Source organism: Methanolinea sp. (genome assembly GCA_030055515.1).
GTDB lineage: Archaea > Halobacteriota > Methanomicrobia > Methanomicrobiales > Methanospirillaceae > Methanolinea_A.
In genome coordinates this window covers 559,573-670,281 of the sequence record JASFYI010000001.1, presented here as the reverse complement: position 1 = coordinate 670,281, position 110,709 = coordinate 559,573, and the positions used below count along the sequence as shown (strand labels likewise).

Here is a 110,709-nt window from a genome sequence, read left to right as displayed (position 1 = left end):
CACACTCCGTAATGTGACGATGTGTCATCTTTTTTTTCTAATCAAAAGATTTAATGCATTCCTAATGAAAAATTAAAACGATATATAAGATTTTTTGCAAAACAAAAAGATTAAAGAATTCAAAATGCGATTATTTCAGGAATATGGTCGTCCCAACGAAGGTGTTTTTCACGAAGGGCGTGGGTGTCCACAAGGACAAACTTGCATCCTTCGAGCTCGCACTGCGCAAGGCCGGGATCGAGAAGTTCAACCTCGTGTACGTCTCGAGCATATTCCCTCCCAATTGCAAGATAGTCTCCGTGGAGGAAGGGTGCAAGCTCCTCGAGCCGGGCGAGATCACGTACTGCGTGATGGCGAAGAACGAGACGAACGAGCCCAACAGGCTCATATCCGCGGCGATAGGCCTCGCACTGCCAAAAGACGCAAACGAGTACGGCTACCTCTCCGAGCACCACGCGTTCGGGGAGACTGCCGAGAAGACCGGCGACTACGCCGAGGATCTCGCGGCCACGATGCTCGCGACAACGCTCGGGATCGAGTTTGACATCAACAAGGCGTGGCAGGAACGCGAGCAGATCTACAAGGCGAGTGGGAAGATCATCAAGACGACCCAGATCTGCCAGTCGGCGCAGGGGGACAAGAACGGGCTGTGGACGACTGTCATCGCCGCTGCGGTATTCATCACGAAATAATCAGATGTACTTGATCATCCCGTTGGCAGTCTTCACGCTTATTTTTCCTTTTTCCGCGGGGTAATACACGATCGTCCTTCCCTGAACACCACCGGTCTCCTCTGCGACGATCTTTATGTTCAATCTTTTGAGGTGCACCTTCACCGCCTCGATGTTCCTGTCACCGATGTTGAGATTCCCGGAGAACGACTGGAACATGGACGCCCCCCCCACGATCTTCGACACGAGGGAGTCGGTCCCCGATCCCTGTCGCTTGATCTCCCTGACGAGGAGCTCGACGGCAGTATCGGCGTACTTCGCCGGGCGGTCACTCCGCCCCTGGGACTCGGGGAGCATGATGTGCGCGAGCCCCCCGATATCCCTCGCCTGGTCGTGAATCACGAGTCCTATGCAGGAGCCGAGGCCGATCGCGGACATCGGTGTCCTGCCGACGAAGTACTCTCCGATTCCAACCATCACGACCTGTTCTTCGGGGGGCTGCATTCTTTCCCTTTCACTTCATCAGGTTTTCGAGCATGCTGATGATCTCGTCCAGCATCGGCCTGTTCGGGAGTAGGAAGAGGTTACTGTGGATTTTGTACTGGTCGCTCTTCAGCTCGGTCTTGAATATGACGACCTGGTTGAATTCCGTGTAATCCTGTGCGGCGAGGATCGACTCGAATGCCGCGTGGGGCATGTCGATGACGAGGGAAGGCGGTGAAGGGAGCATGACGATCGAGAGGAGGGTTGCAGTGGCATCGAGGAACGCGGATACCATGATGTTCCCTATCTCGAGCAGCGCGCTCTGGTCCATTTCCGTGAGGTCCCTCTCGAGCTCGGTCATCCCGAGCATCGCGTTCGTCAGGCGCACGACAGAATTTTTCGGGATGTGGAGGAGCACGTATCCCCCGCCCGAGACCTCCCCCGTGATCTGGAAAATGACGAGGGCCGCCGGTTCGTCCCCCACGTACTCGTGAACCTTCCCGATATCCACCACGCGAATCTCGGGGACTTCCATCTCGATATTCGTCATGAGCATTGTCGAGAGGGTCGTCGCAGCGTGGGCCGCCCCGATATTCCCCAGTTCCCTCAATGCATCTGCTTGCTGGCTGTTGAGCATCTCACTCTCTCCTCTTTTTACGCTTCCCTTATGATCGAACTCACGTCAAGGACCGGGACGACCTCGCCATCCCCGGGGATCGTGACCCCCGAGATCCCCTTGATGGTTCCCACGACCTTTGAAAGTGGTTTTATCACGACTTCCTGCTGCCCCTCGATTCCGTCCACGGCGATGGTCCTCTTCCTGTTCTGGTGCTGGAGGACGACGAGGATATCCGTTCCGCGCGAGAGACCGAACATGTCATCGAGCCGGTCGAGCGGGATCACCTCGTCGCGGATGACAATCGTCTCCCTGCCGCCTATCGTGTGGATGTGCTCGGGGACGAGTGCCGCGACCTCCACGACGTTGTGGATGGGAATCGCGCACCTCCTGCCATTGATCCGCACCATCATCACGTTGACGATCGCCATCGTCGGGGGGAGGAGGAGTTCGAACGTGGTCCCCTCGCCCTCGCGGCTCTCGACCTTGATTGTCCCGTGGAGGGCCTCGAGTGCCGTCCTGACGACATCGAGACCCACACCCCTGCCGCTGATGTCCGTGATCTTCTCCGCGGTGCTGAATCCCGGGTGGAAGAGGAACTCGATGATCTGTTCCCGGCTCATCGACTCGGCCTCTGCCGGCGTGACAAGCCCTTTCTCGATGGCCTTTCTCTTCACCTTGTCGACGTGGATTCCCTGACCGTCGTCCTGTACCCTGATGATGACGTTGTCCCTATCACGCCGCGCGGAGAGGATGAGCGTTCCCTTCCGCGGTTTTCCCGCAGCCTCGCGCACTTCTGGCAGTTCGATCCCGTGGTCGATCGCGTTGCGGATGAGGTGGAGGAGGGGATCGTTCAGGCCGTCCATAACACTCCTGTCGAGTTCCGTGTCCCCCCCCTCCACGATGAATTCCACTTCCTTTCCCTCCCTGTGGGCGATGTCCCTGACGGTCCGGGGGAACCTGTTGAAGATGTGGGAGAGGGGGATCATCCGGATGTCCATCATCAGGGCCTGGAGGTCGGAGACCGACCTCCCGATCATGTTCAGCGTCTCGTCCAGTTCCTTGATCTGGTGCGCCCGCGCGATCTCCGTGATCCGGCCCTTGTTGATGACGAGGTCCTCGACGAGGTTCATCATCGAGTCGAGCCTGCTTATGTCGACCCGTATGTTCCTGACTTCGCGACTTTTCTCGACCTTCTCGGGGAGTTTTCCCGCTTTCCGCTCGTCCACGGTGGCAGGGGCCGCAGGTGAGGGGGGCCTCGGGGCAACCGTCTCTGTCCTGTCCCGGGACCTGATGGTGGCTGAAAGGACGTCGGTCGTGGCCGCGATAGTCCTGAGGGCATCGATCCCCGCGTCGCTCGTGATCTCGACCTCGAAGCGCCGGCCGAAGTCGCCGTCCTCCACGACCGACCGGTCGGGGGTCACCCTCTCGATCGTCCCCACCGCTTCGAGGTTCTGGAGGATGACCATCGCACGGAGGTTGGGGTTGTCGCACGTGTCCTTGAGCTGGATCGTGAGGAAGTACTTCTGGGAGGCCGTGGAATCGCTGCCTCCTTCAATGCCGGGGGCGGTACCACCTCCCGTCGCGGGGGACTCGTACTTTTCCTCCGGCCCTCCCCCTTCTCCCCTCGCTATCCAGTTCTTCAGCTCTGCCACGAGTTCATCGAGATTCTGGGGAATTCCCGGACCGCCGCATTCGATATCGTCGAGCATTGCCTCGATCTGGTCGGACGCGACGAGGAGCGAGTCCATGAGTTCACGTGTTATCGCGAGCCTTCCGCCCCTTATCTCCTGGAACACGTCCTCCATCGCGTGGCAGAGCTTCTCCATCCCCTTGAAGTCCATCGAGGCAGACATTCCCTTGAGGGAGTGGGCGGCCCGGAAGATCTCCGCGATTGCACTTTCTGACGCCTCGGTCTCGAGGAGGAGGAGGTTTTTCACGATGATCTCGTGGTTTTCCCTCGACTCCGCGATGTAGAGAGACCTGTACGCATCAAGTTCCGACATATGCCTTTAGTTCACCATCCCTTTCACGACCTTCGCGACCTCCCTGCCGATCTGCGAGAGGGGGAGGACCTTGTCCACGCAGTTCCGGGAGAGGGCAGCCCGGGCCATGCCGTAGACGAGGCAGTCCTCCTCCCTCGCGACGATCGTCTTGCCCCCGTGCTGCTTGATCGCTGCCATCCCCTCGCCGCCATCCGATCCCATCCCGGAGAGAATAATGGATATCGTTCTCTCCCTGAATGTCGTTGCAGCAGAGAGGAACGTCTTGTCCACCGCGGGCCGGACACTGTGCACGGGCGGGGACTGCGAGTGGATAATCCTCCCTCCCCGCGTGCCGTTTTCCCCGATGTGTGCCGCGATGAGCGTGTGGTACCCTCCCTTCGAGATGTAGACGTTCCCTCGGAGGAGTACGTCGCCGTTCTCGGTCTCCTTGACCGGCATGGGAGAGATTCTGTTCAAGCGGGTTGCGAGCGACGCGGTGAAGCCCCCCTCGGGCATGTGCTGCGTGATGACGACCGCGGCAGGGAGGGGGGATTCAATCGACGAGAGGAGGACGTCGAGCATGGGCGGCCCGCCCGCCGATGCCCCGATGACGACGAGCGTGTCGGCGATTGCGGCCGGCAGGCTCTCCTTCCGCTTCACGTACGAGATCCTGACGAGGTTGCGGATCTTCTCGATGAGTTCCCGTCCGATCTCCCTCACGGCACCCGGCTCCCGCGGCTTGAGCATGAAATCGTCCGCGCCGAGGCTCATCGCCGTCCGCGTCATCTCCGCGCCCTCGGAGGTGAGCGAGGAGAGCATGAGAACTTTCGGGAAGTTGGGGACCTGCGAGCGCCTCCTCAGTACTTCGAGGCCATCCATCCTCGGCATCTCGATGTCGAGCGTCATCACGTCGGGCGAATACTCCCCGATTTTCTTGAGCGCGTCGACACCGTCCACCGCTGTCGCGACCACGTCTATTTCGGGATCCTTCTCGAGCATGTCCCTGATCATGGTCCTCATGAAGAGGGAATCATCAACGACCAGAACCCGGATCATCGTCTCATGAATTCAGGACGTTATTGATCTCTTCGAGAACCTTGGGTGCCTGGAACGGCTTGACGATGTATCCCCGCGCACCCGACTTGATCGCGAGCTTGACCATCTGTTCCTGTCCCACGGCCGTGCACATGACGACCTTCGCGTTGGGGTCGAACGCACGTATCTCCTTTAAGGCCTCGATCCCGTTGACCTTGGGCATCACGACGTCCATCGTGACGAGGTCGGGTTTGAGTTCCTTGTACTTGGCGACTGCCTCGTCACCGTCGCCCGCCTCGCCCACGATGTCATGCCCACCGGAAAAGAGGATATTCTTCAGGAGTGTGCGCATGAAGAGGGTGTCGTCCACTATCAGAATTCTCCCCATAGAGACCACTATAAAGGTGAATACGAAGAATTTATATATTTAATGTTGCAGGGAAGGGGAAAACACCACGTTGCTCACTGCGTGGGGGGTTTCACGGACTCGGTGATGAACCTGACGCCCTTGGGGGTGAGCTGGACTTCCCGCCGCACCTGCGTGACCTCTGCCATCCCGAGCTTGATGAGCTTTTCGTAGATTGAATCGAGGTTCTTGTAGGGGATGTTGAGCATCTTCTCGATCGCGTGGGAATCCATCCCGCTGTAGACGAGCATCCCGACCTGGGCGGCGACCGGGTCCAGCTCCTCTCCCGTGACCTCGAGGTCCTTTGTTGCGTCCTTGAGGAAGTTGAGGAGTATCTGGAGTGTGGAGAGGGGGCAGAGGACGTAACTTGTCACGACATCCGAGTTCTCCATGTGGTCTATCTTCAGGACATCCACCTGGTTCTTCTGGACCTCTTTCTTCGTGAGCTCCATGCTCGTGACCTCCTTGAGGCCGACCGAGACCTGCTTGTTCTGGCTCACGAACCATATCGTCGACTTGAGGACCGCGATTGCCCCTTTCTCCCACGTCGCGTTCGTGACCATCACGCCACCCCTCACTGCGGGGGACATGAAGTATGCCATGAGCCTGTAGGCACTGCACGACCTGACGATGTACTGTTTCATCACCGCGAGGACCTTCTCCACGCTCGCGATCCTGTAGGTGGACGGCGGGTCCCCCTTGACGGTGATGATGAGGACGTTCTTCTTCTCCTCGAGGTCGATGACCGACTTGTAGGGGATGGATGCCTTGAAGGGCTCCACGATGGTCATGGCATCCTGCTGGAGGTCGACCTTGCCGACGACCCATTTCCCGTCCTTTTCAAGCTTGACTGGAACCAGTGCCATGTCCGTGCACGCACCTTTGGGTCACAGTTTCCCTGATTTCCTCGGTTTCAGGAGCTCCTCGAGTTCTTTCTGGAGGTCCGCCGCGTCTATCTTGAGATCCTTGAGATCCCTCACGAGGCTCGCGTATTCACCCTTCTTCTTGGCCTTCACCTCGGTCTTGAGGGCGGCCATGAGGTCGTCGTCCTCGCGCTTCCCCGTGCCGAACGAGAGCATCTCCATCTCGGGCTCCGGCGCCGACGGAATGGATTTCGGTTCCGCGCCCGTGGGTTTCGGGGAGGGAGGAGCTGCACTTCCCTTGGCAGGGGCAGGCGGACTCTTCGCCGGTGCGGCAGGTGTTGCGGGCTGCGAAGGCGTCGTATCACCCTCGATCTCTATCCCCTCGAGGTCGATTGACTCGATATCAACCAGGTCTTCGGATGGGAGGGGGACCTCCATCTCGAGCTCGTCCTTGTGCGCCTCGAGGATCTCCTTCACCTCGTCCGCGTCGTTCGTCTCGTCGATGGTGATGGACTCCTCTTCAGCTGCGAGCGAGAGGTCCATCTGGGTAACCTGTGATTCTCCGGAGGCAGGTTCCGAATCGGAGATCTCGACCGGTGCGGGAATATCGATGCCGAGATCCTCGTCACCCGGGATGGAAAACTCGGGGGCTTCCTCGATTCCGGAAAGGAGGTCGGGATTCAGGTCCTCCCCGACGAGGGCTGCAAACGGGTCCTCCTCTTTTTTCTTCTCCACCGGTGCGGCCTCGGGGATCACGTCCTCGAGCGATGTGATTGCCTCGCCCTTCACGGTCTTGTCGAGCAGTGTATCGATCTTCTTGGACTTTTCCTGCTCGCCCGCGCGGGATGAACGGGTTTTCACGAGGTCTTTTCCAAGGAGGGCAAATGCCTTCTTGAGGGAAGAGAAGAACTCCCGCAGGCCCTGCGCATCCTTCCGTGGCGAGGGTTTCTTCTCTTCCTTCTCTCTCCTGAATAACGGTTTTTTCGCAGGCTTTTCACCGGCCGGGACGACCTTTTTCTCCCTTTTCAGCGAGGGCATCCTCACCGTTCCCGTGACGAGGAGGACGAGGAACGCGAGCGCGACGGCACCGAGGAGGAGGTAAAAGAAAGGGAGGTCGAAGAGGAGCATCAGTGTCCCGAATGCCATGATGACGACGAGGAGGATTACCCTGGTTGTCGATTCCTGCATCGCTCTAGATCCCCTGGAACGTAGGAATATTGAAGAACATACCAACTATTACCGGCGCGACGATATAAATGATCCCCGTGACGCCGAGGAGGAGGCTCGCGAAGAAATAGTAAATGTACCGGTCTCCACCCATCACGATCTTCCCTGCGATGATGTTGGAGAGCGTGAGGATCGTGATCATGATGACCGTGTAGACTCCCATCTCGTACTGCGGGAAGTTCACGAAGAGGTTGATGCCTCCCGCGAGGGTCCCCGAGATGGTTCCGGACTGCGTGATGGCAGAACTCGCTGTTCCCATGGAGGAGATGACACCCCCTATCGCTTCTGCCATCCTGATCATGATGTGGAAGAGGAAGAGGAATATCCCGACCATCATCGCGTGCATGGGAATGAGGAGGATGACGAACCCCATCGCGAGGTGGTTCCTCTTCTCCCGCAGGAGAACCTGTTCCAGCATGGAGGAGCCCACCATCTGCCCGATGATGTCGGGCTTTCCCCCCAGTTCCACGGAGTCGCGGAAAATGTTGAGGTACTTGTAGATGAGGTTGCTCCCGCACTCGTAGATGAAACGCTGCCACACGAGTTTCTCGTCGAGGCCGAGGTTCAGCTTCGAGTAGACCCCATTGATGAAAGGCTCGAGGTTCTCGAGGGATTTCCTGTCGATCTCGGCGAGGGCATTCCTTATCGTGACGCCCTTCCCGCCCATCACCGCGCCGAGCGACCTGATGAAGGTGGTGAACTCCGTGTCGCGGACGATGATGTTCTTGTCGTCGAGGTACCCGATCAACCCGAGCGGGAGGAGGAGGAGACCGACCATGAGCATCGAGAGGCCGATGTTCGCCGTGAGGACCGCGAGGAGGATCGCGGCCACTGCGGCGATGGGAACGATCTTCTTCTCGAGGCTCCGGATCAGGTTCTGTTCCCTCGAACCCTTCTCGAGCTGGTGCGTCTTGTCGTCCTGCGGGACGGACCTGTACATCGTCACTATCCCGAAGAAGGAGACGGCGATGACGATGGCGTAAGAGGAGACGAGCGTCTGCTGGATGTCGTCGGGCGCAAAGATCGCGACCGAGATCATCATGATGATCCCGATGAGCGTGGCCGAAAAGAGCATCGCGATGTACGCGTCGCTCCACTTTTTCAGCATCTCCAGCCCCTGTTCGTACGCGTTCCGGTAGACGCTCCTTATGGTCGCAAGTTCCCTCGTGAGGAAGTCCTCGTCCGGGACGCCCGACTCGATGGAGTTCGAGTACCTGTGGAGCATGCTCCGCAGCATCTCGTTCTGGACTTTTTCCGCGATGAGGGAGAGTGCCTGGACGTAGCTGTAGTTCCAGCGCTTGACGAAGAACTCGACCCTCTCGATGTACTTCGTGGGGACGTACTCTTTCCGCGCGGCGGTATAGGCGAATATCTCCGGTCTCGTCGCCTGCGCCGTGGTGATGGAGGCCATGTACGTGACCATGAAGAGGAGGTCTGGCCCCATCCTCTTGTTCTCGGATATTTTGGATATCCTCTCTTTTATGGAAGAAAAGAGATCTTGGAAGGGGAGTTTTCCCGCGTTGGCCCGCCGGACCTTTTCCCCGAATGCTGTCAGCGGCATCTACATGGAGTCGATATCGATCTTGAGGAGACCCTGCTTCTTGATCTTCGTGATCATGTGGTAGAGGTCGTAGAACCCGGTGTAGCCCGCCTTGTGGAGCCTCTCGAGGATCCGGGCCCTCTTCTCCACCTCGTCGTAGATCAGGGCTTTCTTGTGCTCCGGGATGCCGAGCATTGTCGCGATCTTGTTCTCGAGGAGGTAACTACTCCCTTTCCCGGTGAACTCGTGGGTGTCGGTGACGGGATCCCAGTGGAACATCTCGACGAATGAGAACCCCTGGGTCTCGGGGTTGTACCCGACGAGTTCGTTCACGCTCAGCATCCGGCGGACCGTCTCCCCTGTCGGCCTCTTGACCGCGCTCTGGATGACCACGATGTTGAGGTTGTCCACGTACGTCTTGGGGATGTTGATTGGGTCCCCGCAGAGACGCTGGATGAGTTTCTCCACGGACGCGGCGTGGAACGTCGAGAGGACGGGGTGGCCGGTCTGCATCGCGCCAAAGGCGACGGCCCCCTCGACTCCACGGATTTCACCCACGAGGATCTGGTTTGGACGCTGGCGGAGGGCTGCCTTGAGGAGGTCGAACATGGTGACGTCAGATCCTTCCCCTTCACCTCTCCCCTTGCCCTTGGAGACCTCGCGCGTCCAGTTCTTGTGGGGAACCTGCAGTTCGGGCGTGTCCTCGATGGTCACGATCTTGTTCTCGGGCGGGATGAAGGTCGTGAGGGCGTTGAGGCTCGTCGTCTTCCCGCTGGCAGTCTCCCCGCTCATGAAGAGGGACATCCCGTTCTCGATGCAGAGCCAGAGGTAAGCGGCGACCATGTAGTCGCACGTCTTGAATTCGATCAGCTTCAGGATACTGATCGGGTCGTCCATCGCCTTCCTGATGGTGAAGTTGCTCCCCTTCCGGCTGATCTCCGTGCTGTAAACGATGTTGATACGGGACCCGTCCGGGAGGGTCGCGTCCACGATGGGGTTGCGGTACGTGATGGGCCTCTTCGTCCTCTCCGCGAGCTTGATGACGAAGTTGTCGAGGTCCTCGGTGTTATCCCACCCGACGACCGATTTCAGTCCCTTGAAGATCTTATGCTCGACGAAGATGGGACCGACCCCGTCGACGGTGATATCCTCGATGTACCTGTCGTTGATGAAGGGTTTCAGGAGCCCCACGTCGATTTTGTCGCGGATCACGAGGTACTCGATTGCCCGGTACTCCTGCGGCGTCACGATGATCCTGCCGTCGGGGGTCTGGGGGACGTTCGCGAGGGCAAGGGCCCTGTGGGGGTTCTCCTTCGCGGTGAGGTCCTTGTTGAGGAAATCCTTTATCTTCGCGACGAACCCCTTGTTGTTCGTCTTCCCTGTCAACAGGGGGACATCTTCGCCGGGTTTCTTCACGTAGAGGACCTGGCTGATGAGGCGCTTGAGCACTTCGGCCCGCTCCTCGTCGGTGACCGGGTCCTCCTCGAGGGCATCGAGCAGGTCGACGAGCTTCACCTCGACTGCAGGGAGGAGGTCTTTCACGCTGTGCATGAAGGAAGGGTCGACGGGGATGTAGTAATTCCGGACGTCGTTAGGGTCGAAGAAGATGTGGACGAAGACCGTGTCGTCCGCCGGGTAGATGAGGTTTGGATCCGATATGGACTTAAGATCCCTTTTTAGCTCGGAGAAGAAGAGCGGGATCCCGTATTCATCGACGGGGAAGATGTGGAGGTACTCGAGGAGGTGCGGTGCCTTCTTCACGTATTCCTTCGCGTTGACCGGCAGCATCCGGTAGAGTGCACACCCCTCGATGTTGTTCACGCAGTCGTTGTCCTCGGTGTTCTCTGCAGGCTTGAAGGGAAGCGTGAGAGCTGCCGTGAGCGACGCCATGTGATCACACCTTTGCCATCGATATGGGGATGATCTTCATGCCGTACCCGGGGTGGACCTCGAACGAGACCAGGTTGCCCGTGGTCTTGCGGGCCCCCCGCACCTTGATCACCTCGAGGACCATGACGTACTTGTCCCCGATGAGGGCCTTCTTCATGAGAAGGTGTGCATCGCAGATGGAACGTATCCTGATGAGGGTGTCCTCCTCGAAGGCGTACGTGTGGAGCGTGATGAGGATCGTCTTCCCATGGTCGACGAGGTTCTTGCAGTTGGTCAGGAACGAGAGGATCGATGCCTGGTCGGTATACTCCGTGAACATCGTGAGCGAGTCGATGATCGCGACCTCTGCCTTGCTCCGGCGGATGTGGTTCACGATGCGGTGGAGGATACCGTCCATCTCCTCCTTTGTCCACTTGAAGCCGACCATGTGGAGGTGGAAGAGCCGGATGTAGCCCCACGCGAAGTAGTCCGATATGTCGAGGCTCATGGACTCCATCTGGGTGAGGAAACTCTTTGCCGTGAGCTCTGTCGAGTAGAGATCGACGCGGAACCCCTGTTTCATCGCCCCCCACATGATCTGCTGGGTGAGCACGCTCTTCCCCGTGTCGTTCTCGCCCTCTATCAGGGTGAGTGACCCGAGGGGAAGGCCGTCGGCTATCTTCTTGTCGATCTCGCTGTTGCCTGTCGAGAGGATATTCTTGTCCTCTCCCCCGAGGAGACTCGAGAGTCCTTCGCTCACTGACCCTGCCATGGGTGGTACTGAATATTATATCGTAATATTGATATAAAGTGATCCTTACCGGACGTGAGGACAATCCGGGGACCGCATCTCAGATTTCGTGGGAGAGTGCCACCCCGTTGGGTGTCACTATCTTGAAGTAGGATGGGGAAATACCTGCATACCTCACGGAGATATTGATGGTCTCGCCGGGATCCCACTGGTTTGGGTAGATGAGATTGTCCCTTATCTCTTCTATACTCCAGCTCCCGACCTGTGGATAGTCGCTGTAGGGAAACCGGAACCATTCCCGCGAGATCTCGTCGGAGACGAAGACATCCATGTAGCGGTAATCCCTTATGGGTTCCCGCCCGTTGTTCCCGAGCTCGATGTACACGGTCCCGGGCGAGAGGGAGCTGTCGACGTACTGCACCGACGTCCCGAGCATCTTGAGCTGGATTTCTGTCATGTCCTTCTGCGCCGTGGAGACGACCTCGCTCGTGACAAGCGTGCTGCCCGCGAGGACGTACGCGGTGACGATGATGACGATGATTCCAAACGCGGTTGCGACGAGGGATGCAGCGGCCATCGGAGTCTTCCCTTTACGCTAACTCGAGAACTTCGAGAAGCTCATCTCCCTCCTCGCCCCGTTCGGGAGGACGATTGCCACGTACACGTCGTCGCTCCCCGCGAGGTACGAGCCGATATCCGTCTTCGTGAGCGTCAGGGTCTCGCCCGGGTCCCAGTAGGAATTCCCGAGTTCGGCCCTGTCGTACAACCCCTTGAGCGACCACCGCTCGAAATTCCCGGGGTTTCCGGCGTAGAGATCGCCGTTGTCCAGCTCGTTTGCATGGATGCGTGCCGACCCGACGTTCTTCACCCACACTTTCACGGCTGTACTGTTGGCAAAGGTATTCACGATCCTGAAATCCGTCCGTATCTTCGTCTCGGCCTGTGTCGTGACAGACCCGAAAGTATCAGCCGTCCTGTAGATGGCGGGAAATATCGCGTTGATGAGGACGCCTGCGGCTATCACTGCACTGATGAGAAAGAGGGCGGTGACGATGGTCTCGCTGGACATCTCGCCTTACGGTCTGTCGCGCGAGGGTAAATACTCTTGTTCGCTGGCATCCTCCCTGCGGTGCCTTCCGGGGGTGAGGAACCTCTGCGTCTCGCGCTCCTCCCTCTTCTCCATCAGGACCTCTATCATGTCGCGGTCGAGCGTGGAGTCGGACGGGTTGAGGATGTGGTTGAGCTCGTACAGCTCGGAGACGAACTCGTCTGCCCGTATCTCGTGCAGTTCCCCGATGCTGGTCGGCATGAGCCTCGCCATGTCTTTTACGAGCTTGCAGTTCTTGTCCGAGATGTAGCCCATCGCGTGATATGCATCGAGCATCAGGTCGACGCGGTCGTGCCCGTACCTCTTGACGTTGCGGGAGGTCCACTCGAAGAGCCGGAAGACCTTCTGGAGCCTGACCTTGTCCCCTGCCTGTGCCTTAGGGGTCTCTTCCTCCTTCGGGAGGGACGCAAGCTGGGACTTCAGTGCAGCGAGCAGGTCGACCTCGGATTTCGACGGCTGCACCGACGGGTGTGCCGCATGTGTTTCGGGTGCAACTGCCATTGATTGGGAGGAGATGGAGGGACCTTGGGATTCCGTTTTCGTTTCTGGAACTTCTAATTTCTCTCCCGGAGCACCCTTCTCCTCTCCCTTCTTCGTCTCGGCAGTCGACTTTATGGCGCCGGCAGCGGACTCGATGGCACTCGACGTGTCCCGGAGAACGCTCGCCATCTTCGCGGAGACGTCGCCTTCAGAACCCATGCCGCCGGTGGAAACGATCGGGTTCTCGAGGTCGTTCATCCGCTCACGGATGTCTATGAGCAGTCGTTTAATGGAGGTCTTCAGCAGCTCGACCTCGTCCTGGAGCTTGAGGAGCTTCACCTCCGGGTCGTCGGACGAGGCAGAGGCGATGATGTGGTCGACCTGTGACTGACTGACTGCCATGGTTTAGATTCTATAGGGAACTAATAGTTAAAGGTTACTTTTGGTGAAATATTATTATAATTTAATTATTTATATAATTAACCTGTATCAAACAATCTTTTATGTACTCAGTGGATGAGACTGTCAATGTGTAAACCATTTTACTGATTTAACCATCCTATTTTGTCAATGAATCTATTAATTAATATCTAAATATAAAAATTAAATAAAGGAAAAATGGAACTGTTTAAGTCCCGAGGATGTTTACCACGTCGATACCCGCAGGAACCCTCCGGACAATGGGATATGCTGCTCCATTTGCAGGCTGGAGTGTGACGGTAAATGGAACATTCCTTGCTGCAGTTGTGGGGACCTTTATACCGATGATAAACTGTTCGCCGGGTTCAAGGAGATTGTCCCCGTCATCATTGACCCTCTCGATGATGCCCCACATCGGCGTTGTTGCATCTTTAAGTTGCTCTTCAGTAATGGATATACTCGTAGCTGGATCATATCCAGGTGGACCGTAACCTGCGGGTGATGCATCTCTCGGCTGTCCACCCCAGCGGGTTGTCTCATCTGTATATTCCACAATAACCTTGGTGATGTCGACTGCAGTCCCTCCCGCAGTATTTCCAATTGTGAATTTGATGTAGGAGATATTTTCAGCGTTTGAAGTTATTGCGATCCCATACACGGATCCAATGACCTCAAAACTTGATGTTGCTTGTTTCGTTGCCGAATACACGGTCTCCTGGCTCTTCTGCGTTGTGAAGAATCCGGCACCAAGGACCACGTATGAGAACACCGCGGCCACGACAACGAATGCGATCAGGACGATTGCGGCCTCGAGGCCCGTGAATGCCCTCTCCAAATCATTCATTCTTAGGGACATCTCAATACACCTCGTAGTAAGAATTCGCAGTAAATCCTGCGGGCGCGTGTTTCTGGAGGAGTAAGGAAGCACCTACATCAGGCTTGATCTCAATTGAGAAGAGATCATTTGTCCCTATGAGCACATCCTCTGTAGGTACGGTCGTATCAATTGTAACCTTCCACATTTCGTCGGTCTCCAGCAGATGATCATGGTCACCGGTGATCTCGATTCTTGAAATCTTCGGACTCGAGCCCGTGGCATTCTGGTCAATGTAGAGGACATCCTGTGCCGTTGTTGTCAGGTGATAGGTAATTTTCGTGAGATCCATCGGTGAGGCACCCGCAGCCGGTTTCAGGTTGAAGCTGATGGTTTTTACGTATGTCCCATTTGAATCAATTTGCAGGACCACCGGCCCGGACTCCGCGAGGTTCGCGCTCGCCTGCTTCGTTGCCGCGTACACGGTCTCCTGGCTCTTCTGCGTCGTGAAGAACCCGGCACCGAGCACCACATACGAGAACACCGCAGCCACGACCACGAATGCGATCAGCACAATCGCGGCCTCTAGCCCGGTGAACGCGTCGTCTTTCCTTCCTTCGTTCTTCATAGTCTACACCTCACGGGACTAACGGATCCCTCCAGTTAGCCCGTAAGTGTAGATTAGCCTCCTTATTTATAAATATTTGCATCGTCCTACCCGTATCGGACCGAAAAGCATGTTCCGTGGCACCACGGGCCGGGGGTCAAATCAAAAATTTTATATGGTGTTGTTGAGCGCCTGTATCGCCCTCGGGTCGTCGATCTCCTCGAGTGCCCGGATGACACGCAGCCGAACCCCCGAATCCTCGTCGTTGAGCGCCTCGATGAGGGGCTCGACCACGCGGGGATCGTTGCACTTCGAGAGGGCACTCACCGCACGGAGGCGGACGCTCCTGTCAGGGTCCTTCAGCGCGGCGATGAGCGTGTCGATGACGCTGTGGTCCCCGATCCGGCCGAGGGACTTGATGGCCTCGCGCCGGACAAACCGGTTCTCGTCCTGCATCGCACGGGTGAGGGCGGGGAGGGCCCTCTTGTCCCCGATGAGCCTGAGGGCGACTGCGGCCCCCATCCTCACGTGCCAGTCGGGATCCTCCATGGCAGAGAGGAGGTGGGGGAGTGCCTTCTCCCCCATGTCCCCGAGGCCCTCGGCCGCCCCCTCCCTCCCGTACCGGTCCTCGTCCTTGAGTGCATTGATGAGCGGGACGATCGCCCGCTCGTCGCCGATCTTGCCGAGTGACTTTGCGGCCTCGCGGCGCACGTACCGGTTCTCGTCGGAGAGGAGGCCGATCAGGGGCTCGACAGCCCGGCTGTCCCCGAGGTCTCCGAGGGCCCTTGCCGCCTCCTCCCGCACCTCCTCGTCGGGGCTATGGAGGGCGCGGACGACATCCTCGAACGCACCCTCGAACTTGATCTTCGCCCGGATGGAAGGGTGCTCCATCGCCTCCTCGAATGTCTCTCCAAGACCGGAATGCTCGAAGAATCCCCGCAGGAAAGATTCGACGAGTGTCCTGTCCTTCGCGTACAGCGCGAGTGCAACGAAGATCGCGATGTCCATCCCGGCATTCAAGAGGGAGATGAAGGGGTTCTGCACGATCCCCTCGAGGAAGAGTACCGTTGTGAGGAGTAGTATCGCGGCGATGAGGAGGATCGTGATCTGGAGGCCGCGGCGCGGGTACCAGAGCGCGAGGAGGATGATGGGGATGAGGTAGAGGTGGGGGATGAGGGGGTAGAGCGACGTCGCAAAAGCCTGGTCGCGGGAGACGACGAGGAAGAGGGTGAAGACAAGGGAGGTGACTGCAAACGTGGCGATGATGAAGAGTTTGACGGTGTCCCTCCTCTCATGGAGCGTATGGTGTGCGGTAGCGAGGAGGCGGGAGGAGCCGGACATGGTACAATCAGAGTATGCTCCAAGGTAACATAAAAACGGAACGGTGCGCTGCAAGACTGCGAGATCTCCTCCCGTGCGGATACGCTGGACCACGTTCGTGTGGTTTTCCGGTCACGAGCTGGAACAATGGAACCATTCTCCAGTGAAGAATAGGCATTCTGGTAAATTCTCCTAAAATTTTCGAAAATAGGGTCCTGCGGCGGGTGGAGCGGGAACCCTAAACCTATATTGGAGGAGAACGATACATGAGAGTCAAGCTATGGACATCATGACCATCCGCCCCTGGATTTTCTTCTACCTCATCTGTTTTGTCGCTTTACTCCTCGCGACGACATTCATCGTCCAGGGAATCACGCCCCTTTTCTGGATGAGCTCGACCCTCATCATCGTCGTGGTGGGTTTCAATTTCATCCTCATCTTCAACGAGGTGAGGGAACACCTCAAGAGGAAGGAATTGATGCAGCAGATATCGAACAAGGACAAGAACAACAAGGGAAAGAAAGAGTAGGATGGATGGGGACGAGGCCCGCGGGTCAGGGGACGTGACAATCCACCCGAACGTTCACGAGGTGCGTTTCTGGCAGAACCTTGTGCACCTCCGCCGGATGGTGGCGCACATCAGGGAGAGGGACGCGGTGATATCGGCACTCTCCCGCGACGCGTCGCTCCCGGAAAAGACGAGGGACGATGCCCTCTCGTTCCTGAAAAAAGAAAGGGAAGAGAATCTCTCCGCGTTCCACGACTTCCTCGCAAACTTCGTCACCACGAGCCTCCGGGGTCTCCACCGGACGGACATTTCACTCCAATTCTCGTTCGAATTGGGCGGTTCGTATCGCGTGGAGGAATCCGTCCTCCACATCGATGGGAAACCCCTCTCCCTCCCTCAGGGGGAAGGGGAGAAGCTTATCTCTCTCCTTGTCCCCGTGCTGTCCAGCGAAGATCCGTGCGGAGCTCTCCTCTCCTTCTACAAGGCATGCGAGGAGGCACACGATCGGGGGGCAAGGTTCGGTTTGGAGAGCTGCAGGCTTGAACTCTTCCGGGAGGTATATCCCGGAAAGTCATTCCACGCGACGCTCAGGCTCCCCGCATCTACATTCTTTGGCGAAAAGAACGGCGAACGGTAGAATGGGAGAGCCCTCGGGGATACAGTGACACGTTCTCCCCGGTGGGAGGTTAGGTTTATCATATCACCGATCGGTAAGTGTGCTGAGAGATGATGGACGAACTGGTCATCTACCTTGTCATCGGGATTCTGATGTTCATCATCGGTCTCGTCGCGGGACACCTCGTGATGAGTACGTATTATTCCCGTCGGTTTCTCGCAATCGCGAAGGAGTGCGAGCGGGCAGATTCCATCGTGCCCCTGATATCCGAGATGGAGAGGGAATCCTGAAAAGCCGGGGTGGCAGGAGATGGTGGACGTCACGGCCTACATCGTCATCAGCATCGTCACACTCTGTTTTGGTCTCCTCGTGGGATTCCAGGTGGCCCACATCATGTATGTCAGGCGCCTCACGCGCCTTGCCAAGAGGTGCGTGGACACGGGGACGATCGCGCCGGTCCTCGTCGAGATCGAGATTGCAGAAACCCCGGAAAAATAGGGCGGACTCTTACTCCCGCGTTTTTTCTGCCTCTACCTGTTTCAGCATCATCCTCTTCAATTTCTCGCGGCAGCTCTCCCCGAGGTCGGACCACGGGATCGCCTCGAGCTCCACGCCTTTCCCGGTCTCTTCCTTCGTCATGTCCACGGCCATCGCGAGGGTACGGTCGAGTGCTTTTGCCTTCTCCCAGCACTTTCTCGCCTCTCCGTCCCTGCCGAGCCCTCCCTGGAGGGTGATTCCCTTGAATGCCCAGACGTCGGCATTGTGGGGAACGATCTCGAGGGCCTTATCATAGTACTCTACCGCCTCCTCGTATCTCTGGTCGTGGGCGAGCATGTCTGCCTTCAGGACGTACCCGTCCGCGAGGTTCAGGGAGCGATCGACCTTTTTCCAGAATGACTCCTTCTTTTCCATGATTCGGGAACCGGCACTCCTACAGTAGTGGGAGGAATGGTGCATATAAGGATATGCATCCCGTCCGTGGGCAATGCAACCACGTCTCCCCCGTGACAATCGGTGCGCTTGGACGGGTGGTCCGCGTAAATCAGATAGTAAATAGATAAATAATGGCAGCATCAATCCCTCTTCCAGATGAGAAACGCAGGGACTGCAAGTCTCCTGATCGTCATCCTTTTACTCGGTACTTTTTTTCCCGGGTGCATCACTCCCCCGCGGGAGAACGGGGTTAGTAAGCCCCACGCCGGGGACTCGACAACCCCTCCCCTCCCGACTTCAACCCCGACGGAGACGAGAGTAATCGATACCCGGTTCGTCACCCCTGCGACCCCCCTCATTACGCCAAGCCCGGTGACGACCCAGGTTTCACTGAGCAGGATCCCGGAACCCCCTGCCGAGCAGGTCCCCTCCAGGGTCATCTACCGGAACGAGATCGCGTTCCAGAACACGGCGACGGCGTACTCCGTGACGGTGGAGAACCCCCCGCTCTCCATCGAGATGTGCATCAGCCCCCGGATGGTCACCCGCAACATATGGTACGAGAGCAGGTTCACGACGAGGGACGACGTGTACACCCAGAAGACGGTCATCAGTCCCCAGGCGTACCTCGAGGTGAGGGTCCGAGACAAGGCAACGGGAGAGGTGGTGGCGAGGGACGGGTTTGCGAAAACCTACAGCATCGATACGTACAAGGTCATGACCGTCCGCTCGTACGGGGAATACATCGTCGAGTTCCTTGGAAACGACCTCAACGTGACGGTCCAGATGAAGGTCCCTGCCGGGCCGGAAGAGGCCGCAACGCCGGTCGCGACGCTCTCATGCCCGCCGTGAGAGGTTCCGGAGATCTTCGGGGGTATTCACGTTCGTGAACGTCCGCAGGCCGGGGTCCATTCCCTCGAGGCTGCGGGCATCCACGAACACCGCGCGGAGGGACTGCGCGAGTGCCCGGAGGGACGGGGGGTCTTCCCTCTCGAGGCACGAGACGAGCGCAGACCTCCTGTACACCGCGTGGAGCGGTTCGAGCATCTCCTCGTTCCACCGCGGGATGACCGCGTCCCCCTCTCCGATGAGCGAGAAGAGGTGCCTGACGACACCCGGCGAGATGCACGGCATGTCGCACGCGCACACGAAGAGGAGGTCGCCGGATGCAGCGAGTGCACCGGCATGTATCCCTCCCACGGGCCCTCTCCCCTTCCTGATGTCCTCCACGCACCGCACACCTCCGAGCCCGGAGAAACGCCTGCACTGGGAGGCGTCCTTCGCGACGATGATTATCTCGTCCGTGACCTCCCCCAGCCTCTCCACCAGCCTCTCGATGAAAGTGTGCCCGTCGACCGAAAAGAAGTATTTCTCCCGTCCCGCTGCCCGCCTCGCCTCGCCACCGGCGAGGATCACCGCCGACCGCCCTGTCATGCACGCCTCCGCGGTGCCTTTCCCATCACGTCCCGGGCATCCTCGGGGAACGGGTACGCGAGAGGCAATCCTGCGCGATGCATCCGAATCTCATTATCCCTCATCTCGGAAAAGCCCTCCTCCCCCTCTCCTCCATCTCGAGGAGCAGCCTCTTCAGGTCGGGATCGGGGGAAAAACCCCCTAGGCCATCCTTCGAGACGACCCTGTGGCATGGAACGACAATGGGGGTAGGGTTCCTCTTCATCGCGAGGCCCACGACGCGGGGCGAAACGCCGACAAGCGATCCCACCTCCGCGTATGTCCTCGTCTCGCCGTAGGGAATCTTGCGGACTTCCCGGTAGATTGCGGAGAAGGGATAGTCCGGCGAGAGAGCGATGCTCGAGAGGCCCTCGAAGTCCTCCCTGTATCCCATGCAGTACCGCCTGACCTCTAGGGGCACGGGCCCCGCGAGGGGCAGGCGCGAGAACCTCACCCTCGAGACGAGGGTGCCCGTCCAGTGGACGTGGACGTGCCAGAGACCGAGCGGGCACGATCCTTCCATCATCTCCATGACCTCAGAATGTGCTGGAATTCCGGGAACCGGCACGGGCGGAGTTCTTCCCTCATCCACTCCGAGAGCCCACGGTTGACCCTCTCCTCGAGGAACCTTCTCTCCCCGAGGATGAGCACCCCGCGGTCCTCGGGAGACCGGATGACCCTCCCGAGTGCCTGCTGGGCCCTGTTCACCGCGGGGAGGGTGTAGCAGAGGAATTCCCCTTCGTCACCGAACTTCCGCCTGTAGTAATCGATGATCATCTTCCTCACGCGCGTGAAAGGTGCGAGGGGGAGGCCTACCACCATGGCGGCCCTGAGCAGTTCACCCCGGTAGTCGAGGCCCTCGCTCCACTTCCCGCCGCACACCGCGAGGAGGAGGCCTGATCTCCCCGTCGAGGGGAGCGCGAGGAAGGAGCGGAGCGCCTCTTCCGCGCTGCGCGCGTCCCGTGGCTCCACGAACACGCTCTTTCCCCCCAGGTCCTGGCCGAGGCGCCCCGCGAAGTGCTCGAGGAATATGTAAGAAGGGAAATACACCGCGAGGTTCCCGGGCAGGCGCGAGAATTCCCTCACGTAATTCTCTATGAGCCGGAGGTTCGATTCGTTCTGCCGCATCGAGTACGCGGTCGTGATGTCGCACGCGCAGAGGACGAGCCTGTTTTCCCGGGGAAACGCGTTGGGCAGGGAGAGGGTTCTCGCGGGGAGATCGCCGAAGTAGAGGCGGGCATAGCTCTCGACGGGCGAGAGGGTACCCGAGATCAGGATGCACGCGTGGTGGGCGCAGGCGATCTCCCTCAGTCTCACGCCGGGGTCGATGCACCTCACCTCGAGGGTAACCTTCCCCTCTTCGTTCTGGAAGAGCGTGAGGAAGGAGGGATCGGTCGCGGAGACCGAGAGGGAGAAGAGGAATCGCGCGAGCTTCTCGGTGGCACTCTCGCGGAATTCGCCGTCCTGCATGTTTCTCTCCCCTATCCTCCTCGCGATCTCCACGAGGTCGTCCACGATCGCGGTCGTCTCCGTGTAGAGCGATCCCTTCACCACCATCCTCTCGAAGATACGGGGGTCGAACCAGTCCTCGGCTCCCGGCGAGTTCTTCAACCCTTCCATGAACTCGGAGATCCTCGTGATAACGTGGGAGAGGGCAGTAGCAGTCCCCTTCCGCCGGGACGCTCCTGCCATCTCCTGCATGGCCTGCACGAGTGTCTCCCCGTCGATTTCGACGCTCTGCGCCGCCGCGACCGCATCGCCGCAGTTATGCGCCTCGTCGATGAGGAGCACTGTATCGGACGCATCGAGTTCGAGCGCCCCAAAGAGGTTCTTCGCGATCTCCTCGTCGAAGACGTGCTGGTAGTTGAGGAGGATGACGTCCGCCTTCTGCGCGGCGAGGACCATCATCTCGTAGGGGCAGACGGGATCGGCCACATCGCGGAGATCCTTGGGCCAGACCGTCTCCCTCGCCACGCGGTCTGCCGCAGTGCGGAGTTCGGCGGACGGCGACACGCGGAGCCCGCCCTCCGACCGGCTAAAAACCCTGCTCGCGATGAAGTGGGGACAGAGGGTTGGCCTCTCGGGATCCATGCGGCGCAATTGCTGCCTGATGAAGGGGTCCCGCGAGGGCACGAGCGACCCCCTCTCGGCCCGCTCGCGCATGAGCGTCGACGAAAAATTCTTGAGGCCCTCGCACCGGCGGTACACGTCGCCCTCTCCCCCGAGGGGACACATCCCTCGCTTCCCGATCAGGTAGGCAACGCGGATACCGGGCTTCTTCTTCCGTATCAGTGCCGCTTCCCTGATGAAGGTGGAGAGCTGGCTCACGGTCCTCACGGCAACGAGGACACGCCTCCCGTCCGCGCCCGCGAGGAGGGCAGAGAGGATGCTCGACTTCCCGCTCCCCGTCGGGGCATCGATAAGGGCGATTCCCCCCTCCCTCGCGCACGCCATGGAGAACTCGAGCATCCTCCGCTGGTGCGGGCGAAAGCTCTCGTAGGGGAAAAAATCCATGAGCCCCGTCATCCGTGGAAGGTTTCACCCCTGACTCCTTTTTATTATCGGGCAGGACCAACCTCTTGCCATGGCCATTCACCCCATCGAGTACAGGTACGGGACAGAGGAGATGCGGCGGATATGGAGCGAGGATTTCCGGTTTTCCTGCATCGTCAGGGCGGAAGTCGCGCTCGCACGTGCACTCGCCCGGCACGGTCTCATCCCGCAGTGGGCAGCGGACGCGATCGAAGCAGGGGCAGGGAAGGCGACGCTCGCCCGCGCCAAGGAGATCGAGCGGGAAATCGGCCACGACATGATGGCAATCGTGAAGGCGATCGCCGAGCAGTGCGGGGAAGGGGGCGGTTACGTCCACTTCGGGGCGACATCGAACGATATCCTCGACACCGCGACGGGGCTCCAGCTCAAGGAGGCAACCGTGGTACTCGACCGGAAGCTCCGGAGACTCCTCTGCGTCCTGCTCCGGAGGGCAACGGAGACCCGGGACCTCGTCTGCGCGGCGAGGACGCACGGCCAGATTGGGGTCCCGACGACATACGGCCTGCGGTTCTCCATATGGGCAAGCGAGGTCGGCCGGCACATCGAGAGGCTCTCCCAGATGACGCCCCGCATCGCGGTCGGGAAGCTGACCGGGGCCGTGGGGACGCAGGCCGCGATCGGGGAAAAGGGGATGGAGGTCCAGGCCACGATGATGGAACTGCTCGGTCTTGCGCCCGTGGACGTCGCAAACCAGGTCATCTCGAGGGACCGGTACGCGGAGTACTTCATGTTCCTCGCGAACGTGGCGACCACCCTCGACAAGATTGGAATCGAGGTCCGGACGCTCCAGAGGACCGAGATAGGAGAGGTGGAGGAGCCGTTCGGCGACCGCCAGGTGGGATCGAGCACCATGCCCCACAAGCGGAACCCAATCAAGAGCGAGCAGGTGTGCGGCCTCGCGAGGATCGTCCGTTCTTCGGTCGGCGCTGCTCTCGAGAACAATACCCTCTGGGACGAGCGCGATCTCACGAACTCCTCGTGCGAGCGCGTCATATTCCCCGAGGCGAGCATCCTTTCCGACCACATCCTTTCGGTGATGACGGGTGTCCTCGAGGGGCTGGTCATCCGGCCAGAGAGGATCGCGAGGAACCTGTCCATCCTCCACGGGATAAACATGGCAGAATCAGTGATGATCGCGCTCGCGGAGAGGGGGATGGACAGGCAGGAGGCCCACGAGCTCCTCCGGAGGGCGAGCATGGAGGCCCTCCAGAACGACGTCCCGCTCCTCTCGGTGCTCCAGGGAAAGGGCGAGGTCACGGCGGTCATTTCACGGGACGAACTGGAGAGGCTGCTCGATCCCGCGCACTACGTGGGTACCGCACCGCGACAGGTGGAGAGACTCGTCACGAAGCTTTCGCCGCTCTGCACAGGTGCGATGTGAATGGCGGGAGTGAATGGGGAGAAGGGGAGATCTATTCCGCGGTCTATTCCGCGGTCCCCTCTTCCCGCGGCCGCTCAAAGACCTCCTCGAGGACAATTTTTTCGAGGGACGGGATCGCGTCGAATGATTCCTTGATGACCCTGCTCCTCCACATGAGCCACCGCCTGTCAAACACTATCCCGGGCGGGAGGTGGATGGTGAGGAGACTTGAATCGAGCGTGACGCCCATGTCCCTTCCCGAAAAGAGCCTTATTAAGCCTTTCACCTTCTCCACCGGGTCGTCGACGCGCTCCTCGATGCGGAACCGGTACGCGAGTGTCTTTCCCGCGAGGGGATGGTTGAAATCGACGAGCACCCTGTTCCCAATCATGTCGACCACCTTCCCCTCCCCCCTCTCCGGGACCTTCAGGATGGCCCCCTTCTTCGGCTTCTCCCGGAACGCATTCTTGTTGAATGCCTCGACGAGCGAGGGGTCGTGCTGCCCGAAGGCCTTCTCGGGGGGGACTTCTATCTCCCCCTCCTCTCCGACCTCCTTGCCCTCGAGTGCCTCGTCGAGCCCGAGGATCACGTGGCGGCTGCCCACGCGGATGGTCACGGGACCGTATCCCGCGCCCGGATTGTGGATATTTGCCTGCTTTGCGGTCTCCTCGTCGGTCGTGTCGAAAACGGACCCTTCCACGCGGCCCGTGTAGCTCAGACGGATGAAATCGCCCTTCTGAATCGCCATCTCTCACACCTGGTACTTCCCGTCACCGACCGCCTCTCCGATGGGCATGGAAATGCCGCTGAAGGCCGGGAATCCCATTACATTTTCAAACGCGGAGAGATATAGTTAATCGAGTGTGCGGGGGAGGGATGCGGTGCGACGGCTGCGGTGCAGGCGGGAGAATGCCACGCGACCGGTTCCATAGCCATGCCGTGTCCACGCGCCCCTCCCCGCGTTCTCTGGGAAGGCGAAGATGCTCGAAGTCGAATTGAAGGTCCGCGTCGACGATCTCGATGCCGTGAGGGAGAAGCTTCGCGGTGCGAAAGCGGTCTTCGAGAGCGCGCTCGTCGAGCGCGATCTCTACCTGAACTCCCCCCTGCGGGATTTCGGGAAGACCGACGAAGCGCTCCGCTTGAGGGAAGCCGGGGGGAAGTACGCCCTCACCTACAAGGGGTCCCGCAAGCCGGGACACGCCCTCAAGGCGAGGGAAGAGATCTCCTGCGGTGTCGAGTCGGGCGAGGCGATGAGGCAGATCCTCCTCGCGCTGGGGTTCCACCCTGTGGCCGTGGTGAAGAAGAAAAGGGAGTACTACAGGTTCAGGAACGCGACGGTGACCCTCGATACGGTGGAAGACCTCGGAAAATTCGTCGAGATCGAACTCGACCCGTCCTCGAGGGACGACCCCTCCACCGCCCTCGAGATCGCGGCGTCACTCGGGATCACGGGCGAGCCCATCACGGACTCTTACCTCGAACTCCTGGAAAAGAAGAGGGTTCAGGGGTAAACCCGGTCAGACCTGGGTGAGTTCTATCGTGATGGACTTGGGGGCGTCGCCGAAGTGGATGAGCGCGCACTGCCCGAGTGCCGCCATCCCGGGGTTGACGACCTTCACGCCCACCTCCTCGAAAACACCCCTCTGCTCGTGGATGTGCGCGCAGCAGAGGAGGTCGAAAGAGTTCATGTGCTTGCGGATGCTCGCGCTCCCCACGTGGTTGCCACCCGCGACGTCGAGGATCCCGAGGGGTGGCGCGTGCGTCACGAGGACGTTGTGCGTCCGCCTCTCCATCTTCGCGACGAGGGGGGTGAGGATCTCGTCGATCTGCTCGTCCGTCATTTCGAATGGCGTGGAGAAGGGTGTCGGGTTCGAACCCCCTATCCCCACGAGGGAGATGTTCCCGAGGGAGAGCGAGGACCCGTGCAGGCAGACGCAGTCCGACTTCTCGAGGGCATCGACAGTGTCCCTCGGGTCGCAGTTCCCCGGGACCGCGAACGCGGGGACATCGATCCGTTCGAAGAGCTTCTTCACGGCATCGGCTGGACCCATGTTGGTGATGTCACCGGCGATGATGACGGCATCCGGCCCGAGCTCGAGGAATGGCCCGATCTTTCCGAACTCGCCGTGGAGGTCGGCGAGGAGGAGAACGTCCCTCATGTGATCATTCATTCGAGGGGGTTTTCAGAAAAACCTTTGCGTCCTGTCACGCCAGGAACCGGTGAGCCTCCCGTTGAGAGCGAGCCTCCCGAGCAGTCTCTCCACGCGGGGGCTCAATGGGCGCGGTTCTCTCCCCGTGAGGGGGGTTCCCGGGAGGGGGATGAACCGGTGGATGTGCACGTACCCGCGGGAGGCCGTCCAACGGATGAATTCCGCGGTCTTTTCCTGGTCTTCCTCGGTCTCGCAGGGAAACCCAACGATGAAATCGACGACGGGGACGAGTCCCGCGTCCACTACCAGCTCGATCGCTGCGACCGCGTCCGCGACCGTGTGGCCTCTCCCGACGCTTTGGAGGACGCGGTCGCTCCCTGACTGCGCGCCGAGGTGGACGCGCGTGTTGGAACAGTACGTGGAGACGAGGTCGAGTGCCTCCCGCGTGATCCAGTCGGGCCTGACCTCGCTGGGGAACGTCCCGAACCACACGTTCCGTCCCGGGGACCGGAGGGCGGAGAGGAGGGAGCGGACGCGGTCGAGGCGGGGGTGCAGTCCGTCCGAGCCGTACGCGAGGGCATTGGGCGTGACGAACCGGACGTCCCTGTACTTCTTCGCCTCGCGCGCGATCGCGTCGATGCTCCTGTGGCGCATCGCGTGCCCGAATATCCGGGGTGTCTGGCAGTACGTGCAGCCGTGGGGACACCCGCGCGAGATCTCGATGTAGCCCTTCATCCTCGTGAACGCGGGGTACGCGTCGAGCCGGACGCAGCACTCTGCCGGCCGGAACCCGTCCCTCGTCGCGACACCGGGAGGGGGGTCCGTGCCCCGCTCGATCGAGGAGAGGAGGGCAGGGAGCGTGTACTCCCCCTCGCCGACCACCACGTAGTCTGCAGTGGAGACGAGTTCCCGGTAACACGCGGTCGCGTGGGGTCCCCCCACGATCGTGGTGCACGGTGCGCGCGCGATCTCGGGGAGGTACCGGTGGGCATTCAGGGAGTTGAGGCTGTAGCAGGTCACGTCGCCTTCCGGCGCGTCCACGGGCCGGAGGATGTACCCTTCCCTCTCGCAGGCAGCGTAGAGTGCCGCGTAGGAGTTGCGGGCCGCGGGAATGTCCCTCCAGCAGGTATCCATGGTTCGGCACGCACCTTGCGGGCAAGTGGAGAGGGGAGGAAGGACCGGTCTCGCACCCGTCCCCCCGGCTACCCCGGCAGGGCCGTTATCCCCTCGTCCTGTACTTCACGGTGCGGTCTATGATTTTGTAGGTGTTGCCGTTCGTGAGCGTGACGAGGACTTCCAGCCGGTCGTCGCCCCGTGTCCCCTGGAGTTTCACTTCGGCACCCTTGACCGGTTCGAGGTGCCCCTCGATCACCTGCCCCTCGGAAGTGGTGAGGCGGACGAGGATGTCCCTCACCGCGACCTGTCCTTTTCCCCCCGCGAAGATCACGGGAACGGTTGCATAGATGGGATCTTTCTCGTTGACCTGGACCGTGACATCGAGGGAGGGTGGGAGGGTGACCGTGGGTCCGGGCTTGAGGGAGTCCTCGCCGCTCCCAAACCCACCCTGTCCGGGGGGAAACTGCGGGTGCATCCCCGTGCACCCCGCAAGACCGGAAGCGAGGAGGACGAGGACGATTGCGCGGACCATGGATCTCATGGGGGAGGATATGGGGGTTGGCCTCATGAGACTATCCCTCCCCCATTCCACCACTCTCGAGGATCTCGATCGTTCCCGCGTCCCCGTCGACCCTGACCACGTCCCCCCCGCGGATCCTGCCGATGCCCCCTTCGGGCCTGTCGACGAGGGGAATCCTCCCGATGATCGCCCCGACGGCGATGATCGGTTCGGCCTCCTCGTTGACCATCGCGGCCGGTGCCCTGCCGTTCCTCGAGAGGGCGTAGATGACGTAGGAACCGACTGTCGAGCCTTTCCCGTGGGGAAAGACGAGGACCTTTCCTGCGATGGACCGCCCCTTCAGGGGGTGACCCGTCTCCACGATCTCCCCCGTCTCAGGGTCGACGCCGGAGAGGAACGAGATGGGGACGCTACTCACGAGGGCCTCTCCCGTCCCGCACCCCCCCGATATCCCGCGTCCCCTGATGATCACAATCACACCACATAAATGTAGGGAGGTCCAGATATAGGTGTAGCATGGAAGAGAGCGTCATAAAGAACGCCGGGGGAGACAACGAGATAAAATTCCAGCTGAAGATACAGGACCTCGAGTCCCAGCTCCTCGACCTGAAGGTGAAGAACGACGAGCTCATGCGGGAGAATGCCCAGCTGAAACGCGAGAACAGCCAGCTGAAGCGCATGCCGCTCTTCGTTGCAGTCGTCGTTGACCTCCTCGGGAACGGCGAGGTGTACCTCCGCCAGCAGGGGAACAACCAGGAGTACCTCACCCACGTGAACGAGGAGCTCTTCCGCAAGCTCAAGCCCGGGACGAAGGTCGCGGTCAACAATACCCTCTCGATCGTGAAGATCGTGGGGTCCATCTTCGACTCCCGCGTCAGGGTCATGGAACTCGAGGAATCCCCGAATGTCACGTTCAGCCAGATCGGGGGCCTCGCGAGGGAGATCGAGGAGGTGCGCGAGGCAGTCGAGTACCCCCTCACGAAACCCGAGATCTTCGAGAGGATCGGCGTGGAACCACCGAAGGGCATCCTCCTCCACGGCCCCCCCGGGACAGGGAAGACGCTGATTGCAAAGGCCGTCGCGCACCAGGCGAGGGCGACGTTCATCCGCATGTCGGGGAGCGAGCTCGTCCACAAGTACATCGGCGAGGGCGCCCAGCTCGTCAGGGAGCTCTTCGCACTCGCGAGGGAGAAATCGCCGTCGATCGTCTTCATCGACGAGATCGACGCGGTCGGGAGCACCCGGACGAACGACGGCACGTCGGGGAGCGCGGAGGTCCAGCGGACGCTGATGCAGCTCCTCGCAGAGATGGACGGCTTTGACACGCGGGGTGACGTGCGGATCATGGCGGCCACGAACAGGCTCGACATGCTCGACCCCGCCCTCCTCCGACCCGGGAGGTTCGACCGCATCATCGAGATCCCGCTCCCGGACGACGAGGGGAGGATGGAGATCCTGAAGATCCACACGCGGCGCATGGCCCTCGGCGGGGACGTGGACCTCGCCGCGATCGTGGAGATGACCGAAGGTGCAACGGGAGCCGAGCTCCAGGCGATATGCAGGGAGGCAGGGATGAACGCCGTGCGGAGGGAGGCAGATGCGGTCTCGCAGGAAGACTTCCTCCACGCCGTGAAGAAGGTGAGGAACGAGCAGAAGCCCGACCTCCGCATGTACATATGAGATCCTTCTCTTTTTCCCGATGGCCGTGAGCGGGAAGGTGTCCCCAGGCCTCCCCCGTGACTCCATCCCCCGGCCACGGCCTCTCCACGGGGCGGGCCACGGGACGCGGCGGTAGTGCGCATGCGAGTCGTCTTCGTCCCAAGGGAGGGAACAGACCTCTATTCCACCCTCCTCGCGTCCGAGACGAGCAGGGAGGCCCTCCGGTTTTACCAGCCCGAGAGAACACCCGCGGGCGTTGCAGTCACGGTCGCGACCCTCGGGAGCGCCCTATCACTCGTCTCGGATCTCCGGTGGTATGTCCGCCGCTACATGCACGGGGTGATCGTCGAGATCGCCCCCGGGACATTCTGCACGGCCAACGTCGCCCGCCGGATATACGAAAAAAGGGAGCCGATCCCGCGCGAGGGCTGGAGATACAGGCGGGTTTACACATTTGCCGACGGGAAGCTCGTGGGCGACGAGCCCTTGCGCGACGGGGGGGACTGCGCGGTGCAGGAGGGCGCGTACTCTCTCGAGGTGTGGTGCACGGAGGAGGAATACACCGGTGAAAAAATGGAACGGTGACCCGGGTCACCCGGGGATCACTTCTTCGTGACCTTCTCCTCGCGGAGGATCTTCTTTGCGATGAGGAATATCACGAATGCGACGATGACGAAGTAGATCAGGTCCGCGAGGAACTGCCCCCAGCTTATCACCACCGGGCCGATGGAGAGCTTCGACGTCTGCCACTCGCCGCCCGGGATGAAGAACGTGATGACCGGCATGATGATGTTGTCCACGAGGGATTTCACGAGCTGGTTTGCGGCGAGGCCCATGATGAAAGCAATCGCGAGGCCGACTATCTTGTATTCGTAGAGGAAATCCAGGAATTCCTTGACGAGGCTCATAGGATCACACGATGTGGTGATTCGGGAGACTCTTATTTTAACGTTTCGAATGCACCCCGATTTCCCGGGACGCAATGGGCCCCACCCACGGGGAACGTGTCGTGGCAGGGGAAAAAGAGGGAGCGGGGTGACCCAAGGTCACGCGAACATCGCGCCGTATCCGCTCTTGATGACGTGCCGCTCGAAGTCCTGGCCGATCTTCCGGATCGCGTCCATGAAGTCCTCCCTCGTGACCGCCTCCCTCTCCCTCCGGATCGCGAACATGCCGGCCTCCATGCATATCGCTCTCAGGTCCGCGCCGTTCTTCCCCTCTGTCAGGGAGGCGATCTCCTCGAGGTTCACGTCGTCCTCGAGGTTCATCTTCCGCGTGTGGACCTTCAGGATGGCAACCCTCCCTTGGAGGTCGGGGAGCGGGATCTCGATGATGCGGTCGAACCTGCCGGGACGGAGGAGGGCGCGGTCGAGGATGTCGATCCTGTTCGTCGCCCCGATGATCTTCACGTCACCCCTCCGCTCGAATCCATCCATGCCGGCGAGCAGCTGCATCAGCGTCCGCTGAACCTCGCGGTCCCCGGAGGTCGTGGACTCGGTCCGGGCCGCGCCGACTGCGTCGATCTCGTCGATGAAGATGATCGTCGGTGCCTTCTTCTTCGCGAGGTCGAAGAGCTCCCGCACGAGGCGTGCACCCTCGCCGATGTACTTCTGGACCAGTTCCGAGCCCACGACGTGGAGGAAGTGGGCCTTCGTCTCGTGGGCGACAGCACGCGCGAGCAGGGTCTTCCCGGTGCCGGGCGGGCCGTGGAGGAGGACCCCTTTCGGCGGCTCTATCCCGATCTTCTCGAAGAGGTCGGGCCTCTTCAGGGGGAGTTCCACTGCCTCGCGGATCTCGGTGATCTGCTGGTCGAGGCCACCGATGTCGGCGTAGGACTCCTCGGGACTCTCCACGACCTCCATGCCGTAGACCTGTGCATCGTAGCTCTCGGGGAGGATGTCGATGACCGCGAGCGACTGCTGGTTCAGCGTGCACCGCACGCCGGGTTTCAGCTTCTCCGGGTCGATGCACATCGAGCTCCTCACGAGGAACCTCGGCCCTGCGCTGCTCCTCACGATCACCCTCCCGTTGTCGAGCACGTCCGTGATCGTCCCGATGACGAGCGGCGGGCTTCGCAGCTGCTCGATCTCGCTCTTGAGCTTCCTCACTTCCCTCTCGTACCGGATCTTCTGGGTCTCGATGTACCTCTTGTCCGACTCAATCTGGCGGATCTGTTCCCGCAGTTCCAGGTTGCGGGTCTCCATGTGCGTGACCCTGTCGAGGAGGTACCGGTACAGCTCCTCGGGATTCTGCGGCTCCTGGGATTGGCGGGCACTTTCCACCATTTCTCTGCCTCGAATAAGTATATAGGGAAAAATGTCTATAAAGATGTTTGCGACGGGTATGCAGTGCGAGATGTGCGGGGGGAAGATCCAGGGGCCCCCAAAGACTGTCCGCGTGGAGGGAGCGGTGCTCGAGGTCTGTGCCCAGTGCGCACGGTACGGCACGGAGGTCCAGGCAACCCGGAAAAGCCCCCCGCGCCCGGGAACCGCGGTTCGCGCTCCGGCGCAACCCCCCGCGAAGAGGAAGAAGGACGTCTTTGACCTCATCGAGGGGGAGATCGTCGAAGATTACGGCGAGAGGATACGGACTGCCCGCATGGAGAGGGGCTGGTCGCAGAAGGATCTCGCGATGCACCTGAAGGAGAAGGAACTTCTCATCAAGAAGATAGAGAAGGGGGACCTCATCCCCGAGGACGACGTGAGGGAGAAACTCGAGAAGGCACTGAACATCCGCCTCATCGACTCTCCGTCTCCCGGGGAAGGGGGAAAGCAGCGGGGAAATGTCGTCCCAACCCTCGGCGACGTCATCACGGTAAAGAAGGTCAAGAAGTGAGCCCCCGCTCATCAGTTTTATATACAGTGACAGACAACCACTCTCCAATGCAAGGTGAGTGCCTTTTCGCCTGTGAGTGTCTTTATCTCTACTAGCGGCGCTACCTGCAGGAATCGAAGGAAACCTGTTCTTGCCTCGTCCCGTGGAGGACATTCCGACCGTACTATCCCCGGGATATCCCAAGTTCTCCCGGCGGGACTGATACCGACGCCACGGGACTGCGCGTATTTCGGCTATTTCTGGTATTTTAACTAGCCCGTCGGCCGTTTTTGCGGGAAAAACGGTGCCGATCGGGCGGGAGACTGTGATGAGAGGGAAAGAAATCCGCATGGAACGTATCATGGACCGGAACACCGGCAGGACGATCATCGTCCCGATGGACCACGGTGTGACGAGCGGGCCGATGGAAGGACTGATAGACCTCGGCCGCACCGTCGACCTCGTCGCCGAAGGGGGTGCGAACGCCGTCCTCGGGCACATCGGCCTTGCCCTCCACGGGCATAGGCGGAGCGGGAGGGACATCGGCCTCATCCTCCACCTCTCGGCGAGCACGTCGATCGGGCCCGACCCTAACGAGAAGGTCCTCGTCAATACCGTGACGAACGCGATCAGGATGGGGGCCGACGCGGTCTCGATCCACGTGAACATCGGTGCAGATTCCGAGGCCCGCATGCTCGCCGACCTCGGGCGTATCGCGGTCGAGTGCATGGAGTGGGGGATGCCCCTCCTCGCGATGATGTACCCGAGGGGCAGGAAGATCGAGGACGAACACCACGTCGACCACGTGAGCCTTGCCGCGCGCGTGGCCGCGGAGCTCGGCGCGGACATCGTCAAGACCGTCTACACCGGCGACCCCGACAGCTTCAGGCAAGTCACGAGGGGATGCCCGGTCCCGGTCGTCGTTGCAGGCGGGAGCAGGACGAGCGACCTTGCGACGCTCGAGCTGATAGAAGGTGCGATGGAGGGGGGCGCGGCGGGAATCTCGATAGGGAGAAATGCGTTCCAGCATCCCGCCCCCGACAGGTTCATCGCGGCCGCCGCGCTCATCGTGCACGGCGGGGAGTCTGCTGAAGAAGCCTACAGGGTTCTCAAGGAAGGGAGAGCATGATTGGAAAGGAGATACGCATAGAGCGCATCATGGACCGGAACACGGGCCGGTCCGTGATCGTGCCCATGGACCACGGGTTCACGCTGGGCCAGATCGAGGGACTGAAGGACATGACGCACATCATCTCCGAGGTGAGCGAGGGCGGTGCGAACGCGATCGTCCTCCACAAGGGGATCGTGAAGCGGGGTCACCGGAGGAGGGGGAGGGACATCGGCCTCATCGTCCACCTCTCGGGCAGCACCTCCCTGAATCCCGATCCTAACGACAAGGTGATCGTCTGCAGCGTCGAGGAGGCGATCGCGCTCGGCGCGGACGCGGTCTCCATCCACATCAACCTCGGTGCCCCGAACGAGTCCAAGATGATCGAGTCTGCCGGCGCGATCGTGAGGGACTGCAACAGGTGGGGCATGCCCCTCCTCGTGATGATCTACCCGCGCGGCAAGGGGATCAATCCCACCGCGCCCGAGACCGTCGGCCACTGCGTGCGGGTGGCAGAGGAACTCGGGGCAGACCTCATCAAGACGAACTACACGGGAGACCCACGTTCTTTCCGGGAGATCGTCTCTGCGTGCTCGGTCCCGGTCCTCATCGCGGGGGGCGAGAAGGCAGGTGACCTCGAGACGCTCGAGATCATCCGAGACGCGGTCCGCGCGGGGGGTGCCGGCGTGTGCGTCGGCCGGAACGCATTCCAGAGGGATAACCCGCGTGCATTCGTCCGTGCTCTCTGCAAGGTCGTCCACGAGGACGTGGACCCGAGGAGAGCGCTCGAGGGGGACTAGATGAAGGAGTTCTGGGTCGATGCGCGCTCCTGGCGGAAGGATATCGCCACCGCGGCACTCGAGTCGGGTGCGGGAACGATCGTCGCGGACTCCGCGGAGGACGTCCGATCTCTCGGGAGGGTGAGGGTCGTAGCCCCGGACGGAGACCTCGTCCCGGAGAGGGACGTCTTCTGGGTCACCCTGACTGGGAAGGAGAGCGAGGACCTCGCGGTGGAAAAGGCACGGGAGGGTTACGTCGTCGTCGATGCAGCCGACTGGCGCGTGATCCCCCTCGAGAATCTCGCCGCGAGGTCCGAGAGGATCATCGCGAGGGTGACCAACCCCAAAGACGCTCTCCTCGCGCTCCAGGTCCTCGAGAAGGGTGTGGCAGGCATCCTCCTCGCGACGGACGACCCCGCCGTCGTGAAGGAGACGGGCGCCCTCGTCCACGCGAGCCGCGAGGTGATCCCCCTCGTCCCCTTCACCGTGAAGTCGGTTCGTCCCGCGGGCATGGGGGACCGTGTCTGCGTGGACACGTGTTCCCTCCTTTCGAACGGCGAGGGTCTCCTCGTCGGGAACACTTCCTCCGCGTTCCTCCTCGTCCACGCGGAGACGCTGGAGAACCCCTACGTCGCGCCGCGCCCGTTCCGCGTCAACGCGGGTGCGGTCCACGCCTACCTCCTCTCCCCCGGCGGGAGGACGGTGTACCTTTCGGACCTCGCGGCCGGCGGGACGGTCCTCGTCGTCGGGAGCGACGGGGCTTCGCGCGAGGCGACAGTCGGGCGCGTCAAGATAGAGAGGAGGCCGCTCCTGCTCGTCGAGGCCGAGGCAGACGGGGTTCCCTGCAGCCTCATCCTCCAGAACGCGGAGACGATTCGCCTCGTCACTCCCGGGGGCTCCGCGGTCTCCGTCGTCGAGCTGTCGCCCGGCGATTCGGTCCTCGGCTGCGTGAAGGAGGCGGGGAGGCACTTTGGAATGGCCGTGCGGGAGAGCATCGTGGAGAAGTGATCGCGGGTGAGAGTGGGAATCATCGGCGGGACGGGGAAAATGGGGTCTTTCTTCCGCGACGTGTTCGCGAGGGTCGGGTGCGAGGTCGCGGTCTGCGGGAGGAGGACCGAGGTCCGGGACGTGGATCTCGCCCGCGCGTGCGACCTCGTCGTGGTCTCGGTCCCCATAAGGGAGACGGTCAACGTCATCAGGTCGGTGGCCCCCTACCTCACGGGGGACCAGGTACTCTGCGACCTCACGTCCCTGAAGGTTGCCCCGGTCCGCGCGATGCTCGAATCGAGGGCAAAGGTGGTGGGCCTCCACCCCATGTTCGGTCCCTCCGCGGCGAGCCTCGAGGGCCAGACGATCATCGCCACGCCCGCGAGGTGCGACCGGGAGACCCTCGAGGAGATCCTCGGGATATTCCGGTCACAGGGAGCCCGCGTCACGATCACGACCCCCGAGGAGCACGACAGGATGATGGCGGTCGTGCAGGGTCTCACGCACCACCTCACCCTCGTGATGGCAGGGACGATGCGGAGGCTCGGGATGAAACCGGAGGAGACGATGCCCTACACGAGCCCGGTGTACCAGATCGAGATGTTCCTCGCGGGGAGGCTACTCTCGCAGGACCCGGACCTCTACGCCGACATCCTGATGCTCAACCCGGGTGTCCCCGAGGTCCTCTCCGCGTGCAACGAGGAGTTCGCGCGACTCTGCAGCGTCGTCGCGGAACGCGACGCGGAGGCGTTCAGGCGGGTTTTCCTCGAGGATTCCGCCCACTTTGGGGAGTACTGCAGGGTCGCGGCAGAGGAATCCGACAGGCTGATCGCGGCGATGGTGGGGAGATGAAGGTCTTCGCGCTCGGACCGGAGGGGACTTTCAGCCACGAGCTGGGCGCGAGGCTGTTTGGAGATACGGTGATCCTCCTCCCCACCATCCGGAAGATCTTCGAGACCGTCGAACGGGGGGAGGGGATAGGCCTCGTCCCGCTCGAGAACAGCGAGGCGGGCGGCGTGGGACCGTCGATGGACGGCCTGCTCACGTGCAGTGTCTACATCACGGGGGAGGCGTACGTCCCCGTGCACCACCACCTCGTCTCGCTGGGACCGCTCGGGGACGCGGGGGTCCTCTACGTCCACCCCCAGACGCACGAGCAGTGCAGCGACATCATCGAGGAGCTCGGCCTCCCCGTCGTCCACACGTCGAGCAACGCCCAGAGCGCGCGCGAACTCTTCCGCGAGGGGAAGGGGGCGGCGATCGTCCCCGGGATCACCGCGAGGTTCTACGGCCTCCCGGTCAGGAAGACCTGCGTGGAGAACAGCGGCCAGAACGTGACGAGGTTCGTCACCATCTCGCGCACGCCCTACTCGGGGGGGAATCCGGCAAAGGGGAGTATCATCGTCGACCCCCGCGAGGACAGGGCAGGCCTCCTCCACGACATCCTCGGTGTCTTCGCGCGGAGGGGTATCAACCTGACGCGCATCGAGTCGCGTCCGTCAAAGAGGGGGATGGGGAGTTACGTCTTCTTCATCGACTACGACGACGCGGGCGAGGAGAGTATCCACGCGCTGCGGGAGCTGGAGGCGATGACGCGCGTCAAGGACCTCGGCAGGTACCCGGTGCTGGAGGCCGGTGAATGGACGTGACGCTCCGCAGGGCAGGGCCGCTCGACTGCACGTTCGTCGCCCCGCCCTCGAAGAGCTTTTCGCACCGCGCCCTCGTGGCCGCAGCGCTCGCGGACGGAGAATCGACGGTCTGCAATCCCCTCGAGTCAGGCGACACGTGGGTGACGAGGCGCGCTCTCGAGTCGATGGGCATCGGGATACGCGGCGACGGGGACCGTCTCCTCGTCCACGGCCGCGGGGGCGCTCTCTCCTGCCCGGCCGGGCACGTGATCGACGCGGGGGAATCGGGGACGAGCATGCGTCTCCTCTGTTCCGTCGCGCTCCTCTGCGGGTCCCCCGTGACCCTCACCGGGTCGGGGAGGATGAAGGAGAGGCCCATGGGACCGCTCGCGGACGCGCTCCGGGCGCTCGGCGGCAGGGTGGAATTCCTCGAGAAGGAGGGATACCCCCCCGTCAGGGTATCGGGCGAGCTCGTCGGCGGCCGTGCCTTGCTCGACGCGGGGATGAGCAGCCAGTTCGCCTCGTCGGTCCTCCTCGTCGCGCCCCTCGCGAGGGAGGACGTGACGCTCTCGCTCCGCGGGCACGTCGCCTCGAAGTCTTACCTCGACGTGACGGTCAGCGTGATGGAGGCATTCTCCGCCCGCGTGGAGCGCGACGGGTACCGCAGGTTCCACGTTCCCGCCGGCCGCGGGTACAGGCCCGCCCGCTACAGGGTCGAGGGGGATTACTCTTCCGCGTCGTACTTCTTCGCACTCGCGGCGGCCTGCGGGGGGAGGGTGGTCGTGCGGAACCTCAACCCGCGCTCGTGCCAGGGTGACAGGGGATTCCTCCGCATCCTCGAGGGGATGGGGTGCCGGGTGCAGTACGGGGAGGACAGCGTGGAAGTCATGTCCACGGGGGACCTCGAGGGAGTCGACGTCGACATGGCCTCGATGCCGGACACGGTGCAGACCCTCTGCGTCCTCGCGTCAAGGGCGAGGGGTGTCTCGCGGATCTCGGGGGTCGCGCACCTCCGGTACAAGGAGAGCGACCGGCTCGCGGAGACGGCGCGGCTGCTCTCCGCGCTCGGGGCGGAGGTGAGGGTCAGGGATGGCACGATCACGGTCGTCCCCGGTCCCCTCCGCGGCGGGGAGATCGATCCCGGGTCCGATCACAGGACGGCGATGAGCTTTGCCGTGCTGGGCCTCGCGACAGGAAATCTAAAGATAAAGAACGCGGAATGTGTCAGTAAATCGTTCCCCGGGTTCTGGGAACAGCTCAGGGTGCAGGGGCTCCTATGAACGTCGTCCTTACAGGATTCCGCGGCACGGGGAAGACGGCAGTCGGCCACATCCTCGCCCGTCTCCTCGGCGTCCCGTTCTACGATACCGACGCGCTCGTCGAGGAGAAAGCCGGGGCCGAGATCCCCGAAATATTCGAGGAGGCCGGGGAGGAAGGGTTCAGGAAGCTCGAGAGGGAGGTCATCGCGGCTCTCCCGCCGGGACCCGCCGTGATCGCGACGGGCGGGGGGGCAGTCCTCTCTCCCGAGAACGTGGAGAACCTCCGCAGGGGGAGGACGGTCATTCTCCTCCAGGCCGATCCCCTGACCATCGAGAAGAGAATCCGGGCATCCACGAGGCCACCCCTCACCGCGATGGGACTGCGCGGGGAAATCCTGCACCTCCTCGAGGCGAGGAGGGATGCGTACCTGAGTGCGGCCGACATCTGCGTCGACACCCGCTCGAAGAGCCCAAACGAAGTGGCAATCTACATCAAGCGGCTCCTCACGGAGGGGACCGTCCCGCTGGAGAGGGCGGAGAGGGCGGCGCGCGCGATCTCGCGGTCGGGGATCCCCGAGGACGAGGCCCGCGAACTCCTCGGGAAAGTCGGCGGCATGCCAGAAAACCCGTGCCTCCGCTTCTACGGCGTCGCGGGGTACCCGAGCCTCCACAGCAGGAGCCCGCAGCTCTACGCGGGACTCTTCCGGTACTTCGGCATCAATGCCCACTACGTCCGGTTCCACGACCCCTCCCTCTCCCGGATACTGAGCCTCGCGGCAGACCTCGACGTGCGCGGGCTTTCCGTCACGATTCCCTTCAAGCAGGAGGTGATCTCCGCGATAGACCGGCCCGACACGCACTGCACCGCGATAGGGGCCTGCAACACGGTCCTCTTCTGCGGGGGGAAGAGCTACGGGTACAACACGGACTGGGTGGGAATCCGCGACGCTCTCGCGGGTGAGAGGGGGAGGACAGCGGTCGTCCTCGGTGCGGGGGGTGCGGCAGCCGCGGCGGCGTACGCCCTCCTCGCGCTCGGCAAGGACGTCACCATCCTGAACAGGACCGTGGAGAAGGCATCGGCCCTCGCGGCACGGCTCGGCTGCTCTCACGGCGTCCCGGGCGACATCGACGGGATTAACCCGGACATCTTCGTGAATGCCACTCCGGTAGGGATGGAACCGGACGGGGGGAGCCCCCTCTCGAGGGAACAGCTCCGCCCGGGAATGACCGTCTTTGACCTCGTGTACACCCCTCCGGAGACCCCCCTCCTGAGGATGGCGAGGGCCGAGGGGTGCAGGGTCATTTCAGGGAAGGAGATGTTCGTCCGCCAGGCACAGGCGCAATTCAAGCATTTCACGGGGATCGATGCCCCCCTCCACATGGTGAGGGAGATGGTAGGGTGAATACCTTCGGGAGAAATTTCCGCGTCACGACCTTCGGGGAGAGTCACGGGCCGGCCATCGGGGCAGTCATCGACGGGTGCCCGCCGGGCATCGAGATATCAAAAGAGGAGATCGACGGGTTCCTTTCGCGGAGGCGCCCCGGCGTCCACCCGTTCTCGACAGGTCGGCGGGAAGAGGACAGGGTGGAGATACTCTCCGGGGTCTTCGAGGGCAGGACGACGGGGATGCCGATCTGCCTCCTCGTCAGGAACGCGGACGCCCGTCCCTCTGACTACGAGGCGATCGCGGACGTCTTCCGCCCCGGCCACGCCGATTACACGTACCACGCGAAGTACGGGATCCGGGATTTCAGGGGGGGCGGGCGGAGCTCGGGCCGCGAGACGGTCGCGAGGGTCGCCGCGGGGGCCGTGGCGCGGAAGTTCCTCTCCCTGAAAGGGATCTCGGTGGCGAGCAGGATCGTCGAGGTGCACGGGGCGACGACGCCCGAGGGGATAGAGAGGGAGATAGAAGCCGCGGCGCGCGAGGGCGATTCTGTGGGCGGGATCGTGGAAGTGACCGCGAGGGGGTGCCCGCCCGGCCTCGGCGACCCGGTCTTCGGGAAGCTCGACGCCCTCATCGCGATGGCGATGATGGGAATCGGCGCGGTGAAGGGCGTGGAGATCGGCGACGGGTTCGCGGTCTCGCGGATGCGGGGCAGCGAGCACAATGACCAGATGGGCGAGGGCGGCTTTCTCACGAACCATGCCGGGGGTATCCTCGGGGGGATCAGCACGGGTGCAGAGATCGTCGTCCGTATCGCGGTCAAGCCGACCCCCTCCATCGCGAGGGAACAGAGGACCGTGGATGCGAGGGGGCAGGAGAGGACCATCTCCGTCGCGGGGAGGCACGACGCGTGCATCGTCCCCCGGATCGGACCCGTCGCGGAGGCGATGCTCGCCCTCGTGCTCGCCGACGCGTACCTCGGGCAGGAGATGGTCCGCTCCGGGGTGAGGGGGCAGTAGAAAGGCTTTATCCCGCGCGCGAGAAACCAGGCAAGTGTTCCCGGTGAGAGACGCATGAGAATGTCTTCTAGGAAAGGGGGAGCGACCGTGCAGAAGAGTGCAGTTCTCGCGTTCCTCGTCACTCTGGCCCTTCTCCTCTGCGGCGGCTGCGTCTCCGTCCTCACCCAGACGGGGGGAGGGGAGGGCGTCTCCGCGACGGCGAACGGGACCGCCCTGAGGGCGACCCTCGTCCGTCAGGACGCGGACTGGGGAATCTCGCGCGGCTGCACGTGGGAGACCGTGTTCCAGGTGTACAACCCGGGCACGACGCGGGAGCGGAACGTGTACCTCCACGTGGAGCTCCTCAACGCAGACACGGGGGTCGTGCGCGACACGAAGGAACTCTTCATCGGTGCACTCGGGCCGGGCGAGGAGAGGACCGTCACCATCGAGCTCGACGGGGAGTGCCTGAAGCAGTATACTGTCCGAGCCATCCCCGTCACGAAGGAACCCTGAAAGGATACCCCGTATTTTTCCCTTGGAAATCGCGCTGCCGTGGATACGCCCTAACAGTCTCCGCGTGACCTTTCATTCTTCGAGAACGTACCCTCGGCCGGATCGGCCGGAACGCTCACCGGAGGAGGTCCATGATCTCCCGGGCCTTGGAGACGTGGAACTGCCCGGCCGCGACGGGGATCCCCGCGTGGCAGAAGAGGAGGCACGACCCGAAGAGGGGGAGCATCAGGCGGGCAAACGAGAACCGGGAGCCCATGACACCCGTGACGATCGGTTTTTCCGCGTGCAGCGTGAACGAGAGGAGGGAGACGACGTCGTCAAGCGACCGCGGCCCCACCACGATCTTGGGGATATCCCCAAACGACGCGAGGTCTCTCCTCGCAGCCTCGAATGACCCGGCGGATGGCATCTCGGGGGTATGGTAGGAGGCGATGATCTTCTTTCCCTGTTTTCGCAGGCGTGGCGCGAGCGACCGGAACGGTCCCTCGACGTCCACGCATGTTGCATACGGGAGGCACGGTCGTACCATCTCCCACCACTCGTCCGGTCCCCCCGCGAATTTCCCCCCCTCGGCAACGCTCCGCACCGTGAGGATCAGGGGCACCGGCAGTCCGCGGAACGCCGCGTCCGCCTCCTCCTCGGACAGGGGGCCCGTGTGGTCGAGGCGTACCTCGATTGCGTCTGCGCCGGCCGATATGGCCGCGGGGATGAGCGCGGTCCGCGGGACCGATGCCACGATCTTCATCAGTGGGAGTCATTGAGGCGCAGGAGTCTTTAACCTGACCTCGCGCAGACATCTCCTCATGGGCACGCGCGAGAGGGGGGGAAAACGAGCGGAAATCCCCGAACTCCTCGCACCGGCGGGCTCGATGGAAGCGCTGAGAGCCGCGGTCGCCGCCGGCGCGGACGCAGTGTACCTCGGCGGGAAACGGTTCGGCGCGAGGCACTTCGCACCGAATTTCTCGCCCGGAGAGATGGCAGAGGCGATCGCGTATGCCCACCTCCACGGCGTGCGCGTGTACGTCACCGTCAATACCCTCGTCAGGGAGAGCGAGGTTCCCGAGGCACTCTCGTTCCTCCTCGAGGTATACCGGATGGGTGCGGACGGCGCGATCCTCCAGGACACGGGCCTCCTCTCCCTCGCGAGGAAGGCATTCCCCGGACTCCCCCTCCACGCGTCCACGCAGGCAACCATCGGGACACCGGAAGGAGTGGCATGGGCCCGCAGTGCTGGGTATTCCCGCGTGATCCTCCAGAGAGAGCTCACGCTCGCGGAACTGGACGAGATCCTCGCGGTCCCGAGGGAAAGGAGGCCGGAGATCGAGGTATTCGTGCACGGGGCGCTGTGCTACTCGTATTCAGGCCAGTGCCTCCTCTCGTCCCTTGCCGGCGGGAGGAGCGGCAACAGGGGGATGTGTGCCCAGCCGTGCAGGAAACCCTACACGCTCGTGGAATTGTCCGCGGACGGTTCGCGTATCCCGCGCGGACATCCCCGCGCCCCCCCGGGCGGAAGCTACCTCCTCTCGACGAGGGACCTGTGCTGTTACCCCCGGTTCGACTCCTTCGTCCGCAGGGACGTCTCCGCGCTGAAGATCGAGGGGAGGATGCGATCACCCCTCTACGTGGCAGTCGTCGTCCGCGCGTACCGCCGGGCACTCGATGCACTCGCGCGGGGGGAGGACCACGTCCAGCCAGGGGAGGTGGAGACGATGGCACTCGCGTTTAGCAGGGGATTCTCGGAAGGGTACCTGTTCGGGGACAACTCGCCCATGGGGCGGGAAGCGGCCGGGAACAGGGGACTCTTCATCGGGACCGTGCGGGGCGTGCGGGAGGGAGAGGGAATCACCGTGAAACCGGAAGCGCACGTCGCCCTCTTTGCGGGAGACGGGATCCTCGTCACGTCTCCTGGAGGAAGGGTGCGGGGTGGAACGACCCTCAAGGGACCGGCAATCCCGGGGGATCGCCACATCCTCCTCCGGGCGGAAGTGGCAGGAACCCGGCCCGGCGACCTCGTCTTCCTCACGAGGAGCAGGGCATGCGCGGAGAGGGCGAGGTCGATCGTGGGGAAGGAGAAGGTCAGCCGTCCCATCCCCGTGGACCTCGCGCTTTACGTGAGCGCAGACGAACCCGTCGCGTGGTCCGCTTCACTCGTGCACCCGAAAAGGGGGAGGATGGAGATCGTGGGGCAATCGGCGTTGATACCTGCTCCCGCAAAGTCTCGACCGCTCTCCCCCGATACCATCCGGGCACAGCTTGGAAAGACCTCCTCAAGCCCGTTCTCCTTCAGCGAAATTCGGGTGCAGGAGGGAGCGGGGTGCTTCCTCCCCGTCTCGTCCCTCAACCGCGTGAGGAGGGAGATCCTCGACAGGCTCTCCCTCGAGTGGACACGCGCTTTCTCCCCATCGCCGGGGGACCTCGAGCGGGCCGAATCGGCGGTGGGAGCACTCGTGGGCGAGGCGGAGAGGGGAACGCGCGGGAACACGCCGCCTGGAGGTTCCCGCCCGGTCCTCTGCGCGTACTGCGCGACCTTCGAAGAACTCTCCGAGGCCTGCGGGGCGGGTTGCGATACCATCTGCTTTGAGCCAACCGCGCGCGAGTGGCACCGGGATAGTACGGAGGAAGAGATCCTCGGGGCCATCTCGACCTGCAGGGAGTCGGGCGCAGGGTTCTCGTGGATGTGGCCGCGCGTTGCCCCCCCGTCCTTCGTCGGACACGCCCTCGCTGTCCTCCCCCGTCTCTCGGAGGCAGGGCTCGAGCGCGTCACCGTCATGGAGGCAGGCCTCGCGGAGGCCATCCGGTCCCGAGCCCCGCGGGTGCGCGTCTCCGGCGGGCAGGGCATGAACATCTTCAACTCGTGGGCTGCGATTGCCCTCCACCCTCCCCTCGACGGGTTCACCCTCTCCCCTGAACTCCCCTGCGCCGATATCCCCCGGGTTATCTCGCGTGCGGCCGCACTGTCACCGGGTATCTCGTTCGAGGTGATATGCCAGGGAAACATCGAGGTGATGGTGAGCAAAAACAGGCTCCTCACCGATATTCTCGGGAGACAACCCGCGGGATGGTGGGGCATCGAGGACGAGGCGGGCCGTATCTTCCCGGTGTACGAGGATGGCCTGGGGAGGACGAGGGTCCTCAACGCAGTGGAGACGACACTCATCGACTATGTCCCGTTCCTCGTCGCGTCGGGCGTGGGATCCCTTGCGGTGGATGCCCGGCGCAGGGGGCGTGCGTACGTGCGGGAGGTCATCCCCGCGTACAGGGAAGCGATCGATCTCACCCTGTCGGGCAGTGCCGACCAGGCCGCGCTTGCCCGTCTCAAGGAGAGGATTAGGAGGGTCGCGAGGGGAGGGATCACGGCAGGGCATTTCCTCAGGCCGGAGATCTGAGGCACGGGTCCCTTTCGCCGGAGGGAATGGGTTTTCCCCTCGCAGTTCCATATACCCTCCCCGGGCAGGAGATACCCCATGGCAAAACCGTTCATCCTCATCAACCTGAAGACCTACGCCGAAGCGAGCGGCCAGAGGGCCCACGCGATCGCGGGTGCCGCGCAGCAGGTCTCGGAGGAGTCAGGCGTCGAGATCGGGATCGCCCCCAGCTACACGAACATCCACCCCCTCTCCGTGCACTACTCGCTCCCCGTCTATGCCCAGCACGTGGATGCGGCAGCGCCCGGGGCGCACACGGGGGCCGTCACGGTCGAGGCAATCAAGGAGGCGGGTGCGACGGGCTCGCTCGTGAATCACTCCGAGAGGAGGCTCACCCTCGCCGAGATCGACGCGGTCGTCTCCCGCCTGAGGGAATCCGGGCTCGTCTCCATCGTGTGCACGAACAATGTCACGACGAGCGCAGCCGCTGCAGCCCTCGGCCCGGACTACGTCGCCGTGGAACCCCCGGAACTCATCGGGGGAAACATCTCGGTCTCGACCGCGAACCCCGGCATCATCACCGGGACCGTCGAGGCCGTGCGGAGGGTCAACCCTGCTGTCCGGATCCTCACGGGAGCCGGGATCCACTCGGGTCAATGCGTGAAGACCGCGATAGACCTCGGGACCGACGGGGTTCTCCTCGCGTCGAGCGTGGTGAAGGCAAAGGTTCCCGTCGCCGTCCTGCGTGACCTCGTCTCGCTCCTCTAGTGGTCACGGACGAGCGAGATCAGGTCGTGGGTCGTGATGACACCCGAAACGCGCCCTTCCTCCATGACGAGGACCGCGTGGTGGTGCGCGAGGATACGGATGACAGACTCGATGTCCGTGTCCTTCCTGACAGTGGGGAAGCCCGGTTCCATGTAGTCCTTCACCGTGTCCCCGTGTCCCCGGTGGGTGGCCCTGTCGTGGATCGCGTTCAGGATGGCCGTCCCGGAGATGCTCCCGACAGGGGTGTTCCCCTCGAGGACGGGCAGCTGGGATATCCCGTACTTCTCCATGATCTCGGCAGCGTGCGTGATGGGATCGGTAATACTCACGCAGATGACGGGCGCGTGCATCACGCGGCCTGCCGTGATCCTCGGCCTCTCCCGGGCATTCAGGACATCGACGATCTTTTTGAGCGTGCTCACCCGGGGATCGACGCTCCCCTTCTCTATGCGTGCAACCATGGACTGGCTGATCCCGGCCTTCTCCGCGAGTTCTGCCTGCTTCATGCCGAGGAGTTCCCGCCTCTCCCTTATCTCTTCGGGCGTGGGGATGTGCATGGGTCTCGTGTATTACCCATGTGCATAACGGCGGATAAAACTATTCGAGGAAAGGCATTGGTGGAGTGGGAGGAGTAAGCCCCCTTCTGTTCGTTGCGGCATTCAGCTCATGCGCCATACCCGGGCAGGGTGCTGAGCAACCGTTACGCCCTGTTCTGGCTTGCACCCGCAGGGATTCGCCGTTTCAGCGGTTCCTGCCCTTACGCGTCAGCGGCCGGGCGCGTGTCCCGCGGGGACCGCTTCCCCGGATGGCCCCCAAGTGGGGCTCTCCCGCGTCATTGCTGGGGGCAGGCCGTGTCGTTTCTGTGCCATTGCCGTGACTCTCGCCACCCGTCCTTGCGTGACGGCTGCGCGCTCAGCTGGTGGGGGGACTTTCCTCAGCGGCATCCATGCCACCGTCGGCCGCACTCTCCCTCTCCCTATATAATTCGGTGGCACATTATATACACCTGATGGAAGTGCTCACCCCGGAAGAAGGCGACCTCGCCGTCACACTCGCCCGCCTCGCCCTCGAGGAGAGGATCGGGAGGAAACGCGTGAAGTACCCGGACCTGCCGCGTGCCTTCTCCGAGAAGCGCGGGGTCTTCGTGACACTGAAGAAGGGCGGGGAACTCCGCGGGTGCATCGGGTTTCCCGTCCCGGTGTATCCCCTCGGCGAGGCGATCCGGGAGGCCGCGTGCGCCGCGGCACTCGAGGACCCGAGGTTCCCACCCCTCCACCCCTCCGAACTCCCGGAAATCGACGTGGAAGTGACGGTCCTCTCGCTCCCCGTGCCCCTCCCCGGCGCTCCCGCCGAGAGGCCCGCGAGGGTCAGGGTCGGCACGCACGGGCTCATCGTGAGGAGGGGGGGACGGTCCGGGCTCCTCCTCCCGCAGGTACCCCTCGAGTGGGGATGGGACGCGACCGAGTTCCTCGACCACACGTGCCTGAAAGCGGGTCTGCCGAGGGGATGCTGGAAGGACGGGGAGACCGAGGTCTTCACGTTCGAGGGGCAGGTCTTCTCGGAGAGGAAAAAGGACAGGGAATGAGGAGACGCGCGGGGAATGACCCGGAACGGCCAGCCGGGCGAGAGGTTGCAGGCTGTCACGCCCCGTGAGGGACCTGTGAGAGCATGGCCATTCACTTCGAGGTAACCGAGGTCGATATCGCGGGACGCACGGGGAGGCTCCGGGTGGGAAACCGGACGGTCAGGACCCCGGTCCTGCTCCCCGTCGTCAACCCGCACCTCCAGCCCGTCCGCCCGGCAGAGATGAGGGCGCTCGGCGCGGAGGGTATCATCACCAACGCGTACATCCTCTCGAGGAGCGAGGAATACAGGCAAAAGGCACTCGAATTGGGTCTCCACCGCCTCTACGATTTCGACGGGTTAATAATGACCGATTCGGGCGCGTACCAGCTCTCGGTCTACGGCGACATCTCCCTCACGAACGGGGAGGTCATCCGCTTCCAGCAGGAGATCGGCAGCGACATCATCGTCCCGCTCGACATCCCCACGCCGCCGGGGGCGGACCGCCGCACCGCGGAGCGCGACCTCGCGGTCACGATGGAGAGGCTCGGCGAGGCGAGGGAGATCTGCGGGGAAGAGGGGAACCTCGCCGGACCCGTGCAGGGGGGGATCTTCACCGACCTGCGCGAGGAGGCCGGGCGCGGGGTCGGGCGGATGGGTTTTGCCTTCTGCCCCATCGGCGCGGTTGTCCCCCTCATGGAATCCTACCGGTACAGGGACCTCGTCCGCGTCGTCATGGCGGCAAAGAGGGGGATACCCCCTTCCGCTTGCGTCCACCTCTTCGGCGCGGGTCACCCCTCGATGTTCGCGCTCGCAGTCGCGATGGGATGCGATGTCTTCGACTCTGCCGCGTATGCCCTCTACGCGCGGGAGGGGAGGTACCTCACCCCCTCGGGCAGCGCGCGGCTGTCCGAGCTACAGGAGCTCCCCTGCGCGTGCGGGGTCTGCCGCGGCCACACCGCCGAAGAGCTCAGGCAGTCCGAAGAGTCCGAGAGGCTCCTTGCGATCCACAACCTCGCGGTGAGCCTCGCGGAGATCGCTCGGGTGAGGCAGGCGATCGAGGACGGTGTCCTCTTCGAGCTCGTGGACGAGCGGTGCAGGAGCCACCCGCTCCTCCTCGACGGCTACAGGGAGTTCCTCTCCCACGGCAGGGAGCTCGAGAAGAAAGACAGGGTGAGCAAGAGGAGATTCTTCTACAGGGGGGCGGAGAGCTGCCTGCGCACCGAGGTGATCAGGTACCACGATCTCCTCCGGCGGATCGACCTCCCGCCGAGGGTCCTCGTCTCGATGGACGGGTCCGCGGGGGAGGGGTTCGACCTGACGCTCCCCTTCAAGCCACCGTTCGGCCCGTACCACCCCGGCCTCTCCGAGACGTTCCCCATCGGGCAGAGCGAGATCCCCGCGTGGGACAGGGAGATGGTCGCGGCGGGGTGCAGGGGGATCAGGGTTCTCCGGGAATCCCACCCGGAAACCCACGTGTTGGTTGCGTGTCCCCCCGAGTGGCGCGACGTCCTCGTCTCCGAGGTCCCAGGAGTGTCCTTGGTTCCATGAGCATCCTCGAGATCACAAGGAGGGACGGGCTCGCCCGGGCAGGGTTTTTCCGCGCGGGAGAGAGGGATATCCCCATCCCCTCCGCGGTGGAACCCGAGACCGTATTCCACGCGCTCGCGGAATCGAGGATGGAAAACGTCCCCCTGAGCGCGGACGCAACATTCGCGGCCCGTTACCTCCCCCCGGGCGGGCTCCAGCCGGTGCGGATCCACCCCGCGGTCGAGAGGGAAGTTCCTTCCGGGGCCTGCGTAATGGTCCCCTGCTGGCACACTGCGTTCTCGGACCCGCGGCGGTACGTCGAGTGGATCGTGAGCCTGAAGACGCGCCTGCCACCGGACACCGCGTTCTACGCGCCGGCCTCCGCCCTCCCCTCCACAGTTGCCATCCTCTGCTACACGGGTTTCGACCTCTTCGATTTCACCGCGGTCGACCTCGAGACGGCGAGGGGAAATTTCTGCCTCCCGGAAGGGATCTTCGGGGGGGACCTCCTCGACGAGGGCGTCTGTTCCTGTCCCGGCTGCGCGCGGGGCGACCTCTCCGCGCACAACAGGGACGCGCTCGTCCGCGAGATCCACCTCGCGAGGGCGCACATCCACGCGTCGACGCTGCGGGACCTCGTCGAGAGCAGGTCGCGGCTGTTCCCCGGTCAGGTGGCCATCCTCCGGTTCCTCGACGGGGAGTACGGGTTCCTCGAACCCCGCGTCCCGGTCGCGAGACCGTGCACCCTCCGCGCGACGACGGGCGAAGCCCTCGCGAGGGCCGAGGTCAGGCGGTTTGCGGACCGCGTGGTCACCCGCTACCGCCCCCCCCGCGCGGACGTAGCAGTGCTCCTCCCCTGCTCGGCGAGGAAACCGTACTCCCGCTCCCAGAGCCACCGGAAATTCATGAGTGCGATATCTGGGCGGGCCCTCGAACTCGTCGTGACGTCCCCGCTCGGCCTCGTGCCGAGGGAACTCGAGCGCGTGTACCCTGCCGCGCACTACGACGTTCCCGTGACCGGCTACTGGGACGCGGAGGAGAAGGCCCGTGTCGCCGATGTCATCGCGCGGTTCCTCGCGAAACACCGGTTCCGCCGCGTGGTTGCCCACCTCGAGGGGGGTGCACTCGAGGCCGCGCGCATGGCGGCGAGGGAGGCATCCATCGACCTCGAGGTCACGACCGGCGATGAGAGACCAACGTCTCCACCCGCACTCCGCGCGCTCTCCGACGCGTTGCGGGGGGAACCCCCCGTCACCCACGACGTCGTCAGGGCGACCGCCTCGTACCAGTTCGACTGCGATCTCTTCACCGAAGGGCTCACCGTGAAAGAGAAGTTCCCCGAGCTGAAGGTCTCGCGCGGGAGGGAACCCCTCTTCTCGCTCGATCCGGCGACCGGTCTGCTCCGCCCGACGCTCGCGGGATGGCAGCTCCTCTCCCCGGGGTACCGCGTCGAGATCGACGCGTTCGTCCCCTCTGGAGACATCCTCGCACCCGGTGTGCTCGACGCCGACCAAAGGATCAGGGAAGGCGACGAGGTCCTCGTGGTCGGTCCGCTCGCGGTCGCGACGGGCAGGGCCGCGATGCCCGGCCCCGAGATGCTCCGGTCCCGCCGGGGTGTCGCGGTGAAAGTGCGTAAGGTAAAGACCCACGACGGGCAACATGTATGACATTGGAATTTCGCGCAGAGGGGGAGGTAACCGTGGGATACAGGGTGAAGCGTGCCGCGCAGCTAGCCGACCGCATATTCGAGACGTGGATCGAGGCACCCCACGTCGCCCGGAATGCACGCGCGGGGCAGTTCCTCGTCCTCCGCATCGACGAGAGGGGTGAACGCATCCCCCTCACGATATCCGCGGTCGACGGTGACATGGTGCGCGTCATCTACATGGCCGTCGGGAAGACGACGTACCAGCTCGCGACGCTCGGGCCGGGGGACGAGGTGAGGGACGTCGCGGGACCGCTCGGGAGGCCGAGCGAGATCCGGTATTTCGGGCACTGCGTCGTCGTCGGTGGCGGTGTCGGCATCGCGTGCTGCCCGATCATCGCGAGGGCCGCGAGGGCCGCGGGAAACAGGGTCACGGGGATCATCGGGGCGAGGACAGCCGCGTACCTCGTCTGCGAGGACGAGATGAGGGAGGCGTGCGACGAACTCCTCGTCGCGACCGACGACGGGTCGAAGGGCTACCACGGGTTTGCAGCCGACGTCCTGAAAAGACTCGTCGAGAGGGAGAGGCCTGACAGGGTCTGGATCGTCGGCCCCGCGATCATGATGAAGGTCACGTCCGAGGTGACGCGGCCCGCCGCAATCCCCACCGTCGTCTCGCTCAATCCCATCATGGTGGACGGCACGGGGATGTGCGGGTCGTGCAGGGTGGAGGTCGGGGGGGAGACACGCTTCGCGTGTGTCGACGGCCCGGAGTTCGATGCCCACCTCGTCGACTTCGACATGCTGATGGCGCGGCAGAAGGCCTACCTCGAGGAGGAGAAGGTCGCGCTCGAGCGTTTCTCGGCGCAGCGGTGCGGGTGCGGCACGGGTGGTCCGCATGGCTGAACGTCCCGCGGGAGAACGGGTGAAGGACTTCGACGAGGTCGACACGGGACTCTCGGAGGAGGAGGCAGTCGCCGAAGCGGAACGGTGCCTCCAGTGCACCAAGCCCTCGTGCGTGAAGGGCTGCCCCGTGGAGATAGACATTCCCGCATTCATCGCGCGGGTCGCGGAGAGGGATTTCCACGGCGCGGCATCCGTGATCAGGGAGAATAACATCCTCCCGGCGATATGCGGCCGAGTCTGCCCGCAGGAGGTCCAGTGCGAGGGGCAGTGCATCCTCGGCGCAAAGGGAACGCCCGTCCGCATCGGGGCACTCGAGCGATTCGTTGCCGACCGCGAGAGGGAAAGCGGGATCCCCGTCCCACGGGTGGATGAACCGACGGGCAAGAGGGTCGCGGTCGTCGGGTCGGGACCGGCGGGGATCACGGCGGCCGCGGAGCTCGCGCGCATGGGGCACGCGGTGACGGTCTACGAGTCGCTCCACGAGCCCGGCGGCGTCCTCGTCTACGGGATCCCCGAATTCAGGCTCCCGAAGGATGTCGTCCGGGCCGAGATCGACCTCTTGAGGAGGATGGGCGTCACTATCCTCACGAACCACGTCGCCGGGTCGAGCGTGACGGTCGATGACCTCCTCTCGCACGACGCGGTCTTCATCGGGACCGGCGCGGGACTGCCGTACTTCATGGGAATACCGGGCGAGAACCTCCCCGGCGTCTACTCGGCAAACGAGTTCCTCACGAGGGTGAACCTGATGCGCGCCGACCGGTTCCCCGAGTACGACACGCCGGTCCGGCACGCGGGCAGGGTCGTGGTCGTGGGGGGAGGAAATGTCGCGATGGACGCGGCGCGGGTCGCGCGGCGGCTCGGGGCCCGGACGACACTGGTCTACAGGAGGCGGAGGGAGGATCTCCCCGCCCGTCAGGTCGAGGTCAGGAGGGCCGAGGAGGAGGGCGTGGAATTCATCTTCTGCGCGAGTCCTGTCCGCCTCCTCGGGGACGGGTGCGTGGAGGGTGTGGTGTGCCAGCGGATGGAGATGTGCCCCACCGGTGGGTCAGGCAGGCCCGAGCCGGTGCCCGTGGAAGGATCCCTGTTTACCATCGACGCGGACATGTGCATCGTCGCGATCGGGCAGGGACCGAATCCCCTCCTCGTGAGGATGTTGCCCGGTATCTCGAGGGGCGAGCGCGGGAATGTCCTCGTGGACGACGAGGGCAGGACGGCCCACCCGAAGGTCTTTGCCGCGGGCGACATCGCGACCGGCGCGGCGACCGTCATCCTCGCGATGGGAGGTGCGAAGAGGGCAGCAAGGGCGATGGACAGGATGCTCCGGCGCAAGTGAGTGTCACGGGGGAATTTTTCCAATAGAGAAGCGTGACCCTGTCCGGGGGCCCCGGGACCCACCCGGGATCCCCTGCATCCTCCCCTGCCTGCAACGTGGCACGCGTACGAAGACCACCGGGGTCTCGCGCGGGGGTCTTGGCCTCACTTCCCGACGAGTGTCGCGCCGCAATCCGTGCACGTCTGGTTCCTGCAGGGAACCCCGCGCACTTTTTGGTATTCCTTTCCGCACTTTGGGCAGACGCACGACACCGGGGGGTTTCCCCTCCGCATCCTCCCCGTCCCCTGTTTCTCGTCTCGCATCTCTCCCACTCCTTTTCCTTTGCAGTATCAGGATTCCTTGGGCGACGGGGAATACCTTGTGCCTTCACAAAGTGGCGAAAGGGAGAGTTTAAGATCTCCATTCGGGATTCACGGCCTTTTTGCGCCGGGAATCCTCCCCTCTCCCCGCGTAGTGGGCGATCATCCCGAGGTACACCCTCGATGCCTTCTCGAGCGACTCGATCGCGACGTGCTCGTCGATCGCGTGGAGCGTGGGGATCTCCCCGGGACCGTACTCGGCGACCGAGAAACCCACTTTCCTGAGGTACCGCGCGTCGCTCGCCGCCCACTGGACGACCGGCCGGGCGGGCATGCCGTAAACCCCCTCTATCTCCCGCAGGAGGGTAGAGACGAGGGGGGCGTCCGGCGGGGTGAGGCTCGGCCCGGCGATGTTCGTGGCCGCGATCTCGCCGCGCGGCGCGTGTGCCCTCAGATCCTCGAGGAGCGCGGCCGGGTCGCATCCCCACGGGATGCGGAGGTCGAGCTCGAGCCTGCAGTGCTGGGCCACGATGTTTGCCTTCTCCCCGCCCACGATCGTCCCCGGGTTGTACATGATACGCGTCAGGATCTCCCGGGCGCGGGGCATGCCGAGCGCCTCGCGGAGGATCGCGGCCGAGTCCTCGACGAGGCGGGACACCGCGGCATCCCCGGGGGAGAATGGAATTCCGTTGAGCTCTTTTACGTATTCGAGCAGGTCGTATGCCTCCATGATGGCACTGACCCCGCTCTCCGGGTAGATCGAACCGTGGCCGGGTTCCCCGCGGAACGTGCAGCAGAGCCTCATGATCCCCTTCTGGCCGATATTCGGGGAGAGGGGGAGCGTGGGCTCGGCGATGATGCAGTCGCAGGGGGAGATGGCTTTCCGCGCGATCAGCGTCCGGACCCCGTACGTCCCGCTCGTCTCCTCGTCGCACACGAACGCGATGTCCGCGGGGATCTCGTCCTCCCTCTCCATCCACTCCTTGCAAGCCCAGAGGACCGCGGCACACCCGCCCTTCATGTCGGTCGCGCCCCTCCCGAAGACCTTCCCGTCCCTGATGACTCCCCCGTAGGGATCCACCGTCCATCCCTCGGCGAGAGCGGGGACGGTGTCGACGTGCCCGCAGAAGAGGAGCCTCCCCTTGGGCCTCGCGGAGACGAGGTTGTGCCTCCTCCCCTTCCTCCTTATGACTTTCACGTCGAGGCCGATGCCAGACGCGAATTCGCGGATGAACTCGATGACGTCCCGCGTGTCGCCGGGAGGATTCTCGCTCCTTATCTTCACGAGCGAGGCACAGAGTTCCGCTATCCCCATTCTCCCATCACTGCGTGCCCGTTTTTCCACCGAGCGTTCTCATGAACTCGGAAAAAAGCCTCGCGAGGGACCCCTCGTCGCGGTAGAGGCTCTTTAAGAATTCCCCGTCGAAGAACTCCTCTATCATCCTGAAGAAGACGTGGGGGCGTATGGCCTGCGGGGAATCGGGGTCGAGAACGATCCGGAAACTCCTGTAGGAGGCTGGATCGCGTGGATCGTAGATGCGCTGCCAGAGCGACGGCAGCCTGCCGTACTTGTCGGGATGGTTCGCCGCGAGCCATTCCATGAACGCCGGGAAGTACTGGCGGTCCCCTTTCTTCTCCTCGTCGATCCTCCACCGCATGTACTCCTGTGCCATGATGTTCTTCGGCGACTGGTACGTGTAGGAGAGGATGCCGAGCGTGTAGTCGATGTGGGCGATCGCGTCGAGGAAGAAGAACCGCAGGACGGGATCCCAGAGGGTCATGTCGTGGAGGACGAGTGACTTGCCGTAGAGGTGCTCGAGGACCCGCACGTACTCTTCGTCGGCCTGCATGGGAGAAGATCGGAGGGCCCGCAGTAAATACCTTCCGCAAATGGAATTTTTCGGGATTAAATGGTTATACGTGCGGGGAACGCCAAGCCTCACCTGTAGTAGGGGGCCCGCCGCCGGACTGCTTCCCGGAAGAGTTCCTCCAGCCTCTCGCCCTTCGCACCCCTGATATCCACGAGGTTGTCGGAACGGAGGAGGCACGGCTTGAGCTTCCCGTCCGACGTGACGCGGAGCCGGTTGCAGTACGCGCAGAACTCCGTGTTGTGGAGGGGCCTCACAATCTCGACCTCGGCATCGTCCACGCAGTACTTCTTCCTGTGGTGCATCCTGCGCGTGAGTATCTCCCTCGCGTTCCTCGCGAGCCTCTCCTCGAGGGCATGGAGATCGCGGTGGTACGTGCAGTTCCTGAACTCGAGGAGTTCGATCAGCTGGAGGACGAGGGACCTCTTCCCCCTCACGAACGCGAGGAAATCGTCGACCTCGTGGTCATTGATTCCGGAGAGCATGACCACGTTGAGCTTGACGGGCGTGAGTCCCGCGTCGACCGCGGCCTCTATCCCGGCGAGGACGTCGGGGAGGCAGTCCCTCCCCGTGATGGTCCTGTAAGTCTCCCTGTCGAGGCTGTCGATGCTGATGTTCACCCGCGAGAGACCCGCGTCGGCGAGGTCAAAGGCGATATCGGCAAAGAGGGTCCCGTTCGTGGTGAGGGAGCTCTCCATCCCCTCAGGGACGAGGCTCACGATCTCCGCGAGATCCTCGCGCAGGCACGGTTCCCCGCCCGTGAACTTCACGTGCTGTATCCCCAGTTTCCGCGCGACACGGAGGATCTCCCCGATCTCGTCCGTCGCGAGGGGGTCGCCCGGGTCGTTCTCCCCTTCCGCGTGGCAGTAGATGCAGGAGAGATTGCACCGCGAGGTCAGGCTCACCCTCAGGTTGCTCACGGGGCGGTCAAACGGGTCCTTCAGCCTCACCATTGCCCCCCACGAAGTTCCTCGCGACGATGTAGATCTCGCTGCTCCCCCTCCGCGACGCCTTGCTCCGGAAGGTTCTCACCGACAGGAAATGCTGTTTCACCCGGTCCAGGAGGAACGAGAAATCCTCTCCCTGGAACGATTTCATCACGAGGTGCCCGCCGGGCTTGAGAACGGCCCGGGCAAAGGAGAGGACATCTTCCCCTAGGCCGATCGCCCTCGCCTGGTCGTAACTCCTGTTCCCGGAGAGCTTGGGAGAGGCATCGGAGAGGACGATGTTGACCGTGCCGAGGATGGACAGCGTCTCGGTCCGCATCGCGGGATCCGAGATATCCCCTACAAGCGTCGACACGCCCTCGAGCGGTGCGATAGGGGAGAGGTCTATCCCGAGGACCTTGCCCCTCGTGAGGGACCTTGCGACCTGGAGCCAGCTCCCCGGGGCAGCACCGAGGTCGAGGACGTTGTCGGTCTCGCGGATGACGTGGAACCTCTCCTGGATCTCCACGAGCTTGTATGCCGCCCTCGACCGGTAACCTTCCCGGACCGCCCGCACGTAACTGGGATCCTTTGACCACTGGGAGCCCATGATTCCCCTGCCCCGATTACCTCCGGCGAAAACCAAGTTCAGATATTATTAAAATATTAATGGGATAGTTATAATACTACATAATTCGGGGTGCACGATGTTAAAAGCAACGATTGATGCAGATATTCTCAAAGAGTCCATCGACGCCATCTCAGCCCTCGTCACGGAGTGCCGGCTCCACGTTAACGAGAACGGGATATCGACCCGGGCGGTCGATACTGCCAACGTGGCCATGGTCTCCCTCTCCCTCAAGAAAGAGGCTTTCACGGTCTTCGAGGCAACGAAGAACGAGCTCGGCCTCGACATCGCGAAGCTGAAAAATATCTTCGGAATGATGGGAAAAAACGAACCGATAAGCCTCGAGCTGCCTGACAACGGGCAGAAACTCCGCGTCAGCTTCGAGGGCTACCGCTACTCCATCACCCTGCTTGACCCAAACACCATCCGCAAGGATCCCAACCCCCCCAACATCGACCTCCCCGGGAAGGTCGTCATCCCGGGAGCAGACCTGTACAACTCCATAAAAGCCGCAGCCGTCGTGTCCGACAAGATTGCCCTCGGTATCGACCCGGTCCAACAGGTATTCTACATGGCCGCGGAGGGGGACACCGACCACATCAGGAAAGAGTACGGGAAGAACGAGGTCACGTTCCTGAACAACGTGGAGGCGCGCTCGCTCTTCTCCCTCGACTACTTAAAGGACATGGGGAAGGTCATGGGCAGGGCCGAGGAGGTGGAGATCTCCCTCGGGATCGACCACCCGGTGAAATTCGCGTTCTACATTGCCGGCGGGAAAGGGTACGTGGAATACCTGCTCGCACCCCGTATCGAGGCCGACTGATGCGGGTCTCCCTCGAGACGAGAGACTTCGCGAAATACCCATTTTTGAAGGAATCGCACCAATTCATCCTCCCACAGTCCGGATCCCTCGGGGAATTCATCCAGGGGAATTACGGGAAGCTCGTCCTCTCCCACGCGGTGGAGAGGGTGCGACGTGCCCTTGCCGCGACAGGCCCCGTGCCGCCTTCGCTCGAGAAACCTGACCTCCCCTCGGACAGGCTCGGGGTGCAGCGCGAGGTCACTTCCTTTTTGCTGGCGAGAATACTCGTCTCGTGCGCGCGGGAGAAGGCGCTCATGGAACGCCTCGCCCGTTACGAGGCGCAGAGGGCCCACGCGTTCCTCCAGGCAGAAGACGAAGGGAAGAGGAAGTTCCTCGCGGAGAAGATGGGCTACCCGCTCGACGGGCCTTTCCTCCCCGTTCCGAGGTACATCGGCCTCACCGCGGGATTGCAGGAGGAGCGGTGGAGGCTCGTCAACAGGGAGGTCTACGGGGGGAAAGTCACGGTCGAGCCGGCCGAATCGGAGGAGCTCTTCAGGGAGCACATCCGGAAGATCCTCCTCTCCTCCCTCCCCCTCGAGGTCCCCGAATCCGTCTGCACGCTCGTCGAGCCCTACATCTCGCAGGTCCGGGCCGAGTTCCAGAAGAGGATCCTCACGGATTTCGGGCAAGTCGAGGAATCTGCATTCCCCCCCTGCATGCAGGCGCTCCTCTCTGCGCTCTCGGCCGGCACCAACATCACCCACGCGGGAAGGTTCGCGCTCACCGCGTTCCTCCACAACATCGGGATGGGAACGTCCGAGATCATCCAGCTCTACAGCAGGGCCCCCGACTTCGACATCGGGAAGACGCAATACCAGGTGGAGCACATCTCGGGGCGCGGGGGGAAGGGGACGGAGTACACGGCACCTGCCTGCCCCGCGATGCGCACGCTCGGTCTCTGCGCGAGGCCCGACACCCTCTGCGAGAAGGTATCGCACCCCCTCACGTACTACAGGAGGAAGAAGAAGGGGAGGAAGGGAGGAGAGCGCGACACATCAGGCGATGGCCCTGTTGACGAGAATACCCGCACCGCTCATCGCGAGGACGAATACGACGAGGGCAAGCAGGTACGCGGTCCCGTGGGCGAGCACTGCGGGGAGGAGGATCACGAGCGCGACGAGGACGGCGAAACAGAGTAGTGCGACAGTGGCATCGAGCAGCCGGGCATCCATGCCGTACGTATTGTCACCACGCGTTCTTATCACTGTCCCTTGCGGGCATCCCCGTGCGACCGGTTGCCGCCGGCATCCCCCCTACCGGCCACCGGCAGGCTAATGACATTTCCGCCCGGAATACCCAGGGGGGAATAGCCCGGTGACAGGATCCGAGAGGGAAGAGGTCCTGCGCGTCCTCGGGGAAGCCGTGCGCAGGCTCGTTGCGGGGATGGACCCCTCGCTCATCCCGGAAGTCGGGACGAACATCGCGTACGCGATCCCCCGCGCGAGGACGCCGGGGGACGTTGCCGCAGTCGAGGGGCGGATCGTCAGGGTGCGGGGACGGCCCCACGCCGTCGGCCCGGTCGCGTTCGGTGCGAGCGACCACGTCGCGAGGATCGTCCTTACGGCAATGAGATTCGATCCGGACGTGAGGTGCGCCGCGAACGTCAGGTACTCGGAGAGGATCGTGGAGGTGTGCGAGGAGATGCTCCTCTCTGTCTGCAGCTTCGACCGCGCCGCGGAGCCCCCGGGGGTACAAACGATGGACTGGGGGGTCGCGTCGTGCTGCAGGGACGGGGTTCCGGACGTGATCTACGACAGGGGTGCAGTCGGGAAGGAACCGATGGTGAGGATCCTCGGGGAAGATCCCGACGTCGTCGTAAACAACATTCTTAAACTTTCCGCGCGTATGAATAAAGACTGACAGAGGGAATGTGCCCATGGGGATCAAGCCCACGTACATCAAGGCCATCGGGACGGAACTCCTGACATACCACGGCAACCGGTTCACGAATAATTTCGACGAGAACAAGCACATCGTTGCAGAAGTGACAAATATCGAGAGCAAAAGGGTGAGAAACCGGGTCGCCGGCTACATCACCAGAAAGATAAATACACAGAGACGGTGAATACCTCTCTCGTATGTTCGAGGGAGTCATTCCGGCAATCGTCACCCCTTTTCTGCGAAATTCAACCCTTGATGTCGATTTCGAGGGACTCCGGTCAAACATCGAGTTCCTCCTCGAGAATGGCGTCCACGGGATCGTGCCCTGCGGTTCCACAGGGGAGTCGGCCACCCTGACGTTCGAGGAGCACGAGAGGGTGATCGAGGTTGCCATAGAGGTTGCAGGGGGGAAGGTCCCGGTCATCGCCGGGACGGGGTCCAACAACACCGCCGAGGCGATCAGGCTCACGAGGGCCGCAAAGGACATGGGTGCAGACGCCGCGCTCGTCATCAGTCCCTACTACAACAAGCCGAACAGGTCGGGTCTCGTCAAGCACTACACGGCCCTCGCCGACCTCGATATCCCCATCATCATGTACAACGTTCCCGGGAGGACGGGGCAGAACCTCCCGCCCGACCTCGTCGCGGAGCTCGCGCGGCACCCCAACATCGTCGGGATAAAGGAGGCGAGCGGGGACATAGGGCAGATCTCGAGGATAATCGAGGAGACACTGGACGAGGATTTCGTCGTCATCTCGGGCGACGACAACATCACGCTCCCCATCCTCGCACTCGGGGGGGCGGGAGTCATCTCCGTGGCCGCAAACGTGGAACCCGCCCGCATGGTCGCGATGTTCGACGCGTTCTGCGAGGGAGACATGGAGGAGGCCCTCGACCTGCACTATGCCCTCTCCCCCCTGTTCCGGGCGATGTTCATCGACACGAACCCGATCCCCGTGAAGAAAGCGATGGAGCTGCGCGGGATGGCGGGCGGGCCCCCGCGCCTCCCCCTCGACGAGCTCGACCCGGAAAAGACGAAGAAGCTCGCGGAGGTCCTCGCGAAATATGACTAAAGTCGTCATCTGCGGCGCCCTCGGGAGGATGGGATCGACGGTCGCGCGGCTCGTGGACGCGGCACCCGACCTCACCCTCGCCGGCGGCGTCGACCTGAAACCCGGGGAGGTCTTCGGGGCGCGCGTCGTTCCCCCCGGGGAGATGGCCCGCCTCCTCGAGGAGGAGCGCCCCGACGTCGTGATCGATTTCACCGTCGCGTCCGCGGCGGTAAAGAACGTCGAGACGGCAGCGGCGCACGGCGTGGCCCTCGTCGTGGGGACGACGGGTTTTACCCCCGAGCAGAGGTCCGCGATGGCAAGGGCGATAGAGGGGCGCGTTCCGGCCGTGATATCGAGCAACTTTGCCATCGGCGTGAATATCTTCTGGCAGCTGGTGAGGGTTGCCGCGCGGCTCCTCCCCGAGTACGACATCGAGGTGATCGAAGCGCACCACCGGTACAAGAAAGATGCTCCCAGCGGTACCGCGAAGACCATCGTGCAGGTCCTCGAAGAGGAGGTGGGGAAACGCCCTCTCGTCTACGGGCGCGAGGGAGCGTGCGAGAGGGGCAACGAGATTGGAGTCCACGTGATAAGGGGAGGCGACATCGTCGGGGACCACGCCGTCCTCTTCGCCGGCAACTTCGAGTCGATCCAGCTCTCGCACAGGGCATACGACAGGTCAGTTTTCGCGCAGGGAGCCCTCAAGGCAGCACGATGGGTGGTCGGAAAAAAACCCGGTATCTACGGGATGAACGACGTGCTCGCCCTCGGCGCAATTTAGCCAAAATGACCAAATAGAAACCTATATTTTTCACGATACCGAGATTTCAGGGAGGAAAGTGCAAGCATGACAGCTGTTGTTGACAAGGAAAAATGCACCGGTTGCGAGACGTGCGTCGACGAGTGTCCCGCTGCTGCCATCAGCATGAACGAGGGGAAGGCCCACGTCGACAAGGATCTCTGCGTCGATTGCGGGTCCTGCGTGGACGTCTGCCCGTCGGAAGCGATCCACCTCGAGTAATGAAACACACTCTTTAATTACTCCAATGCTCTAGCTACTTTTCACCATGATACGCGTTGGAGTGCTCGGTGCGACAGGAGCGGTCGGCCAGAGGTTCGTCCAGCTCCTGGCACGGCATCCCTGGTTCGAGATTGCAGCGCTGACAGCATCTGAGAGGAGTGCGGGGAAACGGTACGGCGACGTCGTGAACTGGCGGCTCGACGTCCCGTTTCCCGAGGAGATCGCCGACATACCCGTCCGCCCGACAGACGTGAAGAACCTCTCCGACGTGGATCTCGTCTTCTCCGCGCTCCCCGCGGAGGTCGCCGGGCCGGTCGAGACAGCCTGCGCGCAGGCCGGTCTCGCGGTGTGCAGCAACGCGAGTTCCCACAGGATGGACCCCCTCGTCCCCCTGGTCATCCCCGAGGTGAACCCCGACCACCTCGCGCTGATAGATGCCCAGAGGGATGCAGGGCGCGATGGGTTCATCGTGACGAATCCCAACTGCTCGACGATCATCATGTGCCTCTCCCTCGCGCCGCTCCGCAAGTTCGGGTGGACCGACGTGAGGGTGGCCACGATGCAGGCGATATCGGGTGCGGGGTTCCAGGGTGTCCCCGCGATGGGGATATACGACAACGTGATCCCGTTCATCGGCGCCGAAGAGCAGAAGATGGAGACAGAGTCTCTCAAGATTATGGGGTCACTGGACGGCACGTCGGTGCGGCCCGCACCCTTCAGGGTCAGCGCGAGCTGCCACAGGGTACCCGTGCTGGACGGGCACACGATGGCAGTGTGGGTCGACATCGGGGAGACTCCCGAAAGGGTCAAGAAGGCGTTCATGGAGTTTTCGCCACCGGTGAGTGGACTCCCCATGTTGCCGGAAAAACCCGTCCTGCTCCTCGGCGAGCAGGACCGACCCCAGCCGAGGCTCGACCGGAACCGCGGGAACGGGATGACCGTGACCGTCGGGAGGGTCAGGGAGGGTATCCGGTACGTGGCGTTGGGCCACAACACTATCCGTGGAGCAGCGGGAGCATCAGTTCTCAATGCGGAACTGATCTGCAAGGAGAAATACCTCTGAACCTGAATCGGGTGGATTGGATGACGAAGGACAACACAGTGTTCGTGGGGAACAAGCCGGTCATGAACTACGTTCTGGCCGTGGTGACTCAGTTCAATAACGGAGCGCAGGAAGTCTCAATAAAAGCCCGTGGGAAAGCCATATCGAGGGCCGTGGACACCGCGGAGATCGCGCTGAACAGGTTCCTCGAGGGCGTGGCCAAGAAACAGATCACGACCTCCACCGAAGTGATCGACACCGACAGCGGGAAGACGAACGTCTCCAGCATCGAGATCGTCCTCGCTGCGAACAAGTGAGCGCACCCCCTGCCGCGGGCGTGGTTACGGGAAGGAGCGACGGCGGGGGGTTCCCTCGTGCGAAATGGCCGGTCGCGAGCGGGGAGCGTGGGAGGGAGTCCGGGTGCGCGGGAGAAGTTGTCACTGTGGAACCCGCTTCTCTCCACGGCGGGTAACCGGGGCTCGTCCAGCCCAGGGCCGGTCGGAAATGGTATCGCGGGGCAACACCAGGTACAGGCGAGGGCCATGAGAGGGTTGGCTGTCACCGTAACTTTGGGCGTTCTCCTCCTCCTCCTCACGGTACCCGCGGCCGCGGGGAGCGGGGAAAAATACGGGTACATCACCGTCCGGGACGTGGAGATCACCCTCGACAAGGGCCAGGCCACCATCGATGTCCGCTACACCCTCGACGAACCAACGAGGCTGATAGTCCTCCTCCTTGGCAAACACGACCTCCGGAACCGGCTCCTCCGGATACTCAACTACGAGGACGCGGAGTTCGTCCGCATAGGGCTCGACGAGGCAAGGCTCGTCATGAGGGACGTCTCGTACAATTACGGGAGGGGGGTCTACTGGTTCCCGGCCCACAAGTTCCACATCGTGATCCCGTCGGTACGGGTGACGACCCCCCAGGTCACGCGGACATACGAGCAGGCAAGGGAGATCCCCAACGGCATAGGGTATTTCGACAGTCCTGCCTGAAGATGGTGCCTCCAAAGGAAGGGGGACCTGTTGACGTCCCTCGCCCCATTTTTCACGATGCCCCGGGTTTCTGCGCCGCGGAGAGGTACTTCGAGAGGTAGTGCTGTATCCCTATCCCGAGGAACGCGCAGAGGAGTCCCCCCAGCGTCCCGTAGAATATGTACTCGAGCGCGGTCCCCGGGTCGTACGGGAAATCGGGGATGTTGTTCATCGAGATCGCGTAGATGCACCCCCCGTAGGCGATCAGGCCCACCGCGCCGATGAAGAACGGGAAGACGATGACTTTCGCGAGGCTGTTTCGGTCGTAGAAGAAGTTGTCGATGATGATCCCTATGGAAGAGACGATCCCCGCGAGCGCAAACCAAAGAACCGCCCCGTACATGAATATGAGGAGGTAGAGGAGGATCCCGACCTCCGCGTAGTACACGAGGAGGCTCATGAGGCCCATGATGATGCCGACGACGATCAGGAGTATCCCCGCGACGTACGTGGTGAAGGAGACCTTCCCCCTCGTGAGCGACGTCCTGACCGCCGTCATGAACCCCGAGAACACCTCGTCTATGCCAAGACCCCGGTAGAGGAGGTAGATCCCGATCGCCCCCACCACGATGATGGTCGCTATCTGCGGTCTGTCGAGGATATAGGCGACCGCCCAGAGGAGCATCGCGAGGCCGAGCGGGACGAGAACCAGCCGGGCGATCTTCGGGTCGTTCAGGAGTTTCTTGACGATGTAGTAGGTCCCCTCGAGATTCGGGATCTGACTGACGATCACCCTCCTCACGCTGGAGACCGGGAGCCTTGACTGGACGATGGGGAGCACGAACTCGTCCTCTGCCCCGTCCGTGACGACGATGCAGTTGGTGACCCCGGTTGCAGCGATGACGCTCTCGAGCGACGCGGCGATCCGGCGGTCACCCTCGATCATGTGCATGTGGTTCCCGGCAACGATTGCCACCTCGACGTCTTCCCCCTTGTTCTTCAGCTCGTCGTAGAGTGAGATGGCCTGGAATATCGCGTTGATATCGGAGTCCTCGGGATCCGCGAGTGCGAGGGCGTTTGCAGCCTGGAGGCACGCCTCGCGCCCCACCACGGGGCTCGCGACGTGTGCCTTGAAACCGATGTCGTCGTCGCGGTCAACGGAAAGGATGAGTGTACGCCCTTCCTGCATCACTATAGAAGGTGCGGCTAAATCTATTAAATGGTTGCCTTTTCCGCGAAAAAAAGGATCAGATGAGTTTTGAACGCTGCAGGAGGAGGATGTCGTCCGTCGTGAGCTTCTCGCCGGCGCGGAACATCTTGAAGAGGTGCTCTGCCTCCTTCCTCACGGCCTTCTGTTCCTTCGTCACCTTTGCCTTCTTCGATTTCTTGCGCAGTCCCGAGATCACCTTGTCGTAGTCACGAAGTTCCTTCTGGCAGGCGATGAAGTGCTTGTGTTCCGCGTCTGCAGCTTCCTGCGCCTCGACGAAGTTCTTGTGGGCGGCATCGGCCTCTTCCCTCGACTTGTCGGCCTTCCTGTAGAACTCGACCATGAGGTCGTGGTGCTTCTGCGCGAGTTCTGCCATCTCGGTGACCTTGGCGTGGAGCTCGGAGGCCTTCTTGCGCAGTTCCCTCGCGCGGGCTATCTTTGCCTTGATCTCCTTGTTCTGCTCGAGCTCGGCCTCCTGCTCCCTCATGGCCTCCTTCATCTGCTTGATCTTCTCGATCAGCTCCCTCTCCTTGTCGACCGAGAAGACCTCCGTCTGTTGCCGGAACTCGAGGTGCTCTATCTGCCGTTGAAGTTCCTTCAGCCCCCTGTTCCTGATGCCGCCGTGTTCTTTCTTGTAGGCCTCTATCTCCTCGAAGAGTGCATTGGCCTCCTCGTTTATGCGGTTCCTCTCCTCCTTGAGAGCCTGAACCTCGGCGTTGTACTTGTCCCGCAGTTCCTTGTTTTTCTGGGCTTCCTCGACGTACTCCCTCGTCTGGTTATTCAGCGCATTCCGCTCCCTCGCCCACTTGCTGGCAAGCGCGTTCAGCTCGTTCCTCCTGTTCTTGTGCTGTTCAGACTCGGCAAGTATCTTCTTCCTCTTCTCGATCAGTTCGTTCAACATACTGCTCCATCCTCGGTCATGCAATCGGCACGCATTCGCCCACGATCCGGGTGACGATCGGGAAGAGAGGACAGATCGATGTGGCGCGGATGCAGAGATCTTGCCCAAGTCCGGTGTATCTGGGTGGGATGGGAACTCATCCCGGAATCGAAGAATCCCCCGAGAAAAGCGCAGGGCCAACAGGCACTGCCCTTGTTCACACGGCTCACCATCATGTTCAACTCCCGATTCCAGAAGGGTACGCGAAAAGGAAGTCCTTTCCTGCCCTTCTCCTGGTCATCCCGGATATGGATGATTTGTCCATTATTTAGATGATATGGACCCTATTAATGGTTTCGAAGGAAAGTGGAGAGGCCGTAACCCGACAAAATTTCGAATTTCAAGAAAATATCGGGGGGTTGCCAGGTGGCGCGGGCAACCCCCGTGAGATTCCCATGCAGTTGTGTGAATCAAGGTGGCTTGTGGCTATCCTAGACCGCTATCCTACCCACTCGAGCAATGTACCTCCTGCCGCCTGGTCGCGTGCCTTCCTGTTCTTCGGGAGCTGGGGTGCCTTGGGGTTCCCCTTCTTCTGCTCGAGGTCCTCAAGGATTGTCTTGTAGGAGACCCTGCTCCCCATGATCTTTCCCGTCTGGACACCCGTCATGATGGCCAGTACCCTCACCTTGCCTTCCATGTCGTTCCTCACGCGGGCACCCCATATGACGTCCGCGTGGGGATCGAGCTCGTAGGTGAGGGACGTGGCGATCTCCTCGGCATCCTGGAGCGTGAGATCCCCGCCGCCCGTGATGTGGATCAGGCTGCCCGTGGCGCCGCGGTAGTCGATGTCGAGCATGGGATTGCTCAGGCACTCGCGGACAACGCTCTCTGCCTTGTTCTGCTGCTTGCTCTCCCCGACCAGCATCACCGCGACACCTCCCTTGCTCATGATTGCCCTGACATCGGCGTAATCAATGTTGATCAACGACGGCTGGGTGATCGTCTCGCTGATCCCCTTCACCGTCTCGCCGATGAGCTGGTCCATCACCGAGAACGCCTGCCCGAGAGGGAGGTTTGGCACAAAATTTTTGAGCCTGTTGTTGTCGAGGACGATGACCGAGTCGGCGGCAGCCGCGAGCGCCTCGAGACCCTCCTCGGCGCGGATGAGACGTGCTTTCTCGACCTGGAACGGGTAGCTGACCATTCCCACCACGATCGCACCCTGTTCCTTCGCGATCTGGGCGACAACCGGCGCGGAACCGGTCCCCGTCCCGCCCCCCATCCCCGCGGTGATGAAGCAGAGGTCGGCATTCTCGAGGAGGGCCTCGAGCGTGGGCCTTGCCATCTCGGCGGCTCTCTTCCCGATCTCGGGGTAGCCTCCCGCGCCGAGTCCCTTCGTCAGCGATTTCCCGATGAGGACCCGCTTGTCGGCCTGGATCATGTCGAGGTGTTGCTTGTCGGTGTTGATTGCAATCGTTTCAGCGCCCGAAACACCCATGTGGTGCAGCCTGTTGATGGTGTTGTTCCCGGCGCCACCGCAGCCGATGATCACGATCCGGGGTTGCCCTATGAAATCGTCGTCCGCTGAATTCGAGGATTTTGCCATTTCCTTTTCGATTTCAGCATTTTTCAGGGCTTCGTTGATGATACTCTGCATTTTTGACCCTCCTTAAACCTTGAGTGAAACCTGGTCACTCTCCTGGAGCACACGCCCGCCTCGCTGTTCGATCAGCTGGCGTACCGCAGCCCGCACTGCCTCGGAGACGGTGGGAAACTCCCCAATCGCCACCATCTTCTCGAGCATCTCGATCTGCTGGTCCGGCAACCTGAGGGTGATCCGTTTCATTGATTTCACCTAGTATGACAATTGTCTGACATTTGTCAGACATTTGTCTGTCATTTAGCATTCTTATGTCTGACTATGCAGATGAATCCTACTTGTATCAAATAATATATAAATTTTTTTATCTGATTTTCCGGCCCCGTGCCCGCGTGCACCGTGGCATCTTATTTATGTGAATCCTGCACCAACTCTCATTATCTCCTTTCCGGGTTTTCAGATGAGAGGAATGGGAGCAAAGAGGGCAGTCCACGGCGGCGACGTGGTCAGGGTGGTCAGGGAGACGGGGAGGCCTGTCCTCGACTTCTCCGCGTGCATCAATCCTTACCCGCCGCAGGTTTCTGTCTCCGTCACACCCGAGGATCTCGCACATTACCCGGACGACAGCTACTCCGTCCTCAGGGAGACGATCGCAAGAGAATTCCACGTGGCGCCCGGGGAGATCGCGCTCGGGAACGGCTCCGTCGAGATCATCCGGCTTTTCTGCCACGCGTTCCTCTCGCCGGGAGACAGGGTCGCGATCCACTCGCCCACGTTCGGGGAGTACGAGTTCTCGTCCCGCCTTGCCGGTGCAGTCCCCGGAAACGGCAGGGACGTGAAAGTCAGGTTCCTCTGCAATCCCAATAACCCGACGGGTCACCTCTTCGCCCGCGAGGAAGTCCTCTCCCTCCTCGGGGAATGCGAGGAGACGGGCACGTTACTCTTCGTCGACGAGGCCTTCATGGAGATCTCCGACGACCCATCCCAGAGCGTCGCGGGGACCATCCACCCGAATCTCTTCGTCCTGCGTTCCCTCACAAAGAGCTTTTCCGTGCCCGGCGTCAGGTTCGGGTACGGGATAGGGCACGCGGACATCGTCGCGCGCCTCGAGGAATTCCGGCCGCCGTGGAACGTGAGTGCAGTCGCGGAGAAAGTAGCAATCGAGGCGTTCGCCCGTCTCGGGGAACTCGCAGCATCGAGGGCGAAGATCGCGAGGGAGAGGGATTTCCTCAGTTCGGCCTTGAGAGACCTCCCGGTATCCATCGAGCCATCGAGGGCAAACTTCCTCCTCGTCCACACGGGCAGGGATGTCGCGGACCTCTGCGCCGACCTTCTCCGGAGGGGAATCCTCGTGAGGGATTGCCATTCTTTCGGGTTGCCCGAAGCGATCAGGATCGCGGTCCGGACGCGCGAGGAGAACGAACGACTCGTGGAGGAACTCCCCGCATGTATGCGCTGATTCTCGCCGGCGGCGAGGGGAGCCGCCTTGGCCTGGGGGAAAAGCCGCTCGTTTCCGTCGGCGGAATTCCCATGATCCGGAGGGTCACCGACGCGTTCCTCCGCGCGGGGTGCGAGGTGGTCGCGGTCCTCTCCCCCCGGACACCGTACACGCACAACTGGTGCAGGGCAAACGGCATCCCGCACTACACGGCTGCGGGAAAAGGATACGTGGAAGACCTCGTCGAAGCGGTCACCGCGATGGAGATATCGTCGCCGGTGTTCACGTGCGTGACAGACCTCCCTTTCATCTCGGCCGACATCGTCGCCGACCTCGCGGGAATCTACGCGGGGTGCGGAAAGGATGCACTCTCCGCGTGGGTTCCAAAAGACCTCGCGGATGAATACCGTTTCCACGCGCCCTGCGTGGAGGTCGTCTCCGGTGTCGAGGCCTGCCCGGCGGGAGTGAATATCCTGCGGGGTGACGCGATCTCCGTGCCCCAGGATGAACTGCGCGTTCTCTTCCGGGATCCGCGACTCGCCTGCCACGTCAACACGCGGGATGCACTCGAGAGGGCCAACCGGTTCGTCCCGACGTCGTTCCCGGGACCGTAGACCCACCCGTCGCCTCCGCTACCCTTTTTTTCCGGATTTGTCTTGCTTTTCGAGCCCATTTACCAGGAAAATCATATAATGCAATCCTGACCATTGTACAGTCGTATGCAGGTATCGCGGGAAGTGGAGCTCGAGGGCCACATCATCGATTCGGGGATCATGACCCGCGTCTTTGACACCATCATGGACATGGGTGGCAACTTCGAGATCATCGTTTTCGACGTGGGCAAGAGGAAGACGGACCCGAGTTATGCCCACCTGAAGGTGAACGCCGATACCGAACAACAGCTGAACGCGATACTCTCCGAGATCCACAGGTACGGTGCCCGCCTCCGGGAGATCCGCGACGTGACGACCGTGCCGGCCGAGGGGGACCGTGTGGTCCCGAAGGGATTCTACTCGACGACGAACCACCCCACGTTCGTGAAATACGGGGGGGAATGGATCCCTGTCCAGCACATCGAGATGGATTGCCTCATCGTGGTCGATCCTGAAAGGAAAGCGGCGCTCTGCACCCCCATCTCCAAGCTGAGGAAGGGAGACCTCGTCGTCGTCGGCGAGGACGGCGTGAGGGTGAATCCGCCGGAGAGACCCCGCAACGTCTCCACGTTCGAGTTCATGCACGGGACTGTCTCCCCCGAGAGGCCGAGCGAGACGATCATCGCGCGGATCGCGCAGGAGATCATCGGGGTGAGGAAGAAGGGGGGCAAGATCGCACTCGTCGCCGGACCGGCGATCATCCACACGGGTGCTGCAGGCTCCGTTGCCCGGATCATCCGCAACGGTTACATCGACGTCCTCCTCGCGGGAAATGCACTCGCGACACACGATATCGAGTACAACCTCTTCGGGACGTCGCTTGGGATGGACCTCGCGACGGGCAAGCCCGTCACGGGTGGCCACAAGAACCACCTCTACGCGATATCTGAAGTGATCCGCGCGGGATCCATCGCGGCAGCCGTGGAGAAGGGGATTGTCACGGGGGGTATCATGTACGAGTGCGTGCGGCGGGGCGTGCCGTTCGTGCTCGCGGGATCCATCCGGGACGACGGGCCCCTCCCGGATGTCATCACGGACGTGATGGTCGCCCAGGACCGCATGCGCGAGCTCGTCAGGGACTGCGACATGGTCCTCATGGTGGCAACGCTCCTCCACTCGGTCGCTGTCGGCAATTTCCTCCCGTCGTACGTGAAGACGATCTGCGTCGACATCAATCCCTCGTCGGTGACGAAGCTGATGGACCGCGGGACCATGCAGGCTATCGGCGTCGTCAGCGATGCGGGGACTTTCTTCCCCCTCCTCGAGAAACAGCTGGAGGCGCAGGGACAGGCACTCACCGGGTGAGCGGCATGCAGTAGGGCCTTTCCCGCGAAAGGACGAACTCCCACTCCTGCCTGCAGGGGCATTCCATGCGGAGGAGATCCCCCAAGAGGTCCTTGTCCCCCGAGAGCGAGTAGTCCCTTATCCCGCGGAGGATCGTGGGATCGCACCTCCCGCAGTTGTGCGCCCCCCTCTCCCTCCCCCCGTGGAGCGGGTCGCACAGCACATGGCCCCCAGCCCTCGAGAGAACGGAGAGGACGGTCCAGAGGTACGCGGGCCGGTACTCCCCGCGCCGCCAGTACCTCTCGAGCTCGGTCCCGTTCTGGACGGAACACGGGTTGAGCGAGACCATGTCCGCGATGCCCCGGAGGGCCTTCTCGGAGGCGAGGTTATCCTCCATTGCCTCTTTTTCGGTGAGGAAGGGGGGCTTGCCGAGGAGGTATGCCTTCACGCCCGCCCCCGCGGACCGCGCCCTGCCGGCGGCAGAGATGAAATCCTCCCACGTGAACCCCTTGTCGATGCACTTCTCCCTCACGAAGTCGTCGGAAGTCTCGAGGCCCATCGCGACGTAGAGCGGCGTGTCATGGCGCCCGTCATCGATGGTCTCCATGAACGAGGCGACGCTCTCCTCCTCCACGAATTCCGGGCGGGTCTCGGCGATGACGATCTTCCCCCTGAACATGCGCCCGATCGCATCCCTCGCGGCGGGGGGGACCTCCCGCGGATCGAAGAAACTCCCCGACGTGTAGACCTTCACGCACTCGATACCGTCCAGCCTGTAAGTGCCCTCGACCCACCGCGCCTGTGCCACGAGTGCATCGACGAGTTCCCTCTCCCCGGTATTGCAGAGTCTCACGTGCCGGTAGCTGCACATCCGGCACCGGTTCCACCTGCACCCACCTGTCTTCAGGATGACGGTGAGCGTGGGGAGGATACGCCCCCCGATATTCTCCTGCGATATCCACGCCGCGTAGGGCCTGCCCGCGTAAACCTGTACTGTCACGCGACTCATAACTAAGGCGACCGATCCCCTTGAACGTTCCCCTCGTGCTCCCTGGTGACATGGGGGGGATTAGTGCCGGGAACCAGAAGGCTATTCTATCCACCCCGCGAATAATGGAAGGATACCTTCCTGCCCGTTTCCCCGTTTCAGGGGGAAGAAGGGTCGAAGCCCTGGGTAAACCCGGGTGGAGGGGGAAAACCCGAGAGTGAGCGGTGTGAAGATGGTCACGGTCTCCCGTCCCCTCGCGTTCGCGTGCATATTCCTGATGGTCATTGCCGGCGTCGCATCGGCGTACGAATTGAGCATCTACGCACCCCCGACCGTCCAGAAAGGAAAGCCACTCGTCGTGAACGGGACATCGAATATTCCCGCGGGTATATCCGTCGACATCGTCCTCTCCCGCTCGGAGTACACGACCGAGGAGATCGAGAGGAAGACGGTCACGATCCAGTCCGACAAGGAATTTTCCGTGGTATTCGACACGAAAGACCTTCGGAAGGGCCAGTACAAGGTGGAGGTTCCGAGCATCCAGGGATACGCGTTCCTCGGGGGTTCCGTCACGCTCCGCGTCGTGCAGGTCATCGACAGGTCGGACGAGGTGACGATCCGGTCACCGCGCACGCAGGAGCTGGACGGACCGCTCGTGATCGCGGGAACGATCCAGAAGAACCGTGGGACGGGCGTGCAGATGGAGGTCATAGGACCCGGGAACGAAGTCGTCTTCGGCCCCCTGTACATCCCCACGTCGTCTGACGGGTCCTTCTCGCAGAGCGTGCAGGTCCGCGAGCCGGGCACGTACGAGGTGAGCTTCACGGACAACAAGGGCTACATAGGGACATACACGTTCAATGTGACGAGGAAGGCAGAGGCTCCCGCAACGCCGGCAACCCCCGCCCCCACCGAGCTCCCCCTCTCCGCGACCGCGGCAGCAAGCGGGGAGAATCCCGCGTACTTCACCGTCACGGGCATAAAAGGGAGGGTGAAGGTCGCGACCTCCCCGGGCATAGACTGGGTCGTCGAGTACGCGGGGGAGGGTGGAGCCGTGCAGAAGGTCAATTCGCGGGGGCAGCTCGAACCGGAGGAAGTGACGGTGGAGTCGCCGGGGAACGTCGTGTACCTGAAGGTTTACCCGTACCTCCTCTCAGACAGGGGCGAAGTGACGGTCTTCGTCGAGGGCGCAGAGAAGATCGGCGTGGCAAGGGAAATCCCCCCGGTCTTTGCACCCACGAAGACACCCACGCAGAAGTCCCCGTTCCCCCTCGCCGCCCTGCTCACTGCTCTTCTCCTGTTCCCCCTGCGGAAAGTGACCCGGTAATACCTATTTTTGGAGTGACTACCGAGAATCCCGCGAAGTCCCCCCTCCTCTGCAGCTGCACCCGGGACGCGTGAACGCATCCTTTTTTGCACGCGGGATTGGGGCCAGGTTTTTTTACACGACAGAACCCAATAATGGTACGTATGCCGGGGTAGTCTAGTCCGGAAAGGCGGTGGCCTTGAAAGCCACTGGTGCTCGGCACCTCAAGAGTTCAAATCTCTTCCCCGGCGCTCTTGGTCGCCATTCCCTCCACTTTCTCCCGTGCAGCCTGTTGCTCCGCGTGCAACCCGTGGGATATCCCCCGCATATTCCCGTAACCTTCCTTTCGGGATGCGGAATCCCGGTGGTGCGGAGAATTCTCAGGATGGCCACCATTTATCATGAATCGGAGACAATGTACCGGGAGGGTCACTGCTCATGTGCATCGCAGTTCCTGCTGAGGTAATCGAGATCCGCGACGGGAATATCGGGGTGGTTGACTACGGGGATCTCAAGCAGGAGATCCGCCTCGACCTCGTGGACGCAAAGGTGGGAGACTTCGTCCTCGTGCACGTGGGGTTTGCAATCCAGAAATTGTCGCGTGAGGAAGGCCTCGAGACGCGCGAGATCTTTCGCCAGGTTTACGCCGCGCTCGAGGACGCGGAGTGCGCGGAAAAACAGGACCAGTAACCGGGTTCCTTTCACCACCTTTTTGGTTTTTTTTGAACCACGCCGGTACCCGCGGGAATCCGCCGCGGAATGTTGCGGGATCGCGGGAGATTCCGCGCGGGGAATCGGTTCCGGGAAACGTGGTCTAGGGGAGGCCGGGAAGGGGACAGGGGAGCGGGGGACCCCGTTTCCCCAACACTCCCCCGAAACCCGGGGGGTTGCAGAGGGTTCACAAAGACAGGTGAAACCCGGGTCGGCTCCACGGCCCCCGGCGATGCGAGGGGAATATGCTTATCTCCTTCCACCGTGAAAATTTCCTGTACAAAGGAGAGGACGTGTGGAAAATGGATAAAACTGGCATCGCAAGTCTCATTGCGGGAATTGTCCTCCTGATTCTCGGAGTATATGGCGTGTGGGTGTTTCTCCCTGACGTCATCCTGTTTTTGAAGGGTGTGGTGGGAATACTCGCGATTCTATTCGGGCTCTTCCTCGTCGTGTTCGGGATCATCCTCATCAAGGATTGAACCTTTTTTTCCCGAAAAGGGGTTTCCCATTCAAAAATCATTTACCGCGTCGCGTGGAATTGATCCCGGGACACTTGAAACCGTGAAAAACCGGGGGAGTACCCACACTCCCGGCGAGACGATCCAACCCCGGCGGGCAGGTACATGGACAGGACGAAATTACTGGTAATCCTCCTCGCGATCTCCCTGTGCGGAAACGTTTTCTTCCTCCTTGCAGGGGGAAGCGATCCCTACAGGGAAGATATCAGGCGTGCTCTCCTCTACGCGTACCACCAGGCATTCCCGCCACCCGGAAACGTGACTCCCCTCCTGGAGGAAGGAGAGACCCTGCCGGGAGGAAACGCGACCGCACCCCTCCCCGACGCGGGTCATAACGAGACCACGAGTGGGACAGCCCCTCCTGAAACGGAGAGGAGCGGGGAATTCACCGCCGACGAGATCGCGCGGGCCCTCGAGGAGAGCGGAGTATCGAACGAAACGCTCCCGGTCGGACTCCTCACGGACGATCTCGGGGAGGTCCCGCAGGGCGAGGAGGCGGGAGAGACGGGGGGAGATGCCGTCTCCGCTCCCCCCGAACCCGGCGGGGCTGCATGGAAGACCTACGAGAACGCGAAGTGGCGGTTCTCGCTCCAGTATCCCCCGAACTGGACGCTGAAGGAGGGTGCATCCCCCGCGTCGGTGACGGTCATCACCGCGCCGGTCGAGACTTCGTGCAGCCCCGAGACCCTCCAGTGCTACGAGTACACCGCGACGGTCACGGTCTCGGTCGATACCAACGTGGGCACGGGGGGCCTCGAGGAGTACTTCACGAGGAAAATCGCGGCACTCCAACAGCAGCTCGGGATCACCGCGACGAGCAAGAGCGCGCAGACGGTCCTCTCGGGCGAGAAGGCCTACTGGATAGAGTACTACACGAGGGACTCGAGGGGGAACCCGTCGAAGCGGTTCATGCAGTACTACGCGCTCCTCGACAGGAAAGTGTACATCATCACCTACTCGGGCCCTTACTCGACGAAGGAGAACGTGTACTCCCGCAACAAGGCCGACGCGCAGAGGATAATCGAGAGTTTCTCTGTCAAGAGGGAGTACGTCGTCGTGTGAACGAGCGCAGGGAATTTCTCCACGCTCCCGTGCTCCCACGGGGGAGAAAACTATCTATAACGGCAGGAGATCCTGCGGGTTCCGCGGGGAACCGCGGATGGAAAAATAATTTTTGGAGTCGACCTCTAGAATTTCTCCACGTCCTCGGCCCGAATCGTCTTCCTGCCCTCGGACGCGGCTGCGTCGACGGCTTTCCGGGCAATACTCGCGATGTATTTCTCTGTTTTCTCGACTATTGCCCTCGTGCCGCCTGAACTTATCCTCTCGGCACCGGTGCTCTTCGCGATCCTCACCACGGGTGCGATGGGGAGATCAAACGTCTTGCTCCGAGGGGCCTTTGCCTTCTTCTTTGCTGGTGCTTTCTTGGCAGTCTTTGGCATATACACGTGCCTCAAAAAACCATAGGGATGGAAGTATATAAATTGATTGATAGGGAGGGTTCAAAACTCCCGTATTTGCACCCGGAGGAAGATCCCGCGTATACAGGGCGGAATTGGAACGGCCGGCCGGTGCTTTTCCGGCACAACGTCACCGGGACATCGCGGGACACCGTCGACTCCAGTCCGGCGCGGGAATCCCCCACGCGTGCATCAGCTGATTCCCACGACCACGTGGTGCAGGATGTCCACGGTCGCCCGGAGTGCCCTCCCCGCGTCCCGCATGTGGTGGTACACCTCTCTCTTTCGGAGGGCATTCATGGGATCACCTTCCCGGAACAGGCGTGCCATGCTCTCGATGTAGGTATCGTCGAGTGCGTGGATGGACTGCCTCGCGGACCTTATCATCGCCTCGATGGATTTCCGGTCGGAGCCGATCAGGGCGACGCCGGATGCCACGAAGCGCGTTCCCCGCAGGAGTTCCCGGGCCATCCCCACCATCGCGCTGTCCGGTTCCACCCCGAACGCGCACATCTCGCGTGCGGTCTCGAAGGAATAGTTCACGATGTAGTCCATCTGCCGCGAGAGGCTGTAGATGTCCTGCCGGTCAAATGGCGTGGAGAAAGATTCCATGAGCTTCTCCTCCATGTCGTAGCGCATCGCGTCCACCATCCGTGCCAGTTCCCCTAGTTCACGGGGGTGCACGCCCCCGCCAGCCTCCAGCCAATGGACAAATTTCTCCACGCACTCGACCGTCTTTTCCGCCTGTTCCGAGAGCATCGCGCAAAAGTCATGCTCCACGGGGAATATGAACTCGAATATCCCCTTGTTTTTCCTCTTCCCTGCACCTCTCCTCGTCTCCATGCACTCACCCCGCGAGGGTAATGAATACGGTCGTGACGGCAAATGAAAGGACGATCGTCGCGGGAATCGTCAGCGCCATCACCGCGATGATATCCCCGCACACTGTCCACCTCACTTTCCTTGGGTTCTCCGCCGCTCCCACGCCGACAACGGACATGGATATGACGTGGTTGGAGGAGACGGGGGCACCGAGGAACGTGGACAGGGCGAGTATCGCCCCCGAGGATACCTGTGAATCGAGCGAGTGGACGGGCTCGATCCGGAAGATTCTCTGCCCGATAGTCTTCATGATGCGCCACCCGCCAAGGAGCGTCCCCCCGCCGATGAGGAGCGCGCAGGAAATCCGCGCCCACGGTGGAACGGAGAGGACGGGGGAGATGCCCGAGAAGAAGAGGACGAGGGCTATGATTCCCATCTGTTTCTGCGTGTCGTTCGCACCGTTCGCAAACGACATGACGGCCGCGGCGCACCAGTTCGCGCGGACTATTGCCCGGTTGACATCCCGCCTCGCGTTCCTGAGGGCCAGGCGACTGGCCGAACGGGAAGAATAACCCCCCGCGAAACCGAGGAGGACCGAGCCGAAGAGGAAGAGAATGACCATGCACACGCCAGAGAGACGCGGGGACGGGGAGAAAAGGTCACAAGTCCCCCAGTTGATGGAGCCCGGCCCACCGCTCGCAAGGCCCGCCCCGATGAGGCCCCCGATGAGGCCGTGTGTCGAGGAAGAAGGGAGCCCGTGCCACCATGTCACGACGTTCCACAGGGTCGCCGAGAGGACACCGGAGAATATGACGAGGACCATCCCCTGGCCCTCGCGCGGCGAGAGGATGCCGGATACCGTGAGCGCGACGGCGCTCCCCCCGAGGAGCGCCCCGGCAACGTTGCACAGCGCGACGAACACGATTCCCTGCCGCGGCGTTGCCGACCGGGAGGCGATGAACGTCGCTGCGATGGTACTTGCATCCTGGAAACCGTTCGTCGCGCAGAAGACGAGGGATATGAGGACTGTGAGAAGGACGAACTCGTGCATGCTCGGTTTCCCCTCCCGGTTCGACCGCGGGTGGAACGGTCCTTTTCGGGAAAGAACGTGGAACCGTGACTACCGGGACAGGGGCGCTCCGTGCGCTCGTCCCTGCCCGGCGGGCAGGCCGGTCTTCCCCGGACGATATAACATCACGGTAGCCCGAGATATTCTTTCCCGGGAGCCTCACGCCGGGACACTTAATCCCCGGGTGTGCAATCAGCGCCGCGGGGGACAGGGTGACCTGGAGATGGCCAAGTGGCAGTTTTCCTCCACCAGAGTGATTTCCCTGCCCCACCTGGTTTTATGTGGGCGTGGTGCATTACTTGTACATCCATGGAAATCAGGGAATCGCGCGTGCCTCTCCTTCCCGCGACGTTCCTCCTCGCCGGCCTCGTCATCGCAGCGGGGTGCACCAACACCCCCGTTCCCGGCCCGGCGGAACGAAACCCCTTCGTGGGCACGTGGCAGCATTTCGGGGTGATAGGCACGGAAAAGGTTGCCATGCGGTTCGTCTTCCTCGAGAACGGGACAGGCCAGTTCGACCTCGTCGCACCGTCGCTCGACCCCCCTTACGCGACGTCGATGGCATTCTCGTGGGAATCGAGGAATGACAGGTTATGGATAGGGTCGTCGGCCGAGAGGGAACACCTCGACGTGCGCTACAACGCGTCCGCGGACACTCTCGAAGTGACGGCAGACAGCGAGTCGGGCATCTTCGTCGGCAGTGATTTCGTCCCCGGTCCGTTCCGTTGGGAATTTTCCCGGGCAAGCGGGACGGGAGTGCCGTGAAGCCCGTTTCCAGCGTGCTCGCGTGGATGACCGGCACGTGGAAAAAACGATCGACGTGAAAATTGAAGTCGCCATGCTGCTATGGGGATTTGAACCCCAGTCGCGGGCGTGAGAGGCCCGCATGATTGGCCGGACTACACTATAGCAGCAACTGCCAAATACATGGGTTTTTTGGACACATAAAATTGTTGCTGGGGGCCAGAGGGCAGAGCACGGGAATCTCCCACCATCCTCTCGTCCAGGTCTTGCCGCGCGAATCGTTCCGCCGGTGTCATTTCGCGGGTGGAGGGAACCACAATTATATTCCTGCCGCGGGGTCACTGATATAGGAATGGTGGATGAGCGGGCTTGAGGACCAGATAAGGGAACTCGAGGAAGAACTGAAGAGGACGCCCTACAACAAGGCAACCTCAAAGCACATCGGGAGGCTGAAGGCCAAGATCGCCCGCCTCAAGGACGAGGCAGTCTCCCGCGCGATGCGTGCAGGTGGCGGGGGCGAAGGGTACTCGGTGAAGAAGTCGGGGGATGCGACAGTCGTCCTCGTGGGGTTCCCCTCGACGGGGAAGAGTACCCTCCTCAATGCCCTGACCGGCGCGAAGAGCGAGGTGGGGGCCTACGCGTTCACCACGGTCTCGGTCATCCCCGGCGCACTCGAACACCGCGGCGCACGCATCCAGATCCTCGATATCCCCGGGCTGATCGCGGGTGCGGCGATGGGCAAGGGGAGGGGGAAGGAGGTGATCGGGGTCGTGAGGAGCGCGGACCTCATCGTGATCCTCCTCGACATCTACAACGCCTCCCACGTCGACGTCCTCCTCTCGGAGCTGTACGACGCGGGGATACGCATCAACCGCGAGAGACCCGACATCACCATCAAGAAGACCGCGCACGGCGGGATAAGGATGAACCACGTCGGTGCACTGGACCTCGACATCGAGGAGATCCGGGCAATCCTCCAGGAGAACAGGATCGTGAATGCCGATGTCCTCATCCGGGGGAACGCGACACAGGAGGACATCATCGACGCGATGCTCGGGAACAGGGTGTACATCCCCGCGTTCGTGGCGGTCAACAAGGTGGACCTCGTCGACGAGGCGACACGCAGGGCCATCAGTCAAGAGATCACGCGAAAGTTCGGCTCGCCCCCCCTCCTCATCTCCGCCCAGACGGGATACCACATGGAGGAGCTCAAGGACATGATATTCGACACGCTGGGGTTCATCAGGGTCTTCCTCAAGCCCCAGAACGAGGCAGCCGACCTCGAGGAACCCCTCATCGTCAGGAAGGGGAGCACCGTCGCAGACGTGTGCCGCCGTCTCCACCGTGACTTCGTGGACAGGTTCAGGTACGCGCGGGTCTGGGGGAGTTCCGTGAAACATCCTGGCCAGAGGGTCGGGCTCTCCCACACGCTGAAGGAAGGAGACCTGCTCTCCATCATCATCGAGCACTGAAAATACCCGGCCTGTTTTCCCGGCACGGAGAGCCCCGGGGTTTTCCATCGGTGCCTTTTGCTTGCCGCGACGTGCCCGTGCCGCGTGCAGGAACGCCCGTGCAAAAGGCGAACGCTTTCCGGGAGAAAAACCGAGAGGCCGTCCACTTCGGCGATATCCAACCCGTGCAACGGAAAAAGAGGAAGTTCAGGCTAGCCCTTCAGGGCGCGGACGATTGCAGCGGCGAACTCACCCGCGGCGGCAGGCCCGTTTGCCGTGATGACATTCCCGTCGGTGACCACCGCGTCGCCCGAGAGGTTGACGCCGCCCTTTCGCATCTCCTTCGTGGAGAGGGGAGTATCGTAGCATGTTGCCCTCTTCCCCTGCAGGACCCCGGCGCGGGCCAACACGACGGGCGAGAGGCATATCGCGGCAACCAGCCTGCTGTTCTTTGCGAAGTATTTCACGAGCTGGGCGAGCATCTCGTTGTCCCAGAGGTGGACCGGCGATCCCGTCCCGCCGACGATGACGATCCCCGCGTACGCAGAGGGATCGACCTCCTCGAGCGTGAGCGTCGCCCTCGCGCGGGCGCCGAGCATGCCCTTGCACTCGCCCCTCCTCGTGGAGGCGATATCGTATTGGATCTTTTCCTTTTCGAAAAGTTCGACTGGTCTCGCGAGTTCCTCGTCGCGGAAATTCTCCGGGGGGATCACGAGAAGGACTTTCATAAATGTAAGAGATTCCCCGGCCCGATATAATGGTATTGTTGCGCCACGCGACCCCTAACCCGTGCGGGCATCGGGACCGGTCCCTTTCCCGGGACCCCCCGCATCGCCGCCGCGGTCACTCCCTGTGCCGCCCGGCAATGGCCTCGCGGATGGCCGGGAGGGGGGCATCCGTCTTGAGTGCTGTCCCGCTGAAGTGAGCCCGCGAGGCACTGTAGCCCCTTCTCCTGAGGGAGTCCATGACCTCTCCGATGGGGGGCGGCGAGACGCGGAAGTGGCGGGCGAGGTGGTGGTACTCGTAGTGGAACGGGATATCGATCTCTCCCGCGCACGTCGCGGCGAGCGCCTGGAGTTCCCGGGCGAGCCTGTACCCGCTCCCGGCAATTGCCGCGCGGAACGAGTCGAGAACCTCCCCGTCGTGGAGGGGCCCGGTCCAGAGGGGCCCGACGGGAACGAGGGGGACCCTGCAGGAGGGGCACTCCCCCGGTGGCGGGAGAACCCCGCTTTCGTGCGTGCGAAAGATGCAGCGGGGACACTGCATGACGTACCCCACCATCCCGCAGGACTTGTCGGCCTGCTTTGTACCCCGGAGCAGGCGCACGTGGACGCGGAAATGGTGTTCCCGCGAGTAGCAGAAGAGGGGGTGGATCCCGCGGTCGTACCGTGCCGCCTCCCTCGCGATGAATCCCACGAGTATCCGCAAACCCGCCTCGGCGTGATACTCGGTGTTCCTCCCCAACGCGAAGTAACGGCGGATCCCGGCGTTCCTGTGCGCCCCGCAGAGGGGGGCCGTGTCCGTCGCGGTCACGAAGAGGAACCTGCCGCAACCCCTCACGGCGGAATCGAGGAAGGGCGCGGGACTCCCGAAAGGGTCGAGGTCGACCGTCTCGAACGTCCTCGAGGCGAGGAGCGCGTGCGCGTCGGACTGGGTGACCTCGGCGGGTAACCCGAGGAGATCCCTGTTCATCCTGATGAGGGAGACTGCCTCGGGGTCCCGGTCGTTGATCGTGACCGGTATCCCGCACTCCCTCGCGACGCGGAGTCCCCGGATCCCGGTCGCACCCATGAGGTCGAGGTACCGGGTGACGGGGAGGACCTTGCAGAGGAGGACCGTCGCGTCTCGGGAGAATTCCATACGCGGGTTGTAGAAGACGGGAGCCGATGCCGGTGGGAAGGAGTGGCGGGGATCGGTGACAGGTATCAAAAATTTCAGATTTCCCTCTTCTGCCCACGTAAATTCCATATCGGGTGATCGTGGCGGTTCGACACCCTTATACCTTCCCATCGGCAATGAGTATTGGCAGGGCGTGTGGCCTAGTCAGGACAGGGCGGCAGCCTCCTAAGCTGTAGGTCGGGGGTTCAAATCCCCCCACGCCCGCTCCCTCCATTCCCGTGGTCATCCACGCGGGAAGATTATCCTTTTCCCTCGGGGGACGAAACGAATGGTAAAGGAGGAGATTCTATCCACTTGCTCCCGGGTTACGTGAGGCTCGTCCGCCCGCTCAATGCCGTGGTCGCGGGCATTGCCGGGATAATCGGGTACATCATTGCGACCGGCTCGCTCGAGCCCACCAACATCTGGATCTTCCTCGTCGTCTTCCTCGTCACCGCGGGGGGCAACGCGATCAACGACTACTGCGACGTGGAGATCGACAGGATAAACCGGCCGGACCGCCCGATTCCATCCGGGGAAGTGAACAGGGCCTCGGTCCCGGTGTACTCCGCGGCCCTCTTCCTCTCGGGGATCGCCGCGTCATTCGCGATGAATTACCTTTGCGTGGCAATCGCTGCGCTGAATTCCGCCCTGCTCGTCTGGTACGCGGTCAGCCTGAAGAGGACTGCCGGCGCGGGAAATGCTGCGATATCGTACCTCACCGCATCGATCTTCGTCTTCGGGGCAGCCAGCGCGGGCGCGGGGGCCGTCGTCCGGGTTATCCCCCTCGCGGTCGTGACGTTCCTCGCTATGCTCGCGCGGGAACTCTGGAAGGACGCCGAGGACCTCGAGGGAGACGCGGCTGCCGGTGCCTCCACGCTCCCCGTGAGGATGGGCATAAAGCCCGTCGTGCGGCTCGGGTTTGCGTTCCTCGCCGGGGCGATAGCCGCGAGCCTCCTGCCCGCGCTCTGGTGGGGGTTGCCTTACCTTGCCGGGATCGCGGCCGTCGATACCGCCATCCTCTGGGCGGCACTCCGTGCCCTCCCCTGCGGGACGCCCGGTTGCATCAGGCAATCCAATGCAACGGCACTCGTGAAGTACGCGATGTTCGCCTCACTCGCGGTCTTCACCGCCTCTGCCCTTTTCCTTTGACACCGAGAGCGAGAAGAGCGCCTCCCTCACCTCGGGGGGTACTTTCCCGGGATCGATCCCGAGCATCGCGACCTCCATGACCTTGTCCCAGTCCACGCTCGTCTCCACGCACCCGTCCTTCTGCGTGACGACACCCATGGAGGTAAGACCCATCTTGTCGGACATCTCGAGCCCGTCCTTGACTTCCATGAGGCACCCGACGCCGATGATGGCCCGCGGGCGGTATGCCCTGACCATCCTCTTGATGAACGACGATCCCGGCACGATGAACACGCGGTAACCCAGCGCGGAGAGGATTTTCTTCCAGTAACCGATGCTGCACGCGCCGCAGCTCCGGCAGGAGAGACCTTCCGGCGAGAGGTGCGCGGGACAGCGGGAGGACCGGAGGCACTGGGGGAGGAATATCGCCCTCTCCTCGGGGGGGATCTCCGCGAAATTCTTCTTCTGCATGTTGTTGTGCAGCGAGATGAAGAACGTGAGGATCTCGCTGTCCTCGAGGCCGAAGAGACGGAAGAGGGCCTTTGCGAGCCCCTCGACGAGGGCCATCCCCGCCTTCACGAAACGGGGGAATATGAGTTTGCCGGTGTTGATGGAGATGATGGATATCCAGACGAGGACGAGGGAGAGGACGAAGATGCCGAAGAGGATGACGAGCGTGATCTCCCCCACGAGGAAGACGATGCCCTCCAGCGTCACGCGTGCGACGTTCATTCCCGCGCGGTCCCTCTCGCCGTGGCCCTTGCCCTCGCGATCTTTCCCCAGTCAAGGGGAGGTTCGAGTATCCCGATGTCGGTGATGAACGCGGTGACGAGGTCGTGCGGGGTTCGATCGAACGCGTAGTTCCTCACCGCGGCGCCATCGGGGACGGTGACCTTCCCCCCGCACGTCGACACCTCTTGCCGCGGCCTCTCCTCGATGGTCACCTCCCGAAAAGACCTCTCCGGGTCGAACGTGGAGACCGGAGCGGCGACGTAAAATGGGATCCCGTGGAACCGGGCGCAGATGGCGTGCATGTACGTGCCCACCTTGTTGAAGACGGCATCGCGGGTGATCCTGTCTGCCCCCACGACGACGAGGTCGACCTCGCCGCGCTGCATCATGAGCGCGGCCGCCGAGTCGGGAATCACGGTCACGGGAATCCCGTCCGACACGAGTTCCCAGGCAGTCAGGCGGGCTCCCTGCAGGAGCGGGCGGGTCTCGCACGCGATCACGGAGACTCTCTTTTTTTGGGCGACCGCTGACCGGACGACACCGAGGGCGGTCCCCCACTCCCCGCACGCGAGCGCGCCCGCGTTGCAGTGCGTGAGGAGCGAGCAATCGTCCGGGACGAGCGGTGCCCCGTGGTCCCCGATCAGGTGGCAGGCGCGGCTCTCCGATTCCGCGAACGCGTCCGCGGCGGCGAGAGTCCGCTCCCTTGCCTCCCGCACCGAACCAGACTGCAGGGCGGCCTCCATGGCCACGCTCACCCCCACCGAGAGGTTCACGGCGGTGGGTCTCGACGCCGCTATCCGCTCGGCCTCGCGGCCAAGCTCCCGCAGGAAGGGACCGAGGTCCGGAAGCCGGATGCGCCGTGCCGCGAGGGCGACTCCATAGGCCCCCGCGATCCCGAGGGCAGGAGCACCGCGGACCTCGAGGTTCTCGATCGCGGACACGAGACGGTCGACGGTCCTGCACCTCACGACCCGGCAGTGGCCCGGGAGCTTTGTCTGGTCGATCAGGGCGATGGCGCCGGTGGTAGCGTCCCACCAGAGTGCCTTCACGGTTCTCATCGGGACGTCCTGTCTCTCACCGCGTCGATGAATGCACGCATGGCAGCGGCCCCCGACTGCGCGACGCAGTCCGGGATGTCCCGCGGGGCCGTGACGGTCCCGGCGAGGTAGATGCCCGGCCGGACGGTTGCCACGGTGTCGACCTTCTCGTCGAGCGGCTTGAAAAACCCTGTCGGTTCCCTCGGCAGCCCGAGCATTTCCCCGATCGCGCCGGAATCCGCCGCGGGCTCAAGGCCCGTCGAGAGGACGACGAGTTCCGGCCGGAGATCCTCTATCTCCCCCGTCTCGGTGTTCTCCACGCGGAGGAGGAGTTCTTCGCCCTCCCCGAGGATCTCGCCGGGCATCCCGCGGATGAATCTCACGCCGGCCTCAATCGCCCGCTGGTAGTACTCCTCGTACCCTTTCCCATAGGCCCTGATGTCCATGTAGAGGATGGTCACGTCGGTCCCGGGATACTTCTCCTTCAGGAGGATCGCGTTCTTTATCGCGTACATGCAGCATATCCCCGAGCAGTAGGGCCTGCCTACCGAAATGTCCCTCGACCCGACGCACTGGACGAAGACGACCGACCGCGGCACTTTCCCCGTCGAGAGGCGTCTTATCTCCCCTCCCGTCGGGCCGCTCGCGTTCATCATCCTCTCGAACTCGAGGGCCGTGACCACATCCGGGAGTTCGAGGTACCTGTACTGTTCCTTCCTCCTCGCGTCGAAGAGGTCGTACCCGCACGCGACGATGATGCTCCCCGCTTCGACGGTGACGTCCTCCTCGCGGTCCTCTTTCAGGATCGCGTCCCTGCCGCAGACGTCGTAGCAGAGCCCGCACTCGATGCAGTGGGCGGTATCCCTCACGACGATGTCCGGCACGGACTGGCTGTGCGGCTTGTAGATCGCCTTCCGGACACCGATGCCCGCGTCGAACCTGTTGTAGACCTCGACGGGGCATACCGCGATGCAGTCCCCGCACCCGTTGCACTTCTCCGCGTCGACGTAGCGGGGCATCTTCCTTATCGTGACTTTGTAATGGCCGGGTTCCCCGCTGACCGAGATCACCCTCGCGCATGTCATGAGGCGTATCCGGGGGTGGCGGGCGACGTCCATCATCTTGGGGGAGAGGATGCACATCGAGCAGTCATTCGTCGGGAAGGTCTTGTCGAGCATCGCCATGTGACCTCCGATGGACGGTTCCTTCTCCACGAGGCAGACATCGATGCCGTGGCCCGCGAGGTCCAGTGCGGCCTGGATACCTGCCACGCCGCCGCCGATGACGACAACCTCAGGCATTCCGGTACATCCCCGCGAGTTCCCAATATGTCGCGGCGTTCTGGACGATCAGCCTCTTCTGTTCCTCGGTGACCTGCTTGATGACCTTCCCCGGCACGCCCACGACGACCGATCCCGGCGGGATCGACGCCCCCTCGGTGACGACGGCTCCCGCACCGATGAGTGTATCTTCGCCGACGACCGCCCCGTTAAGGACGATCGCGCCCATGCCCACGAGGACCCTGTCACTTATCGTGCACCCGTGGAGGATGGCGCCGTGTCCCACCGAGACTTCCCTCCCGATGCGGACAGGGTATCCCGCACTCGTGTGGATGACGGCGTTGTCCTGGATATTGGAGAGATCACCGATGGAGATCCTGTCGCGGTCGCCGCGGACGACAGCGCCGAACCAGATCCCGACGCATTCCCCTATCTCCACGTCGCCGAGAACCGTCGCGGTCGGCGCGATGAACTTCCCGCCTTTCCCGGCCCCACCAACAGCCATAATAACATTAAAAGTTCACAATCCCCGACAATGAAGGTTATGGTCGGGGGCACCTTTGACCCCCTCCACGACGGCCACAAGAGGCTCCTCACCCGGTCTTTCGAACTCGCGGGGCGTGACGGGGTGGTCGTCATCGGGCTGACGACCGATGCCTTCGCGTCGCGGAAGGCACACCCCGTCCGCCCGTACGAGGAGCGGAAGGATGCCCTCGAGAATTTCATCCGCACGAGCGGGTTCTCCACGCCGTACTCCATCGAGCCGCTGAATGACCGGTACGGATCGGCGCTCGATGCCGACTTCGACGCGCTCGTCGTGAGCGAGGAGACACTCCCCGTCGCCCGGGAGATCAACGTGCTCCGGCACGAGAGGGGGCTCCCGAAAGTCGATATCCACCAGATCACCTGTGTCCTTGCCGAGGACGGGAAGTGGATATCCAGCACGCGTATTTACAGGGGAGAGATCGACGAGCACGGCAGGTTGCTCCGGGGGAAGGAGGATCGCGCATGAACCGGATTCCCCGCGGGGTGCATTGAACCCCGACCATCATACAATTTTATAAGCAGGTCCGGAGTATGGATTACCGATACTCTCAGCATCACTTCTGGTGCGCGCGGGTACATCCCGTGTGCACCCCGCCCTGTCACGGGAGAATGCGCGGCCTCATTGCCCGATCGTGACTGGCCTTCTCCGTAGGGATTCCCCCGGGAACGACGGGATGAGAAGGTCCACCGCGTGGAGAAAGTGGCAAATGAAAAGATGTATTGGGGAGCGACGCGTCCTGCCTCTACCGTGCCACGCGGGCGAGGAGTACCGCGGCAACCATCGCGAGGAGAACCGCGGCGACATGGAGCGGTGCGGCTTGCGAGGGGGTCGGTGGTGCCGGGGGAGTGGTAACCGGCGTTCCCACGAGGAACATCGCCATCTGCATCGCCTCTTCTGCTTCCTTCGTCCTCCCGAGGCCCGAGAGGGCTGTCGCCCTGTCTATCCAGGCCTCGGAGTGCCGCGGGTCGAGTTCGATGGCCCTGTTGGCCGCCTCGAGACCTTCCTCGAGTCGTCCCAGCGCGATGAGCGCACTCGCCCTGTTGGTCCACGCATCGGCCTGGTTTTCGTCGAGTGCGAGTGCCCTCCCCGATGCCTCGAGTGACTCGTTGAACTCTCCTTTCACGTTCAGTATCCCGGATTTCGTGATCCACGCGAGGGTGAAGTTCGGTTCGATCGAGAGTGCCCGGTCGATGGATGCGAGGGCCTCGTCGAATTTCCCTTCCATCGCGAGGTCGACACCGCTGTTGTAGGCAGATATCGCGTCGAGGGGCGGGGCTGCACACGCGAGGGCGGTGAGTGCACAGAGGATGCAGAGCGCGAGAACAAGGACAGGTAGTCTCGTCATGAAATCCCTTCTTTTATCCAGATTGACGATGAATGCAAAAAATACTTTCTTTTCCCGGCGGGAGGGGAATTACCGTTCTGCCGCGGGGAGAAAGGTGGAAGCGTCCCGCGGCGGGCAGTAATTTTTATCGAGGATGTACCCCCAATATCCCTTGGGGGACTTGATTTCTGCGTGCGGAATCCAGGCCGGGGGATACCCTTCTCCGGTCTTTTCTCGAGACCAGAATAAAAGAGACGTTCTTTTTTTGCATTTTCTTCGTGTACATCCTCTTCTTGCTGGATATCGCAACGACGACGGTAATCCTCTCGCTCGGGGGACACGAGATCAACATGGTGATGGCACCTTTCGTGGGAAATTACTACCTCCACCTCTTCCTCAAGGGGCTCGTGCTCGTGCTCGCGGGGACTGCGGGGATGTGGGCCGAGGGGAAGATCCCCGGTTCGGGTCTCACGATGCTCCTCGTCATCATCGGCTGGTACTCGATCGTCATCCTCCACAATACCTCGGTCCTCCTCGAGCTCTGCACAGTCCCGTGCCCGTAGTCGCCCTCGATACCAGCCCGGGGCATGGGCCGCCGCGCACCCTCAAGGGGAAGGTAACCATTCACCAGTATTCTTCCTCCGGTACCTGTGCCGTCTGTTGCGGCGCCGTAGGTTTCCGAATGATCCCGTAGGGAACGGCTTTTTCCGCCGCGACGCCCTCGCGGAGGACGATGGTGAGGGTGGTCTGGTAGCCGTAGATGTTGACGTGGTACTCCCCTGCCTCCCTGATTGCGATCCTCTTCTCCGGCTCGGAGCTGTATTCCCCGTTGTACCCTTCTTCCGCGACGATTTCCCCGGTCTGGTTGTTCCGGACCGTCACGACTGCCCGGGCATCGTAAGGGTTCTTCGTTTCGGCCTCGAATGCCATCTCGATCACGAACGGGGGTTCGGAAGGCCGGGCGAGTATCCCCACGTTCTCCCAGTTCAACCGGTAAGTACTCGTGAAAAACGGCGCGGTGGGATAGGCGAACGGGCGCGGGAAGAAATCGGGGTAAGAGGGGAGCGGGCGGAAACTGAAATTCGTGGCGATCCTCGGGGGGATCGGGTCCGTGTAGACCGCCATGCCCGCGCCGGCGGCGGTCTGTTGCGGTGTTGCCGCGGGGAGAGGAGGCGCAGGGGCAAAACCGGGATTCCCGGGGACTGGGGGAGCCGCGGGTGTGGGTGGCATCCATCCCCCCGGGGATTGGGGTGCAGCGGGTGGCTGGCTCTCATCTCCGACTGTCCCGACCTCGATGCAGCAGCAGATGGCCGCGAAGGCAAAAAGTGCGAGGAAAATTGCGATCGCCCCGCGGCACCCTGCCCCTCCCACTGTCATATTCCCTGTACCCCCATTTCCCGGGGCTGGTAATATTTTTTTCATTTTTTGTATTCACACTTCCCCGGTGCGAGGCAAGGTATTTGGAATTTCAAAAAAAGGGACACAGCAGGGGAAAACACGACCGGGACTTTCGCGCTGCGATGGAGCCGCTTCACAGCGTGATCTCCACGGGGCCTCTCATTTTCTGCTCGTAGGCGGCGAGTGCGAGGGGGACACCCCTCTTCACGCCCTCCACGAGGCCCCTCCCGAGAGGGGTCACGATCCCCGCGTAATTGTGGACGGGCTGCCCCTCGCACGCCACGATCACCGCGTCGGTCGGGGTCGCGATGAAGTCCCGCCCCGAACGGAGGAGCGCGGCGGTCTTCGCGCTGCTGATCGTCGCGATGGATTCGAGGAGCGCATGTTCTGCCATCCCCCCGCGGGACACGACGATGATGTTGATCGTGTCTCCCGAGGTTCCCGCCGTGACGAAGAGGTCGAGGAGACCTGACCGGCACACGACGAGCCTCTCCATCGGGACCGCGGTGAGGAGACCAAAGAACGGCCCCCTTATACCCTCCGCCGCAGCGACCCTCATGACGAAAGAGAGGGGGTCCGGGTCGTCCCAGTCCCGCGGGACGGTCCGGTTGAAGAGCGCGGAGACCCTTGAAATCCCCCCTCCTATCCCGGTGGACGCGGCGAGGAAATCTCCCTCGATGACGAGAGTCGTGGGCGAACACCGGAAATTCATGGTACATTCCTCTCTTTTGGCATATCCGCCATTCCATGATGAACTCCGAGCGGCGACTGGAAACCCCCCGCAAGGCTGACGAAGCAGTGGAGCAGTCTCCCGCGGGATCACTCGTCGCGGATTAAAAAAATAATTTTGTTTTTCAACAAAAAAATTTGATCAATTTATATAGTTTTAGAACAAACAAAATTTTGTTGTGAGGGGAGGGGCCCGCCCTTCACAACGCAGCGGAGCGGAGGAATGAGAATGAAGATTGGAATGTGGATGCCGTCTCGCCCGTGGTCGGCGTGATGCTGATGCTCGTGGTGACGATCATCATCGCCGCCGTGGTCAGCGGGTTTGCCGGTGGACTCGCGGGAGAGAGCAGGAAAGCCCCGCAGGCGTCCATCAAGGTCAGCCCCGCGATCGAATCGATAAAGGACACGAACACGGCGAACTGGCAGCCGGATTACCCCGCCAATTTCACGGCGAAGAACGGGCTCCTCTTCGAGCATGCCGGCGGTGACGGTTTCGCACTGAACGAGATCGCGGTGCAGATACAGAGCCAGGACGCGAAGTACACGATCTCGCTCGCAGACGACGTCCCCGACTCGACGTGCCTCCCCGCCGGGACCACGAAGTACCTCGTCGAGGTGGGATCGGGTGACGGCTTCATCGCGTCGGGGGACAAGTTCATGCTCTACGCTGACAACTGCCGCATCGACCCGCTCGGTTCCCAGATATCGTGGAAACCGAAAGGGGCGGCCGGTGGCGAGGCAGCGTACCTGAACACGCGGTGCGAGTACGCGATCATCGACAAGGCGAGCCAGAAGGTCATCCAGAAGGGAGAGTTCGTCCTGCAATGAGAAAACTCCAACAACCCACCTCTTCATCCCCGCGTGGGAGGGCACTCCCGGCCACCATGGCAAGGCCGGGCAGCACGCGGAACAATGTGCACGGAGGGTCCAGGAAGCACACTTCACTGCTGATTCTCCACCTCGCTCTCCTCCTGCTTGCCGTGTCACCCCCGTGCACGGCGGTCTCCGTCACCGACGACACGGGAACGACGGTCGTAATCCCGTCCCCGCCCCAGAGGATCGTCTCCCTTGCCCCGTCGAACACCGAGATCCTCTACGCGCTCGGGCTCGGCGACAGGGTTGTCGGCGTGACGGATTACTGCAACTTCCCGCCGGAGGCAAAGGGAAAACAAAAGGTCGGGGGTTACAGCACGGTGAGCATCGAGAAGGTAGTCGCGCTCCGGCCCGACCTCGTCGTCGCGGCGTACGGGAACGGAAAGGACGTCGTGGAGAGTATCCGTTCCCTCGGAATCCCCGTCGTGTCCCTCCACCCCCTGACCCTCGACGACGTCCTCAAAGACATCGAGCTCATCGGGCTGGCAACGGGTGCGAAAGAGAACGCGAGGGTAGTCACAGGTGACCTGCGCCGGAGGATCGACGCGATCGAGGTGAGGACGAGAGGGGCAGAGTACCGCCCGCGCGTCGCGCACGTGATATGGAACAACCCCATCTACGTGAGCGGGAACGGGACGCTCCAGGACAAGCTCATCCGGCTCGCGGGCGGGAGAAATGCATTCGCGCACCTCGAAGGCTGGAAGAATGTGGGGATAGAAGACTTCATAAGCGCGGATCCCGAGGTGCTCGTCGTGAACACGGGGACGGGGATGGGTGGCGGCGGGGACGCGATCGCGCGGTACTTCAGGGAAGAGCCGCGTTTCGCGGGGGTGTCGGCTATCCGGAACGGCAGGGTTTTCCTCGTCGATTCGGACATCGTGGACCGTGCGGGTCCCCGTGTCGTGGAAGCTCTCGAATTGTTCGCATCCGGCATCAGTTCGGTGGACGAGGAGCAGGATGCCCGTGGGGATCCGGCGTCGGAGGCGACACGAACCCTCTCCCTCCCGTTCCTCGCGCCCGTCTGCGCACTGGTAGCAATCGCGGCAATTTCCCTGCGGATGGGGAGTGGTCGGGGCAACAGGGAGTGAGGTGGGATTATCGCATGAGAGATGGGAAAAACCCCAGCGGTCATGAGAAAGGAGGGATACTCCCGCGAATGAACCGGAGTGATGCACCATGTCACGTTACTATGGATACGTACCGAAAGGCAAAGTGAAGAGTGCCGTGGAATCGTTCGAGTCGGCAACCGCGGTGACAGCCCCCGGCGGCGTCATCCTCGCGACGGTGTACGTGGACATCCGCGAGGAGGAATGGGCCGTCGCCCTCGCGTTCGGGAGGGCGAGGCACCCGACGATAAGGGGGCCGGAACCCGCCTTCGAAGTCAGGTATTCCTACCGGCCGGGGGACAGTGCAGCCCTCTCGTTCCTCGACACGAGGAGGGGAGATCCGGTCCCTGTTCCCGGGGGTCCCTTCTCATCAGTCGACGACTTCGTGGTGTGGGTGATCGAGAAGGAGAAGGAACGGCTGGGAAGGAAGGGGGAGTGAGTCTCCCCTCGCTTCCCTGGTCGGCTCGCACGCGGGAGGGTAAATTCGTTTTTGACAATACCTCGAGGGGACCTGCCAATCCGCCGTCTCGTCGGTAAGTGCACGTGCCGCACCCACGCGACTGGAAAGGTACAGACTCCACTCAGTCCGAACGGAAATTCGTCCGTCGCGTTGTTTCCCCGTTTTCCGGCACAGGGAATGTCAGGCCTCGTACGCGACCAGTATCGACCCCGTCTCACTCTCAAGGGCCCTGATGCGGGCGAGCTCTCCGGGGGTGAGCTTCTTGTAAGCCGGCACCTTCTCGTAGGCAACGAGAACGAGATTCAACTTCCTCTCGAGTGCCCTTATCTCCGCGAGTTGTTCCTCGTTAATCTTCGCGTACCTGGGACATTCCATGGAAATCACCATGGGAATTTTTCATAATATTATATTTATATTTTATTTCAAATAGTATTTACATACGGAAATCAAATTTTCACGGGTGCTCCACGGAATCCAGTCGCATTTCACTGCATGACCATTCCCGCCCGGGCCTTTCAAGGGCGGTCACGACACCGTGGCACCTGCACGCTGTGCCGATGACCACGCGGTCCCTGTCGCCGACTTCTGCGAGGAGCCTATCGAGATCCTCGCCCATGATGGCCCCGAGTCCGGGCGTGACCTGACGGCTCTCGAGGATGTGCGCACCGGGGAGGATCTCCCGGAGGAGGGCGTGGACCGGGATTTGCCGTGAATCCCGGGTGACAGGGCACGCGTCCGGTTCAGGGCAGTCGGCGAGGCACCGGCCCGACCTGTTCCGCGAGAGGAAGAGAGACCCTCTCTTTGTCCCCACCACGAGTCCGGGTGGAACATGGGAGAGGACGGGGAAAAGGGCGGGCGCCGATTCCCGGAATCCAAGGGCAGCTGAGACCATCCCTGCCGCGACGTGGACGGGTGCGGCCGGGAAGATTCGCCGGGGTTTGCACTCGACGAACGCGTCGTACGCCTCATCCAGGCCACCGCAGATGAAATGCGCGAAGTTACCCCTGGACGTCACGAGAGTGGCTGCAGGGCAGCGGGGATCAACATCGACGAGTATGTACTGGGTCCCCTCCGCCTCGAGGAACCGTGCTGCCTTCACGCCGTACCTCCCCCCGCCCACGATCAGGTCCAGTCCTCTCCACCCCGCAACATGAAAAAATTATTTTACTTAAAGCAAATAATTTTTCTATAATGGCGCGGTGCAGTTCGGGAGCCGTGATCCTCCTCCTCGGATCCCTCCTCGGTGCGAGCATCGTCTTGTGCACCCTCGTCGGCCCCGCGGGTATCCCTTTCTTCTCGCTCTCCGATGGTGTGCCGGGAGACACGATCCTCTACGGCATCCGACTCCCGCGGGTTCTCTCCGCCGCGCTCGTCGGGGCAGGGCTCGCGGCATCGGGTGTCGTGCTGCAGGGGCTCTTCCGTAACCCGATGGCAGACCCCTACCTCCTCGGGACATCGGCCGGGGGTGCGCTCGGCGCCGCAACGGCAATCATCGTGCTCGGCGGCGCGTATTCCATGCCCTTCGCATTCGCCGGGTGCATCGGGGCAGCATCCCTCGTCTACGGGATCTCGCGGCGGGCGGGGCGGATACGGGTCGAACAGCTCCTCTTGACCGGCATCGCGGTATCGATGTTCCTCGGTGCTGTCCTCTCGTTCACGATGTACACCGCAGGGGAGTCCCTGCACCAGATCTTCCTGTGGCTCATGGGGGGATTCTGGACGGCCTCGTGGAACGACGTCTGGGTCGGCCTCCTCGTCGTTCCCGCTGCAGTTCCCCTCTTCCTCCTCTCGCGGGAGCAGGATATCCTCTCGCTCGGCGAGGAGGACGCCATCACGCTCGGGGTCGACACCGAGCTCCTCAAGAGATCCCTCCTCGTGACCAGTGCATTCATCACCGCGGTCGCGGTCTCGATCGCGGGGAGCATCGGGTTCATCGGCCTGATCACACCCCACATCATGCGGCTCGTCTCCGGCCCGGGTCACAGGGTCCTCCTCCCCGCGTCGATGATGGCGGGGGGTATCCTCCTCGTCCTCTCCGATGCACTCGCACGGACCGCGGGAAACGAGGTCCCGGTTGGGGTGGTCACCGCGTTCTTCGGCGCCCCGTTCTTCGTTTTCCTCCTCCGAAGGAGGCGCGAATCGTGTTAGCCATCTCGGGAGTGGACCTCAGCTACGGCGCGCACCTCGTCCTGTCCGGTATATCGCTCCAGTCCCCGAGGGGGACATTCCTTGGCATCATCGGCCCGAACGGCTCAGGGAAAACGACGCTCCTCAAGGCGATCGCCCGGCTCGTCGCACCGTCCCGCGGGACCATCCTCCTCGGAGGGAAGGAGGTAGGAGAATACCCCGCGAGGGACCTTGCCCGGATGGTGGGTATGGTCCCGCAGGCAACGGCGCCGGGATTCGACTTCCCCGTGCAGGACGTGGTGATGATGGGGCGGTACCCCCACATAGGGATGCTCGGGGCCGAGAGGCCGGCTGACCGTGAGGCCGTGCGGCGGGTCATGGAGGTGACCGGGATTGCGCACCTCGCGGAGAGGTCCACCCGGGAGATCTCCGGGGGCGAACTGCAGAGGGTTATCATCGCCCGGGCACTCGCGCAGGAACCGGAAGTCCTCCTCCTCGACGAGGCAACCGCCCACCTCGACCTCGGGCACCAGGTCGCGATTCTCCAGGTCGTCAGGGATCTTGCGCGCCGGATCACGGTCATCGGGGTCTTCCACGACCTCAATCACGCCGCGCATTTCTGCGACAGGTTGGTCCTCCTCCACGACCACAGGATCCTCGCGTTGGGAGAACCGCGGGAAGTCCTCACCGGGGAGAACATCGAGAGGGCATTTGGCATCCGCGCCGTCGTCCGGGAGGATCCCCTCACGGGGCGCCCGTCTATCTCGCTCATCCCGCCCCTCCCGGGTGACGTGGAAGACAGCACGAGGGTCCACGTCGTATGCGGCGGCGGGGAGGGAGCGAGTATCCTCTCTGCGCTCCGTTCCCTCGGGTTTTCCGTGACGGCGGGGGTCCTCTCCGTCAACGACAGCGACTTCGTCGCGGCAGATACGCTCGGTATCCCGTGCATCGCGGAACCCCCTTTCAGTCCCATATCCGACGATTCGAAAAGGAGACTGGAAGGGCTCGTCGCGGATGCCGACGCGGTCATCGTCACGCGGGGCCCGTGGGGAAAGGGGAATATCGGGAACCTCGAGGTCCTCTCCCGCGTGGATTGCCACCGCGTCGTGCTGGTGGGATTCTCATCGTGGAACGGCCAAAAATGGGACTACACCGATGGCGAAGCAAAGCGCATCGTCCGTTCTCTGATAGAAAGTGGGGCCCGGGAGGTCCCCGACTTCCCGTCCGCGCTCCGTATCATCAGGACGATAGGGGGGAGAGAACGGTGAGGCGAATTGGCTGCTCGACGTGGTGCTGCCTTGACCGGCCACTCCCGGAGGCGTTCGGGCTGATCGTGGAACTGACAGACACGGTCGAGATATTCGCGGATGCAGCGCACGATATCCTCGACTACGGGGAATGCCTGTCTCCTTGCCGCGGCATCTCCCTCTCTGTCCATGCCCCGACCGCGGACATCAACCTCGCGAGCACCCGCGAACCGGTCCGGATGGCCTCCGTCGCGCTCGTCTCCGCGGTCTGCGAGCGCGCGGGAGACCTCGGTGCTTCCGCCGTCGTCGTGCACCCCGGGATCTCCCCCTGGCCCGGCCAGGAAGAGGTGTCGCGGTCTGCCCTCTCCCGCTCCCTCGACGATCTCGCAAGGGTCCAGGAGGAGGTCGGGGTCAGGGTCGCGGTCGAGAACATGGGATCGTGGGAGATGTGCCACTTTCGGGATACCGGCCTCCTGCCGGAAATTGCCGGGAGGGGCCTCTCATTCTGCCTCGACGTGGGCCACGCCCACCTCAACAACGTTCTTGACAGGTTCCTCTCGCTGGCGACCCCTTGCATCGTCCATCTCCACGACAACTGCGGGAGCACCGACGATCATCTCCCGCCAGGGAGAGGCAGCATGGACTACCCCTCTCTCCTCGGGAGGCTCCCGGCGGGTGTACCGTGGATCCTCGAGGTCCCGGACATCGGGATGGTGGAGCAGGGCCTGGCCTACGTGGAAATGCACACTCCCTTCCGCCGCGGCGGGGATCGGGGCCAGGGCGATCCCCCGCTACCGGCACGAGGGGGGCGGCGGGCAGTTCCGGAAGGGGAGGATCTCTGGCGAAGGTAGAGTGGAGTAATAACATATGGTGTTATATTATATCTGATGTGTATTACTATAAGTTAACCCCCTCCATTTCTCTCACCAAAGATACGCATGATACTCTTTTCAATTCACAATGTACAGGAGATTCACGCGCCTGGTGTAAAAGTACATTTCGAAAAACCCCTAAATCGAAAAATACGCAAGATTAAATCGTAAAATTGATCGTACTCGGAGGGGAATACATATTTGGTGATAAGATGCATCCCCCTCTGGTAGGGGATCGCAAGGACCCAAAATGGTTTCTCCTCGAACGAGTCCTGGAACTCATCACCAGTCGTCCCGCCCAACAGGTATTTGCGAGAAATGAGATTGAGCCCATTCCCGCAACTTTAGATGCAATCGCGATTGTTCTCACCGCGATGTTCTTCTCTTGTGATTGTTCCTTTGTCATCCAGGAATTGGTAAATCGCAGGAGACTCCGTAAATTCCTGGACATTCGCACGATTCCCACGGTCGATTCAGTCTATAAAACACTGAGCAGGTTCGATGAAACCCAGTTCATCTCCCTCGTGAACGGGATCCTCAATTCCTGTTGCACGAGGAGGAGGAGACGAGGGTGGAACACGTTTATCGTGGATGCAACCGCGATTACCCTCGATTTGAACTGGTTCAGGAAAAAGTATACGAAGAAACAGCTGGAGAATAGGGACTACGCGTGGGGGTATTGTCCCACCCACGGCCACTATATCGGCTACAAACTCACTCTCGCACTCGATGCACATTCCCTGCGGCCGGTCTGTTTCCTGCTCCATCCGGGATCTCCCCACGACTCCACCATTTTCCGGGAGATCGTGAGTGAATTGAAAAGGCGCAGAATCGTTCGGATTGGAGATACAGTCGTTTTCGACAAGGGATACGACGCGTACGATAACTACGTGGAGGGAATCTTCGCGTTCAGCATCGTCCCGATGATTTTTACAAAGAAGAACTTTTCATTGTCCAAACTGCTCAGGAAACTCAATTTTCCCCTCTGGATTTTCGGGAGGTCTGATACGAAACAGCTCTTCCAGAGATACACTTCCCTGGCACGCCGGTTGGTGATGTACCTCCGCGACGAGATCCAACTCGTGGAGAAGAGATCCCTCATCGAGGATGTCTTTAAAATGGCGAAAAATGCATTCGGTTTGAAGAGGATCCACAAGTATACGACGCGATCTGTGAAAAAGACGGTCTGCCTGAATGTACTTTTACTCGGACTCGTAATTTCTCTGGGATTTGGAGATAAGATTCAATTACAACGGTTGGCTGAATGGTGATTTGGGGAGGGGGTTATATCCCTTCTCCTGTATAAATATTTATCATGGACCCAAGGCGCCGCTGTCGGGATCGGCAGGCGCGGGAAAGACGGCTCCTGCGGGATTCGGCGCGGATGCAGTGCGGGGGCAGCGGCACGAGGTGGACCCGCGGTGCACATTTTTGGAAGTGGCGGGATGACGGGGACCGACCCGGGAGGGATAAAACCCGGAAATGCAATCTATTTATGAAATAAAATAAAGTGAATATTTCTCTTTATAAAATCATACCCAAGGTGTATTGCAGTATTTTTAATAGCAACTCCCCCCAATTCTCTCGCATGTCTCGTCGTTCCAGTCCGGTGCGGGGAGCACTCGTTGTTCTCCTCGTCACCCTCGTCCTCCCGTGTTCTGCAGTGTACGACTTCGAGGGACTTCCCTTCAGGACGGTAGCCCGGGGGGAGGTGGCAGGCAATGTGATCGTCGCGGGAAACTACGGATTGACCGCCCCTCCCGCGGAATGCACGGTCACACTCGACAGCGCCCCGAGGTGGGCGAGGATTTACTGCGGTGTCTGGGGTGGCACGGAGCGGTACACGGGATGGGCCCGGATCACCGTGAACGGCAGGACGCTGGAACAGATCCCCCTCTACGGGCAGGACGACCGGTCCGAGGGGGTGTACTGCAGCGGGCACGGCGTGTACTGGATCGCGCGGGACGCGACGGCACTCTTGAGACAGGGGGAGAACACGATCGGCGTCGCGACGAGCAGGGGTGAAGCAGGGAGCAAGATCGACGGCAGGGTCTTCTGCGTGGCGGTCGTCGCGGTGGTCGAAGCGGACGGCGGGGACGCGACACGGTACATTGTCCTCGAAGGGAACGAGAACCTCCACGGCGAGGGCTGGTCCGGCACGAACCCGACGCGGAAGGACAGGGTGGAGATCCCCCTGGAAGGGATGCCGGCTAGCGGGGTGCGGTGGGCAAACCTCTCGGTCATACTCGTCGCGACGAACCGCGGCCAGCCCGATTACGTTGCCTTCAACGGCGTGGACCTCGGCGTCCCTCCCCCCGCGGGAATCCTCCCTGCCGGAACCCGTGACATCGGGAACGAGCAGTCAATGGACGCGTGCGGGGGAGAGGGATTTTCGTCCCGGTACGTCGACGTGGAAACATTCGACGTGGCCAGCCTCCTGCGGGAGGACAACCTCCTCACCTTCGAGCGCGGGCGTGATACCGACGGGGACGGCACCATCATGACATCGGGTGCGGCGCCCGAGGGAGAGGATTACATCCACCCGTGCCTCGCGGTCCTCGCGGTGGGGAGGGAGGGACCAGTGTCACCGCCGTCACTCGCGTTCAGCTCGCTCGAGGTGAGGAATGCGTACGCGGGGGAGAGGGCGGAGATAACGGCAGAGATATGGAACGCCGGCGGCAGCCCGGGAGGCCCGGTGGAGGTCACTTTCCTCGTCGACGGGACGCGTGCGGGGACTGCGCGTGCCACCCTCTCGCCGGCAGGGAGGGCGGATGTCGCGTTCCCGTGGGATGCAGCGGAGGGAGTGCACACAATCGCCCTCGAGGCAACGGCACCCGGCGCGGCCCCGGCGTACGCGCAGAAGACGGTGAAGGTCGGGACACCCGCGGACCTCGCCGTCTCCCTCGGCCAGCCGGTGCGCAGGGAGAATGCGGCGGCAGCCCGTCCAACCTCGCCCTTCCCCGTCACCGCGCTCGCCGGCGGGGCAGCAATCGGACTATGGCTCTGCACCCGGCGCGGACGCCCTGTCCCACTCCTCGTCGCGGTCGCGACCGTGGCAGTCCTCGTCCCCGTGCCGGCAGCGTGGGCCGCACCGGCGGGCGGAAGCCCGCTCGTCGAGTACATCCTCCCTGTCGAGATCAGGAACACAGGGGGGAGTGATTCCCCACCGTTCTCGGTCACTGTCACCCTCGACGGGGAGAGGGTCGCGAAGTGGACGGTCGCCGGGATCCCGTCGGGAGGCACGGTGCGGGAGGCGATTACGATCCACGCGGTCCCGGGCCGGCATTCACTCGTGGTGATCGCCGACGAGGAGGAGCGCGTCGCAGAGAGGAACAGGGAGAACAACAGGATCGAAGGGACGTATGAATTCCCGTGAAATACTCCTCTTTCTCCTCCTGCTCCTCCTCGCTCCGCCCTGCGCCATCCCCGTCGCAGCGAGCTACGCAGGCGATCGGCCGCTCACCCTCGTCTTCCGCGACACGTTTCCGGGAGGCTTTGCGTTCTCGCAGGGGGACGGGGGGTACAGCGGGTCCATCGGGCCCGGAGAGGCGTACATGGCCTCCGTCTCCCGCTCCATCCCGGGTGGTGCCCTTGTGCGGTTCGAGCGCCTCTACGTGTACTGGACGTGGAGCAGGATCGACAGCGAAGCCGCGTACCCCACGATGGAAGTCCGGATGGGGGGGAGGGGAGGTGTCCCGCTCACCCTCTCCGCGCGGTACGCCGATTCGAAGGGATTCGCGAGCAGGAACGATTTCTTCTCCGGCACGGACAGTTATATCCTGCCAGTGCGGGTTTCCGGTAATTTCACCGTGTGCATCGTGAACACCGCGGGGGACGGGAGGACGTTTGCGGTGCAGGGGATCGCACTCCTCACGGTGTACGAAGAGCCATCCGGGGAGCAGACTGCCCTCTGGGTCGCGGAGGGGGCCGACCTCCTCTACAGGAGCTACGGGATTCCGCCCGCGCTCGCGACCACGAGGGTGGACTTCCCCGGGAGGGTGGATATCCCACGAGTCCGATCCGCACGCCTCCTCCTCGTCGCGCCGTCCGCGGGGTTTTCCCGCGAGGATGTCCCCGAGATGAACATTCTCATGCTGAACACGCCGGGCCGCGGCGATCTTCCCCCCCTTTTTAGACACGTGGTGCGAATCCTCTTCCCCCGGTACGGCGGCCGGTCGTGGAGCGATGTCTTCGTGGCAGACGAGGAGCGCCAGGTCGGAACCGCGCAGCTCGAGGTCAGGCAGTACCTCAAGTACTCAGACAATCACGTGGAGGTCCGGGACAACGGTGATTACCTCATGCTCTCAAACGCGGTCCTCTCGGTGACGTACGGGGAGGGGGAGGGATGACACCCCCCGTCGTCGAGGCCCGCTCCCTCTCCCGCTCTTACCCCGGCGGGATAGAGGCGCTGCGCGGTGTCAGTCTTGCGGTGGAAGAGGGCGAATTCGTCGCGGTCGTGGGGAGGAGCGGGAGTGGAAAGAGCACACTCCTAAATATCATCGGCGGGCTCGATGCACCGACTGCCGGATCTGTCCTCATCAGGGGACGACCTCTCGATTTCTCTGACAGGAGGGCCCTCGTCGCGCACAGGAGGGGGATGGTCGGGTTCGTCTTCCAGCAGTATAACCTCATCCCCACGCTCACGGCCCTTGAGAACGTCGAGTTCCCCCTCGTATTCTCCGGAGTTCCACCCGTGGAGAGGCGGAGGAGGGCAGGAGAGCTCCTCGCCATTGTGGGGCTCTCCGGGAGGGCGTCCCATTACCCGGACCAGCTCTCCGGTGGCGAGCAGCAGAGGGTGGCGATCGCCCGTGCCCTCGTCTCCGGCGCACCCCTCCTCCTCGCCGACGAGCCGACGGGGAACCTCGACTCATCGACGAGCGAGGAAATTTTCTCGCTCCTCCGCCGCCTGAATCTCGAGGAGGGGGTATCGGTAATCCTCGTGACACACGAGCGCGAGTTCATGCCGTACGCAGACAGGGGCGTCGAGCTCCGGGACGGGAGGGTGGTCGCGTGATCTCCCGGATCCCCGAGTTCATCCGGCTCGCGTCCCGCCAAATCTCGCGCCGGAAGCTCCGCGTTGCCCTCACGGTTGCAGGCATCGCCGTGGGGGTCGCGGCACTCGTGGGGACTGTCGCGCTCGGCGAGGGGATACGGGCGCAGGCGGTCGCGGCGATCAGGGCGCAGGCAGATCTCACCCTCCTTGAGGCCGTCCCGGGAGTGGAGGGGAACGTCGTGCAGCTCGTCACGCCCACGAGGGCATCGGCCGTCGGGGCCATCCCCGGCGTCTCAGCCTCTGCCCCGCTCGTCAGGGGTACTTTCTCGACGAGGGGGCAGACGTACGTGCAGGTCGTGGGACTGCCCCCGGAAGCGCTCGGACCGGTCCTCCTCGCCCGGTACCAGAAAGGGAATGGTTTTTCCAATTCCTCCGACGGTGTCGTCCTCGGTGCATCGCTCGCCCGCAAACTCCAGCGGTACGAGGGTGTGCGCCTCGGCGATCCCCTCGTCCTCGTCAAGAGGACGTACGACGCGGCGGGCCGCCCGTCCGACAAGGAGTTCCGCGTCGTCCCGGTCGGGATAATGGAGGAACGTGGTGACGGGTTCGACGAGGCCCTCCTCATGGACCTCTCGCTCGCCGTTGCGCTCGGGGGAGAAGAGAGCGGGTACAGCGGTGTCCTCGTGAGGACGGATGGTTTCGAGCGCGTGTTTTCGGTCGCAGAGGGCGTCCGGGCACTTGGCCTTTCGCCCCGCGGCCCGTTCGAGCAGGTAGAGGCAGTCAACCGCCTGATGGACACGGGTGTCGCTTTCCTCTCGCTCTTCGCGGGGCTCTCCCTCCTCGTCGGGGGACTGATGATCGCGAGCACGATGATCACGTCCGTCTACGAGAGGACGAGGGAGATAGGAATCGCGATGGCGGTCGGGGCATCAGGGGAGGACATCATGGGGATGTTCCTCGTGGAATGCGCGCTCATCGGCTGCATCGGGGGACTCTGCGGTGACCTGCTCGGTATCGCCTTTGCATTCGCGATGAACACGGTCGGCGGTCCGTTCATCGCGTCGCGGTTCGGCGACGCGTTCGCCGGGCTCCTCGACAGGGAGATCGCACTCGTGACGTGGCCCCTCCTCGCGTGGGGCCTTGCCCTCGCCGTGGTCCTCTCCCTCGTCGCGGGCCTTTACCCCGCGTGGAAGGCGTCCCGTCTCAATCCCGTGGATGCAATCCGGTCGGGGAGGTAGGGAGAATGGAAAAAAGTTCGTTCCCGCGCGCACTCGCCGCCGCGACCATCATCGTGGTGGCCTGCATCGTCCCGTCGTGGGCAGATCCCTACCTGGGTGGGATCCCACTCGAGACAGTGAAGGGAGGACTGGTGACGGGAGGGGTGTATACCGGGAGCGAGTTTCCCATGGCAACGACAGGGACGGCAACGTTCGTCCTCCCGGATCACACCGCCGTGCTGTGGGCGCGCCTCTACGTCGTCGTCTACTGCGGGCACATGCAGAAGAACTATCCGGTGCAGGCAGATATCGAATTCAATGGGGGGAAGGGCTCCACGAGGCTTGCCACGGAGATCCTCAGCACTCCCTACTCATTCCCGGGGGAGGGGGGGGTCGGCCCCGTCCGGATCAGCGATCACGCAAACCGCGTCACGAGCGACTACCTCCTGTGGTACGACGTCGCGGACCGGATACACGGGAAGAATATTGTGGTCAGGGTCAAAACGTCGCGGCCACCGGGGTACACCGGTCCTTTCGATGGAAGGGTGAAGGCAATCGTCCTCGTTGCCGCGTACGACGACGGGGACCAGGATGAAGTGCACTACTGGGTCAATCAGGGTCACGATACGGACAGTGAACTCTCGGAGGAGAACCTCGGCGAATCGTACGTCGGGGAGACGACCTTTCCCACGGGGGTCCTCAAAGAAGAGTGTGAAAAGGCCGAGCTTTCCGTCGTTTACCTCGCGAGCAGCAACGCGGAGTACAGTTTCTGCGGAGATACCCTTCCGGGCGGGAGACCCCAGAGTCCCTACGCGGGAGTGGACCGGCACGACGTCACCGAGAGTATCCGGAAGGGGAGGGACTCGGACCTGACGTACGACAATACCGCGAGGTTTTTCAAGATCATCCTCGCAGTCCTCTCTGCAAGGATTCCCGGGGACGAGACAGGGACTCTTTCGGTGACGTCCGACCCGCCGGGCGCGCGGATCATCATCGACGGGGAAGAAAAGGGGGAAAGGACGAACGCGACGATTCCGGGAATCCCCGCGGGAAACCACGTCGTGGAGGTGAGAAGGGAAGGGTACCTCGCGCCCGGCCTGCGGGCCGTCCTCGTGGCGGCAGGTGAAACGGCGGCGCTCCATTTCTCCCTCCGCCCGGGAGAAGCCGGGACGGGAACCGCAGGTGTTCCGGGAAACGGGACACTCGCCGATGGGGTGGACCATCCCCTGTCCGCCGGGCAGCGTTCCGGGTACAGGGGATCGGAGCTCGCCCTTTACCGTTCGGGAACCCACCGCGGGACGATCTTCCTCTCGGCCTCGGGGGAATATACCGGGATGATCCCCTCCGGCACGGAGTGGACATTCCCCCCCCTCGACCCGTTACCTGCCGGCGGGGAGATCGTCCACCCGAGGCTCTACCTCTACACGACGTGGAGCCACGAGACGGGGACGAGAAAGGGTGTCCCCGCTCGCCCTGTGGTCACGTGGAACGGGCGTGTGCTCGCGCCTGATGCCGTCTACACGGATTCGAAAGGCGAGGGCACGTACGACTATCCTGTCCAGACCTTCGCCTTCGACCTCGGGGGGATCGCCGGCCCCGGCGAGGTGGGGGTCGTCGCCGTCAGGAACGGCGGTGAAGAGGGCAGGGAATTTGCAGCGTACGGTGTCGTCCTCGTCGCGCTCGTCGGGAACCCGCGGGCGCCGGAAGTCTCGTACTGGATCTGCGAGGGTGCTGACATCGTCTTCGCCGAACAAAGATCGGGGATCGCGGGGGACGAAGCGGTCACCACTGCCCGTTTCCCCGGCGAAGTGGACGCCGCGCGGGTCGACCACGCGCGCCTCGTCCTCGTGAGTACCGCGGCATCCGGCGAGGGGGATGACCGGAACGCGGCCCGTTTCAACACGGGGGAGTGGGAAAACCCTCTCTCGGGAGGGTCCTCGGGGATCAGTATCGCCGATCTCGACGTCACGCAGTGGGTGAGAGAGAGGGACAATACCGCGGAGGTCGCGAGTATCCCCGTGAGAGACAGGGGAGACTACATGGAGAACAGGAATGCGGTCCTCATCGTCACGTACGGGGATAGGGCCGTTTCAACCCGCAGTGGGGACGCGTACGCAAGAGACAACGTGCCTCCTCCCCACGGGGCGAGGACCTCCCAGAACCTTTCCCGGGCAGGGGAACGGCATGGGTTCCTCGGAACCCTCATCGAGGGTGTCTTCTCGGCCATCTTCACGCTCCTTGGAGTCCCTCACCCAGCAGGAGGAGGAATCCAACCCGGGCCCCGCGGACCTCCTCCGGCTGCCCCGGAGCCCGAAGGAATCGTTCTCGAGGAGGGACTTGGCGGGGGAGGGGACACTCACCCCCGCACCGAACCGGGCGCTCCGGGTGCTGCAGGCGAACCCCGGGGAGGAGACGGGGAGGACTCGAGCCCCGGCGGGCGAGGGACAGGTGAAGGCACGGGAAGCGGGCTGGAAACACCCGGAGACCTGGTCCCCGGCGGGGAAGAGAAGCGCGCGACGGGGGGTATCTACGTCACGTCGTACCCGCGTGGCGCGACCGTCTCCATCGACGGGAGGAGAGTCCTCGCAAGGACGCCCGTGGTGGCGAACTGGCTGAAAACCGGGATGCACACCGTCCGCGTTGAGCTCGAGGAGGCGACTTTCTCCCCCGAGAGCAGGCAGGTATGGGTCAGCGCCGGCGAGATCACGCCCGTCCAGTTCTCGACCGGTGGAACGTTCTCCCGGACCATCACGTTCAATTCTTCGGACTTCGCAGGTGCCCTCCTCTCGGTCAACGGGATAGGTCCCCTCCTCCCCCTCCCCGCGAGGGTCACGGTCGAGGGGCACACGCCATTCGTGACGGCTATCTCCGACGGGAAATTTTACTCCGTACCGGTCCCCCCCTCGGTCCCGGACGGTTCATTCTTCACTCTCGCGCGGGCGGGCGAGGCATCCGGCGCGATCATGGTCACCTCGTCTCCCCCCGGCGCCCGCATCGTGGTCGACGGTTTTTCCACGGGCACGTGCACGCCCGCGGTGGTGGGCAACCTCTCTCCCGGCCAGCACCGCGTGACGGTCTCCCTCCCCGGGTTCGTCCCGGCCGGGAAAGTCGTGACGCTCGTCGACTTCCCCCGCGAACCGGTCGACATGACAGTCGACTTCGTCCTCCAGCCTTACCCGTGGGGGAACCTGACGATAGAGAGTCACCCGCAGGGAGCCCGGGTATACGTATTCGGGAAGGACACGGGCAAGGAGACCCCGGCCCGCTTCGACTTCCTCCAGATCGGCACGGTGAAGGGGAAACTCCGCTGGGAGGATGCCGAGAAGGAGTTCGAGGGGGAGGTCCTCCCCGGGAGGGATGTCGTGATCCGCGTGCAGGGTCCGGCCGGGATGACACCCCCCGCCCCGCGGAGGAACTGACAGTCCGGAAAACGAGGGGGAAAGGCAGGCGTGGTATCCCTCGAGTCGCGGAGTGCGGCTGCCTTTCCGTGGCCAGTGCAAAAAAAACGTGAACGAGAGAATGGGTGAAAGGTTTCTAGTGGGGGATCTCTCCCCCACGAGGGGACGGGCAGTATGGCTTTACCGGCGGATTTTTTCCTTCCTTTCAAAATTCCTCGAGGATGCCGTACCCCCACCGGCGAAGGATCTCTGCCCCCCGCTGATGGCCGATCTCGGGGCACACGAGTCCCCTCTCCTCGAGGAAACGCGCGGCCATTACCGGCGATACGGGAACGAAGCGATCCTTCTCGCCCGGATTCACCGACCAGTAGTGGAGATAGTAGAGAGGAGTCATCCCCTTTCTCTTGTGCGCATAGAGGTCTTTTCCACGGGAATAGGCGCTCCCGGGAGGACCGCGTGGCGCCCAGTAGAGGCATCGGTCTTTCTTTATGTCGAGTGTGGAACCACCCTTCAGAGTTGTTCCCGGCATCACGGTTCCCCCTCCTTCCAACGATTCATTGACCATGAGGCGGCAGAGTCCCCGGTCCCCCGGGGATCCTCCTGCCTTTGGCAGGATGTCAGGCGACTGATATCCGCCGTACCAGTATGGAATGGATGTAGTAATAAATTTTTTTATATTTTTGTTATTAGGTATGATATTAAATACCTTTATTCTGACTACCCCGGGCGACAACTGCGGGACAGTGGCATCCACGCGGGGAGGAAGGAAGGAGGTCGTCTCCCCTCATATGGTGATGGTGCGGAACTTGTGGATGCAGAACCCGACGACGAGGACGGCGAGGAGAGCGAGCGCGCCGATGCGCGTCCATGCAATCGCCCCCCCTTGGAGAGACCGGATCGCGTCGATCGCGAAGCTCACGGGGTTCCAGTACGCGAGCATCGAGAGCCACGGGGGCATGACGTCGTAGGGCATGAGCGCACTGCTCGTGAAGAAGAGGGGCATGCTCACCATCGCGTTGAACGCGGCGTAGGAGTCGTGGTCAGAGAGGTAGAGCGCGATCGTCGTCGAGAACGCGGAGAGGAGTATCCCGAAGAGCGCGAGGATACCGTACGAGAGGAGGATTCCCGCGGGGGAGAGGAGGGAAGCGCCGAGCACCCACGCGAGCACGAGGATGACCGTCGCCTGGATGAGCCCGCGGGTGGTGATGAAGAGGATCTTCCCGAGGAGGATGCTCTCGCGGGACGAGGGGAGCGCGAGGAACTTGTTGAGGAACCCGAGGATCTTGTCGAAGATGAGGAGCGAGCCCCCCTGAAGGGAAGCGCCGAGCATCGTGAGGACGAGTATCCCGGGGGTGATGAAGTCGATGTAATGCTCGGAGAAAGTCGTCGGGAGCGCGAGGCCGACGAAGACGAGCCAGGCAGCGGGCATGATGAGTGCAGAGACGACCGAGATCCTTCCCCTCACCCACCGGAGCATGTCGCGCTCGAAGTAGTAGATGATATCCTTCATCATCTCCTCCGCAGAATCGTCCTGAAGCGGTGGTCGTCGAAGCCGTAGCCGTCCTCCCGCGTCCCCACGAGGGCGAGGAAAACGTCATCGAGCGTGGGCTCGCGGAGGCTGAGCGAGTGGACCTTGTGCCCCCGGCCCTCGAGCCACCGGAAGAGCTCGGGGAGTTTCTCCGACCCGTGGTCCGTGGAGAAGACGACCTCGCCACCCTCCCTCTCCCCGAGGATCTCTATCCCCGGGGGGGGATCCCCCGCGACTCTCCCCGTGACCCGCGCGCTTATGATGCCTTTCCCGATGCGGGCCCGGAGTGAGGGAGGCGAGTCCACGGCGACGACCCGGCCGCGGTCGAGGATCGCAACGCGGTCGCAGGATGCATCGGCCTCGTCCATGTAGTGCGTCGTCACGAAGATCGTCATCCCCCGTGACCTGAGTGCCTTGATATGCTCCCAGATCTTTCTCCTCGCCGCGACGTCCAGTCCTATCGTGGGCTCGTCGAGGAAGAGGACCTTGGGCTCGTGGACGAGCGCCTGGGCGAGCTCGAGGCGGCGGCGCATGCCGCCGGAGTACGTCTTGACGAGGTCGTCTGCCCGCTCCGAGAGGTCCATCATCTCGAGGACCCTGTCGATCGCCTCGTCACGACGCGAAATCCCGTAGAGCTTCGCGAAGAGGGCGACATTCTCCCTGCCGGTCAGCTTGATGTCGACAGCCATCTCCTGGGGGACGTAGCTTATCTGTCTCCGGACCTCCCGCGCCTCTTCCCGCACGTCGTACCCGCACACCCGTGCGTGCCCGCGCGTGGGCTCTAGAAGCGTCGTCAGCATGAGTACCGTGGTCGTCTTCCCGCTCCCGTTCGGTCCGAGGAGCCCGAATATCTCGTTTCCCACGGAGAGGTCGAGGTCGTCGACGGCGCAGAGATCCCCATAGTACTTCGTGAGCCCTGAAGTCTCGATGGGAACCATGCGTCCTCCTTCCCCCGCGAGTGGATACGAAGAGAGTCTCCCCCTCCATGGAGATAGTATTTCCGAACAGGGGTGCACGAGGCAACGGGGATGGTTTTCTGCACCGCGTCGGGCAGGGGTCACTGACACCCTGACAGGAATTAATCACAAGAATTAATACAAAATTATTATTTTGACATACTTTCCACTCAGCAAGAAATATCTGTGAAGACAATGTAAAACCATTACACTTTTGTGTAGTACAAGAACATATCTAGCCATGGCGCGCTGGTCAGCGGGGACAGTCCTCACGGCGGTTGTGTTCCTCCTCTTCGTCCCGCAGGCGTGTGCCCTGACCGTCGAGAGAACGGTGGCCGACGAGGGGAATGCCACGTACAGGGTCACACTCATCCTGTCGGACGAGACAGTTGCAGGAATCGCGGAATTCCTCCCGGACGGCTGCGAGGTACTCGGTGTCTCCCTCCCTCCGGACCAGTACAGGGAGAGGGGGAAGACACTATTCCTCGTTGCGCTCGTCGAGCGGAACGTGACGTACGTGCTTGCGGCAGCGGAGAATCCCGAGAGAGCCCTCAGCGGGTCGTGGACCGACTTCGAGACGGGAGAGACGGGCAGCGTCATACCGGCGGGCAGTGTGCAGCCCCATGACACCCCGGCACCGGGAGAGGGGGACCGCGATTCCACCCGCAAATCGAGTCCGGTGCTCGCGGGGTCCCTCGCGGCCGTGGCGTGTGCACTCGGAGTCGCGGGGAAGATACGCGGGGGGAGGCGTGGTATCCCGTGAAAGCAACAGTACTCGCCCTCTGTCTCCTGCTCACCCTGCTCCTCGGGTGTTCACACGTCTCCGCGGGTCTCCCGTTGGACACGGACGGTGACGGCGCGATCTCGCGCGGCGAGATCTCTGCCCGCATCCTCGACACGATGGAATCGGGAACCCCGGTCTCCGGCAGCGATTTCGATGACCTCCGCGATGCCGCGTGGATCTTCCTCCACTGGGGCGGCAGGGAGAGGACAGTGACTGATTCAGCGGGGAGGACGGTCACCCTCTCCCGTCCGCTCCGGAGAATCATCGTCATGAACGGGGAGACACTCGAGACGATGCGGGCGCTCTCCGTCGGCAGGGATGTCGTCGTGGCCGTCGACAAGTACAACGCCCAGAAACCCGAGTTTTTCCCCGAGTACGCCGGGTACCCGTCCGTCGGCTCGATCTGGGCACCTGACCTCGAGAAGATAGTCTCCCTGCAGCCCGACGCGCTCTTCCTGTATGCTTCCGTGAGCACGGCCGAGTGCGACGAGATAGAAAAGAGGGTGAGGACTTCGCTCCCCCGGGCGCACGTCTTCCGGTTCGACTGCTACCGCCCGGAGACGTACCTCGAGGATGCCCGGAATATCGCCCTCATCTTCGGGAAGGAAGCGGAATTCGACCAGCTCGACAGGTTCTACACCTCCGCACTCGCGGGCGTGAGGGACGCGGTCGGGTCAGAGCCGCCCGTCCCCGTCTACATCGAGACGTGGAACGACTACAAGAGCGCGGGACCCGGGTCAGGGTACCACGTCAAGGTGGCGATGGCCGGGGGCGCGAACATATTCTCGGACAGCCAGTCCGAGTACCCCGAGGTCGACCCGGAATCCATCGTCGCGCGGCGGCCGCACGTTGTCGTGAAACTCGCGGGGTCCGGGAAGTACGTGTTCGGGGGGTACTCCGGCCAGAACGCCACGCGGTTTGCAGACATCCACAGGGCCCTCCTCGCGAGGCCGGGGTGGAATGACCTGCCTGCCGCGAGGGAAGGGAGGATTTACATCCTCCACAACGCGATCCTCGGCGGACCCCAGTACATCATCGGGGTCACCTACATGGCACGGTGGTTCCACCCGGCGAGTGCGGGGAGACTCGACCCCGCCGGGCTCCACCGCGAGTACCTGGTGAGGTTCCAGAAACTCGACCCCGCGCTCGCGCGGCCAGATCTGTTCGTGTATCCCGCGGACTGAGTACTCCCATGAACCAAGGAGAGGCGGAAACGATGGGAAAAGGGGAGAAGGGGCTGATCCACGCATTCCGCAGCGTGCAGGCCCGGAGGGTCCTCTTCATCGTCGCCCTCATCCTCGTCACCTTCCTCCTCTCCCTCGTCGCGGTGACGACCGGTTCTGCGGGGTTCGGGATAGGGGACGTGGCAGGAGCGATCGCGTCGAGGTTCGCGCCCGCAGCCTTCGAATCCAACCCCGTGGTATCCACCATCGTCTGGGACCTCCGGCTCCACCGCGTCCTCTTTGCCATCGTGGCGGGATTCGGCCTTGCGACCGCCGGGGCCGTCATGCAGGGGGTCCTGCGGAATCCCCTCGCGAGCCCCTTCACCCTCGGGATCGCCTCCGCCGCATCGTTCGGCGCGGCCCTCGCGATCGTGGTGCTCCCCGCGGTGGTCTACTCCGACACCCTCGTGGTCGCGAGCGCGTTCTCGATGAGTGTGCTCGCGGCAGGGGCGATCTACGGGCTCTCGAGGTACCGGGGGATATCCTCCGAGAGCATGGTCCTCGCGGGCATCATCATCATGTACCTCTTCGGCGCGATGACATCCTTCCTCCAGTACATGGGATCGACAGAGCAGCTCCAGGCGGTCGTCTTCTGGATGTTCGGGAGCCTCCAGCGGACGTCGTGGGAGAAGCTCGCGCTCGTGACGCTCGTCGTCGGTGCCATCACCCCCCTCCTCGTGTGGAGGTCGTGGGACCTCAATTCCCTCTCCATGGGGGACCACGTCGCCCACAGCCTCGGCGTGAAGGTGGAGCACACGAGGACGTTCTACATGGTCGCTGCCTCGCTCGTCACGGCGTCCGTGATCTCCTTCACGGGGACCATCGGCTTCATCGGCCTCGTTTCACCCCACATCACCCGGCTCGCCATCGGCGGCGACCACCGGTACCTCATCGTTGCGTCCGGGCTCGTGGGATCGCTCATCCTCCTCTCGTCCGACACGCTCGGGAGGACCATCCTCGCCCCCCAGATCATCCCGGTCGGGATCATGACATCATTCATCGGCATCCCGTTCTTCCTCTACCTCTTCGTGCGCAGGAAGGAGGAGTACTGGTGAGGCTCGAAGTCGAAAACCTGTCCTTCTCTTACGGCGAGAGGCAGGTCCTCATTGGAATCGACCTTGCGGTCCGCGACGGGGAGATCGTGGGAGTCCTCGGGCCGAACGGGAGCGGGAAGACGACCCTGATCAAGTGCATCGATTACATCCTCGCCCCCGTGGGGAAGGTCACGCTCGACGGGAAGGACGTCTCCTCGATGGGACCGGTGGAACGTGCGCGGCTGATCGCCTACGTACCCCAGGCGTTCTCCGTCGGGATGGCGATGACGGTCTTCGAGGCTGTCCTGATGGGGAGGCGGCCCTACGTCTCGTGGGGGGTCGCGGACCGGGACATCGAGGTCGTCACCTCGACGATGGCGAGCCTCGGGCTCCAGGACCTCGCGTTCCGGAAGGTGACGCAGATAAGTGGCGGGGAGCGGCAGAAGGTGACGATCGCGCGGGCGCTCGTGCAGGAACCCGCCCTCCTCCTCCTCGA

The 110,709-nt window shown here is 62.6% G+C and carries 122 protein-coding genes, 3 tRNA genes and 1 other RNA gene (1 of these 126 only partly in view); 67 read left to right on the top strand and 59 right to left on the bottom strand.

Features of this window, described 5'->3' with window-relative positions:
- Positions 1–143: 143 nt before the first annotated feature.
- Positions 144–692, top strand: coding sequence for an arginine decarboxylase, pyruvoyl-dependent (locus tag QFX32_03600; protein MDI9633124.1), 549 nt, complete (start codon positions 144–146; stop codon positions 690–692).
- Here the strand turns inward: QFX32_03600 and QFX32_03595 are convergent, their stop codons facing one another.
- The 16 genes from QFX32_03595 to QFX32_03520 form a co-directional block, all read right to left on the bottom strand.
- Entirely contained in the window at positions 693–1,175 is a 483-nt protein-coding gene (locus QFX32_03595) for a chemotaxis protein CheD (protein ID MDI9633123.1), read from the bottom strand.
- Positions 1,176–1,185: 10 nt separating this feature from the next.
- Positions 1,186–1,791: a chemotaxis protein CheC gene (locus QFX32_03590; GenBank protein ID MDI9633122.1), complete on the bottom strand. Its 606-nt coding sequence runs from the start codon at positions 1,789–1,791 to the stop codon at positions 1,186–1,188.
- A 17-nt stretch (positions 1,792–1,808) separates the two neighbouring features.
- Positions 1,809–3,776 carry a chemotaxis protein CheA gene (locus QFX32_03585; protein MDI9633121.1) on the bottom strand — a complete coding sequence of 656 codons (1,968 nt, stop codon included), beginning with the start codon at positions 3,774–3,776 and terminating at the stop codon, positions 1,809–1,811.
- Positions 3,777–3,782: 6 nt separating this feature from the next.
- A complete protein-coding gene (gene cheB / locus QFX32_03580; GenBank protein ID MDI9633120.1) occupies positions 3,783–4,811 on the bottom strand; it encodes a chemotaxis-specific protein-glutamate methyltransferase CheB in 1,029 nt (342 codons plus the stop codon).
- 4 nt (positions 4,812–4,815) lie between these two features.
- The gene (locus QFX32_03575) at positions 4,816–5,178 is read right to left on the bottom strand and encodes a response regulator (GenBank protein ID MDI9633119.1); all 363 of its coding nucleotides are present in this window, start codon (positions 5,176–5,178) and stop codon (positions 4,816–4,818) included.
- 74 nt (positions 5,179–5,252) lie between these two features.
- On the bottom strand, positions 5,253–6,062 hold the full coding sequence (locus QFX32_03570; protein ID MDI9633118.1) for a CheF family chemotaxis protein: 810 nt from the start codon (positions 6,060–6,062) through the stop codon (positions 5,253–5,255).
- Positions 6,063–6,083: 21 nt separating this feature from the next.
- Positions 6,084–7,247: a hypothetical protein gene (locus tag QFX32_03565; protein MDI9633117.1), complete on the bottom strand. Its 1,164-nt coding sequence runs from the start codon at positions 7,245–7,247 to the stop codon at positions 6,084–6,086.
- A 4-nt stretch (positions 7,248–7,251) separates the two neighbouring features.
- On the bottom strand, positions 7,252–8,847 hold the full coding sequence (gene flaJ, locus QFX32_03560; GenBank protein MDI9633116.1) for an archaellar assembly protein FlaJ: 1,596 nt from the start codon (positions 8,845–8,847) through the stop codon (positions 7,252–7,254).
- Complete coding sequence (locus tag QFX32_03555) at positions 8,848–10,716, bottom strand: type II/IV secretion system ATPase subunit (protein MDI9633115.1); 1,869 nt, start codon at positions 10,714–10,716, stop codon at positions 8,848–8,850.
- 4 nt (positions 10,717–10,720) lie between these two features.
- A complete protein-coding gene (locus tag QFX32_03550) occupies positions 10,721–11,467 on the bottom strand; it encodes an ATPase domain-containing protein (protein ID MDI9633114.1) in 747 nt (248 codons plus the stop codon).
- Positions 11,468–11,546: 79 nt separating this feature from the next.
- The gene (locus tag QFX32_03545) at positions 11,547–12,023 is read right to left on the bottom strand and encodes a hypothetical protein (GenBank protein MDI9633113.1); all 477 of its coding nucleotides are present in this window, start codon (positions 12,021–12,023) and stop codon (positions 11,547–11,549) included.
- Between the two features lie 18 nt (positions 12,024–12,041).
- Entirely contained in the window at positions 12,042–12,515 is a 474-nt protein-coding gene (locus QFX32_03540) for a flagellin (GenBank protein ID MDI9633112.1), read from the bottom strand.
- Between the two features lie 6 nt (positions 12,516–12,521).
- Entirely contained in the window at positions 12,522–13,436 is a 915-nt protein-coding gene (locus QFX32_03535; protein ID MDI9633111.1) for a hypothetical protein, read from the bottom strand.
- A 226-nt stretch (positions 13,437–13,662) separates the two neighbouring features.
- On the bottom strand, positions 13,663–14,298 hold the full coding sequence (locus tag QFX32_03530; GenBank protein MDI9633110.1) for a flagellin: 636 nt from the start codon (positions 14,296–14,298) through the stop codon (positions 13,663–13,665).
- Positions 14,299–14,311: 13 nt separating this feature from the next.
- Positions 14,312–14,896 (bottom strand): flagellin, encoded by a 585-nt coding sequence (locus QFX32_03525; protein MDI9633109.1) that lies wholly within the window; start codon positions 14,894–14,896, stop codon positions 14,312–14,314.
- Between the two features lie 150 nt (positions 14,897–15,046).
- Positions 15,047–16,216 carry a HEAT repeat domain-containing protein gene (locus QFX32_03520; protein ID MDI9633108.1) on the bottom strand — a complete coding sequence of 390 codons (1,170 nt, stop codon included), beginning with the start codon at positions 16,214–16,216 and terminating at the stop codon, positions 15,047–15,049.
- Positions 16,217–16,475: 259 nt separating this feature from the next.
- Here QFX32_03520 and QFX32_03515 point away from each other — a divergent pair, with 259 nt between their 5' ends.
- From QFX32_03515 to QFX32_03500, 4 genes are all read left to right on the top strand, one after another.
- Positions 16,476–16,724 (top strand): hypothetical protein, encoded by a 249-nt coding sequence (locus QFX32_03515; protein MDI9633107.1) that lies wholly within the window; start codon positions 16,476–16,478, stop codon positions 16,722–16,724.
- 1 nt (position 16,725) lies between these two features.
- Positions 16,726–17,340 (top strand): hypothetical protein, encoded by a 615-nt coding sequence (locus tag QFX32_03510; GenBank protein ID MDI9633106.1) that lies wholly within the window; start codon positions 16,726–16,728, stop codon positions 17,338–17,340.
- Positions 17,341–17,429: 89 nt separating this feature from the next.
- The gene (locus tag QFX32_03505) at positions 17,430–17,609 is read left to right on the top strand and encodes a hypothetical protein (GenBank protein MDI9633105.1); all 180 of its coding nucleotides are present in this window, start codon (positions 17,430–17,432) and stop codon (positions 17,607–17,609) included.
- Positions 17,610–17,628: 19 nt separating this feature from the next.
- The gene (locus QFX32_03500; protein MDI9633104.1) at positions 17,629–17,817 is read left to right on the top strand and encodes a hypothetical protein; all 189 of its coding nucleotides are present in this window, start codon (positions 17,629–17,631) and stop codon (positions 17,815–17,817) included.
- 9 nt (positions 17,818–17,826) lie between these two features.
- Here the strand turns inward: QFX32_03500 and QFX32_03495 are convergent, their stop codons facing one another.
- Both QFX32_03495 and QFX32_03490 read right to left on the bottom strand, forming a co-directional pair.
- On the bottom strand, positions 17,827–18,231 hold the full coding sequence (locus QFX32_03495) for a tetratricopeptide repeat protein (GenBank protein ID MDI9633103.1): 405 nt from the start codon (positions 18,229–18,231) through the stop codon (positions 17,827–17,829).
- Between the two features lie 161 nt (positions 18,232–18,392).
- On the bottom strand, positions 18,393–18,611 hold the full coding sequence (locus QFX32_03490; GenBank protein MDI9633102.1) for a hypothetical protein: 219 nt from the start codon (positions 18,609–18,611) through the stop codon (positions 18,393–18,395).
- A gap of 13 nt (positions 18,612–18,624) precedes the next feature.
- Here QFX32_03490 and QFX32_03485 point away from each other — a divergent pair, with 13 nt between their 5' ends.
- Positions 18,625–19,104, top strand: coding sequence for a hypothetical protein (locus QFX32_03485; GenBank protein MDI9633101.1), 480 nt, complete (start codon positions 18,625–18,627; stop codon positions 19,102–19,104).
- Here QFX32_03485 and QFX32_03480 read toward each other — a convergent pair.
- From QFX32_03480 to QFX32_03470, 3 genes are all read right to left on the bottom strand, one after another.
- The gene (locus QFX32_03480; GenBank protein MDI9633100.1) at positions 19,090–19,686 is read right to left on the bottom strand and encodes a molybdenum cofactor guanylyltransferase; all 597 of its coding nucleotides are present in this window, start codon (positions 19,684–19,686) and stop codon (positions 19,090–19,092) included. The two genes, QFX32_03485 and QFX32_03480, sit on opposite strands and share 15 nt — an antisense overlap.
- Before the next feature lie 100 nt (positions 19,687–19,786).
- Positions 19,787–20,236, bottom strand: a complete 450-nt coding sequence (locus tag QFX32_03475; GenBank protein MDI9633099.1) for an MGMT family protein — start codon at positions 20,234–20,236, stop codon at positions 19,787–19,789.
- On the bottom strand, positions 20,227–22,230 hold the full coding sequence (locus QFX32_03470) for an ATP-dependent DNA helicase (protein ID MDI9633098.1): 2,004 nt from the start codon (positions 22,228–22,230) through the stop codon (positions 20,227–20,229). The genes QFX32_03475 and QFX32_03470 overlap by 10 nt, the downstream gene beginning before the upstream one ends.
- 58 nt (positions 22,231–22,288) lie before the next feature.
- Between QFX32_03470 and purB the strand changes: the two genes are divergently transcribed.
- Positions 22,289–23,638 (top strand): adenylosuccinate lyase, encoded by a 1,350-nt coding sequence (gene purB / locus QFX32_03465; GenBank protein ID MDI9633097.1) that lies wholly within the window; start codon positions 22,289–22,291, stop codon positions 23,636–23,638.
- A gap of 43 nt (positions 23,639–23,681) precedes the next feature.
- Here purB and QFX32_03460 read toward each other — a convergent pair whose 3' ends face one another.
- Entirely contained in the window at positions 23,682–24,365 is a 684-nt protein-coding gene (locus QFX32_03460) for an FKBP-type peptidyl-prolyl cis-trans isomerase (protein MDI9633096.1), read from the bottom strand.
- Between the two features lie 232 nt (positions 24,366–24,597).
- Between QFX32_03460 and cyaB the strand changes: the two genes are divergently transcribed.
- On the top strand, positions 24,598–25,128 hold the full coding sequence (cyaB, locus tag QFX32_03455; GenBank protein MDI9633095.1) for a class IV adenylate cyclase: 531 nt from the start codon (positions 24,598–24,600) through the stop codon (positions 25,126–25,128).
- A 6-nt stretch (positions 25,129–25,134) separates the two neighbouring features.
- On the opposite strand, the gene QFX32_03450 is transcribed toward cyaB, so the two are convergent.
- The 4 genes from QFX32_03450 to QFX32_03435 form a co-directional block, all read right to left on the bottom strand.
- The gene (locus tag QFX32_03450) at positions 25,135–25,776 is read right to left on the bottom strand and encodes a metallophosphoesterase (protein MDI9633094.1); all 642 of its coding nucleotides are present in this window, start codon (positions 25,774–25,776) and stop codon (positions 25,135–25,137) included.
- A gap of 24 nt (positions 25,777–25,800) precedes the next feature.
- Positions 25,801–26,901, bottom strand: coding sequence for a TIGR04013 family B12-binding domain/radical SAM domain-containing protein (locus QFX32_03445; protein MDI9633093.1), 1,101 nt, complete (start codon positions 26,899–26,901; stop codon positions 25,801–25,803).
- 85 nt (positions 26,902–26,986) lie between these two features.
- The gene (locus QFX32_03440; GenBank protein MDI9633092.1) at positions 26,987–27,424 is read right to left on the bottom strand and encodes a hypothetical protein; all 438 of its coding nucleotides are present in this window, start codon (positions 27,422–27,424) and stop codon (positions 26,987–26,989) included.
- Between the two features lie 31 nt (positions 27,425–27,455).
- Positions 27,456–27,869: a DUF126 domain-containing protein gene (locus QFX32_03435; GenBank protein MDI9633091.1), complete on the bottom strand. Its 414-nt coding sequence runs from the start codon at positions 27,867–27,869 to the stop codon at positions 27,456–27,458.
- A gap of 50 nt (positions 27,870–27,919) precedes the next feature.
- Here QFX32_03435 and QFX32_03430 point away from each other — a divergent pair, with 50 nt between their 5' ends.
- The gene (locus QFX32_03430; GenBank protein MDI9633090.1) at positions 27,920–29,083 is read left to right on the top strand and encodes a proteasome-activating nucleotidase; all 1,164 of its coding nucleotides are present in this window, start codon (positions 27,920–27,922) and stop codon (positions 29,081–29,083) included.
- Positions 29,084–29,203: 120 nt separating this feature from the next.
- Positions 29,204–29,647 carry a DUF5804 family protein gene (locus QFX32_03425; protein MDI9633089.1) on the top strand — a complete coding sequence of 148 codons (444 nt, stop codon included), beginning with the start codon at positions 29,204–29,206 and terminating at the stop codon, positions 29,645–29,647.
- Positions 29,648–29,664: 17 nt separating this feature from the next.
- Here QFX32_03425 and QFX32_03420 read toward each other — a convergent pair whose 3' ends face one another.
- Both QFX32_03420 and QFX32_03415 read right to left on the bottom strand, forming a co-directional pair.
- Positions 29,665–29,970: an MscL family protein gene (locus QFX32_03420; protein MDI9633088.1), complete on the bottom strand. Its 306-nt coding sequence runs from the start codon at positions 29,968–29,970 to the stop codon at positions 29,665–29,667.
- Positions 29,971–30,108: 138 nt separating this feature from the next.
- Positions 30,109–31,347, bottom strand: coding sequence for a proteasome-activating nucleotidase (locus QFX32_03415; protein MDI9633087.1), 1,239 nt, complete (start codon positions 31,345–31,347; stop codon positions 30,109–30,111).
- Between the two features lie 43 nt (positions 31,348–31,390).
- On the opposite strand from QFX32_03415, the gene QFX32_03410 reads away from it, so the two are divergent.
- From QFX32_03410 to QFX32_03365, 10 genes are all read left to right on the top strand, one after another.
- Positions 31,391–31,897, top strand: a complete 507-nt coding sequence (locus tag QFX32_03410) for a multiprotein bridging factor aMBF1 (GenBank protein MDI9633086.1) — start codon at positions 31,391–31,393, stop codon at positions 31,895–31,897.
- Positions 31,898–32,204: 307 nt separating this feature from the next.
- Complete coding sequence (locus tag QFX32_03405; GenBank protein ID MDI9633085.1) at positions 32,205–33,005, top strand: 2-amino-3,7-dideoxy-D-threo-hept-6-ulosonate synthase; 801 nt, start codon at positions 32,205–32,207, stop codon at positions 33,003–33,005.
- Entirely contained in the window at positions 33,002–33,784 is a 783-nt protein-coding gene (locus QFX32_03400) for a 2-amino-3,7-dideoxy-D-threo-hept-6-ulosonate synthase (protein MDI9633084.1), read from the top strand. The genes QFX32_03405 and QFX32_03400 overlap by 4 nt, the downstream gene beginning before the upstream one ends.
- Positions 33,785–34,771: a 3-dehydroquinate synthase II gene (locus QFX32_03395; GenBank protein MDI9633083.1), complete on the top strand. Its 987-nt coding sequence runs from the start codon at positions 33,785–33,787 to the stop codon at positions 34,769–34,771. It begins immediately after the preceding gene.
- Positions 34,772–34,777: 6 nt separating this feature from the next.
- On the top strand, positions 34,778–35,602 hold the full coding sequence (locus QFX32_03390) for a prephenate dehydrogenase/arogenate dehydrogenase family protein (GenBank protein ID MDI9633082.1): 825 nt from the start codon (positions 34,778–34,780) through the stop codon (positions 35,600–35,602).
- A complete protein-coding gene (locus tag QFX32_03385; protein ID MDI9633081.1) occupies positions 35,599–36,399 on the top strand; it encodes a prephenate dehydratase domain-containing protein in 801 nt (266 codons plus the stop codon). The genes QFX32_03390 and QFX32_03385 overlap by 4 nt, the downstream gene beginning before the upstream one ends.
- Entirely contained in the window at positions 36,390–37,658 is a 1,269-nt protein-coding gene (gene aroA, locus QFX32_03380; GenBank protein ID MDI9633080.1) for a 3-phosphoshikimate 1-carboxyvinyltransferase, read from the top strand. The genes QFX32_03385 and aroA overlap by 10 nt, the downstream gene beginning before the upstream one ends.
- The gene (aroE, locus tag QFX32_03375) at positions 37,655–39,040 is read left to right on the top strand and encodes a shikimate dehydrogenase (protein MDI9633079.1); all 1,386 of its coding nucleotides are present in this window, start codon (positions 37,655–37,657) and stop codon (positions 39,038–39,040) included. Before aroA ends, aroE begins: the two co-directional genes overlap by 4 nt.
- On the top strand, positions 39,037–40,041 hold the full coding sequence (locus tag QFX32_03370; GenBank protein MDI9633078.1) for a chorismate synthase: 1,005 nt from the start codon (positions 39,037–39,039) through the stop codon (positions 40,039–40,041). The genes aroE and QFX32_03370 overlap by 4 nt, the downstream gene beginning before the upstream one ends.
- Before the next feature lie 87 nt (positions 40,042–40,128).
- Positions 40,129–40,536 (top strand): hypothetical protein, encoded by a 408-nt coding sequence (locus QFX32_03365; GenBank protein ID MDI9633077.1) that lies wholly within the window; start codon positions 40,129–40,131, stop codon positions 40,534–40,536.
- A 115-nt stretch (positions 40,537–40,651) separates the two neighbouring features.
- On the opposite strand, the gene QFX32_03360 is transcribed toward QFX32_03365, so the two are convergent.
- Positions 40,652–41,281: a type I 3-dehydroquinate dehydratase gene (locus QFX32_03360; GenBank protein MDI9633076.1), complete on the bottom strand. Its 630-nt coding sequence runs from the start codon at positions 41,279–41,281 to the stop codon at positions 40,652–40,654.
- Positions 41,282–41,405: 124 nt separating this feature from the next.
- Between QFX32_03360 and QFX32_03355 the strand changes: the two genes are divergently transcribed.
- Positions 41,406–43,922, top strand: a complete 2,517-nt coding sequence (locus QFX32_03355; GenBank protein MDI9633075.1) for a U32 family peptidase — start codon at positions 41,406–41,408, stop codon at positions 43,920–43,922.
- Between the two features lie 78 nt (positions 43,923–44,000).
- A complete protein-coding gene (gene tpiA / locus QFX32_03350; protein MDI9633074.1) occupies positions 44,001–44,669 on the top strand; it encodes a triose-phosphate isomerase in 669 nt (222 codons plus the stop codon).
- Here the strand turns inward: tpiA and QFX32_03345 are convergent.
- Together QFX32_03345 and rnpB are read right to left on the bottom strand one after the other, a co-directional pair.
- Positions 44,666–45,226 (bottom strand): CBS domain-containing protein, encoded by a 561-nt coding sequence (locus QFX32_03345; GenBank protein MDI9633073.1) that lies wholly within the window; start codon positions 45,224–45,226, stop codon positions 44,666–44,668. The two genes, tpiA and QFX32_03345, sit on opposite strands and share 4 nt — an antisense overlap.
- Positions 45,227–45,289: 63 nt before the next feature.
- Positions 45,290–45,644: RNase P RNA component (rnpB, locus tag QFX32_03340), an RNA gene on the bottom strand.
- Between the two features lie 34 nt (positions 45,645–45,678).
- On the opposite strand from rnpB, the gene QFX32_03335 reads away from it, so the two are divergent.
- The 5 genes from QFX32_03335 to gltA all read left to right on the top strand — a co-directional run bounded on the left by QFX32_03335 (position 45,679) and on the right by gltA (position 51,649).
- Positions 45,679–46,254, top strand: coding sequence for a TIGR00296 family protein (locus tag QFX32_03335; GenBank protein ID MDI9633072.1), 576 nt, complete (start codon positions 45,679–45,681; stop codon positions 46,252–46,254).
- 83 nt (positions 46,255–46,337) lie between these two features.
- A complete protein-coding gene (gene tgtA / locus QFX32_03330; GenBank protein ID MDI9633071.1) occupies positions 46,338–47,783 on the top strand; it encodes a tRNA guanosine(15) transglycosylase TgtA in 1,446 nt (481 codons plus the stop codon).
- Positions 47,780–49,429 carry an archaeosine synthase subunit alpha gene (gene arcS, locus QFX32_03325; protein MDI9633070.1) on the top strand — a complete coding sequence of 550 codons (1,650 nt, stop codon included), beginning with the start codon at positions 47,780–47,782 and terminating at the stop codon, positions 49,427–49,429. Before tgtA ends, arcS begins: the two co-directional genes overlap by 4 nt.
- Positions 49,426–50,313, top strand: a complete 888-nt coding sequence (locus QFX32_03320; GenBank protein ID MDI9633069.1) for a sulfide/dihydroorotate dehydrogenase-like FAD/NAD-binding protein — start codon at positions 49,426–49,428, stop codon at positions 50,311–50,313. Before arcS ends, QFX32_03320 begins: the two co-directional genes overlap by 4 nt.
- Positions 50,306–51,649 carry an NADPH-dependent glutamate synthase gene (gene gltA / locus QFX32_03315; GenBank protein ID MDI9633068.1) on the top strand — a complete coding sequence of 448 codons (1,344 nt, stop codon included), beginning with the start codon at positions 50,306–50,308 and terminating at the stop codon, positions 51,647–51,649. The genes QFX32_03320 and gltA overlap by 8 nt, the downstream gene beginning before the upstream one ends.
- A gap of 143 nt (positions 51,650–51,792) precedes the next feature.
- Here gltA and QFX32_03310 read toward each other — a convergent pair whose 3' ends face one another.
- The 5 genes from QFX32_03310 to QFX32_03290 form a co-directional block, all read right to left on the bottom strand.
- Entirely contained in the window at positions 51,793–51,951 is a 159-nt protein-coding gene (locus QFX32_03310) for a hypothetical protein (protein ID MDI9633067.1), read from the bottom strand.
- 88 nt (positions 51,952–52,039) lie between these two features.
- Entirely contained in the window at positions 52,040–53,263 is a 1,224-nt protein-coding gene (locus tag QFX32_03305; protein MDI9633066.1) for a M20/M25/M40 family metallo-hydrolase, read from the bottom strand.
- A gap of 7 nt (positions 53,264–53,270) precedes the next feature.
- A complete protein-coding gene (locus QFX32_03300; GenBank protein ID MDI9633065.1) occupies positions 53,271–53,798 on the bottom strand; it encodes a hypothetical protein in 528 nt (175 codons plus the stop codon).
- A gap of 89 nt (positions 53,799–53,887) precedes the next feature.
- The gene (gene moaA, locus QFX32_03295; protein ID MDI9633064.1) at positions 53,888–54,769 is read right to left on the bottom strand and encodes a GTP 3',8-cyclase MoaA; all 882 of its coding nucleotides are present in this window, start codon (positions 54,767–54,769) and stop codon (positions 53,888–53,890) included.
- On the bottom strand, positions 54,744–55,352 hold the full coding sequence (locus tag QFX32_03290; protein MDI9633063.1) for an RlmE family RNA methyltransferase: 609 nt from the start codon (positions 55,350–55,352) through the stop codon (positions 54,744–54,746). Before QFX32_03290 ends, moaA begins: the two co-directional genes overlap by 26 nt.
- A 97-nt stretch (positions 55,353–55,449) precedes the next feature.
- On the opposite strand from QFX32_03290, the gene QFX32_03285 reads away from it, so the two are divergent.
- The 10 genes from QFX32_03285 (at position 55,450) to QFX32_03240 (ending at position 62,226) form a co-directional block, all read left to right on the top strand.
- Positions 55,450–56,193: a DNA polymerase sliding clamp gene (locus QFX32_03285; GenBank protein ID MDI9633062.1), complete on the top strand. Its 744-nt coding sequence runs from the start codon at positions 55,450–55,452 to the stop codon at positions 56,191–56,193.
- Positions 56,194–56,237: 44 nt separating this feature from the next.
- The gene (locus QFX32_03280) at positions 56,238–57,371 is read left to right on the top strand and encodes a DNA primase large subunit PriL (GenBank protein ID MDI9633061.1); all 1,134 of its coding nucleotides are present in this window, start codon (positions 56,238–56,240) and stop codon (positions 57,369–57,371) included.
- A gap of 175 nt (positions 57,372–57,546) precedes the next feature.
- Positions 57,547–58,092, top strand: coding sequence for a thiamine-phosphate synthase family protein (locus QFX32_03275; GenBank protein MDI9633060.1), 546 nt, complete (start codon positions 57,547–57,549; stop codon positions 58,090–58,092).
- A 16-nt stretch (positions 58,093–58,108) separates the two neighbouring features.
- On the top strand, positions 58,109–58,297 hold the full coding sequence (locus QFX32_03270) for a 30S ribosomal protein S17e (GenBank protein ID MDI9633059.1): 189 nt from the start codon (positions 58,109–58,111) through the stop codon (positions 58,295–58,297).
- Between the two features lie 13 nt (positions 58,298–58,310).
- Positions 58,311–59,186: a 4-hydroxy-tetrahydrodipicolinate synthase gene (gene dapA / locus QFX32_03265; GenBank protein MDI9633058.1), complete on the top strand. Its 876-nt coding sequence runs from the start codon at positions 58,311–58,313 to the stop codon at positions 59,184–59,186.
- The gene (gene dapB / locus QFX32_03260; GenBank protein ID MDI9633057.1) at positions 59,179–59,946 is read left to right on the top strand and encodes a 4-hydroxy-tetrahydrodipicolinate reductase; all 768 of its coding nucleotides are present in this window, start codon (positions 59,179–59,181) and stop codon (positions 59,944–59,946) included. The genes dapA and dapB overlap by 8 nt, the downstream gene beginning before the upstream one ends.
- Before the next feature lie 66 nt (positions 59,947–60,012).
- On the top strand, positions 60,013–60,186 hold the full coding sequence (locus QFX32_03255) for a 4Fe-4S binding protein (protein ID MDI9633056.1): 174 nt from the start codon (positions 60,013–60,015) through the stop codon (positions 60,184–60,186).
- 46 nt (positions 60,187–60,232) lie between these two features.
- Positions 60,233–61,249, top strand: coding sequence for an aspartate-semialdehyde dehydrogenase (gene asd, locus QFX32_03250; protein MDI9633055.1), 1,017 nt, complete (start codon positions 60,233–60,235; stop codon positions 61,247–61,249).
- Positions 61,250–61,269: 20 nt separating this feature from the next.
- Entirely contained in the window at positions 61,270–61,545 is a 276-nt protein-coding gene (gene albA, locus QFX32_03245) for a DNA-binding protein Alba (protein ID MDI9633054.1), read from the top strand.
- A gap of 225 nt (positions 61,546–61,770) precedes the next feature.
- The gene (locus tag QFX32_03240; protein ID MDI9633053.1) at positions 61,771–62,226 is read left to right on the top strand and encodes a hypothetical protein; all 456 of its coding nucleotides are present in this window, start codon (positions 61,771–61,773) and stop codon (positions 62,224–62,226) included.
- Between the two features lie 52 nt (positions 62,227–62,278).
- On the opposite strand, the gene QFX32_03235 is transcribed toward QFX32_03240, so the two are convergent.
- The 4 genes from QFX32_03235 to QFX32_03220 all read right to left on the bottom strand — a co-directional run bounded on the left by QFX32_03235 (position 62,279) and on the right by QFX32_03220 (position 66,138).
- Positions 62,279–63,394 (bottom strand): DUF373 family protein, encoded by a 1,116-nt coding sequence (locus tag QFX32_03235; GenBank protein MDI9633052.1) that lies wholly within the window; start codon positions 63,392–63,394, stop codon positions 62,279–62,281.
- A gap of 58 nt (positions 63,395–63,452) precedes the next feature.
- The gene (locus QFX32_03230; protein ID MDI9633051.1) at positions 63,453–64,313 is read right to left on the bottom strand and encodes a coiled-coil protein; all 861 of its coding nucleotides are present in this window, start codon (positions 64,311–64,313) and stop codon (positions 63,453–63,455) included.
- Positions 64,314–64,791: 478 nt separating this feature from the next.
- Positions 64,792–65,949, bottom strand: coding sequence for a cell division protein FtsZ (gene ftsZ / locus QFX32_03225; GenBank protein ID MDI9633050.1), 1,158 nt, complete (start codon positions 65,947–65,949; stop codon positions 64,792–64,794).
- Between the two features lie 12 nt (positions 65,950–65,961).
- Entirely contained in the window at positions 65,962–66,138 is a 177-nt protein-coding gene (locus QFX32_03220; GenBank protein ID MDI9633049.1) for a ribbon-helix-helix protein, CopG family, read from the bottom strand.
- Positions 66,139–66,352: 214 nt separating this feature from the next.
- Between QFX32_03220 and QFX32_03215 the strand changes: the two genes are divergently transcribed.
- From QFX32_03215 to QFX32_03205, 3 genes are all read left to right on the top strand, one after another.
- Positions 66,353–67,351, top strand: coding sequence for a histidinol-phosphate transaminase (locus QFX32_03215; GenBank protein ID MDI9633048.1), 999 nt, complete (start codon positions 66,353–66,355; stop codon positions 67,349–67,351).
- A complete protein-coding gene (locus tag QFX32_03210) occupies positions 67,339–67,944 on the top strand; it encodes an NTP transferase domain-containing protein (GenBank protein MDI9633047.1) in 606 nt (201 codons plus the stop codon). The genes QFX32_03215 and QFX32_03210 overlap by 13 nt, the downstream gene beginning before the upstream one ends.
- A gap of 105 nt (positions 67,945–68,049) precedes the next feature.
- On the top strand, positions 68,050–69,288 hold the full coding sequence (locus tag QFX32_03205; GenBank protein MDI9633046.1) for a TIGR00300 family protein: 1,239 nt from the start codon (positions 68,050–68,052) through the stop codon (positions 69,286–69,288).
- Here the strand turns inward: QFX32_03205 and QFX32_03200 are convergent.
- Complete coding sequence (locus tag QFX32_03200) at positions 69,278–70,276, bottom strand: archaeosine biosynthesis radical SAM protein RaSEA (GenBank protein MDI9633045.1); 999 nt, start codon at positions 70,274–70,276, stop codon at positions 69,278–69,280. The genes QFX32_03205 and QFX32_03200 overlap by 11 nt on opposite strands.
- A 196-nt stretch (positions 70,277–70,472) precedes the next feature.
- Between QFX32_03200 and QFX32_03195 the strand changes: the two genes are divergently transcribed.
- The 5 genes from QFX32_03195 to QFX32_03175 all read left to right on the top strand — a co-directional run bounded on the left by QFX32_03195 (position 70,473) and on the right by QFX32_03175 (position 73,855).
- A complete protein-coding gene (locus QFX32_03195) occupies positions 70,473–71,582 on the top strand; it encodes a hypothetical protein (protein ID MDI9633044.1) in 1,110 nt (369 codons plus the stop codon).
- A 145-nt stretch (positions 71,583–71,727) separates the two neighbouring features.
- Positions 71,728–71,812, top strand: a tRNA-Ser gene (locus QFX32_03190).
- A gap of 187 nt (positions 71,813–71,999) precedes the next feature.
- Entirely contained in the window at positions 72,000–72,251 is a 252-nt protein-coding gene (locus tag QFX32_03185; GenBank protein ID MDI9633043.1) for a HypC/HybG/HupF family hydrogenase formation chaperone, read from the top strand.
- 266 nt (positions 72,252–72,517) lie between these two features.
- Positions 72,518–72,754: a hypothetical protein gene (locus QFX32_03180; GenBank protein ID MDI9633042.1), complete on the top strand. Its 237-nt coding sequence runs from the start codon at positions 72,518–72,520 to the stop codon at positions 72,752–72,754.
- Positions 72,755–72,898: 144 nt separating this feature from the next.
- Complete coding sequence (locus tag QFX32_03175; GenBank protein ID MDI9633041.1) at positions 72,899–73,855, top strand: PsbP-related protein; 957 nt, start codon at positions 72,899–72,901, stop codon at positions 73,853–73,855.
- Between the two features lie 125 nt (positions 73,856–73,980).
- On the opposite strand, the gene QFX32_03170 is transcribed toward QFX32_03175, so the two are convergent.
- The 3 genes from QFX32_03170 to QFX32_03160 all read right to left on the bottom strand — a co-directional run bounded on the left by QFX32_03170 (position 73,981) and on the right by QFX32_03160 (position 76,126).
- Positions 73,981–74,235 carry an NFYB/HAP3 family transcription factor subunit gene (locus tag QFX32_03170; GenBank protein ID MDI9633040.1) on the bottom strand — a complete coding sequence of 85 codons (255 nt, stop codon included), beginning with the start codon at positions 74,233–74,235 and terminating at the stop codon, positions 73,981–73,983.
- 210 nt (positions 74,236–74,445) lie between these two features.
- Positions 74,446–75,096 carry a DUF47 family protein gene (locus QFX32_03165; protein MDI9633039.1) on the bottom strand — a complete coding sequence of 217 codons (651 nt, stop codon included), beginning with the start codon at positions 75,094–75,096 and terminating at the stop codon, positions 74,446–74,448.
- 4 nt (positions 75,097–75,100) lie between these two features.
- Positions 75,101–76,126 (bottom strand): inorganic phosphate transporter, encoded by a 1,026-nt coding sequence (locus tag QFX32_03160; protein MDI9633038.1) that lies wholly within the window; start codon positions 76,124–76,126, stop codon positions 75,101–75,103.
- A gap of 327 nt (positions 76,127–76,453) precedes the next feature.
- Here QFX32_03160 and QFX32_03155 point away from each other — a divergent pair, with 327 nt between their 5' ends.
- Positions 76,454–76,909 (top strand): hypothetical protein, encoded by a 456-nt coding sequence (locus QFX32_03155; protein ID MDI9633037.1) that lies wholly within the window; start codon positions 76,454–76,456, stop codon positions 76,907–76,909.
- A 74-nt stretch (positions 76,910–76,983) separates the two neighbouring features.
- Here QFX32_03155 and QFX32_03150 read toward each other — a convergent pair.
- Positions 76,984–77,058 (bottom strand) — tRNA-Glu (locus tag QFX32_03150).
- A gap of 189 nt (positions 77,059–77,247) precedes the next feature.
- On the opposite strand from QFX32_03150, the gene QFX32_03145 reads away from it, so the two are divergent.
- Entirely contained in the window at positions 77,248–78,360 is a 1,113-nt protein-coding gene (locus QFX32_03145; GenBank protein MDI9633036.1) for a GTP-binding protein, read from the top strand.
- A gap of 191 nt (positions 78,361–78,551) precedes the next feature.
- Here the strand turns inward: QFX32_03145 and QFX32_03140 are convergent, their stop codons facing one another.
- The gene (locus tag QFX32_03140; protein ID MDI9633035.1) at positions 78,552–79,067 is read right to left on the bottom strand and encodes a DJ-1/PfpI family protein; all 516 of its coding nucleotides are present in this window, start codon (positions 79,065–79,067) and stop codon (positions 78,552–78,554) included.
- Positions 79,068–79,182: 115 nt separating this feature from the next.
- Complete coding sequence (locus tag QFX32_03135) at positions 79,183–80,307, bottom strand: tRNA (guanine(10)-N(2))-dimethyltransferase (protein MDI9633034.1); 1,125 nt, start codon at positions 80,305–80,307, stop codon at positions 79,183–79,185.
- A 60-nt stretch (positions 80,308–80,367) separates the two neighbouring features.
- Between QFX32_03135 and QFX32_03130 the strand changes: the two genes are divergently transcribed.
- Positions 80,368–80,442: transfer RNA gene (locus QFX32_03130), tRNA-Arg, on the top strand.
- 90 nt (positions 80,443–80,532) lie between these two features.
- Complete coding sequence (locus QFX32_03125) at positions 80,533–81,369, top strand: geranylgeranylglycerol-phosphate geranylgeranyltransferase (GenBank protein MDI9633033.1); 837 nt, start codon at positions 80,533–80,535, stop codon at positions 81,367–81,369.
- Here the strand turns inward: QFX32_03125 and QFX32_03120 are convergent.
- The 4 genes from QFX32_03120 to QFX32_03105 are packed head-to-tail and all read right to left on the bottom strand — an operon-like array spanning position 81,331 to position 84,902.
- Complete coding sequence (locus QFX32_03120; GenBank protein ID MDI9633032.1) at positions 81,331–82,080, bottom strand: DUF116 domain-containing protein; 750 nt, start codon at positions 82,078–82,080, stop codon at positions 81,331–81,333. The two genes, QFX32_03125 and QFX32_03120, sit on opposite strands and share 39 nt — an antisense overlap.
- Entirely contained in the window at positions 82,077–83,138 is a 1,062-nt protein-coding gene (mtnA, locus tag QFX32_03115) for an S-methyl-5-thioribose-1-phosphate isomerase (protein ID MDI9633031.1), read from the bottom strand. Before mtnA ends, QFX32_03120 begins: the two co-directional genes overlap by 4 nt.
- Positions 83,135–84,418, bottom strand: a complete 1,284-nt coding sequence (locus QFX32_03110; GenBank protein MDI9633030.1) for a CoB--CoM heterodisulfide reductase iron-sulfur subunit A family protein — start codon at positions 84,416–84,418, stop codon at positions 83,135–83,137. Before QFX32_03110 ends, mtnA begins: the two co-directional genes overlap by 4 nt.
- Entirely contained in the window at positions 84,411–84,902 is a 492-nt protein-coding gene (locus QFX32_03105) for a gamma carbonic anhydrase family protein (protein MDI9633029.1), read from the bottom strand. The genes QFX32_03110 and QFX32_03105 overlap by 8 nt, the downstream gene beginning before the upstream one ends.
- A gap of 30 nt (positions 84,903–84,932) precedes the next feature.
- On the opposite strand from QFX32_03105, the gene QFX32_03100 reads away from it, so the two are divergent.
- Positions 84,933–85,409 carry a phosphopantetheine adenylyltransferase gene (locus tag QFX32_03100; GenBank protein ID MDI9633028.1) on the top strand — a complete coding sequence of 159 codons (477 nt, stop codon included), beginning with the start codon at positions 84,933–84,935 and terminating at the stop codon, positions 85,407–85,409.
- Between the two features lie 277 nt (positions 85,410–85,686).
- Here QFX32_03100 and QFX32_03095 read toward each other — a convergent pair whose 3' ends face one another.
- Positions 85,687–86,289: a tetratricopeptide repeat protein gene (locus QFX32_03095; GenBank protein ID MDI9633027.1), complete on the bottom strand. Its 603-nt coding sequence runs from the start codon at positions 86,287–86,289 to the stop codon at positions 85,687–85,689.
- Positions 86,290–86,546: 257 nt separating this feature from the next.
- Between QFX32_03095 and QFX32_03090 the strand changes: the two genes are divergently transcribed.
- Complete coding sequence (locus QFX32_03090) at positions 86,547–86,831, top strand: DUF5658 family protein (protein ID MDI9633026.1); 285 nt, start codon at positions 86,547–86,549, stop codon at positions 86,829–86,831.
- 61 nt (positions 86,832–86,892) lie between these two features.
- On the opposite strand, the gene QFX32_03085 is transcribed toward QFX32_03090, so the two are convergent.
- Positions 86,893–87,645, bottom strand: a complete 753-nt coding sequence (locus QFX32_03085; protein MDI9633025.1) for a hypothetical protein — start codon at positions 87,643–87,645, stop codon at positions 86,893–86,895.
- A 154-nt stretch (positions 87,646–87,799) separates the two neighbouring features.
- A complete protein-coding gene (locus QFX32_03080; protein MDI9633024.1) occupies positions 87,800–88,378 on the bottom strand; it encodes an adenosylcobinamide amidohydrolase in 579 nt (192 codons plus the stop codon).
- 260 nt (positions 88,379–88,638) lie between these two features.
- Between QFX32_03080 and QFX32_03075 the strand changes: the two genes are divergently transcribed.
- The 3 genes from QFX32_03075 to QFX32_03065 all read left to right on the top strand — a co-directional run bounded on the left by QFX32_03075 (position 88,639) and on the right by QFX32_03065 (position 90,813).
- A complete protein-coding gene (locus QFX32_03075; protein MDI9633023.1) occupies positions 88,639–89,223 on the top strand; it encodes a type IV pilin N-terminal domain-containing protein in 585 nt (194 codons plus the stop codon).
- A 152-nt stretch (positions 89,224–89,375) separates the two neighbouring features.
- Positions 89,376–90,356 carry a cobalamin-binding protein gene (locus QFX32_03070; protein ID MDI9633022.1) on the top strand — a complete coding sequence of 327 codons (981 nt, stop codon included), beginning with the start codon at positions 89,376–89,378 and terminating at the stop codon, positions 90,354–90,356.
- A 136-nt stretch (positions 90,357–90,492) separates the two neighbouring features.
- Positions 90,493–90,813, top strand: a complete 321-nt coding sequence (locus QFX32_03065) for a hypothetical protein (GenBank protein ID MDI9633021.1) — start codon at positions 90,493–90,495, stop codon at positions 90,811–90,813.
- Positions 90,814–91,014: 201 nt separating this feature from the next.
- Here the strand turns inward: QFX32_03065 and QFX32_03060 are convergent, their stop codons facing one another.
- Both QFX32_03060 and QFX32_03055 read right to left on the bottom strand, forming a co-directional pair.
- On the bottom strand, positions 91,015–91,209 hold the full coding sequence (locus tag QFX32_03060; protein MDI9633020.1) for a hypothetical protein: 195 nt from the start codon (positions 91,207–91,209) through the stop codon (positions 91,015–91,017).
- A 79-nt stretch (positions 91,210–91,288) separates the two neighbouring features.
- Positions 91,289–91,954, bottom strand: coding sequence for a hypothetical protein (locus tag QFX32_03055; protein ID MDI9633019.1), 666 nt, complete (start codon positions 91,952–91,954; stop codon positions 91,289–91,291).
- A 95-nt stretch (positions 91,955–92,049) separates the two neighbouring features.
- On the opposite strand from QFX32_03055, the gene QFX32_03050 reads away from it, so the two are divergent.
- The 9 genes from QFX32_03050 (at position 92,050) to QFX32_03010 (ending at position 104,709) form a co-directional block, all read left to right on the top strand.
- On the top strand, positions 92,050–92,982 hold the full coding sequence (locus tag QFX32_03050) for an iron chelate uptake ABC transporter family permease subunit (protein MDI9633018.1): 933 nt from the start codon (positions 92,050–92,052) through the stop codon (positions 92,980–92,982).
- The gene (locus QFX32_03045) at positions 92,976–94,229 is read left to right on the top strand and encodes an ABC transporter ATP-binding protein (GenBank protein ID MDI9633017.1); all 1,254 of its coding nucleotides are present in this window, start codon (positions 92,976–92,978) and stop codon (positions 94,227–94,229) included. The genes QFX32_03050 and QFX32_03045 overlap by 7 nt, the downstream gene beginning before the upstream one ends.
- Positions 94,226–95,059, top strand: a complete 834-nt coding sequence (locus tag QFX32_03040) for a sugar phosphate isomerase/epimerase family protein (protein MDI9633016.1) — start codon at positions 94,226–94,228, stop codon at positions 95,057–95,059. The genes QFX32_03045 and QFX32_03040 overlap by 4 nt, the downstream gene beginning before the upstream one ends.
- A gap of 233 nt (positions 95,060–95,292) precedes the next feature.
- Entirely contained in the window at positions 95,293–96,351 is a 1,059-nt protein-coding gene (locus QFX32_03035) for a transposase (GenBank protein ID MDI9633015.1), read from the top strand.
- Between the two features lie 338 nt (positions 96,352–96,689).
- Positions 96,690–98,456: a DUF3344 domain-containing protein gene (locus QFX32_03030; GenBank protein ID MDI9633014.1), complete on the top strand. Its 1,767-nt coding sequence runs from the start codon at positions 96,690–96,692 to the stop codon at positions 98,454–98,456.
- A complete protein-coding gene (locus QFX32_03025; protein MDI9633013.1) occupies positions 98,443–99,429 on the top strand; it encodes a DUF3344 domain-containing protein in 987 nt (328 codons plus the stop codon). The genes QFX32_03030 and QFX32_03025 overlap by 14 nt, the downstream gene beginning before the upstream one ends.
- The gene (locus QFX32_03020) at positions 99,426–100,094 is read left to right on the top strand and encodes an ABC transporter ATP-binding protein (protein MDI9633012.1); all 669 of its coding nucleotides are present in this window, start codon (positions 99,426–99,428) and stop codon (positions 100,092–100,094) included. Before QFX32_03025 ends, QFX32_03020 begins: the two co-directional genes overlap by 4 nt.
- The gene (locus QFX32_03015) at positions 100,091–101,311 is read left to right on the top strand and encodes an ABC transporter permease (GenBank protein MDI9633011.1); all 1,221 of its coding nucleotides are present in this window, start codon (positions 100,091–100,093) and stop codon (positions 101,309–101,311) included. Before QFX32_03020 ends, QFX32_03015 begins: the two co-directional genes overlap by 4 nt.
- A gap of 5 nt (positions 101,312–101,316) precedes the next feature.
- On the top strand, positions 101,317–104,709 hold the full coding sequence (locus tag QFX32_03010) for a DUF3344 domain-containing protein (protein ID MDI9633010.1): 3,393 nt from the start codon (positions 101,317–101,319) through the stop codon (positions 104,707–104,709).
- Between the two features lie 184 nt (positions 104,710–104,893).
- Here the strand turns inward: QFX32_03010 and QFX32_03005 are convergent, their stop codons facing one another.
- The 3 genes from QFX32_03005 to QFX32_02995 are packed head-to-tail and all read right to left on the bottom strand — an operon-like array spanning position 104,894 to position 107,154.
- Complete coding sequence (locus tag QFX32_03005) at positions 104,894–105,442, bottom strand: hypothetical protein (GenBank protein ID MDI9633009.1); 549 nt, start codon at positions 105,440–105,442, stop codon at positions 104,894–104,896.
- Between the two features lie 30 nt (positions 105,443–105,472).
- A complete protein-coding gene (locus tag QFX32_03000; protein ID MDI9633008.1) occupies positions 105,473–106,198 on the bottom strand; it encodes an ABC transporter permease in 726 nt (241 codons plus the stop codon).
- Positions 106,198–107,154 carry an ATP-binding cassette domain-containing protein gene (locus QFX32_02995; protein MDI9633007.1) on the bottom strand — a complete coding sequence of 319 codons (957 nt, stop codon included), beginning with the start codon at positions 107,152–107,154 and terminating at the stop codon, positions 106,198–106,200. Before QFX32_02995 ends, QFX32_03000 begins: the two co-directional genes overlap by 1 nt.
- A 259-nt stretch (positions 107,155–107,413) precedes the next feature.
- Between QFX32_02995 and QFX32_02990 the strand changes: the two genes are divergently transcribed.
- The 4 genes in view from QFX32_02990 to QFX32_02975 are tightly spaced (at most 8 nt apart) and all read left to right on the top strand, a layout consistent with a single transcriptional unit that may run on beyond the window.
- Entirely contained in the window at positions 107,414–107,935 is a 522-nt protein-coding gene (locus QFX32_02990) for a hypothetical protein (protein MDI9633006.1), read from the top strand.
- Positions 107,932–109,140 carry an ABC transporter substrate-binding protein gene (locus tag QFX32_02985; GenBank protein ID MDI9633005.1) on the top strand — a complete coding sequence of 403 codons (1,209 nt, stop codon included), beginning with the start codon at positions 107,932–107,934 and terminating at the stop codon, positions 109,138–109,140. Before QFX32_02990 ends, QFX32_02985 begins: the two co-directional genes overlap by 4 nt.
- A gap of 8 nt (positions 109,141–109,148) precedes the next feature.
- Positions 109,149–110,234 carry an iron ABC transporter permease gene (locus QFX32_02980; GenBank protein ID MDI9633004.1) on the top strand — a complete coding sequence of 362 codons (1,086 nt, stop codon included), beginning with the start codon at positions 109,149–109,151 and terminating at the stop codon, positions 110,232–110,234.
- A protein-coding gene (locus QFX32_02975; protein ID MDI9633003.1) for an ABC transporter ATP-binding protein crosses the window boundary here: on the top strand, positions 110,231–110,709 show its 5' portion. The gene runs 292 nt beyond the window's last position; the window shows 479 of its 771 coding nt (coding positions 1–479); it begins with the start codon at positions 110,231–110,233; its stop codon lies beyond the right edge, outside the window. Before QFX32_02980 ends, QFX32_02975 begins: the two co-directional genes overlap by 4 nt.

Coding starts and splice junctions, on each gene's coding strand:
- QFX32_03290 (MDI9633063.1), bottom strand. CDS start 55,352: ATGGGCTCCCAGTGGTCAAAGGATCCCAGTTACGTGCGGGCGGTCCGG.
- QFX32_03530 (MDI9633110.1), bottom strand. CDS start 14,298: ATGAATGATTTGGAGAGGGCATTCACGGGCCTCGAGGCCGCAATCGTC.
- QFX32_03595 (MDI9633123.1), bottom strand. CDS start 1,175: ATGCAGCCCCCCGAAGAACAGGTCGTGATGGTTGGAATCGGAGAGTAC.
- QFX32_03220 (MDI9633049.1), bottom strand. CDS start 66,138: ATGAAACGGATCACCCTCAGGTTGCCGGACCAGCAGATCGAGATGCTC.
- purB (MDI9633097.1), top strand. CDS start 22,289: ATGGCCATTCACCCCATCGAGTACAGGTACGGGACAGAGGAGATGCGG.
- QFX32_03335 (MDI9633072.1), top strand. CDS start 45,679: ATGGAAGTGCTCACCCCGGAAGAAGGCGACCTCGCCGTCACACTCGCC.
- QFX32_03590 (MDI9633122.1), bottom strand. CDS start 1,791: ATGCTCAACAGCCAGCAAGCAGATGCATTGAGGGAACTGGGGAATATC.
- tgtA (MDI9633071.1), top strand. CDS start 46,338: ATGGCCATTCACTTCGAGGTAACCGAGGTCGATATCGCGGGACGCACG.
- aroA (MDI9633080.1), top strand. CDS start 36,390: ATGGACGTGACGCTCCGCAGGGCAGGGCCGCTCGACTGCACGTTCGTC.
- tpiA (MDI9633074.1), top strand. CDS start 44,001: ATGGCAAAACCGTTCATCCTCATCAACCTGAAGACCTACGCCGAAGCG.
- QFX32_03135 (MDI9633034.1), bottom strand. CDS start 80,307: ATGGAATTTACGTGGGCAGAAGAGGGAAATCTGAAATTTTTGATACCT.
- QFX32_03460 (MDI9633096.1), bottom strand. CDS start 24,365: ATGGCGATTCAGAAGGGCGATTTCATCCGTCTGAGCTACACGGGCCGC.
- QFX32_03230 (MDI9633051.1), bottom strand. CDS start 64,313: ATGTTGAACGAACTGATCGAGAAGAGGAAGAAGATACTTGCCGAGTCT.
- QFX32_03305 (MDI9633066.1), bottom strand. CDS start 53,263: ATGGGGATAGCGGAACTCTGTGCCTCGCTCGTGAAGATAAGGAGCGAG.
- gltA (MDI9633068.1), top strand. CDS start 50,306: ATGGCTGAACGTCCCGCGGGAGAACGGGTGAAGGACTTCGACGAGGTC.
- QFX32_03080 (MDI9633024.1), bottom strand. CDS start 88,378: ATGAATTTCCGGTGTTCGCCCACGACTCTCGTCATCGAGGGAGATTTC.
- QFX32_03310 (MDI9633067.1), bottom strand. CDS start 51,951: ATGCGAGACGAGAAACAGGGGACGGGGAGGATGCGGAGGGGAAACCCC.
- QFX32_03345 (MDI9633073.1), bottom strand. CDS start 45,226: ATGCACATCCCCACGCCCGAAGAGATAAGGGAGAGGCGGGAACTCCTC.
- QFX32_03570 (MDI9633118.1), bottom strand. CDS start 6,062: ATGGCACTGGTTCCAGTCAAGCTTGAAAAGGACGGGAAATGGGTCGTC.
- QFX32_03515 (MDI9633107.1), top strand. CDS start 16,476: ATGGACATCATGACCATCCGCCCCTGGATTTTCTTCTACCTCATCTGT.
- QFX32_03445 (MDI9633093.1), bottom strand. CDS start 26,901: ATGGATACCTGCTGGAGGGACATTCCCGCGGCCCGCAACTCCTACGCG.
- QFX32_03140 (MDI9633035.1), bottom strand. CDS start 79,067: ATGAAAGTCCTTCTCGTGATCCCCCCGGAGAATTTCCGCGACGAGGAA.
- QFX32_03360 (MDI9633076.1), bottom strand. CDS start 41,281: ATGAAGATCGTGGCATCGGTCCCGCGGACCGCGCTCATCCCCGCGGCC.
- QFX32_03450 (MDI9633094.1), bottom strand. CDS start 25,776: ATGAGGGACGTTCTCCTCCTCGCCGACCTCCACGGCGAGTTCGGAAAG.
- QFX32_03475 (MDI9633099.1), bottom strand. CDS start 20,236: ATGGAGATGATGGAAGGATCGTGCCCGCTCGGTCTCTGGCACGTCCAC.
- dapB (MDI9633057.1), top strand. CDS start 59,179: ATGACTAAAGTCGTCATCTGCGGCGCCCTCGGGAGGATGGGATCGACG.
- ftsZ (MDI9633050.1), bottom strand. CDS start 65,949: ATGCAGAGTATCATCAACGAAGCCCTGAAAAATGCTGAAATCGAAAAG.
- QFX32_03180 (MDI9633042.1), top strand. CDS start 72,518: ATGCTTATCTCCTTCCACCGTGAAAATTTCCTGTACAAAGGAGAGGAC.
- QFX32_02995 (MDI9633007.1), bottom strand. CDS start 107,154: ATGGTTCCCATCGAGACTTCAGGGCTCACGAAGTACTATGGGGATCTC.
- QFX32_03545 (MDI9633113.1), bottom strand. CDS start 12,023: ATGGCCGCTGCATCCCTCGTCGCAACCGCGTTTGGAATCATCGTCATC.
- QFX32_03555 (MDI9633115.1), bottom strand. CDS start 10,716: ATGGCGTCGCTCACGGCAGCTCTCACGCTTCCCTTCAAGCCTGCAGAG.
- QFX32_03600 (MDI9633124.1), top strand. CDS start 144: ATGGTCGTCCCAACGAAGGTGTTTTTCACGAAGGGCGTGGGTGTCCAC.
- QFX32_03500 (MDI9633104.1), top strand. CDS start 17,629: ATGGTGGACGTCACGGCCTACATCGTCATCAGCATCGTCACACTCTGT.
- QFX32_03425 (MDI9633089.1), top strand. CDS start 29,204: ATGCGAGTCGTCTTCGTCCCAAGGGAGGGAACAGACCTCTATTCCACC.
- QFX32_03395 (MDI9633083.1), top strand. CDS start 33,785: ATGAAGGAGTTCTGGGTCGATGCGCGCTCCTGGCGGAAGGATATCGCC.
- QFX32_03060 (MDI9633020.1), bottom strand. CDS start 91,209: ATGGAATGTCCCAGGTACGCGAAGATTAACGAGGAACAACTCGCGGAG.
- QFX32_03510 (MDI9633106.1), top strand. CDS start 16,726: ATGGATGGGGACGAGGCCCGCGGGTCAGGGGACGTGACAATCCACCCG.
- QFX32_03255 (MDI9633056.1), top strand. CDS start 60,013: ATGACAGCTGTTGTTGACAAGGAAAAATGCACCGGTTGCGAGACGTGC.
- QFX32_03215 (MDI9633048.1), top strand. CDS start 66,353: ATGAGAGGAATGGGAGCAAAGAGGGCAGTCCACGGCGGCGACGTGGTC.
- QFX32_03585 (MDI9633121.1), bottom strand. CDS start 3,776: ATGTCGGAACTTGATGCGTACAGGTCTCTCTACATCGCGGAGTCGAGG.
- QFX32_03100 (MDI9633028.1), top strand. CDS start 84,933: ATGAAGGTTATGGTCGGGGGCACCTTTGACCCCCTCCACGACGGCCAC.
- QFX32_03010 (MDI9633010.1), top strand. CDS start 101,317: ATGGAAAAAAGTTCGTTCCCGCGCGCACTCGCCGCCGCGACCATCATC.
- QFX32_03105 (MDI9633029.1), bottom strand. CDS start 84,902: ATGGCTGTTGGTGGGGCCGGGAAAGGCGGGAAGTTCATCGCGCCGACC.
- flaJ (MDI9633116.1), bottom strand. CDS start 8,847: ATGCCGCTGACAGCATTCGGGGAAAAGGTCCGGCGGGCCAACGCGGGA.
- QFX32_03000 (MDI9633008.1), bottom strand. CDS start 106,198: ATGAAGGATATCATCTACTACTTCGAGCGCGACATGCTCCGGTGGGTG.
- QFX32_03505 (MDI9633105.1), top strand. CDS start 17,430: ATGATGGACGAACTGGTCATCTACCTTGTCATCGGGATTCTGATGTTC.
- QFX32_03235 (MDI9633052.1), bottom strand. CDS start 63,394: ATGCAGGAAGGGCGTACACTCATCCTTTCCGTTGACCGCGACGACGAC.
- QFX32_03480 (MDI9633100.1), bottom strand. CDS start 19,686: ATGACAGGGCGGTCGGCGGTGATCCTCGCCGGTGGCGAGGCGAGGCGG.
- QFX32_03175 (MDI9633041.1), top strand. CDS start 72,899: ATGGACAGGACGAAATTACTGGTAATCCTCCTCGCGATCTCCCTGTGC.
- QFX32_03110 (MDI9633030.1), bottom strand. CDS start 84,418: ATGCCTGAGGTTGTCGTCATCGGCGGCGGCGTGGCAGGTATCCAGGCC.
- QFX32_03300 (MDI9633065.1), bottom strand. CDS start 53,798: ATGCAGGCCGACGAAGAGTACGTGCGGGTCCTCGAGCACCTCTACGGC.
- cheB (MDI9633120.1), bottom strand. CDS start 4,811: ATGATCCGGGTTCTGGTCGTTGATGATTCCCTCTTCATGAGGACCATG.
- QFX32_03025 (MDI9633013.1), top strand. CDS start 98,443: ATGAATTCCCGTGAAATACTCCTCTTTCTCCTCCTGCTCCTCCTCGCT.
- QFX32_03085 (MDI9633025.1), bottom strand. CDS start 87,645: ATGACAGTGGGAGGGGCAGGGTGCCGCGGGGCGATCGCAATTTTCCTC.
- QFX32_02980 (MDI9633004.1), top strand. CDS start 109,149: ATGAACCAAGGAGAGGCGGAAACGATGGGAAAAGGGGAGAAGGGGCTG.
- QFX32_03240 (MDI9633053.1), top strand. CDS start 61,771: ATGAGAGGGTTGGCTGTCACCGTAACTTTGGGCGTTCTCCTCCTCCTC.
- QFX32_03170 (MDI9633040.1), bottom strand. CDS start 74,235: ATGCCAAAGACTGCCAAGAAAGCACCAGCAAAGAAGAAGGCAAAGGCC.
- albA (MDI9633054.1), top strand. CDS start 61,270: ATGACGAAGGACAACACAGTGTTCGTGGGGAACAAGCCGGTCATGAAC.
- QFX32_03385 (MDI9633081.1), top strand. CDS start 35,599: ATGAAGGTCTTCGCGCTCGGACCGGAGGGGACTTTCAGCCACGAGCTG.
- QFX32_03205 (MDI9633046.1), top strand. CDS start 68,050: ATGCAGGTATCGCGGGAAGTGGAGCTCGAGGGCCACATCATCGATTCG.
- asd (MDI9633055.1), top strand. CDS start 60,233: ATGATACGCGTTGGAGTGCTCGGTGCGACAGGAGCGGTCGGCCAGAGG.
- QFX32_03355 (MDI9633075.1), top strand. CDS start 41,406: ATGGAAGCGCTGAGAGCCGCGGTCGCCGCCGGCGCGGACGCAGTGTAC.
- QFX32_03575 (MDI9633119.1), bottom strand. CDS start 5,178: ATGGGGAGAATTCTGATAGTGGACGACACCCTCTTCATGCGCACACTC.
- moaA (MDI9633064.1), bottom strand. CDS start 54,769: ATGGTGAGGCTGAAGGACCCGTTTGACCGCCCCGTGAGCAACCTGAGG.
- QFX32_03160 (MDI9633038.1), bottom strand. CDS start 76,126: ATGCACGAGTTCGTCCTTCTCACAGTCCTCATATCCCTCGTCTTCTGC.
- QFX32_03120 (MDI9633032.1), bottom strand. CDS start 82,080: ATGAACGTCGCACGCGTGACGCTGGAGGGCATCGTCTTCCTCGTGGGG.
- QFX32_03145 (MDI9633036.1), top strand. CDS start 77,248: ATGAGCGGGCTTGAGGACCAGATAAGGGAACTCGAGGAAGAACTGAAG.
- QFX32_03020 (MDI9633012.1), top strand. CDS start 99,426: ATGACACCCCCCGTCGTCGAGGCCCGCTCCCTCTCCCGCTCTTACCCC.
- mtnA (MDI9633031.1), bottom strand. CDS start 83,138: ATGAGAACCGTGAAGGCACTCTGGTGGGACGCTACCACCGGCGCCATC.
- QFX32_03270 (MDI9633059.1), top strand. CDS start 58,109: ATGGGGATCAAGCCCACGTACATCAAGGCCATCGGGACGGAACTCCTG.
- QFX32_03520 (MDI9633108.1), bottom strand. CDS start 16,216: ATGTCCGGCTCCTCCCGCCTCCTCGCTACCGCACACCATACGCTCCAT.
- QFX32_03440 (MDI9633092.1), bottom strand. CDS start 27,424: ATGAGATCCATGGTCCGCGCAATCGTCCTCGTCCTCCTCGCTTCCGGT.
- dapA (MDI9633058.1), top strand. CDS start 58,311: ATGTTCGAGGGAGTCATTCCGGCAATCGTCACCCCTTTTCTGCGAAAT.
- arcS (MDI9633070.1), top strand. CDS start 47,780: ATGAGCATCCTCGAGATCACAAGGAGGGACGGGCTCGCCCGGGCAGGG.
- QFX32_03470 (MDI9633098.1), bottom strand. CDS start 22,230: ATGACGGGGCTCATGGATTTTTTCCCCTACGAGAGCTTTCGCCCGCAC.
- QFX32_03535 (MDI9633111.1), bottom strand. CDS start 13,436: ATGGCAGTCAGTCAGTCACAGGTCGACCACATCATCGCCTCTGCCTCG.
- QFX32_03185 (MDI9633043.1), top strand. CDS start 72,000: ATGTGCATCGCAGTTCCTGCTGAGGTAATCGAGATCCGCGACGGGAAT.
- QFX32_03565 (MDI9633117.1), bottom strand. CDS start 7,247: ATGCAGGAATCGACAACCAGGGTAATCCTCCTCGTCGTCATCATGGCA.
- QFX32_03410 (MDI9633086.1), top strand. CDS start 31,391: ATGTTTGCGACGGGTATGCAGTGCGAGATGTGCGGGGGGAAGATCCAG.
- QFX32_03405 (MDI9633085.1), top strand. CDS start 32,205: ATGAGAGGGAAAGAAATCCGCATGGAACGTATCATGGACCGGAACACC.
- QFX32_03155 (MDI9633037.1), top strand. CDS start 76,454: ATGGAAATCAGGGAATCGCGCGTGCCTCTCCTTCCCGCGACGTTCCTC.
- QFX32_03415 (MDI9633087.1), bottom strand. CDS start 31,347: ATGGTGGAAAGTGCCCGCCAATCCCAGGAGCCGCAGAATCCCGAGGAG.
- QFX32_03095 (MDI9633027.1), bottom strand. CDS start 86,289: ATGACGAGACTACCTGTCCTTGTTCTCGCGCTCTGCATCCTCTGTGCA.
- QFX32_03400 (MDI9633084.1), top strand. CDS start 33,002: ATGATTGGAAAGGAGATACGCATAGAGCGCATCATGGACCGGAACACG.
- QFX32_03525 (MDI9633109.1), bottom strand. CDS start 14,896: ATGAAGAACGAAGGAAGGAAAGACGACGCGTTCACCGGGCTAGAGGCC.
- QFX32_03320 (MDI9633069.1), top strand. CDS start 49,426: ATGACATTGGAATTTCGCGCAGAGGGGGAGGTAACCGTGGGATACAGG.
- QFX32_02990 (MDI9633006.1), top strand. CDS start 107,414: ATGGCGCGCTGGTCAGCGGGGACAGTCCTCACGGCGGTTGTGTTCCTC.
- QFX32_03285 (MDI9633062.1), top strand. CDS start 55,450: ATGTTAAAAGCAACGATTGATGCAGATATTCTCAAAGAGTCCATCGAC.
- QFX32_03165 (MDI9633039.1), bottom strand. CDS start 75,096: ATGGAGACGAGGAGAGGTGCAGGGAAGAGGAAAAACAAGGGGATATTC.
- aroE (MDI9633079.1), top strand. CDS start 37,655: ATGAACGTCGTCCTTACAGGATTCCGCGGCACGGGGAAGACGGCAGTC.
- QFX32_03035 (MDI9633015.1), top strand. CDS start 95,293: ATGCATCCCCCTCTGGTAGGGGATCGCAAGGACCCAAAATGGTTTCTC.
- QFX32_03200 (MDI9633045.1), bottom strand. CDS start 70,276: ATGAGTCGCGTGACAGTACAGGTTTACGCGGGCAGGCCCTACGCGGCG.
- QFX32_03540 (MDI9633112.1), bottom strand. CDS start 12,515: ATGTCCAGCGAGACCATCGTCACCGCCCTCTTTCTCATCAGTGCAGTG.
- QFX32_03420 (MDI9633088.1), bottom strand. CDS start 29,970: ATGAGCCTCGTCAAGGAATTCCTGGATTTCCTCTACGAATACAAGATA.
- QFX32_03495 (MDI9633103.1), bottom strand. CDS start 18,231: ATGGAAAAGAAGGAGTCATTCTGGAAAAAGGTCGATCGCTCCCTGAAC.
- cyaB (MDI9633095.1), top strand. CDS start 24,598: ATGCTCGAAGTCGAATTGAAGGTCCGCGTCGACGATCTCGATGCCGTG.
- QFX32_03210 (MDI9633047.1), top strand. CDS start 67,339: ATGTATGCGCTGATTCTCGCCGGCGGCGAGGGGAGCCGCCTTGGCCTG.
- QFX32_03430 (MDI9633090.1), top strand. CDS start 27,920: ATGGAAGAGAGCGTCATAAAGAACGCCGGGGGAGACAACGAGATAAAA.
- QFX32_03490 (MDI9633102.1), bottom strand. CDS start 18,611: ATGAGGGGGGTCGCAGGGGTGACGAACCGGGTATCGATTACTCTCGTC.
- QFX32_03550 (MDI9633114.1), bottom strand. CDS start 11,467: ATGGCAGGGTCAGTGAGCGAAGGACTCTCGAGTCTCCTCGGGGGAGAG.